Here is a 111,871-nt window from a genome sequence, read left to right as displayed (position 1 = left end):
CCCGTCGCCCAGGGCTCCGGCTTCTTCATCTCCGAGGACGGCTATATCGTCACCAACAACCACGTCGTTTCTGATGGCCAGGCCTTCGTCGCTGTCACCAATGACGGCACCGAGCTCGATGCCAAGCTGATCGGCAAGGATCCGCGCACCGACCTTGCCGTGCTGAAGGTCGACGGCAAGGGCAAGAAGTTCACCTACGTCAACTGGGCCGACGACAATAACGTCCGCGTCGGCGACTGGGTCGTTGCCGTCGGCAACCCCTTCGGCCTCGGCGGCACGGTCACAGCCGGCATCGTCTCGGCCCGCGGCCGCGATATCGGCTCCGGTCCTTATGACGATTACCTGCAGGTGGATGCCGCCGTGAACCGCGGCAACTCCGGCGGTCCGACCTTCAACCTCAGCGGCGAAGTCGTCGGCATCAACACCGCGATCTTCTCGCCGTCGGGCGGCAGCGTCGGCATTGCCTTCGCCATCCCCGCCTCGACCGCCAGGGACGTCGTTGCCGACCTGATGAAGGACGGCCAGGTCTCGCGTGGCTGGCTGGGTGTGCAGATCCAGCCGGTGACCAAGGATATCGCTGAATCCATCGGTCTCTCCGAGCCGAGCGGCGCCCTCGTGGTTGCCCCGCAGGCCGGTTCGCCGGGTGACAAGGCCGGCATGAAAGCCGGCGACGTCGTCACCGCTCTGAACGGTGAGACGATCAAGGATGCGCGTGATCTCAGCCGCCGCATCGGCGCGATGCAGCCGGGCAGCAAGGTCGAGCTTTCGGTCTGGCGCGCCGGCAAGGCCCAGCCTCTCACCGTCGAACTCGGTACGCTGCCGATCGACCAGAAGGATGCGTCCGCCGATGACAACAGCCAGCCGCAGCAGCCTGAGGCACCGGCTTCCGAAAAGGCGCTTGCCGATCTCGGCCTGACGGTTGGCCCGTCTGACGATGGCAAGGGCCTGGCGATAACAGGCATCGATCCGGACTCCGACGCTGCCGACAAGGGCATCAAGGAAGGCGAAAAGATCACTTCGGTCAACAACCAGGAGGTCGCCAGCCCCGACGATGTCGTCAGGGTGCTGAACCAGGCCAAGAAGGACGGGCGCACCCGCGCGCTCTTCCAGATCCAGTCCAATGAAGGAAGCCGTTTCGTCGCGCTTCCGATCAACGGCCAGGGCTGATCCCTCAAGACAACTTGGAGCCGTGCGGACGAAACTCCGCGCGGCTCGATTCTTCTGACCTTGAAGGATGATCGCCATGAGCGCCGCCCCGCAGGAAGATGCTTTGAGTCTTGCCGAAACGCAGCCGGCGGGTAATGTCGGCCGCATGAAGATTCTCATCATCGAAGATGATCTCGAAGCCGCGGTCTACCTCACGAAAGCCTTTCGCGAGGCGGGCATCGTCGCCGATCACGCCAGCGACGGCGAGAGCGGCCTGTTCATGGGGTCGGAAAATACCTACGACGTGATCGTCATCGACCGCATGCTGCCGCGCCGGGACGGGCTTTCCGTCATCAGCGAGTTGCGCCGCAAGGCCATCCATACGCCGGTCCTCATCCTCTCGGCGCTCGGCCAGGTCGATGACCGCGTGACCGGTCTTCGTGCCGGCGGCGACGATTACCTGCCGAAGCCCTATGCCTTCAGCGAGTTGCTGGCACGCGTCGAGGTGCTCGGCCGCCGCAAGGGCACGCCGGATCAGGACGTCGTCTATCGCGTCGGCGATCTCGAACTCGACCGGCTCTCCCACGAGGTGCGACGCGGCGGCAAGGAGATCCCGCTGCAGCCGCGCGAATTCCGCCTGCTGGAATATCTGATGAAGAATGCCGGCCAGGTGGTGACCCGCACCATGCTGCTCGAAAATGTCTGGGACTATCACTTCGACCCGCAGACCAACGTCATCGACGTCCATGTCTCGCGACTGCGTTCGAAGATCGAGAAGGACTACAGCCAGCCGCTCCTGAAGACCATTCGCGGCGCGGGGTACATGATCAAGGATGAGGGATGAGCCGTTTCAAGGTTCTCTTCAAGTCCACCGCAGTCCGCCTTTCGGCACTCTATATCCTGCTTTTCGCCATCTGTGCCGCGACGCTCGTCTTCTATGTGACGGCAATGTCGGAAAGGCTGCTGTCGGGCCAGATTCGCGACGCCGTCAGGCAGGAGGTGGAGCAGGTGCAGCGCGCCTATGACACCGGCGGCATGAACCTTCTGCTGCGCATGATGGAGCGGCGTGCCCGCCAGCCGGGCGCCAACCTCTACATCATCGCCGGTCCCTCGGGCGATATTCTCGCCGGCAACGTCGCCTCGGTGCAGCCGGGGGTCTTCGAGGAGATCGGCTGGACCTCCGCGCCCTTCGGCTACCAGCGTTATACCGACAGCGGCATCGAGCGCCGCCACAAGGCGATTGCCAATATCTTCGTTCTCGACAATGGCCTCAGAATCCTGATCGGCCGCGACCTTGGCGACCCCGAGCGTTTCCGTCTGCTGGTGCGCCAGGCGCTGATGGTTGCCTTGGCGATCATGGGGCTCGGCGCCATCATCATCTGGTTCGCCATCGGCCGCAACGCGCTGAAACGCATCGACCGCATGTCGGATGCGAGCAAGAAGATCATGGCCGGAGACCTGTCGCAGCGCCTGCCTGTGGGCGGATCCGGCGATGAATTCGACCGCTTGTCGATATCGTTGAACACCATGCTGGAGCGCATCGAGAAGCTGAACGAGGGCCTGCGGCAGGTCTCCGACAACATCGCCCACGATCTCAAGACGCCGCTGACGCGGCTGCGCAACAAGGCGGCCGATGCGCTGGACATCGGTGACGGCGCGGCGCGGCGCGCAGCCCTCGAAGGCATCATTTCGGAATCGGACCAACTGATCCGCACCTTCAATGCGCTGTTGATGATCTCCCGCGTCGAGGCCGGATCGGTCGCGGCCGAGATGTCGCCCGTGGAGCTTTCGGCCATCGTCGCCGACAGCGCCGAGCTCTACGAACCAGCAGCGGAGGAAGCCGGGCTCGGCCTCAGCTCCAGCATCGAGCCGGATGTCGAGGTGCAGGGCAATCGAGAGCTGATCGGCCAGGCAATCTTCAATCTGCTCGACAATGCCATCAAATATTCCTCCGATACGGAAGGAGCAGGCAAGGTAACGCTGAAGCTCGCCCGCCGCCCGGATGGCATCTGCCTTTCGGTGGCCGACCATGGGCCGGGCGTTCCGGCCGACAGGCGCGACGACGTGGTGAAGCGCTTCGTCCGCCTCGATGAAAGCCGATCGAAGCCGGGAACGGGGCTCGGGCTTTCGCTGGTGGAAGCGGTGATGGAGCTGCACAACGGCCGGTTGGAACTCTCCGATACCGATCCCGACAAGCCCGAAAAGCGCGGATTGACCGTCAGCATGATCTTCCCCGCCAAGGCTGCCTGAGCTTTTCCGCCGAAACACGATCGGTTGAATCGTATATTGGCGGTTTGCCGCCAAGACCCTAGTTTAATGCTGGTCGAAGGAGGCGTTCCCGCGATTCTGCGGGACCGTTCCTTCGGCGCTAAAGCAGGGAGAGTGCATGCTGACGAAATCGACGCATGGCCTGAAGAATGTGGCCGAAGGGCTGCTGCGTCCGCTGAACCAGACGGAGTTGAAGCTGGCGCTGGCCGACCTTCAGGAGGCCGGCAGACACGAGCCGTCGGTGGCGGCGATGCTGAAGACGGAGAGCCCGCTTTGCGATTTCATCGCGGCCGTGCTGACGCTGTCGCCTTATCTGCGCGAAATCGTCAATCTCGATCCCGCCATCCTCGCCGGCGCCATCACCCAACCGCTGGAGCCGCAGATCGAGGCGCTGGTCGCCGATGCGCGGCGCTGCTGGCAGCGGGACGGCGAGGGGGCAGCACCTTCGGAATCCGTGGTGATGAGCAGGCTGCGCATCATCAAGCGCAAGGTGGCCTTCCTCGTTGCACTCGCCGATCTCGCGCGCATCTTCGACGGGCGGGCGACGACGGCCTGGCTGAGCGAGCTTGCCGAAGCTTCGGTTGCCGCCGCGATCGACCATCTGCTGCTTTCGGCGCATGAGGGTGGAAAGCTCAGGCTGCGGGATGTGGCGGCACCGAGCGAGGGCTCCGGGCTGATCGTGCTCGGCATGGGCAAACTCGGCGCATCCGAACTCAACTATTCCTCCGATATCGACCTCGTCGTCGTTTTCGACGAACAGGCGGGCATCGTGCCCGACCCCGATGACGCGATCGAGGTCTTTCCCAGAATGATGCGCCGGCTGGTGCGCATCCTGCAGGAGCGGACAGCCGATGGCTACGTCTTCCGCACCGATCTCAGATTGCGCCCCGATCCCGGCTCGACGCCGCTGGCGATCCCGGTCGATGCGGCGATGATCTATTACGAGGGCAGGGGCCAGAACTGGGAGCGGGCGGCCTTCATCAAGGCGCGTGCCGTTGCCGGCGACTTGACCGCGGGCGGCGATTTCCTGCGCGGGCTCGCCCCTTTCGTCTTCCGCAAATATCTCGATTACGCGGCGATTGCCGATATCCATTCGATCAAGCGTCAGATCCACGCGCATAAGGGCCACGGCGCCATTGCGGTCAAGGGGCATAACGTCAAGCTCGGCCGCGGCGGCATTCGCGAGATCGAATTCTTCGTCCAGACGCAGCAGCTGATTGCCGGCGGTCGCATGCCGGCATTGCGTGGCAGGGCGACGGAGGAGACGCTCGGTGAACTCACCAAGGCGAAATGGATCGACGCGGAGACCCGCGACGAACTGACGGAGGCCTACTGGTTCCTGCGCGATGTCGAGCATCGCATCCAGATGGTGCGCGACGAGCAGACCCACCTGCTGCCGGAGACGGATGCCGACCTGAAGCGTATCGCCTTCATGATGGGCTTTTCCGACACGCCGAGCTTCTCCGAGCGGCTGGTCGGCGTGCTGAAAACGGTCGAGCGGCGTTATGCCCACCTCTTCGAGCAGGAGAGCAGGCTTTCCACCGACACCGGAAATCTCGTCTTCACCGGCCAGGGCGACGACCCGGATACGCTGGAGACGCTGAAGAAACTCGGTTTTACCAGACCGTCCGATATTTCCCGTATCATCCGCACCTGGCATTACGGCCGCTACCGGGCGACGCAATCGGTCGAGGCGCGTGAAAGGCTGACGGAGCTGGCGCCGGAGCTCCTGCGGGTCTTTGGTGAAAGCAAGCGCGCCGACGAGGCGCTGCTGCGCTTCGACAGCTTCATCTCCGGTCTTCCATCCGGTATCCAGCTGTTCTCGCTGCTCGGCAGCAACCCGGCGCTGCTGTCGCTGATCGTCAACATCATGTCCTCCGCACCCCGGCTTGCCGAGGTGATCGCCGCCAAGCCGCATGTCTTCGACGGCATGCTCGATCCCGGCCTGATGGCCGAGCTGCCGACGCGCGATTATCTCGGCGAACGGCTGAAGGGCTCGCTTGCCCAGGCACGCCACTATGAAGAGGTGCTCGACCGGCTGCGCATCTTCGCCGCCGAGCAACGCTTCCTGATCGGCATCCGCCTGCTCACAGGCGCGATCAACGGCGTGATGGCCGCACGCGCCTTCACCCATCTCGCCGACCTCATCATTGCGGCGGCACTCGATGCCGTGGTCGGCGAGATGCGGGCAGCACACGGCGATTATCCCGGCGGGCGCATCGCTGTCGCCGGCATGGGTAAGCTCGGCAGCTTCGAGCTGACGGCCGGTTCCGACATCGATCTGATCCTGCTCTATGATTATGACGACGCGGCCTCCGAATCCGATGGGCCGAAGCCGCTCGATGCGACGCGTTACTTCACCCGCATCACCCAGAGGCTGATGGCCGCTTTGTCGGCGCCGACCGCCGAAGGCGTGCTCTATGAGGTCGACATGCGGCTGCGCCCATCCGGCAACAAGGGGCCGGTCGCCACCCGCATCAATGCCTTCGGCAAGTATCAGCGCGAAGAGGCATGGACCTGGGAACATATGGCGCTCAGCCGCGCCCGGCTGATTTGCGGCAATGAGAGCCTGATCGCCGAGGCGGAACACATCGTCCGCGAGGTGCTGTCGGCCGATCGCGATATTGCCAAGGTGGCGCATGATGTCGCCGAGATGCGCGAATTGATCGACAGGGAAAAGCCGCCCTCCAGCCCGTGGGACCTGAAGCTCATTCCCGGCGGCGTCATCGATCTCGAATTCATCGCCCAATATCTCGCACTGATCGCGCCGACCAGGGGCGTCGGCATTGCCGTCAATGGGATGAGCACCGGCGAGGCCCTGAAAGTGCTTGGCGACCGGCTGATGGCGCCAGTCGATCTCGATATATGCCTCGAGGCGTTCGCGCTTTATACCCGACTTTCGCAGCTGATCCGCCTCTCCATCGACGGCCTGTTCGATCCGAAGGATGCGCCGGCGGGCCTCGTCGAACTCGCCTGCCGCGCCGGCGACTGCCCTGACATCAAGACACTGGAAGCGGAAATGAAGCGGCTGTCGAAAGTGGTTCGGAAAATATTCCTGAATGTCGTGAAAGCCTGATCTCACATCAGATGGAACGACCGCGAGGATTATCTCGAGCATGGCCTGTCGGATTCTCGTTTAGCCAGTCGTCTTCAGGACAAAGCTATGGAGAACACCAATGACGATTACCATCACTGCCTTTGAACGGTCGCCCGATCGCGGCAGGGGGCTGGCGCGTGACATGCGCGTTCGCTGGGCGCTCGAAGAAGTGGGCCAGCCTTACGACGTTCGTCTTGTTTCGTTCAAGACGATGAGAGAACCCGCGCATCTCGCACTTCAGCCTTTCGGGCAGATCCCGACCTATGAAGAAGGCGATCTCGCTTTATTCGAGTCCGGAGCGATCGTCTTTCATATCGGAGAGCGCCATCCGGGCCTGCTGCCGGACGATGCGAATGCCCGGGCGCGCGCGCTCACATGGATGTTTGCCGCGCTCAACACGGTGGAAACACCGATCTTCGACCGCGCTCTCGTCATGATCCTCGAGCGCGACAAGCCTTGGTACGACCAGCGCCTTTCTGCCCTCGAGGCCAGCATCCGGAAACGGCTGGACGATCTTTCCCGTCGCCTTGGCGGTGCCGACTGGCTCGACGGCGCGTTCAGCGCCGGTGACCTGCTGATGGTGACGGTGCTTCTCAGGTTGAAAGGATCAGGCATACTGGAAGAATATTCGAATCTCTCCGCCTATGTCGCCCGCGGCGAAGCGCGGCCGGCATATAAGCGTGCTTTCGCCGCCCAATTGGCGGTTTTCACCGCCGCATCGGCCGGCTAAATGAGGTCGGGTCTAGATATCGTCGGGAATACGCAGCGAGATTACGGTGCCGACCGCTTCGCGTGAGCGGATCTTCATGCGACCGCCATGCAGCAAGGTCAGCGAGCGGGAGATGGCGAGCCCGAGGCCGGAGCCGCCCTTGCTCTTGGCATATTGGCTCTGCACCTGCTCGAAGGGCTGGCCGATCTTCGACAGCGCCGAGCGTGGAATGCCGATGCCGGTGTCGGCGATGGTGACGACGACGGCGCCGTCGACGCGGCGGGTGCGTACCGCGATGCGGCCGCCATTGTCGGTGAACTTCACCGCATTGGAGAGCAGGTTGAGCAGCACCTGCTTCATCGCCCGGCGGTCGGCCATCAGCGTCAGACCTGAGCAGATGCGCTGTTCGATGACGATGTTCTTTTCAGCCGCGGGCATGGCGGTGAAGCGCAGGCTTTCCTCAATCAGCGGCACAAGATCGATGCGCTCGCAATGCAGCCTGACATGGCCGGCTTCGATCTTTGACATGTCGAGAATGTCGTTGATGACGTTGAGCAGATGTTTGCCGCTGTCATGGATATCGCGGGCATATTCGTCGTATTTCAGCGAGCCGAGCGGACCGAACATCTGGTTCTGCAGGATTTCCGAGAAGCCGAGGATGGCGTTGAGCGGCGTGCGCAGCTCATGCGACATGTTGGCGAGGAATTCCGATTTCGCCTTGTTGGCAGCCTCGGCGCGTTCCTTCTCCGCCTGATAGTTGGCGTTGGCCGTCGAAAGCTCGGATTTCTGGATCTCCAGTGTCTGGCGCGAGGCGGACAGATCGCCGATCGTCGCCATCAGCCGGCGCTCGGATTCGCGCAGCCGCTCCTGATGGCGTTTCATCAGCGTGATGTCGGTTCCGACCGAGACCCTGCCGCCGTCGCGGGTGCGCCGCTCGTTGATCTGCAGCCAGCGCTCGTCGGCAAGCTGCACCTCCGTCGTACGCGAATAGCCGGAGCCGTCGGCATCGGAAATCCGCCGTTCGATGACAGGCCGGGCGGCGGCGGCATTGACGGTCGAGCGCTCGGTGCCGGGCACGAGCACGCTGTCCGGCAGACCATAGGCCTGCTGGAAATGCGTGTTGCACATGACCAGCCGATCGTTCTTGTCCCAGAGCACGAAGGCTTCCGAGGTGCATTCGATGGCGTCGGCCAGGCGTTGGTCGGCTTCTGCGTAGCGCTGGGCGAGCCTATGCTGTTCGGTCACGTCCATGGCGATGCCGATCAGGTGCATACGGCCGGAATTGCTGCGGATCACCTGGGCGCGCGCCCGCATCCAGACATAGTGGCCGCCGGCATGGCGCATGCGGAAGATCTGGTCGACCTGGGCGGACGCGCCCTTGCCGATGACGCGCGCGATCTCGTAGAGCCCGCCGTCATCGGGATGCATCAGCCGCGCGGCGTCGCCGAAGCCCATCGTCTTGTCGGAGCCCGGCAGGCCGAGCATGTCGTACATTGAGCGCGACCAGAAGAATTCGCGGCTCTCGAAATCGAAATCCCAGAGGCCGCAGCGGCCGCGCGACAGCGCCGTCTCCACGCGCAGGTTCGATTCCACGAAGATGTCGTCGGCGTCGCGGGCGCGCTTCACCTGGGTGTAATAGGCATAGAGGATGACGAGCAGGATCGAGGAGATCCCGGCAAACAGCGTGACGTTGAGCGCCAGTTCCTCGCGCCAAAGCCGGCCGACCTCGTCGAGCGAGGTGGCGGCGATGATATAACCACCGGCATTGCCCATCAGCGTGATCTCGGCATAATAGGGCACGCCGCCGATCGTCGTTTCGATGACGCCGGTGCGGTCGCCGAAACGGCGGATCGCCGAAACCTCGGGGAAGAAGTCAGCGACATTGCTACCCACATGCGAAAGCCCGGCGGTGGTCGCGCCAAAAACCTTGCCGCTTGCCTGCACCAGCAGCACGAAAGCGCCGCTGTCCAGCCGGTCCTGCGGCAGGTATTTGGCGAGGCGGGCCTGCGCCCCGGTGATATCGCCGCTGTCGAAGATGTCGGCCGCATCGGCAAACACCGCAGAGGCGGTCGCCGCCGAAAGTGCGGTGGCATGGCGTGCCGAGGCCTCCAGGCGCCCATATTCGCTCATCATGCCAAAGAAATGCGAGGCGGCGACGACGGAGAGGAAGGCGACGATCAGCGCCGGGATGGCCCGCTTCAAGACCAACTCGGCCTTCGGCAGATAACGGAGAAGTGGTTCCGATGTCGCGTGGCCCGAAAGGCTGTCGCGCCAGGCTTTCAGCCCGTCAAAATCGACACGCAGCCGTCCACTGGCCACGGTTGCCCGCCGCACGTCCATCATCTCTTCGCCTTGTCCCTCATGTGATTCGCGCGCCGCTCGCTCGAACCTGACATAGAGAATCATGGGTGATTCGCCTTGTCCAGAGGCAAAGGTAAAAATCCGTTAACTATTTATAATTTCGGGTTTTTCCAGGTGATTCGAGGTTCCGGGCGACTGGCCGCCGAATTTCTCCTGATGGCCGGTCGAATCAAATTATCCTTTAAGCGTGCGCTCTACGATATCGCGCACGTCGGTCGAAAGATCGGCGGCCCGCTCGATCTCGATCAGCGCCGAGCGGGCGTGATCGGCACGCACGGGTTCGAGCGAGCGCCAGGAGCGCATCGAGGTGAGGATGCGGGCGGCAAGCTGCGGGTTGCGCCCGTCGATATCGAGGATCTGATCCGCGAGGAAGCGATAGCCTTCGCCGTCGGCGCGGCCGAATCCGGTCGGGTTGGCAAAGGCGAAGGTGCCGACCAGCGACCGCATCCGGTTCGGATTGGTGAGCTTGAAGAGCGGATCGTCCATCAGCGCGCGGACCCGTCCCAGGGTCTTTGCGCCCGGAATGCCGGCCTGGATCGCGAACCATTTGTCGATGACGAGCGCATTTTCCGCGAAGCGGTCACGGAAGGTGGCGAGCGCCTCGTTCGTCTCCGCGCTGTCGGGAAAACGATGGGCGAGGATCGTCAGCGCATGGCTGAGATCGGTCATATTGTTGGCCGCATCGAAGGCGGCCTTGGCGCGGGCCGGCGTCTGTTCGGCATGCGAGAGGTAGGTGAGGGCGCTATTGCGCAGCGCCCGCAGGCCGGCGCTCTTCGCATCCGGGTTGAAATCGCCTGATGTCGTCATCGCTGCGTAGAGGCCGGCAAAGACATCCTTTCCGGCATCGGCGATCTGTTTCAAGACCGCCTGCCGGCCGGCATGGATGGCATCGGGATCGTTGTTGCTGCCGAGTTCACGGGCGATATCGGATTCGCTCGGCAGAGCCAGCGCCTGGGCACGGAAGGCGGGCTCGAGGCTCTCGTCGGCGGCGGCGGCGATCAGCGTCTCGACGAAGGTCGCCTCGCAGATCACAGGCTTGCCCTCGCGGGCGTCGCGTGCCGCTTTCAGGAGGTTCGGCAGCGCCAGATCGGTCAATGCCTGCCAGCGGGCGAAGTGATCGGTCTCATGGCGGGCGAGATGGGCGAGATCGGCCGGGCTCTGATCGAAATGCAGGTTGATCGGCGCCGAGAAGCTGCGGTTGATGGAAACGACCGGCCGCGAGCCAACGCCATGGAACACGGCCGTCTGCGTGCGGCCTGTGAGATGCAGCACCTCGCCGGCATATGCCGCGCCATCGACCGAAGTCGGCTCGATCTTGTCGCCGTTTTCGCCAAACAGTGCGAGACTGAGCGGAATATGCATCGGTTCCTTGCTCGGCTGGCCGGGCGTTGCCGGGATCATCTGTTCGAGCGACAGTGTGAAACTGCCGGCCGCCGCATCATAGCTGCCCGATGCGGTGACGAGCGGCGTGCCGGCCTGATGGTACCAGAGCGAAAATTGCGTGAGGTCGCGACCGCTTGCATCCTCGAAGCATTTGACGAAATCCTCGATCGTCACGGCCTCACCGTCATGGCGGTCGAAATAGAGGTCCATGCCTTTCTTGAAGCCGTCCTTGCCGAGCAGCGTCGCGATCATGCGCGTGACTTCGCTGCCCTTTTCGTAGACGGTCGTCGTGTAGAAATTATTGATCTCACGATATGTCGTCGGCCGCACCGGATGGGCGAGCGGGCCGCCGTCCTCCGGGAACTGCTCCGATTTCAGGTGCCGCACTTCGGCAATGCGCTTGACGGCGCGCGAGCGCTGGTCGGAAGAGAATTCGTGGTCGCGATAGACCGTCAGGCCTTCCTTGAGGCACAGCTGGAACCAGTCGCGGCAGGTGATGCGGTTGCCGGTCCAGTTGTGGAAATATTCATGCGCGATGATCGTCTCGATATTGGCATAGTCGGCATCGGTGGCGATCTCTGGATCGGCAAGCACGTATTTGTCGTTGAAGACGTTGAGGCCCTTGTTCTCCATCGCGCCCATGTTGAAATCGGAGACGGCGACGATCATGAAGATGTCGAGATCGTATTCGCGGCCGAACCTCTCTTCGTCCCACTTCATCGAGCGTTTCAGCGCGTCCATGGCATAGGCTGCGCGCGGCTCCTTGCCGTGCTCGACATAGATCTTCAGCACCACCTCACGGCCGGACATGGTCGTGAACGTGTCTTCGACGACGCCGAGATCGCCGGCGACGAGCGCGAAGAGATAGCTCGGCTTCGGATGCGGATCGAACCAGGCGGCGAAATGTTTGCCGGGGCCATAGCCGGCGCCGCCGAGGAAGTTGCCGTTCGACAAAAGCAGCGGGTTGGCGTCCTTGTCGGCGATGATGTTGACCGTGAACGGCGCAAGCACGTCGGGCCGGTCGGGGAAATAGGTGATGCGGCGGAAACCCTCCGCCTCGCACTGCGTGCAGTAGATGCCGCCGGTGCGGTAAAGGCCCATCAGCTTGGTGTTGGCCTCAGGGTTGATGACGGTGGTGATCGTCAGTTCAAAGGGCGCGCTCTCCGGCAGGTCGCGCACCGTCAGGCTTTCCGGTGTTGCGTCGTAACGCGAAGGGTCCAGTTCCACCTGGTCCAACAGCAGCCCCGACAGCATCAGTTCGTCGCCGTCGAGAACGATCGGCGCGGCCGGATCGGTGCCCGGGCGACGATGAAAGATCAGACGTGCCTCGACCTTTGTCTCCGTCGGGTCGAGTTCGAAGGTCAGGTCCACACGTTCCAGCACGAAGTCGGTGGGACGGTAATCTGCCAGATGAATGACCTGGCCGGTATCTGTTCGCATGGTGTTTCCTGAAGACCGTTATTTGATAACCGCGGAATACAGAGGCGGGCGCACTCTGCCATAAATTTTGCCGGGGATGATTACATTAAAGTCTGAACTAAAGTTAAAGCAAATTGCCCGCGAACACCAAGTTCGCGGGCAAAATATCTTATTGGAAACGGATGAACGCCGCTGCGGGGAGATGGGCGCTACTTCAGGTTGAGGGCAGCTTTGATCGTCGCGTCGTTTTCCGTCTGCTGCACGACGACGCCGTACCAGCCGAGCCCATCGTAATCCTCGTAGCCGAGGGTCCGCGCGAAGGCGACGATCGAGCCGTTATTGTCGTAGTAGCTGCCTTTCGTTTGGCCGGACGGATTGGCGAGCGCGAAATGGGAAAAGAGCAAGGCGGGATTGGTGGTGGCGATGACACGGCTCTTGCCGTCGAGCAGCATGACCGTCGTTCTTTCCGCCAGTTGCGGTGGCAGGTTGGCCTCTTTCTCGACGATCGCCTGGCCCTGGTTCTGCCAGTCGAAATAGACGCCGAGCGTGCCGACCAGCCGCCCGTCGAGCTTGCCCTCTTCGCGGATGCCTGTGGCATAAACGAGCGCATGCCTGGCGTCGTGGAGCGGGCTCGCTTTGACATCATCGACGATATAAGCGTCGCCGGAGGAGCAGGCCGACGCTGCGCGGAACCACGGATCGCCGGCAAGGCTCGTGTCTGCGATCTTGCGCTGGAACTTGGGATTGGCGGATGCGATCACCTTGCCCGAGAGATCGGTCATGACGAGATCGAGATAGACGGTGTAGAAGCGGTTGATGGCGCCGAGACGCTCCGCCGCAAAGGCGACGGTTTCCCGGCTCGGGTTCTGCAGCGCCTGCCAGAGCGCTGGATCCGTCGCCCACCAGCGCACATCGGCCGTGCGCTCGAAGAGATTGCGGACGATGAGCTGCACCAGCGTCTGCGCCAGATCGGTGAGGCGAACGCCCTCCATCTCCTCGACCAGCGAATCGGCCATGGCACGGCTGAGGCCGATGCGGCCGAGCACGTTGCTTTCGAACCTGCCGGTGATGTCGGTTGCGATCTGCGCCAGCCGCTGCACCTCGTTGGCAACGACGGCAAAACCCTTTCCGGTCTCGCCGGCTCTGGCCGCCTCGATCAGCGCATTGATCGCCAGCAGCTTGATCTGCTTGACGATATGGGTGTTGTCGGCGCTGAAGCGCTCGAGGTCGGTGCTGATGCCGTCGGTGACGACGCGCATGGAGCGCGGTGTCGCATTCTGCGACTGGGCAATGGTTTCGGCGCTAAGCGGCTTCATCAAATGGGATCCTGGAAGGAGCGGGCAATTGTTTGTGCGGTGAAGAAAATTTCGAGATCAGCGATAAAAACGATGCTTGCCTATGGTTTTCAATTGGTTAACGCCGAGCGCCGGGAGATGAACATTTTGGGGGTAAATGGCTCAAAAAGGGAAATTTCAGCGCGGTGACGCGTATGCAGCACGGTTGAGCCCGCGGCTGACGGCGATTCTGTGATTCTCTCATATTGCTTGCGGTTTTTTCGCCAATCAGACTTTTCTTTCGCTACGATGGGCGACGTCACCTGCTGCGTTCCCGAGTCGAACGCGTCTCCCCGTTCCGGTTAAGTCAGTATCAAGAGCCAGGATCATGCACTCGGTTCTCAGAAACCCGATGAGAGGCATTGCGCTGAAGGTCTCGTCGGTCGTGGTCTTCCTGGCCATGCAGACCTTCATCAAGCTGGCGGGCTCAGACATCCCGCCGGGGCAGGTCACCTTCTGCAGGTCGTTCTTCGCGCTGTTCCCGATCATGGCCTATCTGGCCTATAACAGGCAGTTGCGCGCCGCCTTCTACACCGCCAATCCAATCGGTCACCTGAAACGCGGTACGATCGGCATCTTGTCGATGGCTTTCGGTTTCTACGGCCTGCTGCATCTGCCGCTGCCGGAGGCGATCGCGCTTGGCTATGCGCTGCCGCTCGTCGCCGTCATCTTCGCTGCCGTTTTTCTCGGCGAGACCGTGCGCATCTATCGCTGGAGCGCCGTCCTGGTCGGCATCGTCGGCGTCGCCATCGTTTCCTGGCCGAAACTCACGCTGTTTCGCGACGGCGGCATGGAAGCAGAACAGGCCGTCGGTGCGCTCTGCGTGCTGCTCTCGGCCGTTCTCGGCGGCGCGGCGATGATCCAGGTGCGTCGCCTCGTCGAGGAAGAGAAGACGGCGACGATCGTGCTCTATTTCTCGATCACCGCCTCGGTCTTCTCGCTGGCTTCTCTTCCCTTCGGCTGGCTCATCCTGGCATGGCCGACGGCGCTCTATCTGATCGCCGCCGGCTTTTGTGGCGGCGTCGCGCAGATCCTGCTGACGGAAAGTTACCGCCATGCCGACGTCTCCACCATCGCGCCGTTCGAATATACGTCGATCCTGCTCGGCGGCATTGTCGCCTACTTCGTCTTCGGCGACGTGCCGAGCGTGACCATGCTGATCGGCACCGTCATCGTCGTCGCCGCCGGCATCTTCATCATCTATCGCGAGCATCAGCTGGGCATCGAGCAGAGAGAGGCGCGCAAGGCCACAACGCCGCAAGCCTGACGCCTGCAAGCGCATGTTTATCAAGGTTTTAACGCAGGGATTGCGGTGGCTTGAAACTTGCGCTCAAAGAGTGAAAAGAATGGTGAATTCTTGGGATATCCTCGGTCTGCGGAATATGATTGTTGAACATGAGAGAGTATCATTTATTCCAAGCTGTGCATGTCTGAATGGCCGCTGATGCCGGAGGAGCTCTCGGGTGTCGTTGCTCCGAACGCTGGCCGGCGAGCGGGGGTGGAGAAAAGCATAATGGCATTCACAGCGGAGCAATTGGTGGGGAATTCTTCCTTTCTGATGAGCATTCGCTTTTTGGCTGGGCAGATGCGCGGCATGTTCGATGCCGGTCCGCGGCTGGCGCGACTGCTCGCCTCCCATCAACGCTGGCTTCTGACCCAGACTGCCTATGCCCTCCATCTGGAATATGATCCGCGCGACCCGACCTCGGGCTTCACCGCCGTTGGGCTGACCGGGCGCATCACCGCGCACAAGGTGGCGAGCCGCAACACCGTGCTCGCCTTCATCGAAGAACTCTATACCTACCGCTTCATCACCCACACGCCCGGCGACGAGCGGCGGCGACCACGTCATTTCGAACCGGGCGACGTCAGTCATCAGGGTATGTTTGCCTGGCTTTTCTCCAATCTCGGTGCGCTCGACCTGCTCGACGGCGGTCAAAGGGCAGCCTTTTTCCAGGCAAATCCATCACTGATGCGGCTCATTCAGCCGCGCATTGCCCGCCATTGCCTCGAAGATGCCGCCTGGCGCGAGCCGCCGGAGCAGGTGGCGCTCTTCCTCTGGACGGAAGCCGGCGGCCTCGTCGTCGACAACTTCATCGCCCGGATGGCTATAGAAAGCAGCGAGCCGGATAGGCTGTCCGTCGGTCGCGTCGAAACCCGCGCGCTCGCCGCTGATTTCATGATGTCGCGCACCCATCTGCAGCGCTTGCTGGCAAAAGCGGCGCAACGCGGCTGCGTCGGCTGGCAGGATGAGCCGCGCAAGACGCACCTATGGATATCGCGGGATTTCGTCGAGGAATATTGCGCCTGGCAGGCGGTCAAGTTCGCCTATGTCGACGAAGCTTTCGAATGGGCGAAGGCCCAGATCGAAGAAATGGCCGTGTGATCAGAGAACGATGGCTGTAGCGCCTGCGCCAATGCGCGCGCTGGCATCGGCCGGCTTGACCGAAAGCTCGCGCTCATATTCCCGCGCGGCGCAGACCGCGACGCGGATGTGCTCGAAGGTTTCGATGTTGCGCAGAAGCGATATCAGGATCGTCGACATGTTGGGTACTCTTGACACGAAAGGGCAGGCGAAGCGCCTGCAGCGCCGCGCGTCTTTTCAGACGCGCAAAGGACGCTGCAACACTTTGAGTTCTCTGCTCAATATTGCTGGAAGTCCGAAAAAATGGCGTTCGGGCGCGCCGTACGGCTGTTGATGCCGGTGCCGCGGGCAATCATCTGTTCGTTCGTGGCAAAGCCGAAACGGCTGTAGCCTTGAGTGGAACGAACCTGGTCGCCGGCGAGGCGAAGGGTTTCAAACCCGCTATGGATAGGACGAAAACGCTTGTTCATGGCCTTGGTTCCTGTGATTCCTCCCAAGACACAGTTGATATTGCGATGCAGCATAGATTCCGCAATGCATCACGGCGGGATGCAGCCATGCGAAAATCGCATAGGCTGATTCACAAATTATTCAACTTTGGCTAATTTCTAAGCAAAGAGAGGGACTTAAGTTTCGCCTGAAAAGCCAGCAGGTCATTCCAGGCCAGCCGCTTGTTTACAGGTGCGGTTAACAGATCCTGCGGATGCAGGCTGGCTATGGCAGGAATGACACAGTCCGCAACGGCAATCTCCTTCCAGCGGCCGCGCAACCCATGAATTGTATCATTTTCACCGAAGAAGAAGCGCGCCGAGAAATTGCCGAGCAACAGGATCGCCTTGGGTTCGGCAAGCGCGATCTGCCGCTCGATGAAGGGTCGGCAGATGTCCATTTCCGCCGCCGAGAGCGCACGATTGCCAGGTGGTCGCCAGGGGATGACCTGCGTCAACAGAACGCTCGAGCGCGTCAGCCCGATCGCCGCCAGCATCTTGTCGAACAGCTGGCCGGATTTTCCCGAGAAGGGCATGCCCTCGCGATCGTCTTCGGCACTCGGCGCGGAGCCGATCACCATGATCCCGCTTTCGGCATCGCCGCTGGCAAAGATGGTCGAGCGGGCACTGTGCTTGAGGTTGCAGCTGCTGAAGGCTTCGATCGCGGTCTTGAGCTCGACGAGCGAGCGCGCGGTCTCGGCGACGAAGCGCGCCTGCTGTACCGCCTCGCCATCCGGGATTGCCGGTTGCGGACCGGACGCCGCGCGTTCGGCAGGCGCCGGGCGCACCGCTGCATTCGGGCGCACCTGTGCCTGACCTGGGGCAGGGCGCTCCCCAGCGGCGGGACGTTGCTGCTGCGCCTGTGCCGCCGGGCGGCGGGCGGCCTTCATCGCCTCGAATTCGGCGAAGCGGTCAATCGCCTCTTCCTCCAGCAGCCATTCCACGCCAGCATCGGCATGGAAATGCAGAAGCGCTGCGAGCTCGGCTGGGGAAAGGTCGTTGGCGGAGATCATGCGGCAAGCTTAGCGGAGTGACAGGGGCATTGAAAGGGCGGGCGGCCGATTGCCCGACCTTGCCGGCTCTATTGCACAGTCCATTGCGCGATGTCGTCACGTTCGCCGATCAGCGCCAGGCCATGGGCGATCGACAACAGCTCGCCGCCGCTTTCGATCCGGTCGCGCTCGAAGCGTTCGGTAAAGATGCGGCGCACCGCCGGCACGAAGGAGGTGCCGCCGGTCAGAAACACCTTGTCGATCTCCGATGGTTTCGTCTCGGTCTTGTCGAGCACGTCATCGAGTGCGCCTTCGATGCGGGCGAGATCATCGGCGATCCAGCCTTCGAAGTCGCTTCGCTTGATGCTGCGATGTCCGCCGCGGCCAAGCGGCGCGAAATCGAAAGGCGCTTCCTCCGAAGCCGAGAGCGCCATCTTCGTCGCCGACACCGCCTGATAGAGCGGGTAGCCCTCATCATGGTCGATGAGATCGATGAAGATTTCGAGCTTTTCCGGTTCCAGGCTGGTGCGCACCAGCTTCTTCAGATCCTCGAATTCGCGCGTCGTCTTGAAGATCGACAGCTGGTTCCAGCGGCCGAAGCTGGAATAGTAATTGGACGGCACTTCGAGGATCTTGTCGAAGCTTTTGAAATGGCTGCCCTTGCCGATCAGCGGCGCGACGATGTTGTCAATCATCCTATAGTCGAAATGGTCGCCGGCGACGCCGACGCCGGAATGGCCGATCGGCGTTGCCGTCAGTCTGCCGGCAACGGTCTCGAAGCGGATCAGCGAATAGTCGGTCGTGCCGCCGCCGAAATCGGCGACCAGCACTGTGGCATCCCGCTTCAGGTTCTGTGCGAAATAGAAGGCGGCGGCGACCGGCTCGTAGACATAGTGGATTTCGGGAAAGCCGAAGCGCGACAGCGCCGCGTTGTAGCGCTCGGTCGCCAGCGCCGGATCGGGGCTGGCGCCGGCAAAATGCACCGGCCGGCCGGTGACGATGCGACTAACATCCGAAGGCCAGTTGTCGCCGGCATAGTTGCGCAGCCGCCGCACGAAGACCTCCATCAGATCCTCGAAATTATGCCGTTTGGCGAAGATCAGCGTGCCCTGGAACAGCGCGCTCGCCGCAAAGGTCTTGATCGACTGCAGAAAGCGGCATTCGCCGGGATTGTCGATGAATTGGCGGATCGCCGCATGGCCCGCTTCCACCTTCAGTGCCGAAGCGCCGAGCTGGGCATCCTTCATGAAGGAAAGCGCCGTGCGCATGCTGTCTGCCGTACCCTCCGTGCTCGTGAACGCCATCGAGCGCGTCGCCCCGCCATCCGCCATGGCGAGAACCGTATTCGTCGTGCCGAAGTCGAAACCCAGCGCCTGAGCCATGCCCGCACCTCTTCATGCCGATTGTTATTGGAGACGGAGCATCGCTCCGCGAAAGGGCGTAAGCACCCCCCGGAATCAGGAGGGCGGGTGATGCCACAGGGGCGTGACACTTTCAAGAGGATTGAAGGCATCGCGCCGACATCTGTTGTTCCCTCTTCGCCTGCCGGAGCGAAGAGGGCAGGCCGCCGTTACTCGGCGGCCATCGCCCTTGCCTCTTCCAGCTGCGGCTCCTCGACCTTTTTGTGGCCGATCAGGCGGCCGAGGAAGTTTCCGAAGCGGTCCATCTCGACGAAGATGACCGGGGTGATGAAGAGCGTCAGCATCTGCGAGACGATCAGGCCGCCGACGACGGCGATGCCGAGCGGCTGGCGCAGTTCCGAACTTGCGCCGGTGCCGAGCGCGATCGGCAAGGCGCCGAGCAGGGCGCAGAAGGTCGTCATCATGATCGGTCGGAAGCGTCGCACGCAGGCTTCGTGGATCGCCACCGTCGCCTTTTCGCCGGTTTTGCGCATGGTCTCCACCGCCACGTCGATCATCATGATCGCGTTCTTCTTGACGATGCCGATCAGCATCAGCAGCCCGATCAGGGCGATGATCGACAGGTCGAAGCCCATGATCTTGAGCGCCAGCAACGCACCGAATGCCGCGGCCGGCAGGCCGGACAGAATGGTGAGCGGGTGGATGAAGCTCTCGTAGAGCACGCCGAGCACGACATAGATAGTCAGCACCGCCGCCAGGATGAGGTATGGCGTATTGCCCTGAGACTGCTCGAAAATCTCAGCTGTACCGCCATAGGAGGTGAAGACGTCGGCCGGCATGCTCATTTCCGTCTTGATCTGGTCGATTGCCGCCGTGGCATTGCTGAGCGATACGCCCTCCGGCAGGTTGAAGGAAACGGTGGTCGAGACGAGCTGGCCCGTCTGGTTGATTGTCACCGGGCCGACCGTGCGCTCGACATGCGCAAAGTTCGAAAGCGGCACCAGGCTGCCATTGGCCGAGGCGACACGGATTTCCGAGAGCTTCTGGTCGTCCCAGGGCTTGCTCGTATCATATTCGACGATGACGTCGTAGCTGTCGCCGGTCGACTGGATTTCCGCCGCTGCATATCCGCTGAAGGATTCCTGCAGCGTCGTGCGCAGCGTGTCATTGTCGATCCCGTAGGCGGCTGCCCGCTCGGTATCGATGACGATATTGGCCTGCAGCGCGTTGTTCTGCGCGTCCGACGTCACGTCCGTGAAGAGGCGATCCTTGCGCATCGCCGCCTGGATCTTGCCAGCCCACAGGTTGGTCTGATCGGCACTCAGCGCCTGCACCACCAACTGATATTGGCTGGCCGTCTGGCGACCGCCGAAGCGCAGGCTCTGGTTCGGCGTCACGAAGGCCTGCAATCCGGGGATCTTGTTGATCTCCGCGCGCAGCTCGCGCAGCGTCTGGTCAAGCGGCGGACGTTCCTTCTTGTCCCTGAGTTCGACGAACATCGAGCCGTTGTTCTGCGGTTTGTTGGGGTTGCCGCCGATCGTCGACATCACATGGTTGACCGCTGGGTTCGCCTTGACGGCGGCTGCCGCCTGCTGCTGCAGCGCCGCCATGGCGGAATAGGAAATGTCCTGCCGGGCCTGCGTGCTGATCGTCAGGCGGCCGATATCCTCCTGCGGGAAGAAGCTTGTCGGCAGCGTCATGAAGAAATAGATCGTCAGCGCCACCGTGGCGAGGAAAACGCCGAGGATCGTGGGGCGGTGGCGAAGGCACCAGCCGACAGCCCTGTCATAGCCGCGCAGCGTCCGTTCGAAGCCGGCATCGAAGATGCGGATGATGAGCGGCGGGCGGCTCTGGTGGTTGGACAGACGCGAGGCGAGCATCGGCGTTACGGTCAGCGAGACAATTGCCGAAGAGATGATCGCAATCGCAACCACCATGCCGAATTCGTTGAACACGCGGCCGACAACGCCGCCCATCATCAGGATCGGGATGAAGACCGCGATCAGCGAAACCGACATGGAAATGATGGTGTAGCTGACTTCGCCCGCACCCTTGATCGCCGCTTCCCGCGCGGGCATGCCGTCCTCGACATGGCGCAGAATGTTCTCGAGCATGACGATCGCGTCGTCCACCACGAGCCCCACCGCGAGCGTCAGCCCGAGCAGCGAGATGTTGTCGATACTGTAGCCGAGCACATACATCATGCCGAAAGTCGAGATCAGCGACAGCGGAACGGCAAGCCCGGGAATGATCGTTGCGGTCGCATGGCCGGTAAACAGGTAGATGACGAGAACGACGAGGCCGATCGTCAGCAGCAGCGTGAACTTCACATCGGAGATGGCATCGCGAATCGGTTTTGCGGCGTCATTCATGACGACCGTGTTGACCGAGGGCGGGATTTCGGAGTGAAGCTGCGGCAGCTTGGCGTTGATCGCATCGACGACATCCACCGTATTGGCATCGGGTTGACGCTGGATGGCGAGGATAATGCCACGCTGGCCATCATACCAGCTGCCGGTATACTGGTTCTCGACGCTGTCCTGCACATCGGCAATATCGCCGAGGTGGATCGGCGCGCCGTTCGGATTGGCAATGACCAGCGAACGGAATTGTTCGGCGCTGGTGCGCTGCGTGTTCGCCGTGATGGTCATGCTCTGCGAATTGTTCTGCAGCGTTCCCACGGGCTGCTGGCTGTTGGCGGCAGCAAGCGCCTTGTTGACGGTATCGATGCCGATGCCGCGGGTCAAAAGCTTGTTGGGATCGACCTCGACGCGCACGGCATAGGTCTGCGCACCGTAGACGCTGACCTGGGCAACGCCGGGAAGCGTCGAAAGCGACGGCGAGATGATGTTCTCGGCGATGTCGTCAAGCTTGCTGCGCGGCATGGTGTTGCTCTGCACCGAGAGCAGCATGACAGGCGCATCGGCCGGGTTCGTCTTGCGATAACTCGGCGGCGTCGTCAGATTGTCGGGCAGTTGCCGGGTCGCATTCGAGATCGCCGCCTGCACGTCGGCTGCGGCCGCATCGATATTACGACTGAGGTCGAACTGCAGCACGATGCTGGTGCTGCCGAGCGAACTGGAGGCGCTGATTTCGGTGATCCCGGGAATGGTCTCGAACTGCTTGATCAGCGGCGTCGAAACCGAGGTCGCCATCGTCTGCGGTGAGGCGCCGCTCAACTGCGCCGAAACGTTGATGGTGGGAAAATCGACCTGCGGTAGCGCTGCGACGGCGACGAGCTGATAACCGGCAAGACCGGCCAGAATGACGCCGATCGCAAGCAGCGTCGTCGCGACGGGTCGCTGGATACAGAAATTCGGGATCATTGTTGAGCTCCCACCGCGATTGTCTCGGAGGGCTGCTGTTGCCGAGGCTCTTCGGCGGAGGCGACATCAAGCGCCTTATCGTCGAACTGCTCCTTGATCGCCTGCTGGTCGCTGAGCTGGCCCTGGCCCTCGACGACGACATGGTCGCCTTCCGAAAGGCCCGAGGCGATGGCGGTGAAGCCGCCATTTGCGCGGGCAACGGTGACGGCCGTCAGATGCGATTTGCCGTCCTTGGCGACGAAGGCGAAGAAACCCTCCGGGCCGGGGCTGACGGCGACCGTTGGCACCACCACCTGCTGTTCGTCATTGTTGAAATGCACGACGATGTTGACCGACTGGCCGGGCCAGAGCGCGCCGGAGGCATTCTCGAATTTCGCCTTGGCGAGGATCGTGCCCGAGGCCGTATCGACCGTATTGTCGTAGAAGCTGATCTCGCCCTTTCGCACTTGCCCCTTGGTGGAACTGGGAGCGGTGCTGACCTCGACCGGACCGCCTGCCAGAGCGCTCTTCAGCTCCCGCAGGTAGCGTTCCTGCAGGTGGAATTTCACATAGATCGGATCGTATTTCGCAATGGTGACGATTGCCGAGCCGGCATTGAGGAAGGCGCCCTTGCTGACGGCGATATCGCCAAGCCGGCCATCGAAGGGAGCACGGATGTCGGTGTGCTCGAGCAGGATTTGGTCGGAGGCCAGCGACGCCTTGTCGGCGTCAACAGTGGCTGCGGCGGTATCGCGGGCGGCGACCGCCTGGTCGAGGCTCTGCTGGGTGCCGGCCTTCTGGTTGAAGAGATCCTGCGCGCGCGTCAATGCGGTCTCGGCTTCCGAAAGGGTTGCCCTGTCGCGCACGATCATCGCATTGTCCTTGTCGACGGTTGCCTTGGCCGTCCGGTCGTCCAGCTTGGCGATCAGGTCGCCGGCTTTCACGGTCGTCCCATCCTGCGCATCGATTCTGACGATCAAGCCCTGTTCCTGTGCGGCAATGGTCGTGTTGTCATCGGCATCGGCCCAGCCGGTCGCCGTCACATCCATCGGCAGCGTCGTTTTCACGGCTGCGACGGTCTTGACGACGGTCGGGCCGCCGCCACCGCGCCTGCGCCCGCCGCCCTGATGTTGCCCGCCATCCTGACTGGCGGCCTGACCTTGATCGGCTTGCGCCTGCTGCCCGCCGCCATCGCCGCCGGCCGGCTGCTTGATGAACTGCGAGAGGTAGGGAATGCGGGAGGCATAAGGGACCAGATTCCCGAATTGCCAGACGCCGATGGCGGCAATCGCGATAACGCTGACGGTGATCCAAAATTTCTTCATGGCGGGAACCGGTCTTGAGCAAGGTGCAAACTTTATGCTCTGATTGAGCTGCTTATATTGCGGCGCAAAAAGGACATAATTCCCGGTATGTGATCACTAAGTGGTTATAATGGCTTAAAATTTTGTAATGAATATTCCGTAATATTCAAATTATACTAATATAGATCCAGTGTAGTCCGATGCCGTCCGACGGCGGCGGCGAGGGTGGTTCGCCAATGACGATGCCGACCCGTATGCCGTCCATCGCGCGGAAAAACATGGAAAAACGAGAGAAGGCAAGTCGTCATGACTGAGTTGGATGCCAGCGAATTTCGCTCTCTGATCGTAAGCCTATTTCCTGAACTCACGGCCTCCGTCTTCAAGCTGGCGGCGAAGGGCTGGGATTCGCTTGCCGTCGACGTCGATGACACATTAATCTTCAAGTTTCCCCGCAATCTCGGCGCGGAAAGAGCGCTTCAGAAGGAAGCCGCCTTGCTCGATATTGTTCGGCCGTCGCTGTCGATGGCGGTTCCCGACATGCGCATTCACGACGGGCCGCCGATCTTCTCCAGCCATGCCAAACTCGACGGCGAACATCTCATTGCCGAAGATTATGATGCGCTTGGCGAAAGCGATCGGCAGCGCCTCGGGGAAGATCTCGCGCGTTTTTACGCCGAGCTGCATGTGCTCGATGCCGATCGCATACGGTCCGCCGGTGCCGGGGCTATCCAGCCATGGCAATCGCCCGAGACGGTGCGAATAAAGGCTTTGCCGCTGTTGCCGCCTGACATCAGGAGCTTTGCGCAGGCCATTATTTCGGATTTCGAGGCCTTGCCGCCCGATCCCTACGGCAACATCTACGGCTTCTTCGACGGTCACGGCTGGAACATGGCCTTCGACCATGCGCAAAGGCGGCTGAACGGCATCTACGATTTCGCCGATTCCGGCTTTGGCCCGCTGCACCAGGAATTCATCTACTCGAACTTCATTTCGCCCGATCTGACCGCGCGCATCATATCGGCCTATGAAACGCTGACCGGACGCCGGCTCGACCGGCGCCGCATTGCGATCTTGACCGGCTTCCATCGTCTGTCCGAGCTCGCCGAACTTGCGGACGATCCGGCTAACGTCGAACAGATGATCCAAAGTGTGGCGACATGGGGGGCGGCGGCCCGCGTCGGCTAAGCCGTCAGACGGATCGTGCCGCGCCGCCGTCGCAGCGGATGAGCGAGCCGGTGATGTAGCTTGCTGGTTGGCTGCACAGGAAGGCAGCCGTTGCGGCGAATTCCTCGACCCTGCCGTAGCGGCCGACCGGAATGCGCGCTTCCTTGTCGATGCGGATTTCCTCGAGGCTCTTGCCGGTTCGCTTTGCCGCAGCTCCGTCGAGATCGTCGAGCCGCGCCGTCAGGATGCTGCCCGGCAACAGCAGGTTGGTGGTGACGCCGAAGCCCGCCACTTCGGAGGCAAGCGTCTTGCTCCAGCCGGCAAGGGCGGGGCGCAGCGTATTCGACAGCGCCAGATTAGCGATTGGTTCGATCACGCCGGACGAGGCAACCGTCAGGATGCGGCCCCAGCCCTGCGCTTTCATGCCGGGCAGCAGGGCATTGGTGAGCGTGATCACGCGAGCGACCATGGAGAGGAAGTAACTTTCGAGCTTTTCGCCCGTCATATCCTCCGTCGTACCGGGCGTCGGTCCGCCGGTATTGTTGACGAGGATATCGAGCCCGCCGAACTTCTCCTTCACCGCCGTCGTCGTCATCTCGACGAAGCGTTCGTCCCCGAGATCGGCCCAGATCCAGTCGGCCCGGCCTTTGCCTTCACCATTGATTGCCTTGCAATTGGCCTCCAGCTGTTCGCCGCTACGCCCGCAGAGCAGCACGTTTGCGCCCTCACGCGCCAGCGCCACGGCGATGCCGAGACCGAGACCGCGCGAGGAGGCGAGGACGAGTGCCCGTTTGCCCTTGATGCCGAGATCCATGATTGTCCTCCGATAGCTTTGAGCGATGTATAAGGCGCAAGCGGCGGAAAAGGAAAGGGCATGTGACCGGTTCGGCAGCGTTTGATAATTGACGTTGACGTAAGCGTTATGTAATTCTGTCTCGCGAGGCCTCATCATTGTGCGAATTGGAAGATTGGCTGTCGTATCCCGGCTCGACAATGCTTTCTCGTTTTGACAAGAAAGTGCCATGACGGGATGACGGCCGCGTGCCGGCAAGCGGAGACGAGTGAATGACCGAGACGACTGAGCTGCCCGAACGCGAGAGCATGGAATTCGACGTTGTGATCGTCGGCGCCGGTCCGGCTGGTCTTGCGGCGGCGATCCGTCTGAAACAAGTCAATCCGGAACTCTCCGTCGTCGTGCTGGAGAAGGGCGCGGAAGTTGGCGCGCATATCCTCTCTGGCGCCGTGGTCGATCCGATCGGCATCGACCGGCTGCTGCCCGGCTGGCGCGACGAGGCCGACCAACCGTTCAAGACCAAGGTCAGCGCCGATCACTTCCTGCTGCTCGGTCCGGCCGGCTCCGTTCGCCTGCCGAATGTGCTGATGCCGCCATTGATGAACAATCACGGCAACTACATCGTCTCGCTCGGAAACGTCTGTCGCTGGCTGGCGACCAAGGCCGAAGAGCTCGGCGTCGAGATCTATCCGGGCTTTGCCGCCACCGAAGTGCTCTACAATGACCAGGGTGCGGTCATCGGGGTCGCCACCGGCGATATGGGCATCGAGAAGAATGGCGAGCCTGGCCCGAACTATACCCGCGGCATGGAACTGCTCGGCAAATATACCCTGATCGGCGAGGGCGTGCGCGGCTCGCTCGCCAAGCAGTTGATCGCCAAGTTCGATCTGCAAAAAGACCGCGAACCGCAGAAATTCGGCATCGGCCTCAAGGAACTCTGGCAGGTCAAGCCGGAAAACCACAGGCCGGGTTTGGTGCAGCACTCCTTCGGCTGGCCGCTCGGCATGAAGACCGGCGGCGGCTCTTTCCTCTATCACCTGGAAGACAATCTGGTCGCCGTCGGTTTCGTCGTCCACCTCAATTACAAGAACCCCTATCTCTATCCCTTCGAGGAATTCCAGCGCTTCAAGACCCATCCGGCCATCCGCACCACCTTCGAGGGCGGCAAGCGCCTGTCCTATGGCGCCCGCGCCATCACCGAGGGCGGCTATCAGTCGGTGCCGAAGCTGACCTTCCCCGGCGGGGCGCTGATCGGCTGTTCGGCCGGTCTCGTCAACGTGCCGCGCATCAAGGGCAGCCACAATGCGGTGCTGTCGGGCATGCTGGCCGCCGAGAAGATCGTCGCCGCGATCGCGACCGGCTGCAGCCATGACGAGGTGGCCGAGATCGAGAATGAATGGCGCAAGGGCGACATCGGCAAGGATTTGAAGCGGGTGCGCAACGTCAAGCCGCTATGGTCGAAGTTCGGCACCGCACTCGGCGTGGCGCTCGGCGGCTTCGACATGTGGACCAACACGCTGTTCGGCTTCTCCGTCTTCGGCACGCTGAAGCATGGCAAGACCGATGCTGAGAGCCTGGAGCCGGCGTCGCAGCACAAGCCGATCGCCTATCCCAAACCCGATGGCGTCTTGACCTTCGATCGCCTCTCCTCGGTGTTCCTGTCGAACACGAATCACGAGGAAGACCAGCCGGTGCATCTGCAGGTTAAGGACATGGCGCTGCAGAAGCGTTCCGAACACGACATCTATGCCGGTCCGTCGACACGTTACTGTCCGGCCGGCGTCTATGAATGGGTGGAAAAGGACGGCGAAGAGGTCTTCGTCATCAACGCCCAGAACTGCGTGCACTGCAAGACCTGCGACATCAAGGACCCCAACCAGAACATCAACTGGGTGCCGCCGCAGGGCGGCGAGGGGCCGGTCTATCCGAATATGTGATGCGGATTATCCCCACCGCGACAATTCTTGCGTGCTGACGCCTTCGTGATCGCCTTCTGCCGGAGGCTGTTAGCCGTTCGTTAACCATAATTTCCTTAGCTTGCGACATCAAGTTGACGCACTAAGGACACATTCATGACGATCTCCCGCCGGGGCTTTCTGATCGCTCTGCCGCTTTTCGTGGCCGGCTGCTCTTCGACCGGTCTGAACAGCCAGACGAATTATGCCGCACTTCCGGATGAAAAATTCCCGTTGAAGCAGGTGCCGATCGACAAGATCAAGCCGGAGCTCCGCCGCCAGGAAGTGGCCTACGAAACCACGCATGCTGCCGGCACCGTGATCGTCGATACACCCGCGCGCCGCGCCTATTACGTCCTCGGCGGCGGCAGGGCGATGCGTTATGGCGTCGGCGTCGGCCGCGAGGGGCTGGCCTTTGCCGGGAATGCCTATATCGGCCGCAAGGCCGAGTGGCCGAGCTGGACGCCCACTGAAAACATGCAGCGCCGCGAAGAGCGCTATCGCAAGCTCGCCGGCGGCATGCCGGGCGGCCCGAACAACCCGCTCGGTGCGCGGGCGATGTATCTCTATCGCGGCGGCAACGACACGCATTTCCGCATTCATGGCACCAACCAGCCGCAATCGATTGGTCTTGCCATGTCGAGCGGCTGTGTCCGCATGATGAACCACGACGTGATCGACCTCTATAGCCGAGTCGAAGTCGGCGCCAGGGTCGTTGTCATCCAGGCCTGACGTGTCCGTTCCAAGCTCGGTAACGACGCCCTCTCCATTGAAAAAGCCGCCGCAGCGATGGCTGCAGGCGGCTTTTCCATCTGCTGTTGGTGTTGGATTTCAGCGACGTGGCGTGGCGATACCTGTCGAAAGCGCCACGCCGATGCCGGTGATCACGGCGGCGCTGATTTCCGTCATGCCGATCGCTTCGTCAAGCAGCAAGCCGCCGCCAAGTGTCGCGAGCACCGGCGTCAGCGCCGTGAAGGCGGCAGCCTGTGTTCCGCCGAGTGTTCTGACGGCGGTGCCGTAGGCGACCATGGCGACGAGGCCGGAAAGAACGCCCTGGCTTAGCACCTGCAGGCCGATCTCCGGGAGCGTAGCCTGTGGCAGCGAGATGCCGAAGATGAGGGCAAGCGCGCCCATGATCAGGAAGGACCAGACGGCGATCAGGGCGCTCGCCTGCACGGCTGTCAGACCGGTGCGGCGGAAGGCATGCGTATAGCTTGCCCAGAGAATGGCGCCGGCCGGCAGCAGTACGAAGCTCGTCCATGGCAGCGAGGCGTCCGCAAGACTGCGCGTGAGCAGGATCAGCACGCCGGCGACGATCGCGACGAGCCCGGCGATGCGGGTGCCGTCAGGTCTTTCGCGAAACAGCGCAATGCCGATCAGCGCCGCAGCGAGCGGCATCGAGCCGCCGAGCAGAATGCCTGAAGAGGCGGCGGGCGTCGAATGGATTGCCAGCGTCGTCAGCAGGAAGAACACAGCGCCGGAACCGGACACCATGATCGCCAGCAGGTGAAGCGGCAGGGCCTTCGGCAGCAGCCCCGTCTTCAGCCAGACGGGCGAAAGCATCAGCGCCGGAATTCCGAAGCGGATCAGCCCGATATCGATCGAGCCGAGCGGCGTTGCGGCGCTGTGGCGGGTGACGAGAAACCATGTCGCCCAGATCAGCACGGTAATGGTGCCGCCAGCATAACCCAGTATCTGCGACGGCGACTTGTCGTTTGTAAATGCAATGGTGGTCATCGTCTCAATCCTTTCTTCCGTCCGGAGCCTGTCCGGTTGAAGAAAAGATTAGCGCCAGAGGCCGAGGCATGTCCTTGCTATCTATGGCTCCAAAATCATGCTATGCGCAATCTTCTGCCAATCGAGGCCCACAGGTATCGCGAAAATGCCAAATCTCGATAAATTCGATATCGCCATCCTGAAGTGCCTGCAGGAGGATGCGCGCGCCACCAATGTCGAGATCGCCGAGAAGGTGAACCTTTCGCCGTCGCCCTGCCTGCGCCGCATCCGCAATCTCGAACGGTCCGGCATCATCCGCGGTTACACTGCGGATATCGACCGCAAGGAGGTTGGTCTCGGCCTCACCGTCTTCGTCGAATTCAAGGTCGTCCATCACAGCCGCGAGAATTCCGAGGCGCAGCAGAAGGCGCTGCTCACAATCCCCGAGATCGTCTCCTGCTTCCTGATTTCGGGTACGGCCGATTTCCTCGCCGAGGTGGTGGTGGAAGATCTTGCCGCCTATGAACGGCTTCTGACCGAAACGCTGTTGACCCTGCCGAATGTCAGCGACATCCGCTCGAACTTCGCCATCCGCAGCATCAAGACGCATGGGCCGTTGAAGCTGCCCGAGGGGAGATAATTCCCTCGGGCTTGCTTGCCGGTTAGAGCAGCGTCCCGCTGAGGATGAGCAGCGCTACCGAGAAGTAGATGACGAGCCCGGTGACGTCGACCAGCGTGGCGACGAAGGGGGCCGACGCGCTGGCCGGATCGAGCCGGAGCTTCTGCAGCACGAAGGGCAGCATCGAGCCGCAGATCGAGCCGAAGGTGACGATCCCGATCAGGGCGGCAAACACCGTGACGGCGACCATTTGCCAGTGCGGGCCGTAATCGTAGAGGCCGGCCGACTGCCAGAAGACGATGCGGATGAAGCCGACCAGGCCAAGGATCGCGCCGAGCACGATGCCGGTCGGCAGTTCGCGCAAAAGCACCTTCCACCAGTCCGAAAGCTTCAGCTCGCCGAGTGCCAGCGCTCGGATGATCAGCGACGTCGCCTGCGAACCCGAGTTGCCGCCCGAGCTCATGATCAGCGGGATGAACAGCGTCAGCACCACGGCCTTTTCCAGCTCGCCTTCGAAATGCTGCATGGCGCTTGCCGTCAGCATCTCGCCGAGGAAGAGCGCAGCGAGCCAGCCGGCGCGCTTGCGGATCATGCCGGCGAAGCTGATCTTCATGTAGGGTTGGCCGAGTGCCTCCATGCCGCCGAACTTCTGGGCCGCTTCCGTCGTGTCCGATATCATCGTGTCGATCACGTCGTCGACGGTGACGATGCCGAGCATCTGCCCATGTTCGTCGGTGACGGGCAGGGCGAGCAGGTCGTGCTTGCGGATCAGCCGCGCGACATCCTCCTGCTTCATCAGCGGATCGGCCGAAACCGGCACGCCCTTCTGTGCCACCGAGAGGATCGAAGCCTCCGGCTCGCCGGTGATGAGGCGACGCAGCGTCACCACATGCAGCAGCGTATGGCTGACCTCGTCGAGCACATAGATGGCGTAGACGGTTTCGCGCGAGCGTTCGACCTGGCGCACATGGTCGAGTGTGCGGGCGACGGTCCAGCTGTCAGGCACGCTGACGAACTCCGTCGTCATGATGCCGCCGGCTGTGCGCGGCGGATATCCCATCAGGTGCTGGATCGCGATGCGCACCGGTTCGTCGAGGCTGGAGAACAGCCGGGCGCGGGTCTCGCCGTCGAGTTCGAGCAGCACGTCGGCGACGCGGTCGTTCGACATGCCGTGCAGCAGCCGTGCGGCATCCTCGGCACTGATCAGCGCAAGGATCTGTGCGGAGTTGCGAAGCTCCGGCCGGTCGAGAATGTTGACCGCATAGTCCAGCGGCATGCCGCATAGAACACGTCCGGCGTCCTGGACGCTCAGCGCGTTCAATGATTCGACGCGTTCGGCGATTGTTGCGCCGCGGCTGTTGTTGATGAAGGCACGGGCGGCATGGCCTGCCCGAAGAGGGAAGCGATTGATATTCATTTGAGGCTCGCCTTTCCGTCGATCCGCCGTAGCGTCCGATCGGGCGAGCCGACAGGAGTCGGTCAGCGCACGAGGGCCGCGTACGGCAAAGGCAATCGACTGCTACTGTCGCTTGGCATCGTTATGATGGCTCCGTTGAAATCCGTGGCTGACGAGTGTCATCCACGTGGATGCTAGGTGGTCCCGGACGCGAAAAAAGTCAAGCGGGGTAAATGCTTAACGCCAGAATGCCGCACCCCCGCGATGCGGCATTCCAGGCAGGTATGGCCGGCGGTATGGCATGTAGACCTCGGGGCTTCCAAAAACACCGGCGCTGCCGGCTGCGATCTCAGAATCCTGCAAGCACCGCCTTGCCCTTCATTCTGCCGCTTTCGACCATGGCATGAGCCGTCTTGAGGTTTGCCGCATTGATCGGGCCGACGATCTCCGAAAGCGTGGTGCGGATCTTTCCGGCGTCGACGAGCTCGGAAATCCTGTTCAGCAGCTTGTGCTGCTCGATCATGTCAGGCGTGCCGTAGAGCGGGCGGGTGAACATCAGCTCCCAATGAACAGAGACGGCCTTGCGCTTGAAGGGCATGATGTCGAGCGTCTTCGGATCGTCGATCAAAACGAAGCGGCCCTGCGGCGCAATCGCTTCGACGATGTCGCCGATATGGCTGTCGGTATTGGTGGTCGAGAATATGAATCCCGGCGTGCCGATGCCGAGTGCCGCCACCTGCGGTGCGATCGGCCTGGAATGATCGACGACATGATGTGCGCCGAGTTCCTTCACCCAGTTCTGCGTTTCCGGCCGCGAGGCGGTGGCGATCACCGTCAGGTCGGTCAATGCCCGGGCGATCTGAATGGCGATCGAGCCGACGCCGCCAGCGCCGCCGATGATCAGGATGGAGCGTCCCGCCCCCGAAACCGCGTCCTGCACCTTCAGCCGGTCGAACAGCGCTTCGTAGGCCGTGATCGAGGTCAGCGGCAAGGCGGCCGCGGCAGCGAAATCGAGGCTCTTCGGTTTGGTGCCGACGATGCGCTCGTCGACGAGATGGAATTCGGCATTGGTGCCCGGGCGGCTGATAACCCCGGAGTAGAACACCTCATCGCCGGGCTTGAACAGGGTGACATCGGCGCCGACGGCCTTGACGATGCCGGCGGCATCCCAGCCGAGCACCTTGAACTCGCCCGCGGGCGGTGCGGAATGGGCGCGCACCTTCACGTCGACGGGATTGACCGAAACGGCTTTGATTTCGACGAGCAGATCGTGGCCCCTGGGCTCCGGCATCGGCAACTCGACATCGATCAGCGAGGTCTCGGCGGAGATCGGCTGGGGCGTTTTATAGGCGACGGCGCGCATGGGAAACTCCTGTGTTCGTTTGCACGGAAGCTAGATGCGCACTATGTTCTGACAACGCAAGAATGCACAAATTCTGTACGTAGTACCCAAAAGGATACTGTAAAATGTCATTGCCGCGCGCCAAGCTCGTCAAGAATTTCCCTGGCTGCCCGGTCGAAGCGACGCTGACTTACCTCGACGGGAAGTGGAAGGCCGTCATCCTCTTTCATCTGATGCAAGGAACCCTGCGCTTCAACGAATTGCGGCGTAAACTGCCGGCCGTGACCCAGCGCATGCTGACCAAGCAGTTGCGTGAACTGGAAGAGTCCGGCCTGGTATCACGCACCGTCTATCCGGTCGTGCCGCCGAGGGTCGAATATGCAATGACGCCGCTCGGCATGACGCTGAAGCCCGTGATCCAGGCATTGGCCGCCTGGGGTGACGATTATGTCTTCTGCAGCCCGGAAGGCCGCGAACTGCGCCTGGCCTCAGACGGCCTGCGCGCTCCGGTCTCGGCGCTCGAGGCGTAACGAGGCTGCAAAGACGAACAGGCCGAGGAAGGACAGCGCCGCGCCGACATAGCCGGTCGCCGCAAAACCGTAGCCTCCGGCGATGACGAGGCCGCCGAGCCAGGCGCCGATCGCATTGGCGATGTTGAAGGCGGAATGGTTGGACGCGGCCGCAAGCGTCTGCGCGTCGGCGGCAACATCCATCAGCCGCGTCTGCAGCGCCGGGCCGGCGGCAAAGCCGCAGCCCACGAGGAAGACGGAAAGCCCGAGCAAATAGGGATTGGCGGCGGTCAGCGAGAAGGTGGTCAGCACGACGATATTATAGACGAGCGACGCGCCGATCGTGCCGAGCAGCGATTTGTCGGCGAGCCACGAGCCGATGAAATTGCCCGCATTCATGCCGACGCCGAAGAGGACCAGCATGATCGGAACGGCCGCTTCCGGCAGCATCGCCACCTCAGTCGTCGTCGAGGCGATATAGCTGAACATTGCGAACATGCCGCCGTAGCCGACGGCGGCGATGCCGAGTGTCAGCCACACCTGCGGCCGGCGGAAGGCGCCGAGTTCGCGCAGGAAGCCCGCTTCCGCGGAAACCGTGTCCTTCGGAACGTAGAACCAGATCAGCGCTACCGTCAGCAGGCCGAGCACGCCGACCGAGAAAAACGCCACCTGCCAGTCGAGCGACTGGCCGAAGAAGGTCGTCAACGGCGTGCCGAGAAGTGTCGCAACGGTCAGGCCGAGCATGACGCGGCCAACAGCGCGGGCGCGGCGATGCACCGGCACCATCGAGGCGGCGACAAGGGCCGCGACGCCGAAATAGGCGCCGTGCGGCAGGCCGCTGACGAAACGCAGCAGCGTGAAGGTCTCGAAGGTCGGCGCCATGGCGCTTGATATATTGCCGGCGGCAAAGATCAGCATCAGCGTCAAAAGCAAGGTGCGCCGCGCCATCTTCGCGGCGAGTACCGCAATGACAGGTGCGCCAACGACGACGCCGAGCGCATAGGCGCTGATGACGTAGCCGGCCTGCGGCGTCGTGACCGAGAAAGTCTCGGCGACATTGGGCAGCAGCCCCATGATTGCGAATTCGCCGGTGCCGATGCCGAAGCCGCCGCAGGCGAGCGCCAACTGGACCAGCGCCACGGTCATTGCCGACGGCAGCTCTTCTTCCTGGCGATCAATGGAGTTCCGGCTATCGACTGAAATATTGGCGGCAATCTCACTCACGAGAGCTCCTCGAGGCGGTTTCTGCTTGGCAATGGCCGCTGGCGCAGACGCGAGCCGATCGTTGGAAATGGCGGGAGGTGGAGACGTGTCTCCGATACCACCATCTATCCCCAACCTCTCGGCTGCCGTCGAGTGCATTTTTTGCAGTGCAGCGTCCTGCTATGTGCATACGTCTATTGCAATTTTTGCATTTCTGTCATTTCTCGGCAAAGATGGCTGCGCTTGAAATCGCCGATGTCGCAACCATCTCAGGGGCAAGGCAGGAGCATTTCCGCGCCAGGGACGGGAGCTCTTATGAGGCTTGTAGGCTTTTTCAATCGCGACGGCGGCACCTTCAAGACCACCGACATGCTGGCCTATGAGAAGAGGGCGGAGGCGGCCTTCCGCGAAGCGGGGCACGATTTCGACGCCATCGTCTTCTCAGGAAAGGAAATCATTCCTGCCATGGAGCGGGCGGCCAAGCGCGACGATATCGACGGTATCGTCGCCGGCGGCGGCGACGGTACGATTTCGGCGGCGGCATCGATTGCCTGGAAGAACGGAATTGCGCTCGGCGTCGTGCCTGCCGGCACGATGAACCTCTTTGCCCGCTCGCTGCGTGTGCCGCTCGATATCTGGCAGGCGCTCGATGTGCTTGCCTCCGGCGAGGTCGACAATGTCGATATCGCCAGCGCCAACGGCCGGCCCTTCATCCACCAGTTTTCCGCCGGCCTGCATGCCCGCATGGTCCGCTACCGTAACGCCTACAGCTATCGGTCCCGGCTGGGCAAGATTCGGGCGAGCACCAAGGCGGCTTTAGGCGTCATCTTCAACCCGCCGGAATTCGAGGTCGAATTCGAGGCGATCGGCATGCGCGAGCGCCGCAGGGTGTCGGCGATCTCAGTCTCCAACAATCCCTTCGGTGAGAACGCACTGCTCTACGCCGATAATTTGAGAAGCGGCGAACTCGGATTCTATACTGCAAATCCCTTAAAGCCCCTCGGTGTCGCCCGCCTCGCCATCGACATGCTGCGCGGCAAGGTCCGCGAGAATGCCGATGTCATGGTGATGCATCCGGCAGAAGTGCACCTGCATTTCCCGAAACTGCGCTCCAAAGCCAATTGCGTCATGGATGGCGAGCTGCTGCCGCTCGAACGCGACGTCTCGATCCGGCTGCATCCGGGCGAATTGAAGGTTCTCGTCAAGCAGGGGCTCGCCGCTCAGGTGAATGAGGACGAACGCCGCGAGCCCGCTGCGTAAGTCGGCCCGCTACGTAATTTCAGAGCCGCGGCAGATAGGTGCGGTAGTCGAAATCCGAGACGGTGCGCAGATGCGCAAGCGCTTCCTTGCGTTTGGTGTCGCCATAGAGCGCCTGATAACGCGCACCGAAGATATCGGCGATGAAGGGCGAGGTGCGGAAGGTCTCGACGGCGCTGAGGAAATCATGCGTCAGTCGCGTCGTGTTCGCAGGTATGTGCGAGGGCGTCGTCTCTTCGCCGGGGTCGAGTTCGCCGTCGAGACCGGTGAGCATGCCGCCGAGGATCGCCGCCAGCAGCAGATAGGGATTGGCGTCGGCGCCGGCGACGCGGTGTTCGATGCGTGCGGCCGGGCCATCCTTGTCGGGGATGCGGATCGCCGTGCCGCGATGGCCGCTGCCCCAGGTCAGATCGACAGGCGCAAACGAGCCCGGCTGGAAGCGGCGGTAGGAATTGGCAAAGGGGGCGAAGATCAGCTGCGCCGCGCGCATGGAGTCGAGCAGGCCTGATATCACCGATTTGAGTAGCTTCGGTTCGCCGCCCTTGGCATCGAGGATGTTGCGGCCTTGCCCGTCGATGATGCTCGCATGCACATGCAGGCCGGAGCCGGCATGTTCGGAATAGGGTTTGGCCATGCAGGTCGATTTCAGCCCGTGCCGGCGTGCCGCCTGTTCGGCGATGCGCTTGAGATAGAGGCAATCGTCGGCGGCTGCCAGCGCGTCCGCGCGGTGCATGAGATTGACCTCGAACTGGCCCGGACCGAATTCCGCCGTCGTCGCATCCGCCGGCAGGTCCTGCGCCTTCGCATAGGCCCTCAGCGTCTGCAAATAGCCATCGAGCGCGTCGACGGCGCTCATGTCGTAGAGCTGGAAACCGTTCGGTTCGCCCTGATAGGTGAGGCTTTCGGGTGGGCAGGGGCGTCCGGTCTCGCGCCAGTCTCCCGACATCACGTAAAATTCCAGTTCGGTGGCGACGACGGGCGTCAGCCCGCGCGCCGCATAGCGCTCGACCACCGAAGCGAGGATGGCACGCGGATCCATGAAGCTCGGGCTGCCGTCGAATTCATGCATGGTGGCGAGCACCTGCATCGAACCCTCGGGCGCCCAAGGCATCGGCGCAAGGCTGCGCCGGTCGGGGATGACCTTGCCGTCGGGATCGCCTATCGTCAGCGAAAGGCCGGTGATGTCGTCATTGTCGTCGCCCCATATGTCGAGCGATTGCGTCGACGTCGGCAGGCGGATGTCGCCGGCCCAGACCTTGTCTTCGGCGCCGGGCGGAAGCTGCTTGCCGCGCAGGTCGCCGTTCATGCCGACGATAAGGATCTCGAAACGCGGGTCGCCGCCCGCCTCGGCCTTGCCGTCCACCCTGTCGCTCGCCATGACCTTGAAAATCCTCCGGGACAAGGCCAAGCTCCTATCCCATCGACATCAGCCTTTCAATCCGCGAGGGTCTTTACCAATCATGCCCGACACTTACCCACCCTCGAACCTTGCCGCGATCGACGCCGCGCACCACCTGCATCCCTTCGCTGACATGAAGAAGCTGAATGCCGAGGGCGCGCGCATCATCCAGCGGGGCGAGGGCGTCTACATCTTCGACAATCACGGCAGGAAATATCTCGATGGCTTCGCCGGCCTCTGGTGCGTCAATATCGGCTATGGCCGCCGGGAGATCGCTGACGCCGCCACCAGGCAGATGAACGAGCTGCCCTATTACAACACCTTCTTCGGCACGACCTCGACGCCGGCGACGCTGCTTGCGCAGAAGGTCACTTCCCATGCCGGCGAGCTTTTCAACCATATCTTCTTCACCGGCTCCGGCTCGGAGGCGAACGACACCTGGTTCCGCATGGCGCGGGTCTACTGGAGCGCCGTCGGCAAGCCGTCGAAGAAGATCGTCATATCGAGAAAGAACGGCTACCACGGTTCGACCGTCGCCGGCGCCAGCCTCGGCGGCATGAAATACATGCATGAGCAGGGCGACCTGCCGATCCCTGGCATCGTCCATATCGGCCAGCCCTACTGGTACGGCGAGGGCGGCGATCTCTCACCCGCCGCATTCGGTCTCAAGGTCGCCCGCGAACTCGAAACGAAGATCGACGAACTCGGCGAGGAGAATGTCGCCGCCTTCGTCGCCGAGCCGGTGCAGGGGGCTGCTGGCGTCATCATCCCGCCCGAGACCTACTGGCCGGAGATCGGCCGCATCTGCAAGGCGCGCAATATCCTGCTGGTGACCGACGAGGTGATCTGCGGTTTCGGCCGTCTGGGCGCCTGGTTCGGCCACCAGTATTTCGGCGTCGAGCCCGATCTGGCGCCGATCGCCAAGGGGCTTTCCTCCGGCTACCTGCCGATCGGCGGCGTGCTCGTCAGCGACCGCATCGCCGATGTGCTGATCAACGAGGTCGGCGACTTCAACCATGGCTTCACCTATTCCGGCCACCCGGTCTGCGCGGCCGCAGCACTCGAAAACCTGCGCATCATCGAAGAGGAAAGACTGGTCGAACGCGTGCGCGACGATATCGGCCCCTATTTCGGCAGGGCCTGGGCAGCGCTGGCAGACCATGATCTGGTCGGCGAAACCGCCAGCATCGGCCTGATGGGCGGACTGCAGCTTGCCGCGGAGAAGAGCACCCGTACCCGTTATGCCAAGCCCGATCAGGTCGGTGCGCTGGTGCGCAACCACGCGCTGGCGAACGGTCTGGTGCTGCGCGCCACCGGCGACCGCATGCTCGCCTCGCCGCCACTCGTCATTAGCCATGCCGAGGTGGACGAGATGGCGAGGATTACCAGGCTGGCGCTGGATTTGGCCTGGAAGGAGCTGAAATCCTGATGCCGCTCAGCCCGGTTGGTTGACCCAGGCATAACCGAAACGATAGTTGTCGCCGCCGCGCCCATGGACATAGGGCACGTCGATCACCGACGCCGGCGGTGCGGACACGCCGAGATTGGCCTGTAGCCATTGAGCCATGGCCGGCGGAAGTGCTTCGCTTTCCCCCTTCTGCGGGAGGAGCCAGACCAGGAGAAGCGGTCGCCGGCTGGTAAGATCCGGGTTGAAACCGGGATAATCCGTGGAGAGAACCGGAACGTTCGGAATATCCTGCCTGAGGTTGCCGGCGAGCAGGCTGTCGCCGGCAAGGATTGCCGCCGGTTCGGCCTGTTTGCGCAAGGTTTCCAGCATGCCGGCGTAAGGCCTGTTCAGCCGCTCGTAATGACCGGTAAAGCGTGCAGTTGCAACGCTCCCATAGAGGGCCGCCGGCACGCCGATCATGATGACGGCGAGGATGGGTATAAAACGCCGGAAGGCTCTGTCTGTCGTGACGCCTGCGGCCTCGATCTTCAGGCAGAAATAGAGCGGCAGGATGAAGAGCATCGGCACCAGCCAGCGATCCTTGATGCCGGCAGCGCCGCCGAAGACGATCAGAAGCAGAATGCCGGCGAGAAAGACGAGCATCATCCTCTCGAGAAGCCGCGTCCATTCCGAGCCGGAGGCGAGCGCCGGGCGAAGGCCCTTGCCGAAGACGAGCGCGAACACCGCCACGGTCAATGCGGCAAAGCTGATGGTGGCGAGGGCGAGCGAACTGACGCCCATGGCGACCTGCGTGAGATAGCTCGCATCGCCGCTCGCGGTCATCTTCTCCAGGGTGCGTGCGGTGGCGAAATCGAGATTGTCCTTCAGCCAGAAGAGATGCGGCAGGGTGATGACGAGCGCCACCGCCGCCGTCAGCACCAGCCGCCAGTCGAAGATCCGCGGCCGCAGGCGCGCATCCGAAAGCGCGGCGATCAGGGCTGCCGCCGGCAGGATCGCGAAATTATACTTGGCAAGCAGGCCGAAACCGATGCCGATGCCTGCGATCAGATAGGAGGCAAGGCTCGGCCGCTTCAGGCTGCGGATAAAGCCGTAGAAGAAGATGCTGGCCGAGAAGAACACCGCGACCGTGTGCGTCAGGTCGCGCTGCATCTCGAAAGCCATCTGCGGGATTGTCAGCAGCCCGAGCGTGGCGATCGCCACCAGCGCCTTGTCGTGCAGGATAAGCCGCGCGGTCAGGCCGTAGAGCACGTAGGAGCTGAACAGCAGCAGGTTCTTCACGATAGAAAGCGCGGTCAGCGAGACGCCGGCAAACCGGAAGACGGTGTATTGCAGCCAGTTGTAGAAGGGCGGCTGCGGGCCGTAGCCGGCGGCAAGCCATTGCGAGCGGAAGGCCTGTTCGGCCTCATCGAGATCGAGCGAATGCGAGGTTGCGAGCCGCACGCCGACCTGGAGCACGAAGTAGGCTGCCAGCAGAACGAAGATCCAACTGATGTCGCGACGGCTGCTCTCGGTCATCTATTTGGTCTCCGGCCGAACCCAGGCGTAGCCGAGCGCGAAATTGTCGCTCTGGCGGCCGAAATAATAAGGAAGCGATAGCGAGCCGATCTCCTGCAGCGCGATATCAGCCGCCGTCAGCGCCGATGAAAACCGCTCGGGCATGATCGCATCGGCAGCCGTCGCCGTCTTCTTGCCGCGCCAGACGATCAGCACCGGCCCCTTGGCCTCGGCATAGGCCGGAATGCCCGGTGCCGGAAAATCCGGGATCACCACCGGCACATCGGGAAATTGCAGCCGCATGTTTCCGCCGATATAAGTGTCGGAAGCGATCACCAGCGCCGGTTGCGCCTGTCGCGTCATCTCGCGCGAAAAACCCGCCATCGGCACATTCGGCCGGCTGTAAGTGCCAATTAGTCCGGCGCCGACGACGCGGAAGCCGAGGGCGATCAGCACGCAGGCCATCAGCACCGGCAATACCGGCCGGAAGCGGCGGAGTCCTGTGGAAAGGTCGAGCCCGGCGGCCTGCATTTTCGCAAGGAAGTAGATCGGCAGCACCAGCAGGAAGGGGTCGAGCCAGCGCTCGCGCACCGTGGTGGAGCCGGTGAACAGCACGATCAGAGCAATGCCGGCGAGACTTGCGAGCATCATCCGCTCCATCATCCCGGTCCAGCGGTTGCCCGCCGAAAGTGCCCGGACGAAATCCCGGCGGAAGGTGGCGGCGAAAATCACCACCGGCAGCGCCGCAAAGGCGATGATGGCGACGAGAAAGGCGAGAAGGCCTTTGCCGATCCGCACAGCGCCGGCGGGTTCGCTGCCGGCGGCCATCTTGACCAGAGTGTCGGAGGAGGCAAATGCGAGATTGCCCTGCAGCCAGACCGCGTGCGGCAGGACGATGACGAGCGCAACAGTGATCGCTGCCAGCATGCGCCAGTCGAGTGCCCGGCGTCGCCATTCGGCATCGGGCAGGATGGCGATCAAGGCGACGACAGGCATCAGCGCGAAATTATATTTCGAGATCAGCCCAATGCCGGTCGCAAGCCCGAGCAGCAGGTAGCTCGCCATATCGGGCCGGTCGAGCGTGCGGAAGAAGCCGTAGAGAAACAGCGAGCTGGCAAAGAGCAGCGCCGTCGTGTGGGTCAGATCCTGCTGGGCCATGTAGGAGACCTGGGGCAGGGTGATCAGCGCCAGCATGCCGATAGCGGCAAGCCCCTCGTCCTTCAGCGCGCGCCGCCCGGCAAGGCCATAGAAGAGATAGGATAGGAACAGCAGGATATTCTTCGGAACGATCAGCGCGCCGATCGACATGCCCGTCACCGAAACGACGGCATATTGCATCCAGTTGTAGAAGGGCGGCTGCGGGCCGTAGCCCGCCAGCAGATATTGCGAAAAGAAGGACTGCTCGGCCTCGTCGAGTTCCAGCGAATGCGGAAGCGAAATGCGCAGCGCGATGTTGAGCACGAAATAGGCTGCAAGCAGCAGGCCCGCGGTTCTGATCGTCCTCGTCGCGCGCTCCAGCATCGTGCTGCCGGCTTAGGCTTGGCTTTGATCGTCGAAGATCTGCCGCACGATATAATTCGGAGAGGCATCGTCGCGGTAATAGGTGCGCGCGATCATTTCCGCCAGGATGCCGGTGGTGATCATCTGCACCGACGACAGCAGCAGCACGACGCCGACCATCAGCATCGGTCGCGTGCCGATGTCGTTGCCCAGGATGAACTTGTCGAAGCCGAGATAGAGCAGGATCAGCATGGCGAGCGCGCCGAGGCCGAGACCGAGCGAACCGAAGAAGTGCCCCGGCCGCGCCTTGTAGCGCATGAAGAACATCACCGACAGCAGATCGAGGATGACGCGGAAGGTGCGCGAAATGCCGTATTTCGAAACGCCGTGCTCGCGGGCATGGTGGGTGACGGCCATCTCGCCGATGCGCGAGCTCGGCACGACCCCGGCGACCCATGCGGGGATGAAGCGGTGCATCTCGCCCATCAACTTCACCTGCTTGATGATCGAGGCACGGTAGATCTTCAAGCTGCAGCCGTAATCATGCAGCTTGACGCCGGTGATGCGGCCGATCAGGTAGTTGGCGCACCAGGAGGGGATCTTGCGCAGGAACAGACCATCCTTGCGGTTCTTGCGCCAGCCGACCAAGAGGTCGAGTTCACGCCGTTCCAACTCGGAGACCATCGAAGGAATGTCCTTCGGATCGTTTTGCAGGTCGCCGTCCATCGTCGCGATCAGGCGGCCACGGGCGGTATCGATGCCGGCCTGCATGGCGGCAGTCTGGCCGAAGTTGCGCTGCAACTCGACGATCCTGAGCGCCAGCCCCTCGCGTCCGACATACTGGCGGGCGTTGACGAGCGTCGCATCCGTGCTGCCGTCATCGACGAGGATCAGCTCCCAGCGATGGGGGTAGCTGACCATCGCGGCCGCGACACGCTCGACAAGCGGGCCGACGCTTTGCTCTTCGTTGAAAATGGGCACGACCAGCGACAGTTCGAGCGATTGTACCGGATCATTCGTACCGCGAATGGGCTCTACGGTTGTCTGCAACTTTCATCTCCAAAAGGCCGGACGGCCGAGCAATTTTTAATGCCGCCGCCGCACTTGCGGAAGGCTACTACATGAAGTGTCCGCCGGTTGCCAGCGGGCAATGCCGGTTTCCCGCAATCGGCGGATCTTCCGGGGCGCTATTTCGCGCCGCCTTCCACCCAGGAGTAGCCAATGGAGAAGCTGCGTTTGCCGTCACCGAAGAGATAGGGCAGCGTCAGCGTCTTCAACTCTTGCAGGTGAATGCCCGATCTCACGAGGTCATTGGCAAAACCGGGGGAAATTGTCGGATCATCTGCGGTCTCGCCGCGCCAGATAACCAGCACCGGCCCCTTTGCGTCAGCATATTCGGGAACCCCGGGTCCGGGGAAGAACGGGATCACGACGGGAACGTCGGGAAATCTCAGTCGCATGTTGCCGGCAACGAACTTGGTTCCCGCCACGATGAGAACCGGCTTGCGGGTCGCGGTCAATTCAGCCACGTAGCCGGAAAAGGGTACGTTCGTTCTCGTGTAAGTGCCTATATATTGAATGCCGACGATCCGGAAAAGAAGGATCGACAGGATGACGACCATGAAGACCGGCACCACGGGCCGGAAGCGGGCAAGGCCGGCGGACAGATCGAAATCTGCGGTTTCCAGTTTCAGGAACAGATAGATCAGCAGGACGAGCAGGCATGGGTCGAGCCAGCGCTCGTGGATATCGCTCGCGCCGGCGAAGAGGACCACGCCGACGAAGGCGAGCAGGCTGATGACCATCATCCGCTCGATCACCCGGATCATCGGGCTGGAAGCGGAGAGCGCGCGAAAGAAGTCGCGCCGGAAGGCGGCCGCGATGAGAACGATCGGCAATGCGACGAAGCCGAGGACGGCGATGACGAGAGACAGCAGCCCTTGCCCGATGCGCGGCAGGCCGGCCGGGGCCAGCTCTTCAGCAGTCATCCGCTCCAGCGTCGGCGCAGAGGCGCTGGCAAGATTGTCAGGCAACCAGAGCGCATGCGGCAGCACGATCAGAATGGCAAGGACGGCCGCCGGCAGCAAACGCCAGTCGATGAGACGGCTGCGCCATTCCCGCTCCGGCAGTACGGCGATGAGGGCGGCAAATGGCAGGATGGCAAAATTATACTTCGAGATGAGCCCGATGCCGGTGGCGATACCGATGATCAGATAGCTCCAGATCGTCGGCTGGCGCAGTGTGCGGAAAAATCCGAAGAGGAAGAGCGAGGTCGCAAACAGCAGGGCAACCGTGTGGGTCAATTCGCGCTGCGCCATCAGGCCGACCTGCGGCAGGGTAATCAGGCTCAGCATGGCGATGGCTGCGAGCGACCGGTTCTTCAGCACTTCGCGTGCAGCAAGTCCGTAGAACAGATAGCAGCCGAAGAGAATGATGTTCTTCGGCACCGAGAGCACCCACATCGATATGCCAGTCACCGAAACGATGGCATATTGGATCCAGTTGTAGAAGGGCGGCTGCGGGCCGTAGCCGGCAAGCAGGTATTGCGAGTAGAAGGATTGCTCTGCCTCGTCGAGGTCGAGCGTATGCGGCAAGGCGAGGCGAAGCGCGACGTTCAGCAGGAAATAGACTGCCAGAAACAGGCTTGCGCTCGTAATGCTTCTGGTAATGCGCTTCAACATCGATCTCCAAGTCAGGCCGGCAAGGCGTCGCTATTTTCGGTCGTCCGGCGATCTCGCCGCCGTCGCCGTCAACTCCGCCGTTGTGCGCAACCTTCATTTCTCCTAAAACGCCTGGCGACGGAACCGAGGCCCATGCCGACGCCAAGCGAGGAATGCCTACTACATGAAGAGTTCGATCGTTGAAAGCCGGCAATCCTGGTTTATGCGCAATCGCATGACCGTTCTGACGGTCGTCATCGTCGCAGCCTATGGCCTCTTCATCCAATGGTTCTGGGGATGGCCTGTTATCATCAGGCAGTGGGCCGATGTCGGCGTAGGTCCGGTGATCGCTGCGCTCGTACTGCTGACCAGCACCTATTTCCTGCGCACCTGGCGCATCTATGATTATTTTCCGAAGGAAACGGCCGGCCGGTTTGCGACCCTCTTCCGCGTCACGCAGATCCATAATCTCCTGAACATCATGCTGCCTTTCCGAACCGGCGAAACCAGCTTCCCGCTGTTGATGCGCACCGAATTCGGCATTCCGCTGACGCGCGGGACCTCGGCGCTGTTCGTCATGCGGCTACTCGACCTGCACGCGCTTCTGGCTGCCGCCGGCATCGGCTTTGCCATCGCTTCAGCCGATGCAGCGGTTGCCTGGTCGCTCTGGGCGGCCTTCCTGCTGCTGCCGGTCGCGGCCTTTGCCGCCCGCAAGCCGCTGCTGCGCCTGGCCGCCAGACTGCTGCCGAACAAGGCGCAGAAATTCGTCGCCGAGATCGAAAACGGCTTGCCACTCGATGCGATCGCCTTTGCGCGTGCCTGGGCGATGACCATCGTCAACTGGCTGGTGAAGGTGATGGTGCTCGCGTGGGCGCTCGGCCTGATGGGCGTGCTGCCGATGGCGGCAAGCTTCGGCGGCGCGCTCGGCGGCGAACTCTCCTCCGTGCTGCCAATGCATGCGCCGGGCGGCGTCGGCACCTATCCGGCCGGCATCACCGCCGGCGCCATCGCCTTGGGAGCATCGAGCGAGCGGCTGGCCCTTGCCGCGCTGGCACAGGCGAGCGTCAATGCCCACCTGCTGATCATTGTCTCGGCGCTGACGGGAACTGCGATCTCACTACCGCTCGGACGCCGTGGCAACCTCTGAAATCCGCTTTCTCAGAAACGCCTGCTCCGGCTCCTGCCGACAGAGCGATAACGCCGTTTGATAGGCCGCGATCGCCTCTTGCCTCCGGCCGAGACGGCGCAGGAAATCGGCGCGCGCCGAATGGACGAGGTGATAGGCCTGCAGCTCCCGGCGTCCCAGAATGTTATCGATCAGGTCCAGCCCCTTCGCTGGCCCTTCGGCCATCGCAATCGCCACGGCGCGGTTGAGCTCGACGATCGGAGAGGGCTGCGCCGCCAGCAGCAGATCGTAATAGAAGGCGATCCGCCGCCAGTCGGTCTCTTCGGCAGCCGGCGCCTTGGCATGTTCGGCGGCGATCGCCGCCTGCAGCGTATAGGTGCCGATCTCTCCCGCTTCCATCGCCGCGGCGAGCAGCGCCAGGCCTTCCGTAATCTTCGCATGATCCCAGAGCGAGCGGTCCTGATCGGCAAGCAACACCAGCGATCCGTCTCCGACGCGGCGGGCGGTGCGGCGGGAATCCTGCAGCAGCATCAAGGCCAGCAGGCCGGAGACGTCGGGATGCGGCAGCAGCGCCAGAAGCAGTCGCGCCAGACGGATCGCTTCTGCGGTCAGGTCGGCGCGGACCACCTCATCGCCCGAAGAGGCCGAATAGCCCTCGTTGAAGACGAGGTAGATGACGTGCAGCACCCGGTCTAGCCGCGGCGGCAGCGCCTCGCGGCCCGGCACCTCGTAGGGGATCTTCGCCGCCCGGATCCTGCCTTTGGCGCGTACGATCCGCTGGGCCACCGTCGGCGCCGGAATGAGGAAGGCATGGGCGATCTCTTCGGTGGTCAGTCCGCAGATTTCCCTCAGCGCCATCGCCATCTGCGCATCGGCCGGGATGAGCGGATGGCAGCAGGTGAAGATCAGCCGCAGCATGTCGTCCTCGATCGGTTCCATGTCGCCGATCTCCGTTGCATCGGGCGTGTAGAGGCTGTCTTCGATATGATGCTGCGAAGCATCGAAACGCGTCCGCCGTCGGATCGTGTCGATCGCCTTGAAACGCCCTGTCGAAACGAGCCAGGCGAAGGGATTGCCGGGAATGCCGTCCGTCGGCCATGTCCGGGCGGCGGCGGCAAAGGCGTCGTGAAGCGCCTCCTCCGCCCGGTCGAAATCGCCGAGCAGACGGATCAGCGTCGCCAGCACCCGGCGCGACTGAGTTCGGTAGATTTCTTCGATGACGCTTTCCAATCAGGCACCTCAGTCTGGCAGGGTCAGCGTCCGCACGGGCCTCAGTTCGACCGCGCCGTAACGGGCCGACGGGATTCGCCCGGCGATCTCTTTTGCCTTGACCATGTCGGGCGCCTCGATGACGTAGAAGCCGGCCAGATGCTCCTTCGTTTCGACATAGGGACCGTCCGTGGCGGAGAGCGTGTTGTTGCGAACGCGCAACACGGTCGCCGTGTCCGGCATCTCCAAGGCATCGGAGTGGATCATGATGCCTTCGCGGCTCAGCTCCTCATCGAAAGCGAAATGCGCTTTGATAAGTTGGGCGGTTTCATCAGGCGTCAGCGTTCCGTCCGTGTCGGTGCTGTTATAAATCAGGCAGATGTAGCGCATCGCTATTTCCCATCCTCAATGGAGTAAGTCGGGCGCACTTCGATCGAGCAATATTTGAGGATCGGAAAACTCGACACGATCGTCTTCGCCTCCTCGATAGTCTCGGCTTCGATCAGCAAAAAACCGCCGAGGTGCTCTTTGATTTCGGCAAATGGGCCATCGGTCGCAAAGGCTTCGCCATTGCGCAGGCGGACCGTGATCGCCGTTGACGGGTCATGCAAGGCGAGCGCCACCAGCAGATGGCCGCTCTCGCGCCAGCGATTGTCGCTGGTGATGCACTCCTGTGTGAGCGCATCCCATTCGGTCTGAGGGACCAGCTTGCTTTTTTCCGTGTCGAACCAGATCTGGCATAGAAATTTCATTCGTCTCTCCTCATTTAGCTTCGAATTCGTGGATTGGCCGCACCTCGATCGCGCCGAGCCTGGCGAGCGGGATACCGGCGGCAATGCGGATCGCTTCGTTGAGATCCTTTGCCTCGATCAGGATGAAGCCGCCGAGCGCCTCCTTCGTCTCGGCAAAGGGACCGTCCGTCACCGACGTCTCGCCATTGCGCACCCGTACGGTCACCGCCGATTTCGGCGGCTGCAGCGCCTGGGCGACGATCATATGCCCGCTGTCGACGAGGTCCTTGTCATAGTTCAAGGAATTAGTGTCGAGTTCGGTCTTCTCCTCCTGCGTCATGGCGTCGAGCACCCCGCCATCGAACCAGACCTGACAGAGATATTTCATCGCGGCAGCCTCCTTGCTCTGTTCCCATAAACATGGACGAACGACCTGCATGCATTTCGACAGCGCCGCGAAAAAAAATTGTGCGGACGAGATGTCGAAATCGCAAGGCAGCACTCGACAAGGCTTCATCGAAACCCGTCGAGGAGAATGGAAATGAGCATTCTTGAAATCGCTGTGGCAAGCCAGATCTGGGCACGTCGCCACGAGAAGCGTCAGCTGGTAGTACTCGACGATGCCGATGTGCTGAAGGTTCTGCTGCGCATCGCTTTCGTCGTGATGGCCTTCACCTTGCTGATATCAGCGCTGAATCTTGCCGCCGGTAGGCCGCAGATGCTGGCCGAGGGCTCTGCGCCTGTCGTGACGGGCAGATGAGGAAACGGCCTATTGGAAGGCCGTTTCGAAGAAGCTGCGCAGCTTGCGTGAATGCAGCGCTTCCTTCGGCATGGCGGCAAGCTTCTGGACGGCACGGATGCCGATCTGCAGGTGTTGGTTGACCTGCGTGCGGTAGAAGGCCGTTGCCATGCCCGGCAGCTTCAATTCGCCGTGCAGCGGCTTGTCGGAGACGCAGAGCAGCGTGCCATAGGGCACGCGGAAGCGGAAGCCGTTGGCGGCGATCGTTGCCGATTCCATGTCGAGCGCGATCGCGCGCGCCTGGGAGAGCCGCTTCACCGGCCCGCGCTGGTCGCGCAGTTCCCAGTTGCGGTTGTCGATCGTGCCGACGGTACCGGTGCGCATGATGCGCTTCAGCTCGAAACCTTCATAGCCGGTGATTTCGGCCACGGCTGCTTCGAGCGCCACCTGCACTTCGGCCAGCGCCGGGATCGGTACCCAGACCGGCAGGTCGTCGTCGAGGACATGGTCCTCACGCATATAGGCATGGGCGAGAACATAGTCGCCGAGCCGCTGGCTGTTGCGAAGACCGGCGCAGTGGCCGAGCATCAGCCAGGCATGCGGGCGCAGCACGGCGACATGGTCGGTGATCGTCTTGGCGTTGGAGGGGCCGACGCCGATATTGATCATGGTGATCCCGGCATGGCCCTTCTTCTTCAGATGGTAGGCCGGCATTTGCGGCAGGCGGGTGAGGGTGGCATCCGTTTCCGGCGCGTTCGAGCCGGGCAGGGTGACGACATTGCCGGGCTCGACGAAGGCGGTATAGCCGTCGCCGCCCTCCGCCATCAGCTTGCGCGCCCAGCTGCAGAATTCGTCGATATAGAACTGGTAGTTGGTGAACAGCACGAAATTCTGGAAATGCTCGGCATGCGTCGCCGTATAATGCGACAGCCGGGCGAGCGAATAGTCGATGCGTTGCGCGGTGAACGGCGCCAGCGGCGAGGGCTCTCCCGGCGGCGGGATATATTCGCCGTTGGCGATCTCGTCGTCGGTGGTGTTGAGGTCGGGCGTGTCGAAGATATCGCGCATCGGAACGTCGACGAAGGCGTTGGTCGAAGCTTCCACATGCGCACCCTCGCCGAAAGCGAAGTGCAAGGGGATCGGCGTCGCAGATTCCGAGACGATCACAGGCACATTGTGGCTCTTCATCAAGAGCGCCAGCTGCTCCTTCAAGTAATGCTTGAAGAGTTTCGGCCGGGTGACGGTCGTCGTGTAGATGCCGGGTGCCGTGACATGACCGTAGGAAAGCCGCGAATCGACATGGCCGAAGCTTGTCGTCTCGATGCTGACCTGCGGATAAAATGCGCGGTAGCGCGAGGAGATCGGAGCGCCCTGCGCAAGTTCGCTGAAACTCTCGATCAGGAACGCCGTGTTGCGCTCGTAAAGCGCTGTCAGCGTCTCGACCGCCTTGGCGGGATCATCGAAGCTCTGAGGCTGGAAAGGCGGTGGAGAGGATATGTCGAGGGGCGACAAAAGGGAGATTCGTTTGTTCATGACGCATTATAGAGAGTTGTTCTTGACAAGCAAACGACGCGCGCCGGCGGAATTCGATTTTTATCTCCTTCCGTGTCTGATGCCAGTCACCGCACCGTCGGTGCGCAGAAGCTGCCGTTTCTCTCCAGGCAGGTATAACTCGCCCCGAAATGCGACTGCGCACCGCCGCCACCCTCATGCACCACGACTGCCGAAAACGTGATCGCAAAGATCGCCGCAAACAGCGTGATGATGCTGAGGCGTCTCGCCATAATATAGTGGTTCATTGCCTTGCCCTCGATACGCAACTCTATGGTGATAAGAGTTTTGGCATGCGATGGCTGAACGAGTGCTGAGATGCCGGTTCATCAGCCGTTCAGCTTGCCGGGCGGGCTCTGGCCGACCGCCAAGGCTTTGAGGCATGCCGGCGTCGACATGTTTGGCGTTTTGGATGATGGCTGCGCAGGTGCGTTACGATACGCTTATTGGTTCGACTATTCTTCGGCCGGCCAATCCCGCGCGGTATGGATCACACGCAAGATGACGACGCTTTCGCGTCCCGCGATCGACCGCAGCTCATAGGAAATTATGTAGGAGAGCCGGGTGAGGGATTTTTCATAAGTGCCAGTTATTCGTCCTGGCCGACCGGTTGCAAATTCGCCAAGTTTCTTGCCGGCATCCTCGATGGCGTCCACGACCCTTTCGGCCGCATCGGGGTTGTCCTTTGCGATATAACGCAGAATTTCCAGATTATCCTGATGTGCTTCCTTCGACCAAAGAACCGGCCTCATCCGCGCGGGCTCTTCCTACGCTTGGCATCCTCGATGACCTTACGCATTTCGGCGACAGCCTGCTCGTGCGGTATAACGCGTCCAGCTTCCGCATCAGCCATGCCGCGCTTGATACCCTCGATGATTTCAAGCTCGCGCTCCACATAGGCCGCTACGGCCTCGCCGGCGAGGAATGATTTGCTGCGTTGCGTGTCCGCCGCAATCCTGTCGAGCTTTTCTTTTACGTCGGGGCGGACCCGAATTGTCATGGTCGTGCTGCCGGCCATTTCGAAAACTCCTGTGTTGAGCTGTGTACACTCTAACACATCTCGGCCGTTGCCCGCTATCCGCGCCGCGTTCTCTCAAAGCCGCGTCCAGGTCTGAGACTTGCAGAGAATCTTCATCACGCAGCCCTGCATCCTCAGCGAATTGCCGGAAACCTTGCCTGAGCCGCTATAGGTCTTCTCGGCGGCCGGGTCGGTGATCTCGCCGGCATAGCTGCCGCCGGTTCCCGCAAGCGTGCCGATCTTCCGGCCGGCATATTTACCGCTCTTCAGTGTCACGCAGTAACTGCCGCCGCAGGATGCGATCACCGCCGTATCGCCGGCAGCCGTCTTCCAGTTGCCGACGATCGGCTCCTCGGCATGCGCGATACCCGCGATCACTGTTATGACGCCGGCGAGAACGAAGCTGCGGATCATCTTTTCCTCCATGATGCCCTTGATCGCCGCGAAAATAACTGACGCGAACGTAAAGGTAAACAGCCTCAATCGCTATCATGCCGACTGGCTGAAAAACGCGAGAAAAAGCCGTGCGGCGAGCTTTCAAATATATCGCCTGCTGATTTCATGATGAACGATCCGTTTATTTTCAAATCTGAATCTTTCGTAAAATCCGCTCGAAAATCCTTAATTCGCAGGGAGTCCGATGTTTAACGAAAATCCAATTTTACCAAGTGTTTGCACTTTGTTTGTCTCAAATTAATCATGCATTTTAGGCGTTTTTTGAAAGCCGTTTGGCATAGTGAACCCATCAAACGAGCGGGGCAAACCCGCCGGACCGGAAGGGCCGCAAGCCGCAACAGACGGCAAGGCCTAGAGGTAAAACAGGGTCAGTCATAAACAGGCTAACAGGGATAAAACCGATGGCACGCTTTGAAATGCACAATGCTGAAACGGCCACCATGGGTGGCGACAACAACAGCGCCGATGTCTTCTGCGAAATGGGTCTGATGTATGCGACCGGCCGCGGCTGCGAAGTCGATCTCGTCGCAGCCCACAAATGGCTGAACATCGCCGCAATCAAGGGCAACGACCGCGCCGCCGAGCTTCGCGCCGACGTGGCCGCCGCCATGGACAAGATGCAGCTCGCAGCAGCGCTGCGCGCCGCCCGCGAGTGGATGACGGTTCACTAGAGCAATTCCAGGCAAAGCGCGAAGCGCTTTTGCCGGGAATCGCGTAAAAACAAAAAGTGAGAGCGATTCTGCGTTTCCGTGAAAAGCTGAACCGCACTTAACACCGTCTCCGATCAGGCATTCGACAAGAGCAGCAATAACAACCTCAAAAAGAGGGGACTGGCGGGGCGCTTTGGACGGGGCCGACGCCGGGAGAGCGGAACCGCGACCGGGTCCTCCACCGGCCGCGGTTCTTGGTTTTATTGGCTGATCTGTTCCAGCACCTGCGGCAGCGCTTCTTCGAGAAGCGCCATTTCCGCCTCCGGCCCGACGCTGACGCGAATGCAGCGATTGAGCGGCGCCACGCCAGGCATGCGGATGAAAACCCCGCGCTCCATCAATCCGTCGACGACCGCCCTGGCATAAGCGCCGTCGCGGCCAGCGTCGATCGCCACGAAATTCGTCGCCGAGGGCAGCGGTTGAAGGCCGTTCGCCCGGGCGATACCGCCGATCCGCTCCCGGCCCGCATGGATTTTCCCGACCACCTCGACGAGATAGGCCTGGTCCTTCAGCGCCGCGAGCGCTGCTGCCGTCGCCAGCCGGTTCATGCCAAAATGATTGCGGATCTTATCGAAGGCCTGTGCCGTGCCCGCCGTCGAGATCGCGTAGCCGGTGCGTGAGCCGGCAAGTCCGTAGGCCTTGGAGAAGGTGCGGGTGCGAACGACGTTCGGCAGCTCGATGAGCGAGGAGATCGACGGCAGCGAACCTGCCGGCCCCGTCTCGCTATAGGCCTCGTCGAGCACCATCAGCGTCGTCTCGGGCAGCGCACGGGCGAAAGCGACGATGCTGTCGGCATCCCACCAGCTTCCCATCGGATTGTCGGGATTGGCGAAATAGACGAGCGGCGCATTCTCGCGTTTCACCGCATCGAGCAGCCCGTCGAGATCCTCGCGGTCGTTTGCGTAGGGAACGGTCACCAGCCGGCCGCCGAAACCGGCGACATGGAAATTGAAGGTCGGATAGGCGCCGAGCGAGGTAACGACCGGCGCCCCCGACTCGATCACCAGCCGGACGATCTGGCCGAGCAATTCGTCGATGCCGCTGCCGATGGCAATATTGGCGGCCGAGACGCCGAGATGGGCGGCAAGCGCTTCCCGGAGTGCGAAATTCTCCGGATCATTGTATTTCCAGATATTGCCTGCCTCCTCGCGCATCGCTGCAAAAACCGAAGCCGCTGGGCCGAAGCCGTTCTCATTGGCGCCGATGCGCGCCGAAACGGCAAGTCCGCGCTGGCGCTCGATCGCCTCGGGGCCGACGAAGGGAACTGTGGAGGGCAGGGCGCTGGCAAGAGGTGTGAAGCGCGAAAAGGCGGACATGCGAAGGCAGCTTCCCGGACATATTGACAATCGGCGAAACAATAGGCCCGGGCACGGCCAACGCAAGCAAGATTATTTCCGCAACGGCAGCGCCGCGCGTGTCGCCGGCCTGTTTACGCGCGGAAGATCGGCGCACGCCGGGCGTCGATCGCTTCCATGTTGCCGATCATGAAATCGGTGCGGACGACGCGGCGCAGAACCTCGGGGTCCATGATGTTGATGAACCGCACCCCGATGCGTTCGTTGTTGCGGTATACCTCGGCGCAGCCGATCCGGTAGGCGAGGCCGAGAATGTTGAGATAATAATGCTTCGGCAGACCGGCCGTGGTCGAAACGATGAAGGTGGCGCCGCCCTGCGAGATATCGATGATCTCGGCGCTTCGCATCGACACGCCGGTCAGGCACGGGCGGACGGCGACGATGCGGGCGGGTCGCTTGACGTTGAACTCTTCCCAGCGCAGGTCGTAGACAGCGGATTTGACCGTGGCAAGGTGTGTAGCGCGGAGCATAGTCATTCACATTCTCCGTCAGACAGTGCACATTTGGGGTCTTGATCACGAGCAAGCTGGTCTTGATCACGAGCAAGCTAGTCTTGATCTCATTCAAGCTGGGGTCTTGCTCCAACCAAGGTCACATGAATGTTTTGCACATTCGTCAAATATAAAATTACAATTTTAACGAGTTTAAACTTTGTTTCCAAGCGGGACGCCCGATGTCCATTTTCGGGACGCGGGCTTGCATCTCCAGGCTCCCGTTTCAGCCAAAAAATCTGACGGCGAAATATCTACCGGCGGCAGTCAGCGCCGTCAGAGCCGTGCCCCAGGCCATGTCGACCAGGCTCATGGCGAGCGGCCAGTTGCGAAGCGTGGCGAGATTGGTGATGTCATAAGTGCCATAGGCCGCCAGTTCCAGAATGGCACCGTGGAGAACGCCGTGGCGATAGAGCCCGCCGACAGCGCTGGCAGCACGGCACTGCGGCGGCGAAGAACAGGTAGAACAGTGCGCCGACCGCCAGATTGGGCGAGGGCAGCATCAGCGCTCCCAACTGGTCCCGGTAGAAGTTGCGGGCGATGAGGCCGAGCCATATCCCGTCGCAGATGAGAAGAGTGAGAAAGGTGCCGGCATAGGCAAACAGCGCTGTCTTCGTCGTCAATTTACCGAGCTTAGCCTTTCTACGCGGCCAAGGCCGACCGGATCGCCGCCCCGTTCGATTTCGGCGCAATTTTCCCGAACTCTTTCAATGGCCGAGCGTTGTGCCTTGATCGATGAAGCACGGCGCGCTTCGAATGACGACAGCGAGGAGTTGAAGATGACCGACGTCAAAATCCCTTGGAAATCATGGGTCGTGGTCTGCAACGGAGCCAAGGCTCTGATCATGCAGAATGCCGGCGATGCCCAGCTGATGAAGCTGAAGGTGCTGGAGACTTTAACGCAGCCGAGCGAGCCAGACCGCGAGATCGGCACCGACAAGCCCGGCCGCAGCCATGCCGCCGATGGCTTCAGCCGCAGTGCTGTGGAGGAGACCAACTGGCAGGATCAGGCCGAAGCCCAATTCTTGAAACAAGTCGCAGAAAGGCTGGATGAGCTGTCGCAGGAAAAGGATGTCCGCCGCATCGTCCTGGTTGCGCCGCCGAAAGCACTCGGCACGCTGCGGCCGGCGCTCAGCGCCGATACGCAAGCAGCGATCTCCGTGGAATTGGCGAAGGACTATACCAATATGCCTGTCGATGAGATCGAGCGGCATCTCGCTGCCTGAACCGTTAGAGCAATTCCAGGAAAAGTGTGAAGCGGTTTTCCGTCCGGAATTGCGTAAAAACAGAAGGCTAGAGCGGTTATGCGCTTCCCGTGAAGCTGAGCCGCTCTAGCCCAATCTGAGGGAACGCGGGTCGAGAGGCCCGCGTTTTCGCGTCATGCGGACGGTTTCTGCCCGGCAAACAGATCTTCATGATCGGCAAAGAGCGCCGCCAGGCGGTCGATGACGATCCTGACTTCCGGCCGTTGCCGCTCGTCGTCATGCGCAACGATCCACATGTCGTAGGTCAGTTCGTCGATGACAGGCCCGGCGCGGACGAGCCTGCGCTCCTGATCGCCGATGAAACAGGGGAGCACGCCGCGGCCGGCGCCGCCGCGGATGAGGTAGAAGAGCATATGCGGCGTGTTCGTCCAGCTGGTGATCCAGGAATCCGGCTGTTCGAACGTCCATTTGTCCGCCGGCGTGATGGCGGTATCTGTGCCGAGCGAGATCCAGTTGCAGTTTTTGTCGTCATAGCCGGCCGCCTGATAAGCCGCATGCGCCACCTTGACCGAACGGCGGATCGCGACGTTGCCGCTCTCCGGCCGGCTGTGGCGAATGGCGATATGCGCCTCGCGATAGGTGAAATCGACGCTCGCATCGCAGGTCTTGTAGCACATGCGGAAGCTGTCCTTCGGCGTCCAGACGCTTGCCAGGCGGTCGGCGACGAAGCGCGAGGTCCAGCTGTCGGCGGCCGTCGAGACGATCGGCAGTGTCAGCACCTCGCCGCGCCAGTCGGAGATCGCACGCGCCGCATCCTGCATCAGCCGGACGCGATCGAGCAGTTCCTGCCCGTCCTTGGCGAGCAGATAACCGGTGGGGCCGCGGCTGAACAGCGAGCGGCCGGTCACCCGTTCGAGCGCCAGCATGCGCCGGCCGATCGTCGGTGCGCTGAGCCCGGTGCGCGTCGCCGCCGCCGAAAGCCCGCCGGCGGTCGCAACATGGAAGAAAAGCTGCAAGTCGTCCCAGCTCGCATCTTTCATGGATGAAAACCCCCTTTCCCCAGCGCCTCTACATCGGAGGGGCGCGAAGGCTTAGCTCAAGTGCCTGAGCCAAATAGATGGAGGATCGAGCAATGGATCTCAACTGGATTGTTCTCTTTAAGGAAATCGAAAACGGCAATCGCCGGATCCGCCATGATCCCTTGGCCGATCCACTCGAGCGTCCGGAATGGCGCGGATTTCTCTGGGCCGTTTCGATCATCGCGCGTCTCGCCGCAAGACGGAGCGGCGAAACAAAGGCGACGCGCCGCGATGATTCACGGATCGGAAAAAGCCTCAGGTTTCGAAGTTCAATCGCAACACGTGGTGCAGGAATTCCGGATTGATCAGCATGTTGAAGCTGATCGTCACCGATTCGCCTTCGCGCTTGACCACGGTCGCACCGATCTCGTCATGGATGCCTAGGATTTCGAGAAAGAAATGGCTCGGTATTTCCAGGTTCGGGCTGACTTCAAGCAATGCGCCGGCAAGCGTGATCGTGCGGATCAGGCAGCGCACCTGGGTTCCGGTGCTGAGGTGATGGCCGACGAAGATGATGTTGCCGGGCCTGTCGAGGTTGAATTCCCTGTAGGCACGTTCCGGCTTGGGGTGTTCTGTGTCGAGGTGCATCTGAAAGGCCCTTTTAGCCTCCGCTTGTAATACGACAGGATATTAGCCGAAGAATGCTGACATTTGCTGAAGAACACCGTTAAGATTGAATGCTTATGTGAAAGCCGCGGGAAAATCGCACCGATTTCGTGCAGATTTGCTCCAAAGCTGCGCATTCCTGAAGCAGATGCGCCATTCTTGACATGTCGGTGGCGTTCGCGCATACAAAGGCCGGTTCGAGGCACCGGCCGCTCGCGGATGAAAATCCATGGTGAAGTCCTCGCGATCATGGTCACGGCCCTTTGTGCATGCTGACTGGCGGCAATGCGAGCTCCCATCCGCAGTCGAAGAGCATGCCTTTCGAAGGCTCACGCCATGACGACGACCTATCCTGCCATTGATGAATTGAAGGCCCAGGCCAAGCGCCTGCGCCAGGCGATGAACGATCGCGGCACCATGCTGACCCACAGTGCTGCCCTGGAAATGATTGCCCGCCAGCATGGCGCGCGCGATTGGAATACGCTCGCAGCCCTTGCGGAAAAGCCCAATGCTGCTCCGAAGACGCCGCTCTTCGTCGGCGCGCATATTCGCGGTCGCTATCTCAATCAGCCGTTCACCGGCGAAGTCCTGGCGCTTTCGGCCCTGCCGGGCGGCGACCTGCACAGGATCACCATCCACTTCGACGAGCCGGTGGATGTCGTAACCTTCGAGAGCTTTTCCGCCTTTCGCCAACGTGTGAACGCGCAGATCGATGCCGATGGTGTGTCGCCGCGGAAGACCTCCAACGGTGTGCCGCATCTGGTGCTCGATCTCTAGATTGTTTTTGTCCTTTTGAGGCTGTCGATCCGGATGATTTAGCCGGATCGGCCTCATATCGCACGGATTTATCCATGACCGATCTTTCTGAAGGTAATGCCTTTCTCACCGGCTGGCTGCCGGCCGTCTTCGTCAAAACGGCGGCGCCGATCGTCGCGATCACCACCGTCAACGGTCTGTTCACCGTCGTCGACGCCTATTTTCTCGGCGCCTATGTCGGCCCGGACGCGCTCTCTGCCGTCAGCCTGATTTTCCCCGGGCTGATGCTGCTGATCGCCCTGCAATCGCTGGTCTCGAACGGCATGGCGAGCATCCTCGCCCGCCGGCTCGGCGCCGGCGATCGTCAAGGCGCGCGTCGGGTGTTTGCCGGCGCGCATGCGCTGACGTTCGCCGTTACCCTCATTCTCAATCTGGTCTATTGGACTGTCGGCCGGCAGATCATCGATGCCGGTGCCGCCGGCAATGCTGCCGTGGCCGATGGCGCCATGCTGTTCATGGGCGCGATGATCGCCTGTGCGCCGGTCGGCTTCTTCCTGTCGCTGCATCTCGACGGGCTGCGCTGCGAAGGCAAGATCGGTTTCATGACGCTGGTGACGCTGTCGGCCTCGCTGCTCAACATCTTCGGCAACTGGCTGTTCATGGCGGTGATGCATTGGGGCGTGCTCGGTTCGGCAGTCGGCTCCATCGCATCGCAATTCGTCTGTCTCGCGGCTGTGCTCGCCTATCGCTGGCGCCGGCCGGCGGCACTGAGGCCTTTCCGAGGGTTGGCTCTTGCCGAATGGCGCGGCATCGTCGCCTTCGGCGCGCCGATGAGCCTCGGCTTCATCGGCATATCGCTGGCCTCAGCCGCCATTCTGATCAACGTTTCGCTCTGGAGCACGCATGACTATGCTGCGACGGTGGCTGCCTATGGCATCATCACCCGGATCATGACCTTCACCTATCTGCCGCTGCTTGGCCTCAGCATTGCGCTGCAGACGGTCGCCGGCAACAATCACGGCGCCGGCCTCGGGCTCCGCGTCGGCCGCAGCCTGCAGATCGCCATGCTCGCAGCGCTCGTCTATTGCACCCTGGTGGAAATCACCGTCGAATTGCTGGCCGGTCGCCTCGGCGCCGTCTTCGTTGCGGATCCCGCCATTATCGCCGAGGTCAGGCGCATTCTGCCCTGGACGATCGGCGCCTATTTTCTCTTCGGGCAGATGCTGATCCTGTCATCCTATTTCCAATCCATCGGCGATGCCCCGCGCGCGGCGATCTTCGGCCTGTCGCGGCCCTATCTGCTCACCCTGCCGCTCACCTTTTTGCTGCCCTTCGTCTTCGGCGAGCAGGGGATCTGGATGGTGCCGGTCTTTGCCGAGGCAGCCATGTTCATCCTTGCCTTCCTGGTGCTGTCGCAGAACGCCAAACGCCGCGGTTGGCGCTACGGGCTTCTGCCCGCCTGAGACGGAAAAGCCGCGCTTGGGAGCGCGGCTTTTGCCTGATCGTCATTCCTTGCCTGCCGAAGCGGCCGATGTTGCGGCTTCAGCCTCGTTCAAGGCTTCGGCGCACTCCTGGCAGCAGACCTCGACAGTCTTGCCGCCGAGCTTGACGGTGATGGTATCCGCGCCGAGTTCGCAGTCGCAGGCAGCGCATGTGGTCTTCTTCATCTGGTGATCCTCCGTTGATCGCCCCGTGATCGGGACAGGCTGATAAGATCATCGAAGACCGCATCGTCGCTGTCGAAATCTTTAGCGATCGATTCCCCGCACAATTCCTTAAATCGGGATCGATTTAAGGAATTGTGCGGGGGTTCAAAGTGCTACAGCGTCCTTTGCGGCTCTCGAAAAGAGGCGCGGCGCTGTAGGCTTTCACTTGCGCCGCAGCTGCGCCGCGCGCTGGAATTCGGCCGGAGTCTGGCCGAAGGACTGTTTGAAGGAAGCGCTGAAATGGCTGTGGCTGGAGAAGCCGAGATCGAGACCGAGCGCCGTCAGATCCTCATACTGGCCGAGCAGATCGAGCGCGCGGGCAAGCCGCAGCCGAAGCTGGTAGCGATAGAGTGGCGTCGCCTCGACCTGTTGGAAGACCTGGGTGAGATAAACGGGCGAGACGCCCACTTCGGTGGCGATTTCCGAAAGTGTCCAGCGCCGCGCGAGATCGGAGGAAAGCACCAGCTTTGCCCGGTCGACGAGTTTCTGCCGGCCGGCGCTGGCGCCCGCTGCGTGCGATGTGCGCTCGCCGAGCGAGCGGCGCACGAGCGTCAGCGCCAATATTTCCGCTTCCAGCGTTTCGGCGACGTTGCGGCTGAGACCATGGCGCAGGAGAGCGACCAGGGCCTGCGCACGCGGATCGATCCGCCGGCGCTGGCGGCGGAAGGAAAGGGGCGGGCCGGGCTGCGCCTGTTCCTTCGGCGTAAGCTCTTCAAGCATGGATTCGTCGATCGCCAGATCGATGCAGGCGTCGCCACCCTCGATAGGGTGGCTGATCCGATATCCCTGGCCGGCATTGAAGAACAAGACCTGATTGGCTTCCGCCACCGTATCATTGCGGCCGACATGCCGCATGAAGACGCCGCGATAGGGATAGACGAGGCTTGTCCTGTGGGCGCATTCCTCGTCGCTCTTATGACGGCACTCGCCATTGCAGAGGATGTCACGAATCCTGACCATCTTCGTTTTCAGAAGCGGTGCCGTTGAGAACTGCGACATTGCATATTCCGTATCAGACAGGCCAGAACCGACCTTACTTATAACAGCACTTCAGTACCGGCCGTAGACATGAACATCGCTTTCCGTCTGCCCCCTGGAAAGGCCGATATCCTTCAGCTGTTCGTCCGAAAGCTCCATCAACGCATTCCGGTTGCGGCGTTCGTTTATTTTGCCGGCCAGCCAGCGCGCCGACCTGATCGCGGCAAGGAACAGGCCGGGTCGCGTAAGACGCGAAGAGCGAATATTTCGGGCCGGTATCGTGAAGTTCGAGCTGTGCATGATGATCCTCCATCCGTGTTTGGATGGAGGCAGTGAACCATCAGCGGCGTTTTCGCGCTGTCAGATTATTTAGCGATCGGAGGCGACGCTTACGCTTTCAGCAGCCACTCGTGCTCGGCGGCATTGTGGAATTTCCAGATCCGCTGCGGTCCGGCCATGACGTTGAGGTAGTAGAGGTCGTAACCATGGCAGGCGGCGCAGGGGTGATAGCCTTTCGGCACCAGCGTCACATCGCCGTCCTCGAGCGCCATTGCCTCGTCGAGCGAGCGATCGTCGGTATAGACGCGCTGAAAAGCGAAGCCCTGCGGCGGGTTGAGGCGATGGTAATAGGTCTCTTCCAGGAAGCTCTCGTTCGGCAGGTCGTCCTGGTCGTGTTTGTGCGGCGGATAGGAGGAGGTGTGTCCACCAGGCGTGATCACCTCGACGACCAGCAGCGAATGCGCCGAGCTGTCATCTTCCGGCATGATATTGTTGACATAGCGCACATTCGTGCCCTTGCCGCGCGTCACCTGCGGGTGCGTGCCGGGCGGGATGGCCTTCGCCTGATAGGTGCCGCCGCCGGGTGCCGAGCAGACCGCGAGCTCCAGATCGGTCTCCGCCGTCACCGACCATGTCGATTCCATCGGGATGTAGAGCGCATGCGGCGCGCCTTCGAACGGGTTCATCCGGCCGCCGAGCGTGCCGAAATCCTTGGTGCCGGCAGACGCCTTGCCCTTGCCTGTCACCCAGACGAGGCAGACTTCGCGATCGCCCGTCTCTCCCGAGACGGTTTCGCCCGGCTTCATCCGATGCAGATCGAAGCCGACATAGGTCCAGCCGGCATTTTCCGGGGTGACATGCGTGACGCGGCCATGCGTGCCTGATGGTTTCACCTTGAGATTTGGCATTGGTGTTTTTCCTCGTAAGTTGGTGGACGCTGCCCCCTCATCCGGCTGCCGCCACCTTCTCCCCGAGGGGAGAAGGGATATGCCGCGCCGCCTCTTTCCCCTTCTCCCCAGCGGGGGTCCGAAGGACGGGTTGAGACCGGTGGCTTAACCCAGGCAAAGGTGCCGGAGGGCGGGGGCGTCTTGCTCCGGCGTCCCGATCAGCCTCTCCCCTTGTGGGGAGGGGTCTTTTGCTCCCGCTATCCCCCAGGAAAGCCTTCCGTTTCCACGGTATAGCCCGCAGCCGTCATGACGCGCATCAACTCGGCGTGGCCGATCTCGGCCATTTTCTGCGGCGGGGCCTTGCGCGGATCCTGTTCGGCCTCGACAACGAACCAGCCTTCATAACCGTGATCGGCCAGCCGCTGGACGATGGCGGCGAAATCGAGCGAGCCGTCGCCCGGCACAGTGAAGGCGCCAAGCGCCACCGCATCGAGGAAGGACTGCCGGCTGCGGTCCAGCCCGTCCACCACCGGCTTGCGGATGTCCTTGACGTGAACATGATTGATGCGGGCGTGGTGGTTCCCGATGGCGCGCAGCACGTCGCCGCCGGCAAAGGCCAAATGCCCGGCATCGAGCAGCAGCGGGATGCCTTCGCCCGAATGGCGCATGAAGGCGTCGAGTTCCGGCTCGGTTTCGACCACGGCCGCCATGTGGTGGTGATAGGAAAGCGGGATGCCCTGCTCGGCGCACCATTCCCCGAATTCCGTGACGCGCCGCGCATAGGCCTTCATCTCGTCATCGGAGAGGCGCGGCTTGGTCGCGAGCGGCTTGGAGCGGTCGCCCTGGATCGAGCGGCCGACTTCGCCATAAACAATGCAGGGCGCATTGACCGCCTTGAAAAGCTCGATCATCGGCGCGATGCGGTCCTTGTTGGCGGCAAGCTCCTCATCGACCAGCGTGCCCGAGAACCAGCCGCCGCACAGCGTCACGTCGGCTGCGCGCAGAATGGGCAGCATCACCTCGGGATCGTCGGGGAAGCGGCGTCCCTTTTCCATGCCGGTGAAACCGGCACTGCGCGATTGCCGCAGGCATTCCTCCAGGGACACATCGTCGCTGAGCTCAGGAAGATCGTCGTTCCACCACGCGATGGGCGACATGCCGAGTTTGGCCTTCATCAACATTCTCCTTAAAAGCATTACGGGGAGCGGTGCCGCTCCTCCAGAAAAATGACAGCAATCGATCAGCCGACGCGCTGGGCAGCGCGTGCTTTGACATAGGCCTCATGCGCCCTGTTGACCTCACCGCGCGAGCTGACCTCAGGCACCGCGACATCCCACCAGTGGCCACCGGCTTCCGTGGTGATCAGCGGATCGGTGTCGATGACGAAGACCGACGTGCGGTCGTTCTTCCTGGAATCGGCGATTGCCTGCTCGAGTTCCGCGATCGAGGCGACCTTGACGGCGATGGCGCCCATGCTTTCGGCATGCGCGCGGAAATCGATCTCCGGCATCACCTCGTGATAGGAGTCCTTCAGCAGATTGTTGAAGTTGGCGCCGCCGGTGCCCATCTGCAATCGGTTAATGCAGCCGTAACCGCGATTGTCGAGCACGACGATGTTGAGCTTGAGGCCGAGCATGACCGAGGTGGCGAGCTCGGAATTCATCATCATGTAGGAACCGTCGCCGACCATGACGACGACATCCCGTTCGGGACGCGCCATCTTGGCGCCGAGCCCGCCGGCGATCTCGTAGCCCATGCAGGAAAAACCGTATTCCATGTGATAGCTGCCCGGCGCCGTCGCCGGCCAGAGCTTGTGCAATTCGCCGGGAAGGCCGCCCGCAGCGCAAAGCACCGTCGTATTCTCACCGCCGATCGCGCGCGCTACCGCGCCGATGACCTGCGCATCGGAGGGCAGGGCTGCATTGGTCGTCGCCATCGCCCTGGCCGCAGCCTCCATCCAGATCTTTTTCTCCGCCGCTGCCTTCTCGGCGAGTGCTGCCGGCGCCTTCCAGCCGGAAAGTCCGGCCGAAAGCGCCTTCAGTCCTTCGCGGGCGTCAGTCACCAGCGGATGGCTGTCGTGCTTCACCGCGTCATAGGCGGCGATATTGAGGCCGATCATCTTCAGGCTGTCATTCTTGAACAGCGCCCAGGAGCCCGTGGTGAAATCCTGGCAGCGGGTGCCGACGGCGATGACGAGGTCCGTCTCTTCGGCGATCGCATTCGCCGCCGAGGTGCCGGTGACGCCGACCGAACCAAGCGCCAGCGGATGGGTTTCGTTGATCGATGATTTGCCCGCCTGGCTGACGACGACAGGAATGCCGTGGGCCTCGGCAAAGGCGGCAAGCTCCTTCGTCGCCTGCGAATAAAGCACGCCGCCGCCGGCAACGATCACCGGCTTCTGCGATGCCTTGATCAGCGCGATGGCATTTGCCAGCTCGTCCGCATCCGGCTGCGGCCGGCGGGTGGTCCAGACTTTTTCCTCGAACAGGCTTTCCGGATAATCATAGGCTTCTGCCTGAACGTCCTGGCAGAGCGACAATGTCACCGGACCGCAATCCAAGGGGTCGGTCAGGACCTGCATGGCGCGCTTCAGCGCCGTGATGATCTGCTCGGGCCGGGTGATGCGATCAAAATAGCGCGAAACCGGACGGAAGGCGTCATTGGCCGAAACCGTGCCGTCCCCGAAATCCTCGATCTGCTGCAGCACCGGATCCGGCGCGCGGTTGGCGAAGACGTCGCCCGGCAGGAAGAGAATGGGGATACGATTGACATGCGCCACGCCGGCGGCGGTCACCATGTTCAGCGCGCCCGGACCGATCGAGCTCGTGCAGGCCATGAAGCGCGTGCGGAAATTCGCCTTGGCATAGGCGATCGCGGCATGCGCCATGCCCTGTTCGTTGTGGGCGCGATAGGTCGTCAATTCCGCGCGCACCTGATAGAGCGCTTCGCCGATACCGGCGACGTTGCCGTGACCGAAGATCGCCCAGACGCCGCCGAAGATCGGCACTTTCTTGCCGTCGACGATCGTCATCTGTACTTTCAGGAAATGCGCGACGGCCTGCGCCATCGTCAACCGTATCGTCTTGCCCATCGGGTCCTCCCGCAATCTTTCTTTTCGCGTTTTCCCCTCCCCAACCCCTCCCCACAAGGGGGAGGGACTTAACTTGGGGCACCGTCTCACACCATGAGCGAGCATCCTTTTGGACAAGACGCTGCGGCGAGAATGCAGAGGGCCCGCCAGGTTAGCCCCGCCCCCTTGTGGGGAGGGGTTGGGGAGGGGTCTTAATTCTAAGTCTACTGATGTCCGCGCGTTTTCAGCCACGCCTCTGTCAGTTGCCGGAAGCGGCCGGCCATATCGGCGATCGCTTCCTCGTCGTTCATTTCGCCTGAAAGCCAGGCGCGCGCCGGATCGGCAAAGATCGTCCGGCCGACGGCGAAACCCTTCACGGAGGGAGCTGCCAGCGTCGCCTCGAAGCAGGAGATCAGCTCGTCGGCGGGCGCCTCGAGCCCCAGGAGCACGATACCGCGGCACCAGGGATCATTTTTGGCGATCACCGCATCGATCTTCTTCCAGGCTTCACGGGATGCCTGCGGCTCCAGCTTCCACCAGTCCGGCTTGATGCCGAGCGCATAGAGCTCCTCCAGCGCGGTTGCGATCGTGTCGTCGGTGAGCGGCCCGTTCTTGCCGGCAATGATCTCCACCAGCAGCTCGCGGCCGACCTTGCGGGCGGCCTCGAACAGCGTCCGCAGCTTCTCCTGCTGCTCCGTCTTCAATTCAGCCGGATCATCAGGATGATAGAAGCACAGGCATTTGATGCAATGACCGAGCGGCCATTCGACGAGCTGCGAGCCGATATCCTGGCTGAATTCGAAGCGCAGCGGCTTCGAGCCCGGCAATTCCACCGGCCGGCCGATCCAGGAGAAATTCTTCGTCGCCGCATCGAAGAAAGCGTCGCGGCCGAAGCGTTCGTCGATCAGCATGCCGTAGCCGTCGCGGCCGTTCGAAACCCGCGCCGCTGCCGCCACCGCCAGCCGCTTGAAGGCGACGATCTTCTCATGGCCGACGCCGAGCTCATCGGCGACGCTGACGAGCTGCGAACGGTGGTCGATCGCCAGCGCCATCAAAAGCGGGATTTCGCCGCGGCGGGTCGATGCCCAGTGGATATGGTTGAGCGCCTCGTCCTTGCGCAGTGCCCGGTGCTTGCTGCCGATCGTCAGGAAGAAGTCGAGTTCCGCCCAGGTCGGATATTCCGGCGAGCAGAGCAGGCGGGAGACGGCGAAGGCGCCGCAGGCATTGGCCCAGGTGGCGCAGGTCTTCAGCGGCTCGTCGCGCAGGAAGCCACGCAGGAAACCGGACATGAACGCATCGCCGGCGCCCAGCACGTTGAAGACCTCGATCGGGAAACCCTGGCCGATGATGCCGGCTTCGAGATCGTCGGCGATCGGCCCGTCATAGACGATGCAGCCCATGGCGCCGCGCTTGAGCACGATCGTCGCCGGCGACAGCCGACGGATCTCCTTCAGCGCGCCGAGCACGTCGTCGGCGCCGGAAGCGATCAGGATTTCCTCTTCGGTGCCGACGATGAGGTCGCAATCCGGCAGCGTCTCCTTCATCTTCCAGGAGACCCGGTCGGATTTCACGTAGCGTTCGAAGCCTTCCGCATGGCCGGCAAGGCCCCAGAGGTTCGGCCGGTAATCGATGTCGAAGATCACCTTGCGGCCGTTCGCCTTGGCGATGCGGATAGCCTTGCGCTGTGCGGCCTCGGTATTCGGCCGCGAGAAATGCGTTCCGGAAACGAGAACGGCGCGCGACGATCTGATGAAATCCTCGTCGATATCGCCTTCATCGAGCGCCATGTCGGCGCAGTCCGACCGATAGAAGATCATCGGCGACACGCCCTCGGCCTCGACCGCCAGCAGCACCAGCGCCGTCAGTCGCTCCTTGTCGGTGACGATGCCGTCTGTCGCGACACCTTCGCGCGCCGACTGCTCGCGGATGAAACGTCCCATCTGCTCGTCGCCGACGCGAGTGATGAGGCCGGATTTGAGCCCGAGCCGCGCCGTGCCGATGGCGATATTGGCCGGGCAGCCACCGACGGACTTGGCGAAAGAGCCGATATCCTCCAGCCGCGAACCGATCTGCTGGCCGTAAAGATCGACCGAGGAACGGCCGATGGTGATCACATCAAGCGCCGGCTCCGGCTGTGAACCCGGATTCGATTGTACCATGATGTCCTCCCGCTAGATTTTGCGCGGCTTCCAGTGCCTGCGAATTTTCAATAATGAAACATCGGTTCCGATATTTTGTCAATTCGGAATGTTTATTCCATTTTGCCTTTTGCAGGTTTTGACTGCTGACTCTTGCGCCGCCGTTCGGCGATTGCAACCGGTAGTGCCATGGTGAGCGCCATCGAGGCCGAAAGCGAGCGGAAGCCGGCGAAATCGGCTTCCGCCACTTCGAACCAGTGCGTGGCGCAGGCGGCAAGCGGCGAAAAGGCCGAATCGGTGATCGCGATGACGGGGACGCCGCGGTCGGCAAGCTCCTGGCTCTGATTAAGGCTGTCGGCGGCATAGGGCGAGAAGCTTGCCGCGATCGCTGCGTCTTTCGGTGTTGCGAACTGCACCATTTCAGGGTCGACGCCGTTTGGCGAGGCGACGATCTGGTGGCGGATATTGAGCTTGGAAAAAGCATAGGTCATATGCGCCGTCAGCGGGTAGGAGCGCCGTTTGGCGATCAGATAGATCGTCTCGGCGCTGGCAAGGATATTCACTGCTTTGGTGAAGGTATCGCTCTGCACCGTCGCCGCCAGCCGGTTGACGGACTGGTTTGCCGCGGCGATGAAGCCGGAGAGCAGATTGGCGTCCTCATCGTCGCCGCTCGATTTCTCCAGCGTGACGAGGCGCTCTTCGTAGCTTAGCGTCCGGTCCCGCAATCTTTCGCGAAAGATGCTCTGCAGGTCGGAAAAGCCTCCGTAACCCAGATGATGCGCCAGGCGCACCAGCGTCGATGGTTGGACATCGGAGGCGGCCGCGATGCTCGCCGTCGTGCCGAAGGCGATTTCGTCGGGATTGCCGAGCGCGAAGGCGGCGACCTGCGCCAGCCGCTTCGGCATGCTCGCCTTGCGCTCGATGATGGTGCTGCGCAAGCTTTCGAAATCGCGCGGCACACGCGCGTGCCTCTGGGGATCGTTATCCATGCTTACGGCTCACGAGATGAAACAAATATTCCATATTATCGAACATAAACGATTTCAAACGACACGGCTAATTGTTTTTAATCCTCTGTAATTGAATGCTTTTAGACAATCCTCTAGGGACGGCTGCAGAAATGCCTGTCAGCAGGTCCCTTGTCAAAATGATCCAAATATTCCAAAAATCCGCGTGCAGCTCTGGAGGAGACGGAAATGAAGCCACTCGGCATCGGTTTGATCGGGACCGGTTATATGGGCAAGTGCCATGCATTGGCGTGGAATGCGGTGAAGACGGTGTTCGGCGATGTCGAGCGCCCGCGTCTTGTGCATCTGGCCGAAGCCAATGCCGGGCTTGCTGATGCTCGTGCCGGTGAATTCGGTTTCGAGAAGGCGACGGCCGACTGGCGAGCGCTGATTGCCGACCCCGAGGTCGACGTCGTCTCCGTCACCACGCCCAATCAGTTCCACGCCGAGATGGCGATTGCAGCCCTCGCGGCCGGCAAACATGTCTGGTGCGAAAAGCCGATGGCGCCGGCCTATGCCGATGCCGAGCGCATGCTGGAGACGGCGAAGCGATCCGGCAGGGTTGCCGCCCTTGGCTATAATTACATCCAGAATCCTGTCATTCGGCATATCAGGACGTTGATCGGCGAGGGCGCCATCGGCGCGGTCAACCACATCCGCGTCGAGATGGACGAGGATTTCATGGCCGATCCCGATGTCTTCTTTTATTGGAAGAGCGAGCTTTCCGCTGGCTACGGCGCGCTCGACGATTTCGCCGTGCACCCGCTGTCGCTGCTCTGGTATCTCTTCGGCCATGTCGAGGCCGTCATAACGGATATGGTCAAACCCTATGCCGACCGCCCGCTAAGCGAGGGCGGTCGCCGTGCCGTCGAAAACCACGATGGCGCCAACGTGCTGATGCGGCTTGGCGGCGGCATCTCCGCCGTGTTGATGGCGAATCGCGCCGCCTGGGGTCGCAAGGGCCGCATCGCCCTGCAGATTTTTGGCTCGACAGGCTCGATCGTCTACGACCAGGAGCGGATGAACGAATTCGAGCTCTATCAGGCCGACGGCCGTGGCTCCGAGCAGGGCTTCCGCAAGATACTGGCGGCCCCCGCCCATCAGCCTTATGATCGGTTTATCCCGGCACCAGGCCACGGCCTCGGCTTCAACGATCTGAAGATCATCGAATGCCGTGAGCTGATCCGGGCAATATCAGGCGAGCCGTCGTCGATCGTGACATTCGAAGACGGTCTCAGGATAGAGAAGTCGGTGCATGCCATGGCACAGTCCTTCCACGAGCGCCGCTGGATCGAGATCGGCTGAATGTAAGAGGCCGCTTTCCGTTGACGGGGCGTGGGGTAGGGAATAGGCCTTGGCGTGGGCGTCGGGCGCAGCTTCAGGAGTGAGATCGTGACGGATAGACTGGTGATCATCGGCGCGGGCCAGGCCGGTTTCGCATTGGCGGCCAAGCTGCGTGCGTTGAAGGATACGCGCCCGATCACCCTCATCGGTGCAGAGGACGTCGCTCCCTATCAGCGCCCGCCGCTTTCGAAGAAATACCTGCTCGGCGAAATGTCTTTCGACCGCCTGCTGTTCCGCGCCGAGCACTGGTATGCGGACAATGACGTCGATCTTCGCCTTTCGACTTGGGCCGAGCAGATCAAGCCGGACAGCAAGCAGGTTCTGCTGCAGGACGGCTCCGTTCTTGATTACGGCACGCTGGCGCTCGCCACCGGCTCGACGCCGCGCCGGCTGCCGGCCGCAATCGGCGGCGATCTCGAAGGCGTCTATGTCGCCCGCGACAAGCGCGATGCCGATCTGCTTGCTGACGAGATGCGCCCCGGTCGTCGCGTCCTCATCATCGGTGGCGGTTATATCGGTCTCGAGGCGGCGGCTGTTGCCCGCCATCGCGGGCTGGAAGTCACCGTCATTGAGATGGCAGACCGCATCCTGCAGCGCGTCGCGGCGAAGGAGACTGCCGACATCATGCGCGTGATCCACGAGGCCCATGACGTGGTGATCCGCGAGAAGACAGGGCTCAAGAATCTGATCGGCAAGGATGGCCGCGTCACCGGCGCCGCACTTTCCGACGGATCGGTCATCGACATCGATTTCGCCGTCGTCGGCATCGGCGTCGCCCCGAACGATCAGCTTGCCAAGGAAGCCGGCCTCGAAGTCACCAACGGCATTGTCGTCGACGAATTCGCCCGCACCTCCGATCCGGCGATCTTTGCGGCTGGCGATTGCGCAGCACTTCCCTGGCAGGGCGGACGCATCAGGCTCGAATCGGTGCAGAACGCCGTCGACCAGGCCGAAGCGGCGGCAGCCGTCATCGCCGGCGGCAGCGAGCCCTATGATCCGAAGCCGTGGTTCTGGTCGGACCAGTATGACGTCAAGCTGCAGATCGCCGGCTTCAATCTTGGTTATGACGAGACGCTGCTGCGCCCCGGCGCCCGCGAAGGCGCCCATTCGGTCTGGTACTTCAGGGAAGGCCGGCTGATTGCCGTCGATGCGATCAACGACGCGAAGGCCTATGTGACCGGCAAAAAACTGCTGGAATCCGGGACCAATCCTGATAAATCGATTCTCGCCGACCCTTCTGCCGACCTCAAGAGCCTGCTCGGCTGAGTTCGGCTTCTTCATTGAAGAGAACGAAGCGCGATCAAATTCCGCGGATTTCACCAGGAAATGCGGTTTGTTTGCGCAACCGGCTGAATTGCAGCTCGCTGCATTTCTTCTGGTGAAAACTCAAAAAACCCTTGCATTCACAGACCGGTCACCATAGTTAGGCCGCACCGGAGAGGTGGCCGAGTGGTCGAAGGCGCTCCCCTGCTAAGGGAGTATACGTCAAAAGCGTATCGTGGGTTCGAATCCCATCTTCTCCGCCATTCCCGATTTCCTGAGCGCGCGTCGATCGTTAGTTTCTGGCTGGGAACCATGTTCGTTTAGTCGGCTAGGCCGGACGGCGGAAAAATCTCTCTACCTCAAGTGAGAGAATCGCCTGCGGGAATCACCTCCCGCCCTCAAGCCACTGACAGGTGGCGAAAGCGGATCGGTGCACGTCCGGTTACGCTTCCGGCAATCATGAATCCCTCGCAAGAGCCGCATTTTGTCAAAAAAGTGTCACGAATGTGTCGCAAAGCGCATGTCCAATTCTTTGTTGGCTTGACCTAAGCCTCCGCAAAATCAGGGTTTTCTTAACGAAACATAAAGGAAATCGAGGCCGGTTGCCCGACTTGTGTCCTTTCAGCAACAGAATGTCGGGAAGGCTCCTTCAAATCCCCTGTCCGAGTAAGTTGGTGATTGCGTGATGGCTTCCGTCTTGTATTTTCAGCGTCGGAAGCAAGGGCGACTGATCGTCCACTTCTTGAAACACGGGGATGGGGCAGGGAACGCTGCTCAGCGAAAGATCCCAAACCCGATCGAAACTTTGAATTGGAGGTCATTTATGAACATCAAGAGCCTTCTTCTCGGCTCCGCTGCTACTCTCGCAGTAGTATCCGGTGCTCAGGCTGCTGACGCTATCGTTGCTGCCGAGCCGGAACCGGTTGAATATGTTCGCGTCTGCGACGCTTACGGCACCGGCTACTTCTACATCCCGGGCACCGAAACCTGCCTCAAGATCAACGGTTACATCCGTTTCCAGGTCAACGTTGGCGACCAGGTCGGCGCTAATGACGATCGTCCTAACGACTCCGATTGGGATGCCGTCACTCGCGGTCAGGTTCAGTTCACTGCCAAGAGCGACACCGAATATGGTCCGCTGACCGGCGTCATCGTCATGCAGTTCAATGCTGACAATGCCACTGATCAGTCTGCCAAGCTCGACTCCGCTTACCTCGACATCGCCGGCTTCCGCGCTGGTCTGTTCTATAGCTGGTGGGACGATGGCCTCTCTGGCGAAACCGACGACATCGGCTCGCCGGTCACGCTGCATAACTCCATCCGTTATCAGTACGAAACCGACGCCTTCTACGCTGGCATCAGCGTCGATGAACTCGAGGACGGCTACTTCAAGGCGGACGAAGAACCCAACAACGTTGGCGTTGCAGTCGGTCTCGGCGGCAAGGCTGGTGCCTTCAGCTACCAGATCACTGCCGGCTATGACGTCGACAACGAAGATGGTGCTGTCCGTGCAATGGGTACGGTTGACATCGGTCCCGGTACGCTCGGCCTCGCTGCCGTATACGCTACCGGCCCGAGCTCTTACTACACCAAGGCCGAATGGGCGATCGCTGCTGAATACGCCATCAAGGCGACTGACCAGCTGAAGATCACCCCCGGTGTCCAGTACTACAGCAACTACGGCATCACTGCTGACGACTTCGACGACGGCGATGCCTGGAAGGTCGGTCTGACGGTTGATTACCAGATCGTCGACAACTTCTACGCCAAGGCTTCGGTTCAGTATCTCGATCCGGAAGATGATGACGACTCCACTTCGGGCTACTTCCGCCTGCAGCGTTCGTTCTAATCTGATCTGACTTCGGTCAATCAGGAAAGCCCGGCTCTCGAGCCGGGCTTTTTGTATTGTGCGCCAGGCATGGCGCGTGGTGTGAGAACACCGTTTGGCCGGGTTGGTATCCGGCCGATGACTTGGAGGTGAGAGTCCTCTGCGGGCCCTGGTGATGGGAACCGTTAGCTGAACAGCAAGGGCGTCGTCGCGAGGCGGGGTCTGAAGGAAGCTGTAGGCAAAGTGCCGGCTCTGACCAATTTCGTGAGCTTATCGGCAGGTGTCGAGAAAAGCTCGAATTGTCGTGGGGATATTACCGAGATGCAGGAGTGGGGCGTGTCCTTGTCCTTCGGCAGCATGAAGGATCAGCCGCGAATGCCGCCGTGCCATTTCGCCGGCGGTTTCCTGTGAAAGCAGCGACGTGTTTTCACCGCGGATCAGCATAAGCGGCAACCGGCTCAGGCTTTCGAATTGCCCCCAGAGATCAGGCAACGGCTGGCTGAAATCGATCGATTTCAGTGCCTCTGCGATCGCCGGGTCGAAGTCGGCGACCGGCCGTCCACCGATATCGCGATAAAGGGCAAGCGCCATCTCGCGCCAATCTTCCTCTGCAAGCGCAGCAAACGACGCGCCATGATTTTCCTTCAATATATCGGCCGCCTCGTTCCAGTCCGCCGGCTTCCTGCCGCTGTTGAGGTAATCGCGGATCCGCGCCAGCCCCTCAGCCTCAAGCACGGGCCCGATATCGTTGAGGATGACGGCTTCGAGAAGATCCGGATGTGTCGCGGCGATCAGATGCAGGATCAGCCCGCCCCGCGACGTGCCGACGAAGATCGCCCGCTCGATGCCGAACGCCGTGCAGGCGGCAAGGACGTCGCCGGCCTCGATGGCGAGATTGTAGTTCGCCTTGTTCTCATCCCATGCCGAGTTTCCTCGTCCGCGCGAATCGAGCGCAATCACCCTGCGTGGCGTTGTTGTGTCCCGGGCGAGAAGCAGCGCAAGCGGATGAAAATCCCGCGTATTGCGGGTCAGGCCGGGCAGGCAGATCACCGGCAGCCGTCCGGCGGTTGTCGCCTGGTCGGGTCGGTAGTCGCGGGCATAAAGCCTCAACCCATCGGAAGACGTGTAAAATCGTTCCTGGAAACCGCCTGCATCCATATCCGGCATCGCATCCCTCGAGATCTGTTTGATCCCGAAGATGTAGCTTGCTTTTCAAGCCGCGCCAAACGGCTTCAGGAGGCGCTGCGTCCGCCGATCAGGTCGCGCTCGATATCGGTGGGTTGGCCGAGACGGGCTTTATAAACTTCGTAATTCTCCATCACGCGCTGCACGTAGTTGCGCGTTTCGGGGAAGGGGATGCGCTCGATCCAGTCGACGATCTCGTCGATCGGCCTGCCGCGCGGATCGCCGTAGCGGCCGATCCATTCCGGCACCCGCTTCGGCCCGGCATTATAGGCAATGAAGGTGAGAATATAGGAGCCGCCGAAGGCGTCGATCTGCTCGCCGAGATAATGGGCACCGAGTGTCGCGTTATAGCCGGCATCGGCCGTTAGCTTGTCCTTGGAAAAGGCGATGTTGTGGCGCTTGGCCACCGCCTGGGCTGTTCCCGGCAGAAGTTGCAGCAGGCCGCGCGCGTTTGCCGCCGAAACGGCGGCCGGGTTGAAGGCGCTTTCCTGCCGGGCAATAGCATAGGCGAGCGCCTTGCCGGAGCCTGTTATATTGGCGCTCGCCGGGATCACGCCGACCGGAAAGGCAAGCGCTGCGACATCAATGCCGCGTCCATAGGCGATCTTGCCGATCTGCAGCGAGAGATGATGATCGCCGGATTGCTCGGCCCGTGCCGCAAGGACAGCCAATTCACCGGGGCTTTGCAGTTGATCGGCGAGCGCGAGATAGAGAATGGCGGCCCGCCATCCATGGCCGGCGGCCTCCAGCCGGCCGATCGCCTGCACGGCTTCGCGTGCCTGGAAGCGCTGCCGGTCGGCCGTGCTCGGTGCGGGATAGGTGACGTTAAGCGTCTTTCGCCCCAGTCTTTCGGCCGCGAGCTGTCCATAGAAGGTGCCGGGAAAACTCGCGGCCTTCGCATAGAATTCGCTGGATTTGCCGGGACCTCCGGCCTCCGCTGCTCGTCCCAGCCAATACCAGGCGCGTGAAACCGAGATCGGTCCGTTTGATGTCTGGAGAATCTTGCGGAAATGTCTTTCCGCCGTTGCCGGGTCCTGCAGGCCGCGAAGGGCGTACCATCCGGCATGGAATTCAGCCTCGACGATATCCGTCGGGCTCGTTGCGGCGTAGTTTGCGACGATGCGATAGGCAGGCTTGAACTGTCCCTGGTCGACGAGACCACGGCTGACGATGCGCTGCTCGTTCCACCATTCGCCGGAATTGAGGAGTTCGCTACGCTCTGGCGGCATCTGCTCCAGAAGCACAGCCGCTTCGGCATATTTGTCTTGCTTGCGCAGATATTCGATCCGCGCAAACAGCAGGCCGGCATCGCCGCGCCATTTCGCATCGACGGCGTTGAGCAGCGCGCCGGCATTGCCGGCTTTGGCGTCGACGGCAGCCCAGGCCGTGTAGAGCGACTGCGCCTGGCCCATGTCTCCGAAGCGCTTAGCCTGCGCCACCCGGCCGCGATACATCAGATAGTCCATCCGCGCCTTATGGTCGGCGGGCGTCAACAGCGCGGAAAACTCGATGAGGATCTTGTCCTCGGTCGCCTTGTCGAGCGCCTCTCCGCGCCAGACCTTGCGGATATATTTTGCCGCCTGTGCCTGTTTGCCTGACGCAACCAGCGCCCGGCCGAGGATGACGGCGCCCTGCATCGTCTCGGGCGCGGTATCGCCGAAGGCGGCGAGCACGGCGAAAGGGGCGGGATTTTCATCATAGATCGCGCGTTCGGAATAGGCGCGCAGCCGCGAAAGACCCGGCCAGCTCTTGAGCTCTTGCGCGGCGCTGGCGATTTCAAAAGAAGGAACACCCTTCAATCCGGAAACGGCGATCGCCCAGGTGAGGATATGGCGGTCGAGCGTCCCGTCGCGCATGCTGTCGCGGATCGAAAGCGCCAGCTGCGGATCCTTGTCGGAAAGCGCGTCGAGGCCGGCCTTCAGGTCGCCGTTGACGGGCGCGATGGCCGGATTGCGCGGAATAGCGCCTGTCGTGATCGACTCCGGTATGGCTGTTTCGGGAATGAAGCCGAGCGGCTTGACGGCAGGCATGGCAGTGCTCTCGCCGGGAAGCGGCGACGCAACGCTGCCCCACGCAGCGGCAATGAAGCCGAAGGCGGACAGAATCAGGACAGCTTTCTTCATCCGGGATCTCGCAATGAAAACACGCCCTGCCATTAGGCTAGAGGCATCTTAACGAAACCTTACCGTACCAGGTAAAATTCATTCACATCTGCTATCGGAATTTGCCCTAAACCGAACTCTACGCGCTTGTCGCGATGATTTCGGCGCTCTATGGTGCGCAACTCTTATTCATGGAATGCGGCCGAAGCAAGGATTTGGTCGTGAGGAGCTTTGCATGTTCAATGGGTCCATTCCCGCCCTCGTCACCCCCTTCACCGATGCCGGACTGATCGACGAAGACAGCTTCGCCGCTCATGTCGACTGGCAGATCAAGGAAGGCAGCGGCGGTCTCGTTCCGGTCGGCACGACGGGCGAATCCCCGACGCTGTCGCATGCCGAACACAAGCGGGTGGTGGAACTCTGCATCGAGGTTGCCGCAAAACGCGTTCCCGTCATGGCTGGCGCCGGCTCGAACAATACGCGTGAGGCGATCGAGCTTGCCCAGCATGCCGAAAAGGTCGGTGCGAACGCCGTGCTGGTCGTCACCCCCTATTACAACAAGCCGACGCAGAAGGGTTTGATCGCGCATTTTTCGGCGATCGCCGAGGCCGTCGATCTGCCGATCTATATCTATAACATCCCCGGCCGCTCGGTGGTCGACATGACCCCGGAAACGATGGGTGCGCTCGCCAAGGCGCATAGGAATATCGTCGGCGTCAAGGATGCGACGGGCAAGATCGAGCGCGTCTCCGAACAGCGCATCAGCTGCGGCGCGGATTTCAGGCAATTGTCCGGCGAGGATGCGACGGCGCTCGGCTTCAACGCCCATGGCGGTGTCGGCTGTATTTCGGTGACGGCGAATGTCGCCCCGCGCCTTTGCGCCGACTTCCAGGCGGCAACGCTGGCCGGCGACTATGCCCGCGCTCTGGAATATCAGGACCGGCTGATGCCACTGCACAAGGCGATCTTCCTCGAGCCTGGTCTTTGCGGCGCCAAATACGGGCTTTCCAGACTTGGCCGGATGAGCCGCAACGTCCGCTCGCCGCTGCTTTCGACGCTGGAGCCGGCAACGGAATCGGCGATCGACGCCGCGATGCGTCATGCGGGCCTGTTGAACTGACGAGGCCGGCCGTCTTCACAAGGCCGGGTCTCTCCCTTACATAAGGGCAAGGAATAAGGGTGCGGCTTTTCGCGCCCTAAAAAATAATTGGAATATCGTCATGGCCCCCAAAGGCAGCCAGCGTGTGGTGAACAAGGTCGTGGCCGAAAACCGCAAGGCCCGCTTCAACTACGAGATCATCGATACTTATGAGGCCGGCATCGTGCTGATGGGCACGGAGGTCAAGTCGCTGCGCGAAGGCAAGGCCAATATCGCCGAATCCTACGCCTCGGATGAGGGCGGAGAGATCTGGCTGATCAATTCCTACCTGCCGGAATATCTGCAAGCCAACCGCTTCAACCACGAGCCGCGCCGGCGCCGCAAGCTGCTGCTGTCGGGCCGTGAAATCCATCGCCTGCGCTCTGCCATCAACCGCGAAGGCATGACGCTGATTCCGCTGAAGATCTATTTCAACGATCGCGGTCGGGCGAAGATGGAACTGGCGCTCGCCAAGGGTAAGAAATTGCACGACAAGCGCGAATCCGAGAAGGAGCGCGATTGGAACCGGCAGAAGAGCCGCCTGCTGAAGGCTCATGGTTGACCGCGCTGGGTCCGATCACGCTGCAATCGGCCGCTGTCGTGTATCGTCCATGTAAAGGCGTGGCCACGCGAGGAGCTGGCCGCCGCGCCCCTGCATGATTCAAATGTTACAGCGAGAGATCAGTCCTCGAAATCGCTGGCCGGGGCGACTTCGGCCGGGCGTGGCGCCCGCTCGGAAGGATCGCGACCGATCTCAGCCTTCAGAGACAAGAGATCGATGAAATGATCGGCCTGGCGGCGCAGGTCGTCGGCAATCATTGGTGGCTGGGTCGCCATGGTTGATATCACCGAGACCTTGCGGCCTCTGCGCTGCAATGCCTCGACCAGGTTGGTGAAATCGCCGTCGCCCGAGAAGATGACGAGATGATCGACCGTTTCGGATTGTTCCATGGCATCGATCGCAAGCTCGATGTCCATGTTGCCTTTGATCTTTCGGCGCCCCATGGAATCCGTGAATTCCTTGGCGGGCTTGGTGACGACTTTGTAGCCGTTGTAGTCGAGCCAGTCGATCAGCGGCCGGATCGACGAATATTCCTGATCTTCGATCAGAGCGGTATAATAATACGCGCGCAGCAGATATCCGCGTTTCTGGAATGCTTTCAGGAGCTTGCGGTAATCAATGTCAAAGCCGAGGCTCTTGGATGCAGCGTAGAGATTGGCGCCGTCAATGAAGAGTGCAATTTTTTCGCGTGGGTCAAACATCGCTTACCAATCCAATGAGAGCAATCGAAATCCGTATGGGTCAAACTTCAATAAAAACAATAGCTTGTGTTTCGATTTCGATCTGATCCTTACTTTATGAATTATTCATATATGAAAGATTTAGGGCACGATTCGACATATTCCAAGCAACCTTCGGTGGAATTATGACATTCTCCATGGAAATCTAGCTCAGCCGCGGATAAAGACGAGGGGAGCCGGAACGAAAAACTTGTATTTGCCCGGTTTTAATTGTATCGGGCGTGTTAATCCCGAAATGACGACCGTAAAGGACAGGCAATGGCCCGTGTCACAGTTGAAGATTGCATCGACAAGGTGGAGAACCGCTTCGAGCTGGTTCTGCTCGCCAGCCACCGCGCCCGGCTGATTTCCCAGGGTGCCTCGATCACCATCGATCGCGACAACGACAAGAATCCTGTCGTGGCCCTGCGCGAAATCGCCGACGAGACGCTTTCGCCCGATGACCTCAAGGAAGATCTGATCCATTCGCTGCAGAAGCACGTCGAAGTCGACGAGCCCGAGCCCGACCCGGCAAGCATGATCGCCGCCGGCGGTGCCACTGCGGCCGACAGCGAAGAGCAGGACGACGTGCCGGAGACGATCACTTTCGACCAGATGTCGGAAGAAGAGCTGCTTGCCGGCATCGAAGGCCTTGTGCCGCCGGAAAAGAGCGACGACTACTAAGCGCACCGGCCGGATCTCCGTCGCATCGGTCAGATGCGATCCCGCGGTCGCATTGATGCGATCCGAAAAAAGCTGCATGCGACGCAAAAGAGCGACGATTACCAATCGTCAATCTTGCACCTTTATTGCTTAGGCATATTATTGCCCATGTGTGCGCCAATCGTTGATTGGCGCGCTTTTATTTTTATCGGAGTGGCTTTGGAATGATGCGGCAGTACGAGCTCGTGGAGCGGGTTCAGCAATACAAGCCCGATGCCAATGAAGCACTGCTGAACAAAGCCTATGTTTACGCCATGCAGAAACATGGCCAGCAAAAGCGCGCGAGCGGCGATCCCTATATTTCCCATCCGCTCGAGGTCGCCGCCATCCTCACCGACATGCATCTCGATGAATCGACGATCGCGGTCGCCCTTCTGCATGATACGATCGAGGATACGACGGCGACACGCGCCGAGATCGACGAACTCTTCGGCGAGGATATCGGTCGCCTGGTCGAGGGTCTGACGAAGATCAAGAAGCTCGATCTCGTCACCAAGAAAGCCAAGCAGGCGGAAAATCTGCGCAAGCTGCTGCTCGCCATTTCCGACGATGTGCGCGTGCTGCTCGTCAAGCTTGCCGATCGCTTGCACAATATGCGTACCCTCGATCACATGTCGGCCGACAAGCGTGCCCGCATTTCCGAGGAGACGATGGAAATCTATGCGCCGCTCGCCGGCCGCATGGGCATGCAGGACATGCGCGAGGAACTCGAGGAACTCTCCTTCCGCCATATGAACCCGGAAGCCTACGAGACCGTCACCAAAAGGCTGGAAGAGCTTTCGAAGCGCAACGAGGGCATCGTCAAGAAGATCGAGGCCGAACTGCGCGACCTTCTGGTCGCAAGCGGCCTGACGAGCGCCTATGTCAAGGGCCGGCAGAAGAAGCCCTATTCCGTCTTCCGCAAGATGCAATCGAAGTCGCTTTCCTTCGAACAGCTTTCCGATGTCTACGGCTTCCGCCTGATCGTCGAGGACATCCCGTCCTGTTACCGGGCACTCGGCATTGTCCACACGCGCTGGCGCGTCGTGCCCGGCCGCTTCAAGGATTATATCTCGACGCCGAAGCAGAACGATTACCGTTCGCTGCACACCACTATCGTCGGCCCCTCCAGCCAGCGCATCGAACTGCAGATCCGCACCAAGCGCATGCACGAAATCGCCGAATTCGGCATCGCCGCCCACACGCTCTATAAGGACGGCGCCACCAATGCCGATGGCGATATTCTTTCCCGCGAATCCAATGCCTATTCTTGGCTGCGTCATACGATCGAGGCCCTGGCCGAGGGCGACAGCCCGGAAGAATTCCTCGAACACACCAAGCTCGAGCTCTTCCAGGACCAGGTCTTCTGCTTCACGCCGAAGGGCAAGTTGATCGCCCTGCCGCGCGGCGCCACCCCGATCGATTTCGCCTATGCGGTGCACACCAATATCGGCGATACGACAGTCGGCGCCAAGATCAACGGCCGCATCATGCCGCTGGTGACGCGACTTGCAAATGGCGACGAGGTCGAGATCATCCGCTCCGGCGTGCAGGTTCCGCCCGCCGCCTGGGAGGAGATCGTCGTGACCGGCAAGGCGCGCGCCGCCATCCGCCGCGCCACCCGCATGGCGATCCGCAAGCAATATGCCGGCCTCGGCCACCGCATTCTCGAGCGCACCTTCAACAGGGCCGGCAAGATCTTCTCGCGCGAGGCGATGAAGCCGGCGCTGCACCGTCTCGGCCAGAAGGATGTCGAGGATGCGATCGCCGCCGTCGGCCGCGGCGAGATGTCCTCGCTCGACGTGTTGCGCGCCGTCTATCCCGATCATCAAGATGAGCGCGTCACCGTGAAGCCCTCCGGCGATGATGGCTGGTTCAACGTTCGCAGCGCCGCCGGCATGATCTTCAAGATCCCCGGCAAGACCAAGACAGGGCACGACGGCGGCCATTCGGAAATCGACGCCGATGCCGATATCGGGCCGATCCGCGGCCTGTCCGGCAATGTCGACGTCAAGTTCGCGCCGACCGGCGCCGTGCCCGGCGATCGCATCGTCGGTATCATGGATCAGGGCAAGGGCATCACCATCTATCCGATCCAGTCGCCGAGCCTGCAGCGCTTCGACGATCAGCCCGACCGCTGGATCGACGTGCGCTGGGACCTCGACGAAGCCAACAAGTCGCGTTTCATGGCGCGCATCATGGTGAATGGGTTGAATGAGCCCGGCACGCTTGCCAAGGTCGCCCAGACGGTCGCAGGCCTCGACGTCAATATCCGCTTGCTGAACACGGTGCGGGTGGCGGCCGATTTCACCGAAATGATGCTCGAGGTCGAGGTCTGGGACCTGCGCCAGCTCAACCAGTTGCTCGCCCAGATGAAGGAACTGGATTGCATCGCCACGGTCCGGCGCCTCTACGACTAAAGCTTTTGTTAAGCCCCTCCAGAGGGTTGGGCGAAAAATTGCACATTTTATAATCGGAGCAGCGCATGAGAGGGGCAAGCGGTGCACTCAGCGCATGGCTGTCTCCATATTGCGGCGGTAGTAATTAACCTGTGCCGGGCCTATCTTCTGGTCATCGAAACGTAAACAGAAGATGAGACAAGATAATGTTTGACCCTATCAAGAAATTCGCTCGCGCCTTTCGCGCTCCGACCACGCAGGAACGTGAAATGGCATATTTGAATGGCTCGCTCGATCGTATCGATCTCGAGTTTCGTCAGCGCCAGGTCGATCGCGGTCTGTTCCGTAATCGCTGATAATGGACTTTATACTTGAGGTAAGTGAGGGACGTTATGCATAACGGAGGCCCCTCGGCATGAAGAAGCTCCTCTTCGCAGCGAGAATTGAGGGGCGGTTTTTGGAGCGGTATCATTTGCCGCTCTTGTCATGGTCGTGTGCGCTGCACTAAATACCGGCCATGTTGTTTCGCCGTCGCAAGCCTGCGGGATTCAAGGAAAAGATGCGGGAGCTTTTATGGCCTCGCAAAGGTTTCCTTCGCCCGATCCGTTATCTGACAATGCGCGTCCTGCGCCTGAGCGCTTCGCCGCATGCGGTTGCCGCCGGCGTCGCTGCGGGTGTCTTCGTCTCGTGGACGCCGTTCATCGGCGTGCATTTCGTCATGGCTTTCGTCATCACCTATTTCCTCTCCGGTAGTATGGTGGCCGCCGCCCTCGGCTGCGCCGCCTTCGGCAATCCGCTGACCTATCCCTTCATCTGGGGCATCACCTGGGAAATCGGGCATCTGCTGTTGAGCCGCGAGGATCAACTGGCTGGTCAGACGGTGGATCTCGCCGCCCTTTTCCACAAGCTGAACTTCACCGAATTATGGAAGCCGGTGCTGGAGCCGATGCTGGTCGGCGCTATCCCGCCGGCGATCGTCACCTCCGTTGCGCTCTATGCGCTGACATTCTACACCGTGAAGGGTTTTCAGACGCGCCGCCATATACGGCTGATGGAGCGGGCGCGCCTGCGTCTTGCCGTTCCAGCCGGCGACATGCCGAGCGTATGAACCCGATCAAGAATTCTTAAGCGACGGAAGGGGCCGGCATGATCATCGGCATTGGCAGTGATTTGATCGACATTCGCCGTGTCGAGAAATCCATCGAGCGCTTCGGCGAGCGCTTCACCCATCGCTGCTTCACCGAGATCGAGCGCGCGCGTTCCGACAGGCGAGCAAACCGTGCCGCATCCTATGCCAAGCGTTTTGCCGCCAAGGAGGCCTGTTCCAAGGCGCTCGGCACCGGCATGGCGCAGGGCGTCTTCTGGAAGGACATGGGCGTCGTCAACCTGCCGAGCGGCAAACCCACCATGCTTTTATCAGGCGGCGCCGCCCTGATCCTCGAATCGCTGCTGCCCGCGGGCCACAGGCCCGCCATTCATTTGACAATAACGGATGATTATCCCTTGGCGCAGGCTTTCGTCATTATCGAGGCGTTGCCCGAGAGCCTCTGATGGCGACCTCGGGAACTGTTGATCGCGACCTCTCGTCGCTTTTGATGTTGTCGCCATTGCCGCAACCGGCCGAAGCCGCTAGAGAGAACGACAGAAAGAATTGCGCCGCCGCGGCGTCTTGAAGGAATAAGACTGCGTGTCCGAAAAAGTCGAAGCCAAGCCGAACGCCCTCTGGGAAAATATCAAAGTTATCATCCAGGCGCTGATTTTGGCGATGGTGATCCGAACGGTGTTGTTCCAGCCCTTTACCATTCCGTCCGGTTCGATGATGCCGACCTTGCTTGTCGGCGACTACATCTTCGTCAACAAGTTCGCTTACGGCTATTCGAAATATTCGCTGCCTTTCTCGCCTGATGTCTTCAGCGGCCGCCTGTTCGGCGCCGATCCGAAGCGTGGCGACATTGTCGTCTTCCGTTTCCCGCCGAACCCCGACATCGATTACATCAAGCGCTGCATCGGCCTGCCGGGCGACCGTATCCAGGTTACCGACGGCGTGCTCTACGTCAACGGCAAGCCGGTTCCGAAGGTGGCGGACGGTGCGTTCACTTCGGATTACAAGCTCGACCCGGGCGAGGACGTGCCGGTATTCCGCGAAACACTCGACGACGGCAAGTCCTACGACACGCTCGATCAGTCTCGGGTGTCGCGTGGTGATAACACCCGCGAGTTCATCGTGCCGGAAGGCCATTATTTCATGATGGGCGACAATCGCGACAACTCGCTAGACAGCCGCTTCGACGTCGGCTTCGTGCCCGCTGAAAATCTTGTCGGCCGTGCCAGCGTCATCTTCTTCTCGCTCGGCAACGACACCTCCTTCCGCGAAATCTGGAAGTGGCCGACGAACATGCGTTGGGACCGCCTCTTCAAGGTTGTTGAATGAGTAAGGCGCAGACGCTTTCTGCGGCGGACCGCGCAAAGCTTGAGGGCCTGATCGGTCATGACTTCGCTGAAAAGGAACGCCTGGATAGCGCGCTGACCCATGCCAGCGCCCGTACCGAAAAGGGCGGCAATTACGAACGGCTGGAATTCCTCGGCGACAGGGTCCTCGGGCTCTGCATCGCCGAGCTTCTGTTCCGCACCTTCGGCACGGCAGGAGAAGGCGAGCTCTCGGTTCGCCTCAACCAGCTCGTCAGCGCCGAAACCTGTGCTGCGGTCGCCGACGAACTCAATCTTCACCTCTATATCCGCACCGGCGCCGATGTAAAAAAACTGACCGGCAAGCGCATGATGAATGTGCGCGCCGATGTCGTCGAAAGCCTGATCGCCGCGATCTATCTCGACGGCGGCCTCGAAGTCGCCCGCCGCTTCATTCTGCGTTACTGGCAGGGCAGGGCGGTGCGGGCCGATGGCGCCAAGCGCGACGCCAAGACCGAGCTGCAGGAATGGTCGCACGCGAAATTTGGTGTCACGCCGATCTACCGGGTTGATGAACGCAGCGGACCGGATCATGATCCGCGCTTCAAGGTGACGGTGGAAGTTGCTGGCATTAAGCCCGAAACCGGCGTAGAGCGGTCGAAGCGTGCCGCCGAACAGGTGGCGGCAACGAAGATGCTCGAGCGCGAAGGCATTTGGCAGCAATCGCCTGCCGGAAACTGACGGGACAATGACACAAGAAGAAGAGATCGCGGCCGAAGCTGCCGCAGAAACCAATCGTCCGACGCATTCGGGCTTTGTCGCGCTGATCGGGCCGACCAATGCCGGCAAGTCGACGCTGGTCAACCGCCTCGTCGGCGCCAAGGTCTCAATCGTCAGCCATAAGGTGCAGACGACGCGGGCCATCGTCCGCGGCATCGCGATCCACGACAATGCCCAGATCGTCTTCATGGATACGCCTGGTATCTTCAAGCCGCGCCGCCGGCTTGACCGCGCCATGGTGACCTCGGCCTGGGGCGGTGCGAGGGATGCCGATCTGATCGTGCTGCTGATCGACAGCGAGCGCGGCCTGCGCGGGGATGCCGAAGCCATCCTCGAAGGCCTCAAGGAAGTCCGGCAGCCGAAGATCCTGCTGCTCAACAAGATCGACCGCGTCAATCGCGAGGATCTGCTGGGGCTGGCCGCTGCCGCCAACGAGAAGATCGCTTTCGATCGCACCTTCATGATCTCCGCCGAAAACGGCTCCGGCTGCGACGATCTCATGGACTATCTGGCGAAAACGCTCCCGGAGGGGCCGTGGTACTATCCGGAAGACCAGATCTCCGATCTGCCGATGCGCCAGCTCGCTGCCGAGATCACCCGCGAGAAGCTGTTTCTGCGCCTGCACCAAGAGCTCCCCTATGCCTCCCATGTCGAGACGGAGACGTGGGAAGAGCGCAAGGACGGCTCGGTGCGGATCGAGCAGGTGATTTATCTCGAGCGTGACAGCCAGAAGAAGATCGCGCTCGGCAAGGGTGGTGAAACCATCAAGGCGATCTCGACTGCTTCCCGCAAGGAATTGTCGCAGATCCTCGAACAGCCGGTCCATCTCTTCCTGTTCGTCAAGGTTCGCGAGAATTGGGGTGATGATCCCGAGCGGTTCCGCGAAATGGGTCTCGATTTCCCGAAATAAGCACGGCAAGGATTTCGTCGGGTTGGCGCCAGCCCTTTGTTTCCGCATAAAAAATTGGCCTCGCTCATGGAACAAATCCGTGCCTTGCGCATTCCTTGACGAACGGCGCGCCAATGTTGGCGCGCCGATTTTGCGACGGCAAGGGCAAGCATGGCGACGTCGAGACCCATCAATTCTTTCAAGACCCCTTGCGACCAATGTCCCTTGCGGCCTCTGCCGCATTTCAGGGAGTTCAGCCGCGACGAGCTGGAATTCGTCTCGAGCTTCAAGAGGGGAGAGCTTGCCGTCGATGCCGGCTCCACCATCCTCGTCGAGGGCGCACATAGCGCTCACCTCTTCACCGTGCTCGCCGGCTGGGGCTTCCGCTACAAGATGCTGGAGGACGGACGCCGCCAGATTCTGAACTATATTATGCCGGGCGACCTGGTCGGCCTGCAGGGAACGATCGCCGGTGAGATGCAGCATTCCGTCGAAGCGCTTTCGCCCGTGTCCCTTTGTGTCTTCGAGCGTGACAGGCTGATGACGCTGTACAACAAGCACGCCTCGCTGGCCTTCGACATCACCTGGATCGCCGCGCGCGAGGAGCGCATCCTGGATGAGCATCTCTTGAGCATCGGCCGCCGCACGGCGCTGGAAAGAGCAGCCTACCTGATCGCCTTCCTGTTTGAGCGTGGCCGGAAGCTCAATATCTTCAACGGCCGCAAATTCATTCCCATCACCCAGCAGCACATCGCCGACACGCTCGGTCTTTCCATCGTTCACACCAATAAAACTTTGAAAAAGCTCAGCGAACGAGGGTTGATCCGCTGGCAGGAGCGCGGCTGCGAGGTGCTGAACGGCGAGGAATTGATGGCGATCGCCGGCTGGGAAGGGCTGGGAGAGGGCAAACGCCCGTTCATCTAAAGCGCGTCGCGTCTTAGGTCTTCGTTCTGCGCGACATGCTTTGGTCAAGCAGCCTGGTTATGTCTTTTTTAAATGCAGATTAGCAGCAAGGAAAATAAGGTCGGCTGTCATCTTCCTCCGATTTTGATTCTTATCGACCGGGCAGAAAAATGGTTTATTCAGAAAAGGTGGCGGAATTCACCGATAGCGTGCCATGCGGGGCACCGGAGGGCAATGATGTTGGCGAAACGGCCGGGGCGCTGCGACAGGCGCCCGACGAGGGGCATCGAATCATGAGCGCAATCCGTGTTCTGGTTCTTGAAGACAGTTTGATCATCGCGATGGAGGCGGAGGATATTCTACGCCTGGCCGGCGTCGAGAGCATCGATATCGTCGGCAGCGTCGAACAGGCAAGGGCCGCCATTGCTGCGGAGAAATATGATTTCGCTCTTCTCGACGTCAATCTCGGCGAGGGCATGAGCTTCGGTTTTGCCCGCCATCTTCTCGACATCGGCATCCCGTTCGGCTTCGTCAGCGGCTATTCCGATACCGGCGATTTCCCGCCCGACCTGCAGCAGATACCGCTTCTGGTGAAGCCTTTCGACGAAATGGCGATGCGGGAATTCCTGCAGAGGCTTTTCCCGGCTGTCGCCTGACGCGGTCCCCGACGGAAGCCGGGCCTTGCATTGCAGCGTGTCTTTCAGACGCGCAAAGGACGCTGTAACGCGTTGAATTATGCAGTAGGATGGATTCGTCAGCCGTAAGGACTTCTTTCGATGCAGTGGCAGGACCATGCGATCATCCTGGGCGTCAAGCGCCACGGCGAGACGAGCGTCATCGCCGAGGTAATGACGCGTGATCGCGGCCGCCATCTCGGCCTGGTGCGCTCCGGCCGCTCGCGCGCCATGCAGCCGGTGCTGCAGGCGGGTAATGCGGTGGAGGTTATCTGGCGCGCCCGGCTTGACGAGCATCTGGGCGAATTCCGCGTCGAGCCGGTGACGCTGCGCGCTGCCCGGCTGATGGAAACGGCAACCGCCGTCTACGGTGTCCAGGCGATGGGCGCGCTGCTGCGGCTGCTGCCGGAGCGTGACCCGCATCCGCATCTCTTCGATGCACTGGAGGTCATCCTCGATCACCTGCACAACCCGGCCGATGCCGGCGAACTCTTTGTGCGTTTCGAACTTGCGGTGCTGAATGACCTCGGCTTCGGCCTCGATCTCGCCGAATGCGCCGCGACCGGCGCCCGTTCCGATCTCGTCTATGTCTCGCCGAAATCCGGCCGCGCCGTCAGCCGCGCCGCTGGTGCCCCCTGGGCGGACAAGATGCTGCTCCTGCCGCAGTTCCTCAGCATCGAGGGCAATCATGCGGCCGACTTCGATAGTCTCTCAGCCGCATTCCGTCTGACAGGGTTTTTTCTGCATCGCCATGTCTACGAACCGCGCGGCATCGAAGCCGTGGCAGCCCGCGACGGCTTCGTTCAGGCGGCACTCAAGGCGCTCAATCCAGCCTTGCGGACGCTTTCAGGTCCGAATGGTATTTCCGCCTGACTTCCGTTTTTTACGGGTGCAAAACATCCTCCGGATTTGGCGGTTTACCTGCCTATGAGCGCTTCCTATGTCTTCACAGGATTGCCAATCAAGGAGGATCTCATGCTGACCAAGACCGCATCACCGACGACGATCACGCTCTGGAATGGCCGCGAAATTCCGCGCCTCGGTATGGGATGCTGGGCGATCGGCGGTCCCTTCTTCGCCGGCGACACGCCGCTCGGCTGGGGCGATGTCGACGACGATGAATCCGTGGAAGCGATCCACCGTGCCATCGAACTCGGCATCCGCTTCTTCGACACGGCCTCGAACTACGGCGCCGGCCACTCGGAGGAGGTGCTCGGCCGGGCGATCGGCAATCGCGACGATATTGTCATCGCCACCAAGTTCGGCTTCGCCACCGACCCGGAAACCAAGCAGGCAACCGGCGCCTTCGCCGATGAGGCCTTCATCCGCCGTTCGGTCGAGACCTCGCTGCGCCGCCTCAAGCGCGATCGCCTCGATCTCCTGCAGTTCCACCTCAATGATTTTCCGCTTGAACAGTCGGATGCCGTCTTCGATACGCTGGAGGCGCTGCGCGCCGAAGGCAAGATCGATGCGTTCGGCTGGAGCACCGATTTTCCCGATCGTGCCGCCCGTCATGTCGGCCGCCAGGGCTACGTCTCGATCCAGCATACGATGAACGTTTTCGAACCGGTGCCGGAGATGATCGCGGTGATCGAGGGGACGGGTCTGATGTCAATCAATCGCGGTCCGCTGGCGATGGGACTGCTGACCGGCAAGTTCACCGCCGACAAGGCGGTAGGCGCCAAGGATGTCCGTGGGGCGGCCCTTGACTGGATGGTCTATTTCAAGAACGGGCGCATGGCCCCGGAATTCGCCGCAAGGCTCGATGCCGTCCGCGATCTCCTGACGTCAGGCGGCCGCACACTGACGCAGGGCGCGCTTGCCTGGCTCTGGGCACGCTCGCCGCGCACCCTTCCCATTCCGGGGTTCCGCACCGTCGCCCAGGTAGAGGAAAATGCCGGCGCTCTGGAGAAGGGACCATTGCCGGCCGATGTCATGGCAGGCATCGATACCGCACTCGCACGCGTGTGACGCTCTAACTCTTTGTTTTCACGCAATTCCGGACGGAGAACCGCTTCGCGCTTTTCCTGGAATTGCTTTATGCTGCGGCGCGACGCTTGAGCGCCCAGCCTTCTGGCCTCTCTTCAACGATGCGGACGGTGTCACCGATCGTGACCCTGCCGCTGCCGCGCGGCGTGACGTTCCAACCGAAGAGCGGGCCTGGCACGCGCCGATCGGCCGACATACGGAGGCGGCCCATGGCCGGCATCGGGTTTGGTCCCTCGCGGGACCCGGTCAACTGGTCCTGCGTCGTCATGATGCAGCGGGAGCAGGGTTTGACGAGATCGAAGCGGATGCCGACGATCTCGATCGCCGCCCAGCGGTCCTCCGCCCAGGCTTCGTCGGTATCGATGACGATGTTCGGACGGAAGCGTTCCATGCCGACACTGCCTTCGCCATGGGCGGCGAGATCGGCATTCAACGCTTTCAGCGAGCCGGTCGTCGTCACCAGGATCTGGTAGCCGTCGGTAAAGGTGACGGGCGTGGCTTCGCCGGCCCATTCGGCATTCGCCGTCCGCCGTGCCTGCCCGTCGAAGAAGACCAGGCGCACCTCGCGGCCAAGCCATTCCGAAAGCTGCCGGTTGCTCTCCGGATCGGCGACGGCCGCGTTGACGGCAGATTTCCACACGATCACATCCATGCGGGCTTCAGGCTGAGGCGGTGGTACCGATATGTCCGTTTTCCCCTGCATCAGCAGCCGAAAGGCACTCGCTTCCGGTCGTACCTCGATGCGTGCGAGGTCGGGCAACTCGCGCTGGGTGATGAAGTGCCCCTGCGCATCGGTGATCATCGCCCGCCGGTCGCCTGGAAGCCCATAGGCGTCGATGTCGGCGGCGGGCAGCGCAATGCCACGGGCGCTCTTGAGCGGATAGATGAAGAGGTCGCTGACAAGCATGCCGTTCTCCTAGATTTCGTCCATGAATTCCGAGAGAAAATCGCGCAAGCTCTTGTCACGCGCGGCCGCCAGCCTGCGGCCGGTCTCGGTCTGGAATCCTTCCGCCAGTTTGAACAGCTTCGTCTGGAAATGGTCAATGGCATAACGCTTGTCATCGAGCGGGCGGTCTGCCGCTGCCGGGTCGAACGGATCGTAGAGCCCGGATCCCAGTCGCCCGGCGATATAGAAGCAGCGGGCGACGCCGATCATGCCGATCGCGTCCAGCCGGTCGGCATCCTGCAGGATCTTCGCCTCCAGCGTCTGCGGCGCCACCCCGGCCGAGAAACTATGCGCGGTGATTGCGTGGGCCGCGGCCTCGATATCCGCGCCGCTCCAGCCAAGTTCCGCCAGGATCGCCGATGCCTTCTCGGCCGCCAAAGCCGATGCTTTTGCCCGCTGCGGCGAATTCTTCTCGACGGCGACGCAGTCGTGCAGCAGCACGGAAGCAACAAGAACCCGCCCGTCGCCGCCTTCTCCCGCATGGATGCGCATGGCATTCCTGAAAACGCGCAGGATATGGGCAAGGTCGTGCGAGCCGTCGTCGCCGTCGGCCGCATGCGCAATCAGCGCTGCGGCAAGCGTTTCGTGTGGGGAGAACGCTTCAGCCGCGAACATAGCGCCACCTGTCATGAGGAAGATCGTTTCCGCCGATAGCGCATCGGCGCGGTATTGAATGCGGGTGATAAAAGGATGCGACAACGAAGATCTCAGGAATCGCAGCCGATTTTCTAGAGCATGATGCCGAAAAGTGTGAGCGGTTTTCGGGCGACATCATGCTCTAACTATATATTGTAGAATAGGATTCAGATTTTAGGCCGACCCGGCCTGAAATCATCCTATTCTAACGGCTTGCCGTGCGAGTCGCAATCGAGGGTGATCTCACCGCTTGGCTTTGGGAAGATGCGTCACGCCGCCGTTTTTCGGCGGCAGGGAGAGAAGATGAGGCACCTCACGCGCCGGTCTCGGCGGGCTGATGTGATAGCCCTGGATCTCGTCGCATTCCTCGCACTCGAGCAGCGCCAGCTGCTCGGCCGTCTCGACACCCTCGACGGTGACCCGCATGCCGAGCGCATCGCCGAGCAGGATGATCGCGTGCATGATCGCATGCGCTTCCTTGTTGTCGACGATCTCGTTGACGAAGGATTTGTCGATCTTGATCTTGTCGAAGGGGAAGCTCGAGAGGTAGCTCAGTGAAGAATAGCCGGTTCCGAAATCGTCCATCGAGATGTGGATGCCGCGCTCCTTCAGCGCATGCAGGATCGGCAGCACCTCGCTCAGATTTTCCATCAGCACGCTCTCGGTGATTTCGAGTTCAAGCCGCGACGGCGACAGCGTCGCGGCGGCAAGCGCCTCGCTGACATCCCGTGTCAGGTCGCTGCTGCTGAACTGGATCGCCGAAACGTTGACGGCGACCTTGATGCCCTCCGGCCATTGCGCTGCATCGTCGCAGGCCCGACGCAAAACCCAGCGGCCGATATCGACGACGAGGCCGACCTCTTCGGCAAGCGGAATAAAATCCATCGGCGGAACGCGGCCTCGGACCGGGTGGTTCCAGCGGATCAATGCTTCGAAGCCGCAGATGCGCCGCTGCGTGAGGTCGTAGAGCGGCTGATAATGCAGCTCGAATTCCTCTTTCTCGACGGCTGCCCTGAGATCAGCTTCCAGCGCGTGACGCAGCTGCATCTGCGCTTCCATCTCATTGGCGAAGAAGCGCTCACGTTTGCGCCCGTCGGCCTTGGCATGCGACAGTGCCACGCCGGCATTTTTCAGCAGGATATCGGTTTCCTCGCCATCATCAGGCGCGACCGCGATGCCCATCGAGACGCTGAGCTCCACCTGTTTGTCGCCGTGGAGGAATGGTTCGGAAAGCTCTCGGCGGATCTGGTCCGCCAGCGCCGTCACGTTCCACGGCTGCTGCCTGCCCGTCTGCAGAATGGCGAATTCGTCCGAACCGAGGCGCGACAGGATGTTTTCCGAACCGGCCGAGGCGCGGATGCGCTCAGCGACCTGCTGCAGGATCGTGTCGCCGGCCGACACGCCCATCATGTTGTTGATCGATTTGAACCGGTCGAGATTGAGGTGAACCAAGGCGATCTGCTCATCCGGCTTTCGTTCGGCAAGCGCGGCATCCACCTGCTCGCGAAAATGGATGCGGTTGGGAAGACCTGTCAGCGGGTCGTGGTGGGCGAGAAAGGCAATGCGCTCGGCTGCCCGCCGATCCTCGGTGACATCGGCATGGATGGCGATGCTGCTGCCGTCGGAAAGGATGGTCACCATGCTCTGTATGATGCGGTCGTCGTCCATCAACCATTCGCGCCGACGGATACTGCCGCGTCTTGCGGTTGCGGAGGACTGCAGCCTGGTCCGCCTGCCGGGTTTAGCGTCGGCGTTCTCCCTGCCGCGCATTTTGGCCGTGAGATTGGCGATTGTCGCGCCCGCGGTGACATCGTCCTCCGTCAAGCCGAAGAGCTGACGGAAACGGATGTTGGAAAGCGTCAGCCGCTGGTCGGCGTCGAAGACGCTGAGACCGAGCGGCAGGTTGTTGAGAATGATTTCGAAGAGTTTTGTCTGTCCGTCGAACGCCTGACTGAGGGCCGATATATTGCCTCTCAGTGCATGGTTTTCCCTCAGCAGCGTTTCTGCGCTTCTCTCGATTTCGTCATAGTCGCTTTCATGGACGCGATAGGTCGCGATCACCAGATCCATCAGGCGCTGCGCATCTATCGATCCATCGTCTGAGACGGACTGAGTGCATTGCTGCCAGAAAAGCGCTTCGGCTTTCATGTGGATGCGTCTTGCGCAGCAGCTGCCCCGGCCTCGGGCGGAGATGCCTTCGATTGACGTACGTGCATCATTACGCCGGACATGATAACCTTTCTCAGATGAACACAGAAATTGCTTCTTATAGCCGGACTGTCTGGTGGCAAAGCGTGACGCCCATTTTCTATGCGCCGAATTAATATTCGGTTGCAGTGCAACAGCGACGGGCACGTCCTCAGACAATTGTTTTGTATGTGAAAAACCGCTGAAATAATGCGGGAAATCGGGTTGGCTGGCGCTGGCGGCAGGCGACTTCGCGGCGTTCCGTTAACTTTTGTCAATCATCGTTAATGAGAAGTTAACAACTTATTGACGCACTGCGCAAATCAGTTTAACCACCGAGTTAACAATGATTTTCCACCTTGGTATTGCGTGCAAACACCACCGGCAAAAGGCGGTGAATGGAGGTTTGTATGACCAGCACCCCATCCGTTTCAGACACCTCATACGCATATCTGGCGACACTGTCGCGGCTCGATGCCAACGGCGATGGCGTGCTCAGCCGCGGCGAACGTGCCGCCGATGAGAAGCCCGGCATCATCAAGGAACTTCTGGAAGACGATAAGGCCAGCGACACGCAGCCGAAATTTTCCGGCAGCCTGATTGCGCTGATGATGGACACGCGTGACAGCGGCACGGCAAGCAGCATTGCCGTTCCCTATCCACTCCAGCAGGCCGCGCCGACGACCGATAATCAGTCCGACGATCTTTACCGCAAGACCTACGGCCAGTTTGATTTCGATGCCGTCGCCTGAACCGCGTCTCGATTCGGGCGATCTGCAAGCCGGCCGTTTGGCCGGCTTTTCTCGTTCGACGGTCTCTAATCAGGAACACCTTCCGGTTTGATACGTTCAGAAGGACAACCGGACGGAAGGAGATCTCCATGAAAGCCATGCGCACCATCGCCGCCTTGAGCCTGCTTGCGGTTGCATTGCCGGCAGGCGCTCAGGACAAGCAGACGGCGGTCGCCAATTTCGTCACCAAGGACGGCAAGGAAGACGGTCGCGCGCAACTGACGGCTGCTGCCAATGGCGGTGTCCTGATCGAAGTCGAGATATCGGGACTGCCGGCGAACAAATGGGTGGCCTTCCATGTGCATGAGACCGGCCGTTGCGACGCCGCGACCCATCACGAATCGGCGGGCGGTCATTTCGATCCTGAGAAGGCGGAGCATGGCATTCTTGCCGCCAAGGGTCCGCACGCTGGCGACATGCCCAATCAATATGTCGGACAGGATGGCGTGTTGCGGGCACAGATCTTCAACGGCATGGTCACGCTCGACGGCAAGACCGACGGCATTCGTGGCCGCGCATTGATGGTGCACGCCAATTCGGATGATTATCGGAGCCAGCCTTCGGGAGATGCCGGCGAAAGACTTTCCTGCGGCGTCGTCCAATAGCTACGGCACAAGTCCTTTAATCGGGATCGATTGAGGGACAAAGCCATGCAGTAATTCAACCTGTGCACAGCGCCGCTGGTCTTAAAAGATCCGCGGCGCCGCAATGTCTCACTGTCGCGTCTGCGTCGGCTTTTCGGCGGTTGCCTTGCCGTTGGACTTTTTTGGTGGCGCGGCATCTGAAGCATCCGCATCAGCGACCGGTTTCTTGTCGAAGGCGAGTTTCACGCGCTTTACCATGTCACGGCTGACCAGCCACCAATCGCCGGTCTTTGCCCAATAGCGCAGCGTTACGGAGATCGCGCCGTCGCCGAGGCTGTCGATGAAGACACTCGGTGCCGGCGACGTCAGCACTCTGGAATCGGCTCTGGCAAGGCCCATCAGCCTCTCCATCGCCAGATCGATGTCATCCTCATGGGCGACGCTGATTTTCAGCTCTTCCCGCCGCGTGGGCTCGCGGCTGAAATTGGTAATCGGCGTGTTCCAGAGCGTCGAATTCGGCGCCAAGCGGTAGAGCCCGTCGCCAGTCCTGAGTTCGGTCGCAAACAGTCCGATTTCGCGCACCGTACCGGCCACGCTGCTGGTCTCGATATATTCGCCAACGCGGAACGGTCTGAGGATCAGCAACATGATACCGGCCGCGATATTCTGCAGCGTCCCTTGCAGCGCCAGCCCGATCGCCAGGCCGGCTGCGCCGAGCGCCGCGATGATCGAGGCGGTCTGAACGCCGAATTGGCCGAGCACGGTGATGAACACCAGGATCAGCAGCGCATAGCGCACGACATTGGTGAAGAAGCGTGCCAACGTCTCGTCGATGCCGTGGATGCGCGACAAGCCCTCATAAGCCCAGCGGCTGACGAAGCCGGCGAGCGTCCAGCCGATGACCAGCAGGATTAACGCCCCCAGGATTGAGAAGGAATATTGGACTGCGAGCGCGCTTGCTTGGCTGAGTGCCGTGCGGGTGGCGAGGAAGACGTCGGCTGCTTGTTGTTCCATGATCAGGCTCTGTCGATTGTTCGTGGTCGGGGCCTAGATGGAGCGGCCGGTGGCAGCGTCAACCGCAGGCGGCGTCTCGGATCGCAAGCACGAAGGGCGCATTGCCGTCGGCATCGGCACCGAGTCCGATTGCCCGCACCGCCGCGACCAGCCAGCCGCTGCGGCCGAGCAGCGCGTCACCGATCTCGATCAGCCGGGCATTCGGCGTCGCGAAGGGCGAGGCGGCCCGCAGCCGGCGGGCAAGCGTTTCCTCGCTCTGATCGGGTGCCAGCGACAGCGCGGCAATGAGCGCTGCGGCCGGCGATCGCGACACGCCCATCCAGCAATGGATGAGCAGCGGCGTCTCCTGCCGCCATGAAGCGGCAAAGTCGATAATCCCCTGCACATGCGTCTCGTCAGGCGCCACGAGATCGCCGGTGCCCTTGAAGACGATATCGTTCATAGCAAGTGTCAGATGGCGCTCGGCCGCGATCACGCCCGGCCGGTGAAAGGCCTGCTCCTTGGCGATCAGGCTGATCATGTCGCGCGCCTTGTGGCGCACCGCCATTTCCGCGATGCGCGACAGCGGCGAGACGACGATGAAGGTCACGATACCATCTCCCGTTCGACCTCGATCGCCGCAAAGCGCTCGCAAAACAACCGCTGCGCTTCGACCGCCGGCAGGGGCTCGATCATCAGCATGTCCTTGCTGATTCCGCGTGGCTGGCCGAAGAATTTCTGTGCCTCGGCGGGTGTGAAACCGGCCAGCACGGTCGCCTCGAAATAAGCGGCGATCGTGTCGGCCTTCTTGATCCGGTCCTTGAGATCGCGCGAGGGATGCGGCGGCAGGCCGAAGCGCAGGTGCACGGCGGCCTCCAGCCGCTTTTCCACCGTCTTGTAGCCGCCGCCGACCACCGATTTGAACGGCGAGATCATGTCGCCGATCACATATTCGGGTGCATCGTGCAGCAGCGCCATCAGGCATTCCTGCGGCCGCGCATCGTTGAAGCGACGGAAGATATCCTCGACGACGAGACTGTGCTGGGCCACCGAAAAAGCATGATCGCCTGAGGTCTGGCCGTTCCAGCGGGCCACGCGCGCAAGCCCGTGAGCGATGTCGATGAGTTCGACGTCGAGCGGCGAGGGTTCCAGCAGGTCGAGCCTGCGCCCGGACAGCATGCGTTGCCAGGCACGCGGAGCTTTCGTCGTTGTCACGCGCTGGCCTCGTCGGCGCTGGCTGGAAAGACGAGACCGGACCATGCCGGTAGGACGAGGGAAACAGGCGTGTCGCCGGCGAGCAGCGGCGTGCCTGCTGCCATCGCCGCGCCGGCGCGGTCGATGCGCACGATCGCAAGTCCATTGCCGCCGTCAACCGAACCGAGGGTTCCCACAGGCTTGCCGGCGGCGGTAATCTCCGTCCCGGTTCCCGGCAGATCCGTTGCGGCGGACACCGTCACGACGCGCCGGCGCGCAGTGCCGCGATGCTGCATGCGTGAGACGACCTCCTGGCCGACATAGCAGCCTTTCCTGAAGGAGAGGCCGCCGTTGAAATCCATCAACACATCATGCGGGAAAGCGTCCTGCAGGGCGAAGTCAGATCCTGATGTGACGATGCCGTGGCGGATGCGTAGCGCGTCGTAGAGCGCTTCTGCACCATCGCCCTGTCTTCCTGCCCGGCGGGTCAGGGTGACGCCCGCCTTGGCGAAGCGGCTGTCTCGGGCGCCCTGGCTGCCCCGGGCGCCCTGGCTGCCCCGGGCGCCCTCGGCATCCTCGCCCCAGGAAACGGTAACGCCTTCTTCGGTGCTTGGCGCAAGTGTGACGGCGGCGCGCAGCTTGTACATCGTCAGCCGTTTCAGCAGGCCATCGCGCTGGCCGGCATCGGTCTCGATCATGTAACCGTCGCCGTCCTGCCAGATCATGAAGTCGAACAGGATCTTGCCCTGCGGCGTCAGCAATGCCCCGGGCCGCGCCTCGTCGGCGCCGAGCGCGGCGATATCGGTGGTGATCAGGTTCTGCAGGAAGGATTGGGCTTCCGCTCCGCTGACGAAGAGCAAGGAGCGGTCTTTCAGGAATACGGCTGGCATGGCGGAACCTGTCGCGTTGGTTATCGCTCAGAGGTATGTCTTCATGAGGTGGATCGCAAGCGCCATGCGAACGTGAAAAGCGCAGGCGAGACGGGCATCAATCGCCCGCTGTGAAGAATTTCCATTTACCCTCGGGCGTAATACCGAGGCGATAGAAATTATATCCGCCGAATTCCTGCATGTCGGAGAGATCGCCGGCCGTGACGATGCGCAGCAGCTCGACGCGCTCCGGCGGTGTCAGCGACTTCAGGTCCTTCTCGGCAAAATAGGGCCAGACATACATGTCGTCGGGCGTGCCCTGGCCGACATGCACGAAGCCGGTCGAGATGATGTCGAGCATGATGGCAAGGATCTCGTCGCCATCAGGATCGCCCGACAGATCCTTCAGCGTGCCGATCGGATCGTCGGTCGGTTCGCCCACAGTCACCTGCGTCTGGTCGGCGCCAGTGCCCATCAGCGGCCGCAGCCGCTCGAGATCGCCGGATGCGGCCGCCTCGACGATCTGCTCGCGCATCTTGCGAACCGGCTCTGGCACCTTGCTGATATCGTAGATCACCTCGGTGGGCTTGGAATTGTCCTGAGCGCCCGGCGTCTTGTCGACACCCTGATTGCTCTGGCTGTTGACCAGCGGGTCGGCCATGGGAACGCCGGGAGTGGTCTGCGGCTGGCTCTGTCCCTGAGCGCTTCCCTGTGCAGGCGTCTCGTTGGCCGCCTGGCCAGGGATCTTGTGCAGTTCGGAAAGCGCGTAGGCTGCCGGCGCAAGGAAAACATTGCCGGCGGCGAGGCTGAACGCAAGCAGCACCGGCGCGAGCGAAATTCGCGAAACTTTCTCTTTACCGGTGTGCATCAAACTCTCTGATAACAATTATTGCAGGGTGCGGTTCGCGGAGAATTCGCCGGCAAGCATGCGCTCACGCAGCGAATCCAGCAGGGCTTCGGCGCTCTTTTCCCCATGCAATCTGATCGTCTCGCGTAGCGCATGTGCAATGGCAGCATCAGCGATGATTTCAGGCTCGATCCCGTCGGCCATGCCGTCGGCCCAAGCCTCGTTCTGGTACTCCAGAGCTGCCTGCATCTTTTCGTGGACGATCATGTCGTCGATGTCGTTGAGGCTTGCTTCCATTGTCTTTTCCTCAGAACTTCTCATGTCTTACTGCACCGTTAACAACACTAACAGCCTTTTCCCAAAACGACACGTCCGCTTGCGAAAACAGGTTAATTAAACGTCAATTTCCAAAGCGCGAGGTAATTTCTGTGGCAAGTGTTGCACCTTCGTTACGGTAGCGCTCTTCTGCCACGATGGCCGCCGGGGTGCAATCCGTATAGACCGAGGCGAAGGCGCGATAGCCGCGATTGAAGGCTGCTGTCAGCTTTTCCTTGCGCTGCGGCTCGTTGCCGGTCTCCGAATCGAGCAGCTGCTGCATGCCGTTTCGCCAATCGTCGCCGCCCGCCGCCTTGCAGAGCGTTCTGAGATAATGCACCGAGCCCAGCACCTCGGCGAACCGCGCCAGCTTGTCGTCATAGGGCACGCTCACGATCGGCGGGGCAATCTCCTCTTCCTGTGGAGGCGGCGTATTCTTGCCCTGCGCCATCGTGGGGCCGGCGAGAACGAGCAGGGACAGAAAAACGCGTCGAACGGGAATCATGCTCACAGTTGATACGCTCAGCATGACGGCAACAAGGCGTGCTTCAAAGTTTCCACGTCTATTCGCCGTCCGCCAGCCGCTCCGCGCATTCGAGCACGCTCTGCGGTACGGGCAATTGCCGGATTTCCTCGACCGTGTACCAGCCGAGGGCTGCCGCATCGTCGGCAGCTTCCGCCACTGCATCCCGATCCGCATCGACGCGAAAGACCGACAGCAGGAAATGGCTCTTGACGCTGCCGTCGGCCGCATGCGTTTTCAGGTCGTAGGTCGAAAACAGCCGCGGATTACGTGCCGAAATGCCGGTCTCTTCATGGAGTTCGCGCAATGCCGTTTGCTCCGGAGTTTCGCCGGGTTCAGCCCGTCCGCCGGGAAAGGCATACATGTCCGCGGAAGGCGGGTTGCGCCGCAACACGAGGAGGAATCGGCCTTCGCGTTCGAGAATGGCGGAGGAGGCGGCTTTGGCGGTGGAGATCATCGGAGGCTGCTCTTGCTGTGATGGCCCATCTTATCGGAGGAATAGTGCGACGGGGATTCGAAAGGTGCTTCCGTGACTTACATCATTTTTGCGTTTGCTGCCCTCTTCGAGATCGCCGGCTGCTTTGCCTTCTGGGCATGGCTGAAGCTCGAAAAGTCAGTCTGGTGGCTGGCGCCGGGCATGATCTCCCTGGCGCTTTTCGCCTGGCTTCTGACGCTGGTGCCGAGCGAGGCCGCCGGCCGCACCTTCGCAGCCTATGGCGGCATTTACATCCTCGCTTCGCTGCTCTGGCTGTGGCTGGTCGAAGCCCGCGTGCCGGATCGTTACGATATCGGCGGTGCGCTGATCTGCCTTGCCGGCGCCAGCCTCATCCTCTTCGCGCCGAGAGGCTGAGGCGCCTTGACGGAGTACCAGCCGGGTGTAAAGACAGGCCGATGTGTGGACGTTTCGCCCTGACAGTCTCCAGCGTCGACCTGAGCGACGTCTTCTCCGGTCTCGATCTCGACGATTTTCCGGCGCGCTACAACATCGCGCCGACGCAGCCGATCCTCGTCGTCATATCAGGCGAGGGCAGGGAGCAGGGAAGCAACTTGGCCGACCGGCGCGCCGTGCTCGTGCGCTGGGGGCTCACTCCGGGCTGGGTCAAAGATCCGAGAGATTTCCCGCTGCTGATCAACGCGCGCGCAGAAACCGCAATCGGTAAAGCCTCCTTCCGCGCCGCCATGCGGCATCGCCGCGTGCTCATTCCGGCCTCCGGTTTCTATGAATGGCATCGCCCGTCGAAAGAAAGCGGCGAGCTGCCGCAGGCCTACTGGATCAGGCCGCGTCAGGGTGGGATCATCGCCTTTGCCGGGCTGATGGAGACATGGTCTTCTGCCGACGGCTCCGAGGTCGATACCGGCGCGATCCTGACGACATCGACCAATTCAGCCATATCAGCGATCCACGATCGCATGCCTGTCGTCATCAGACCTGAGGATTTCACGCGCTGGCTCGACTGCAAGACGCAAGAGCCACGCGAGGTGGTCGACCTGATGCAGCCGGTTCAGGATGATTTCTTCGAGGTCGTGCCGGTCTCCGACAAAGTCAACAAGGTTGCCAACATGGGTCCCGACCTGCAGGAGCCGGTTGTCATCGAAAAGCCGTTGAAGGCGCCCGACAAGCAAAAGCCTGACGACGGCCAGCTCAGCTTCTTCTGAACACTGTCCGCCGCACCAGCCGGCCCGTCGGCGACCTATCGGCGCCGACGTGTCACATTGGCGGTGGCCATGCATCGCTTCGTCCATCAGGTTTTTCGGTTGTGCTTATGTCGCCGGAGCGTTGTCAGGAGATTCCGGCGATCGCCTCTCGTCATTCACTTGGTCAGCGGTGCCTGACGGATGTAACCCGAGAGCACGCATGCTTCCAATTTGAAGCCTTCTTCAAGCGGATTTTTTGACGCTGGTTGGCTTATGCTTCGCCATCAGCGATGCTGCGGCAACAGCCTTCAGGCCGACGGGGCGATAGTTGGCGGCGAGGTCTGGCTTGGCCGCTTGCTGTTCGCCGGTGCTGCTCGTCTTCGAAGTCACGATACTCTCCTTACGTGGTTCTTCCCTGGGCATTTTATAGTTTGATGTTTCGTCACGAATAGCGACAAAATGGGGGCGTAGCTCATCAGGATTTGTAAACGCGCACCATAATTCGCGAGGCTTAACTGAAGCCTACGTTGGTTAATACTTACTGAAGAGAGCAGTTCCAATAAAACTGCGAAAGCGGTTTTCTCGGGAAAATGCGGAACAGCCGGATAAGCGCACGGTTTTCTCCGGGGAAAACCTGCGCTTTTCCCAAGTATCCCTCAGAACGAAGAGAGAAGCATTTCCATCATTTGGAGAAATCCGGAAATGCTCGGTGATCAGATGTGCCGGCCGATATCGTCGTCGCCGATGCCGGGTTCCTCGATCGTTAATGTCCCGTATTTCCGCCGCCATTTCCGCGCGCCGAAGGGAAGCGATATGAGGTAGGCGGCGACGGTGAAGACCATCACCTCCCAGGTGTAGCTCATCAGCAGAGCCACATACAGCACGACACCGAGCATCATCGGCAGCACGAGATCGCGCCGCAAGCGGTTGCCTTCCGCTTTTCCCGACCAGACCGGCAGCCGGCTGATCAGCAGGAAGGCGATGAGCACGGTGTAGATCGACGAGAGATAGGCGAAGGTGCGGTCCGTCGCCAGCCCGAGGAAGCCGAGATAGACCGGCAGCAGCACCAGCATGGCGCCGGCCGGCGCCGGCACGCCGACGAAATATTCCGATTGCCAGCTCGCCTTGTTCTCGCGTTCGGCCATGACATTGAAGCGGGCAAGGCGAAGCCCGGCGGCGATCGCATAGATCAGGGCGGCGATCCAGCCGAGCGAGCGCGCCTGGTCGAGCGCGAAGACGTAGACGACGAGGGCGGGTGCGACGCCGAAATTGACGATGTCGGCAAGCGAATCCATCTGCGCGCCGAACTTTGAGGTTGCTTTCATCAGCCGTGCCACGCGCCCGTCGATGCCGTCGAGGAAGGCGGCGAGCAGCACCATGGAGACGGCGAGCTCATAACGGTTCTCGAAAGCCAGCCGGATGCCGGTCAACCCGGCGCAGATCGCCAGAATGGTGATGAGATTTGGAAAGACGAGCCGGAGCGGGATTTCGCGCAGACGTGGGCCGCGGGCGGAATCATCTGGCCCATTGGGCTCGAAAGGCGGAAAAGGCGTTTCCATATCGCGTTCCAATCGTTCCTAAGGCAATTCCTGCAACAGTGCGTAGCGCTTCTGCACTTCCGTGAAAAGCTGAACCGCTCTAGCTGCGGCGGCTGATGACGGGACCCTTGGCGGAGGCGAATTCGGCGATGACGGTTTCTCCCGCAACCGCCGTCTGGCCGAGCGAGACGCGTGGCGCAGCACCGGCGGGCAGGAACACGTCGAGCCGCGAGCCGAAACGGATCAGCCCGAAGCGCTCGCCGGCATCCACCGGCTCGTTGGGGTTTGCCCAGCAGAGGATGCGCCGCGCGACGAGGCCGGCGATCTGCACGACGCCAATCTGGCCGTGCTGGGTTTCGATCACCAGCCCGTTGCGCTCATTGTCTTCGCTCGCCTTGTCGAGCTCGGCGTTGACGAAGCTGCCGGAGCGGTAGTTGATGCTGACGATGCGCCCGCGCATCGGCGCCCGGTTCACATGGCAATTGAAGACGTTCATGAAAACGGAGATGCGCAGCATCGGCTCGGAGCCGAGGTTGAGCTCGGCCGGCGGGGTCACCATCTGGATCGCCGAGACCTTGCCATCGGCGGGGGAGATCACCAGGTCGTCATCCTGCGGGGTCACGCGCTCCGGATCGCGGAAGAAATAGGCGCACCAAAGTGTGAAGATCATGCCGATCCAGAAGAGCGGCTTAAAGATCCAGCCCAGGACAAGCGACGCGACGAAGAAGGCGGCAACGAAGGGATAGCCCTCCTTGTGCACGGGGACGATCGTGTTGCGAACCGTGTTGAACAGGCTCATGGCTGCCGGTCTCCTTGCGTTTTCATTTTTGCTGTTAGCGAAAAACCGTCTCTGGGGCAATGCTGTGGCCTCGGCCCTGGTTCCCGCGCCGGGGTTCTAAACAACAAAAGCCGGCCGGCGTCGGCTTCCGCTGTCAGCTTGCCGGAGCAAGCCGCGTTATCACGCCGAGGTCGTCGCTTTCGCGCACCTGCTTCAGATGTTCCTCCGCCTGTGTCGCCTCGCGCTGGCGGTTCCACATCGAGGCATAAAGGCCGTTCATTTCGAGGAGGGCGGCATGTGTTCCGCGCTCGGCGATCTCGCCGCTTTTGAGCACGATGATTTCATCGGCGCTGATGACAGTCGAAAGCCGGTGGGCAATAACAAGCGTCGTGCGGTTCTTCGAAACCAGGTCGAGTGCCTCCTGGATTTCCCGCTCCGTTGTCGTGTCGAGCGCCGATGTCGCCTCGTCGAGGATCAGGATCGGTGGCGCCTTGAGGATGGTGCGGGCGATAGCCACCCGCTGCTTCTCGCCGCCCGAAAGCTTCAGCCCGCGCTCGCCGACCTTGGTTTCGAAGCCCTCGGGCAGCGTTTCGATGAAATGCGCGATCCGCGCCACCTCGGCGGCGGCAAAGACCTCGCCGTCGCTGGCCGATGTGCGGCCATAGCGGATGTTGTAGGCGACCGTGTCGTTGAAGAGCACGGTATCCTGCGGCACCATGCCGATCGCCGTACGCAGGCTCTTCTGCGTCACCGTGCGGATATCCTGACCGTCGACGGTGATTGCGCCGCTCTGGATATCGTAGAAACGATAGAGCAGGCGCGACAGCGTCGATTTGCCCGCACCGGACGGGCCGACGACGGCGACCGTCTTACCGGCCGGCACCTCGAAGGAAATGCCCTTCAGGATCGGACGGGCCGCATCATAGGCGAAGTGCACGTCCTTGAAGGAGATCGCGCCCTTGCCGATCCGAAGTTCCGTCGCATCAGGCGCGTCTTTGACTTCGGTCTGCACCTCAAGCAAATCGAACATCTGCTCGATATCGGTCAGCCCCTGGCGGATTTCGCGGTAGACGAAGCCGATGAAGTTGAGCGGTACGGAAAGCTGCAGCAGCATCGAATTGACGAAGACGAAATCGCCGACCGTCTGCTCGCCGCGCTGCACGGCCAGCGCCGACAGCACCAGCATGATGGTCGTGCCGATGCCGAAGATGACGCCCTGGCCGAAATTCAGCCAGCCGAGCGAGGTCCAGACATCGGTCGCCGCCTTCTCGTAGCGTTCCATTGATTTGTCGAAACGCTTTGCCTCCATCTCCTCATTGCCGAAATATTTGACGGTCTCGAAATTGAGGAGAGAGTCGATCGCCTTCGTGTTGGCGTCGGTATCGCTGTCGTTCATCGACCGGCGGATGGCGATGCGCCAGTCGGATGCCCGGATCGTGAACCAGATATAGGCCCAGACAGTAAAGGCGGTAACGGCGAGATAGGAGAAGCCGTAGCCCCACCAGAAGATCACCGCCGTCAGCACGAATTCGATGACGGTCGGGACCGAATTGAGGATCGTGAAGCGCACGATCGTCTCGATACCCTTGGTACCGCGCTCGATGATGCGCGACAGCCCGCCGGTCTTGCGCTCGAGATGGAAGCGCAGCGACAGCTCGTGCATGTGCACGAAGGTCCTGTAGGCGAGCTGGCGCACCGCATGTTGTCCGACGCTGGCAAAGAGCGCGTCGCGCAGCTGGTTGAGGCCGAGCTGGATCAGCCGGGTGATATTATAGGCAATCACCAGCGCGATGGCGCCGGCCAGCAGCGGTGGCACTGAGCCGGCAAGATCCATCCTGCCGTTCAGCGCATCGGTCGACCATTTGAAGAAATAGGGAACGAGCAGCAGTACGAATTTGGAGATCAGCAGGTAGACCGAAGCCCAGACGACGCGCATTTTCAGGTCGGGCCGGCCGGCCGGCCACATATAGGGCCAAAGGTTGAGAAGCGTCTGCGGCAGGTTGGATTCCGAGACTGTCTTGCCGTTTGCCATGCTTGTCTCCAGCCCGGATGAGCTTGCCGCGATTGCGGCGATTCGATGGCGGCAGGAGCGCGGAACCGGGACCTACCTGAAAGCGCTTCCCATATCCCGCAGCCGCCACCGCCAGATAGGGTGCCGGGCGGACGAATACAACAATTGCTGGGGTAAGGAAACGACGAGGCCGGGCGCTTGTCCCGCCCGGCCTCGTCGCGTTGTTTAGTAGCTTAGAGATGCTGGCCGGACATGCGCTTGCGGTGCAGCTCTTCGGCATTCGGCAGGACATCCTTCGGCAGGCCGAAAATCTGGCCAGGGCGGATGCGATCGGGATTGATGATCTTGTCCTCGTTGGCGATGTAGATCGTCGTGTAACGAACGCCGAGGCCATAGGTGCGGCGCGAGATCTGCCACAGCGTGTCGCCGCGGCGAATGATGACCGCCGCATTGTTTGCCGTCAGCGGCGCCTGTTCGATCGTCTTCGGCTGGTTGCTTCCGACATCGTTTGCAGATGGCGTTGCCGGCGCGGGTGCAGCGGTGAGTTCGGCGATCATCCCGCCCAGTTTTTCAAGTGCGGCGCCGACGGATTTCGCATCTCCAGGCAGGCCCTGCAGCAGCTTCAGCGCATTGCCGGCGACCTGAGAGGCCGAGCCGGACGTTTGCTTGAAGGCATCGGGCGCATCGGCCGCCGGACGGAAGTCGGCGACCGAGCGTAGCGCGAACTCCGTTGCCGAGCGCGCCGCTGCGAGCTGTTCGGCGCCGGGCAGCTTGCCATCGGCAAATAGCCCCTTCAGCAGCCCGAAGGCCTTGCCGACTTCTGCTTTGAGTTTGCCGAGTTCGCCTTCGTCGAGCAGCACCATCGAGGAAGCACCGTTCGCCTCGGTGGGCGCCGATTGCGCGGCAACCCTCACCTGATCACCGGCCGGGCGGTTGAAATTCACCGCCGCACGCACGATCACCTTGCCTGCGGGATCGACGACATCGACGCGGATCTTGTGGTCGCCGACCGAGAGCGCCACCACGCCGTCGATGACGAAATGGCCGTCGGAGCCGGCCGTGTCCTGGCCGACGAGGCTGTCGTCGGCATAACCGATGACCTTGGCATTGGAGCGCGTCGTGCCGGCAATGAAGATCTTGTTGCCCTCGATTTCGACGGCATTGACCATGACGTCGGGCACATTCGTCTTATCAGGTGCGGCGGTACCGGGAATGGCCGGTGCCGTATCAGCGGCGCCGGAAGGGGTGTCGGTGAGGTTCGGCGTCTGCAACGCCAGTTCGCCGGTTGCTGCAGCTGTTGCGGCAGGTGCAGCAGGCGGTGTCATCGGGTTGGAAGCATCGGCAACTTCGGTTCCGGCCTTCGGCGCGGTAATGATGCGGCTCGCCGTGCCGGGTTTGGAAACCATGGCGAGCAGATTGGCGCCATTGCCATCCTTCGGCACGGAAATCGTCGCGACTTCTTCGGAAAGCGTGCTCTTGCCGTCCTTGCCCGTGAACTTGAGCACGAGCTGGTGGTCGCCGGCCGGAAGCGGATCGTCGAGAACGGCAGCAAAATCGCCGCTTGCATCGACATTGGCCGTCGTCACCACCTTCTCGCCGTCGAGCACCTCGAGCTTGCCGTTCGGCTCGGCGGAACCGGCAATCACCGTCGATCCGTCGGGTTCGACGCGCAATACGTCGAAGGCCGGAAGCTTGGGGCCGGCATTTTCCGCTGCCGTATTGGCTCCCGGGGCTGCCCCCGGCGCACCGGTCAGCGCAACCTCGGCCTTGGCGATCGCGGCAAGAGCATCGGCGATGTTCTCGGGCAGCGACTGGACGATGGCGAGCGCCTTCGCGCCGCCTTCCTTGGCCTTGGCGGCAAGGGTCTGGGTCGCGGGATCAAGGCCCTCGGGAATGGTGAAATCGGCAAGCGCGGCCAGCGCGTTGACGGCCTTGGTCTTGGCGGCAGTGAAGACATCGATGGAAGGGCCTTTGCCGTCGGCAAACAATGCCTTGAGCTCGCTGAGCGATACGCCGGCATCGGCCGAAAGGCGACCCACCTGGTCGGCGACCGCAGCCGTGTCGCCCACGGCGGAGCGGGATGTCTTTGCCGCCTCGTTAACCGTGTTCTTGACCTCCGTGCTCGCCTGGTTGATGGCATCGCCGACCTTGGTTGCATCGCCGCCGATGCGCGGCATGACGACAAACACCATCAGTAGGATTGCGATTGCGAGGACTGCAAGAGCCAGCAAGCCGGCACGGTTCTTCATCATTATGTCTCCCAGAGCGGCAATTTGCCGTAGTAACCAAAATTGCTAGCGATTCCCGTTGCTTTTCACAAGCATTCAAAGCAATTCGGCAAGCTAGGCACGCTGCTTTTCAGTCAATTTTCTTGACTGCATTGAAATGGAATAGTTGTTTGCCTCTATGACCGAACAATCTGTATCGATTCGATCCATCTGCGTTTACTGCGGCTCCAGGCCGGGAGGCGATCCTTCCCACATGGCGGCCGGGCGTGCTCTCGGAAGAGAGATCGCCGAATACGGCCTGCGCCTCGTCTATGGCGGGGGGACCAAAGGCATCATGGGCGCGGTTGCCAGCGGCGTGCTTTCAGGCGGCGGTCAGGTCACGGGCATTATCCCCGAATTCCTGATCGATATGGAAGCGACTCGCCACTCGCTCGGTCAGCTCAACGAACTCATTGTAACCCCTGACATGCATGCGCGCAAACACACCATGTTCGAGCGCTCCGATGCCTTCGTCGCGCTGCCCGGCGGCATCGGTACGCTGGAGGAGATCGTCGAGATCATGACCTGGGCGCAGCTCGGCCGCCACGAGAAGCCGATGGTCTTTGCCAACGTCAACGGTTTCTGGGATCCGATGATGGAACTGATGCGCCATATGACCGAAGAAGGCTTCCTGCACACCGCCCACCGGGTGCAGCCGCTCGTTGTCGACGAGATCTCCGGCATCATTCCGGCGATCATGGCCCAGGCAGCCCAGCTCGCCGCCGACCGTGACGGCGAGGACGAGGTGATTTCGAAGATGTAGGTCTGTTGCCTTTAGCGCCCCCGGCTTCCCTTCAGCATCGACCAACTATAGAGGAACAGCCCCGCCCAGATCAGCGGGAAGGCGATCATGCGCGCCGTGCCGAATGGCTCGTGGAAAACGAAGACCGCGATCAGAAAGATCATCGTCGGCGCGATATACTGCATGATGCCGATCGTCGAGAGTTTCAAGAGCTTGGCGCCGTTCGCATAGATCATCAGCGGCACGGCGGTGATGACGCCGCAGCCGAGCAGCAGGGTCGTATCTGCAAGACCGGTGCGGTAGAGGTGGCCCTGGCCGCCGAATTCGAGATAGAGGATGTAGAGGAGGGCGGGCCCGCTGAGGATCAGCACTTCGAGGAAGAATCCCTGGTTCGGCCCGAGCGGCAGCGTCTTGCGCAACAGGGCGTAAAAACCCCAGCTGACCGCCAGCGTCAGCGCCACCCACGGGATGCCGCCGCTGTCCAGTGCGAGAATGGCGACGGCAAGTGCTGCAAGCGCGATCGCGGCGATCTGCAGCGGCTGCAGCTTTTCCTTGAGGAACACCGCGCCGAGGAAGATGCTGAACAGCGGATTGATGAAATAACCGAGTGCTGCATCGAGCGAATGGCCGGCGCCGATCGCCCAGACATAGGTGCCCCAGTTGACGGTGATCAGCGACGCGGTCAGCGCCGCCATCGCCAGCATGCGCGGCGACCTGAGTGCTGCGCGGATGTCCTGCGTGCGCCCGAGCACGATCAGCACGATGCCCGCCAGCGGCAGCGACCAGACGATGCGATGGGCGATCACCTCGGCCGGCGTGATATGCGCCACCGCCTTCATGTAGATCGGCAGGAAGCCCCAGAGCAGATAGGCCGTCAGCGCGAAGGCGAACCCGCGCGGACTGTCTTCGTTCTTGGCCAACGGAACGGATGCATCGGTCGACATCGGTGTTTCCATCTTTGTTCTTCTTCTGATCCGGCCTAACTTAAGCGCCGTGAATAGGCCAATTCATTTCGTTGAATGAAGGGTGAGAGGATTTGAAGCGGGAGACGACGCGATGATCCGGCTCCCTGCGCTGGAAGGCGGAGTCCGAAGGAAGCGAATAATATTCGGGCGAGGGCTGGGACCCGTCGCCGAGCCGCGGAATAGGTTTATTCCGCCGCGATCTTGCCCGCCAGCTGCCGGTTCTTCATCAGCTTGTAGATGACCGAATCCATCAGTGCCTGGAACGAAGCGTCGATGATGTTCTCCGAGACGCCGACGGTCCACCAGCGTACACCGTCGCTGTCGGTGGATTCGATCAGCACGCGGGTGATCGCCTCCGTGCCGCCATTGAGGATACGCACCTTAAAATCGGCGAGCACCAGATCGTCGATCTCGTGCTGGTACTTGCCGAAATCCTTGCGCAGCGCGAGGTCGAGTGCGTTGACCGGGCCTTCGGCATCGGCAACCGACATCAGCGTCTGGCCGTCGATGGTGATCTTGACCACCGCCTCCGAGACGATCTTCACTCGGCCGAGACTGTCGAAGCGGCGCTCTATCATCACGCGGAAGCCTTCGATGGTGAAGAATTCCGGGATCGTGCCGAGCGTGCGGCGCGCCAGCAGCTCGAAGCTCGCATCCGCGCCCTCATAGGCATAGCCGATGGATTCACGTTCCTTGACGATCGAGATCAGCAGGTCGAGCTTCGGATCGTCCTTGGCGACCGCGATGCCGCGCCGTTTCAGCGCATTGATGAAGTTTGCCTTGCCGCCCTGGTCGGAGACCATGACCTTGCGGAAGTTGCCGACGGTTTCCGGCGGCACGTGTTCATAGGTCCGCGGATCCTTGAGCAGCGCCGATGCATGAATGCCGGCCTTGGTGGCAAAGGCGGAAGCGCCGACATAGGGCATCTGGTGGTCGGGCGAGCGGTTGAGGAGCTCGTCGAAGGCATGCGAGAGCCGGGTGAGGTTGAGCAGCCGCTCCTCGTCGATCGTCGTTTCGAAACGTGTGTTGTAGGCGCTCTTCAGCGCCAGCGTCGGGATCAGCGTCACCAGATTGGCATTGCCGCAGCGCTCGCCGATACCGTTGAGCGTGCCCTGGATCTGCCGGACGCCGGCGTCGACCGCGGCAAGCGAATTGGCGACCGCCTGGCCGGTGTCGTTATGCGCATGGATGCCAAGACAGTGGCCGGGAACGCCTGAGGCGATCACCGCCTCGACGATGGCGCGCACCTCGGGCGGCTGCGTGCCGCCATTGGTGTCGCAGAGCACGACCCAGCGGGCGCCGCTCTCATAGGCCGTGTTGGCGCAGGCGAGCGCATAGGCCGGATTGGCCTTGAAGCCGTCAAAGAAATGCTCGCAATCGACGATCGCCTCCTTGCCCGCGCCAACCGCCGCCTTGACGCTTTCGGCGATGCATTCGAGGTTTTCCTCGTTGGTGCAGCCGAGCGCCACCGCGACATGATAATCCCAGCTCTTGGCGACGAAACAGATGGCGTCGGATTTCGCCTGCAGCAGCCCGGCAATGCCGGGATCGTTGGAGACCGAAACGCCGGCCCGCTTCGTCATGCCGAAGGCGACGAAACTGGCCTGGCTGGTGCGCTTCTCGCTGAAGAAAGCGGTATCCGTCGGGTTGGCGCCGGGATATCCGCCCTCGACGTAATCGATGCCGAATTCGTCCAGCATGGCGGCGATCGCAATCTTGTCCTCGACGGAAAAATCGATGCCGGGCGTCTGCTGCCCGTCCCGGAGCGTCGTGTCGAAGAGATAGATGCGTTCTTTCATGTCGGTTCCTCCCGCCAGGCGGGTTGTGATGGAGTGCGGATGCTGCCCCTCATCCGGCTGCCGCCACCTTCTCCCCGTTATGATGGGGAGAAGAGGGATATGCCGCACCGTATCGCAGGGCACGTCCCCTCTCCCCGCGGGCGGGGAGAGGGTTAGGGTGAGGGGTTGCCCCCCAATGCCAAAGATCAGGCTTGCTTCCCGGCAAACTTGTCCGTCGCCTGGATCAGTTGATCGAGAATCCCCGGTTCCGAATAGGCATGGCCCACGCCCTCGATCAGGTGGAACTCTGCCTTCGGCCAGGCCTTGTGCAGCAGCCAGGCATATTTGGCCGGGCAGGGCATATCGTAGCGTCCATGTACGATGACGCCCGGAATATCCCTGAGCCTGCCCGCATCGCGGATCAACTGTCCCTCGTCCATCCAGCCGGCATTGACAAAGAAATGGTTTTCGATGCGCGCAAATGCATAAGCGAATTCCGGCTCCTCGAACTTGCCGCTCGTCGAAGGTTCCGGCAGCAGCGTAATCGTTTCGCCTTCCCAGATGCTCCAGGCCTGCGCGGCCTTAAGGCGCACGTTCTTGTCCTCATGCGTCAAGCGGCGATGATAGGCATGCATCATCTCATGACGCTCTTCCCTAGGAATGGGAGCGATAAACCTCTCCCACTTGTCGGGGAACATTTCCGAGACGCCGAATTGGTAATACCAGTCGAGCTCCGCCTTGGTCAGCGTGTAGATGCCGCGCAGGATGAGCTCGGAGACGTGCTCCGGATGCGTCTCGGCATAGGCGAGCGCCAGCGTCGAACCCCAGGAACCGCCGAACACCTGCCAGCTGTCGACGCCCACCATCTCGCGCAGCCGCTCGATATCGGCGACGAGGTGCCAGGTCGTGTTGGCATGGAGCTCCGCATGCGGCGTCGACCTGCCGCAACCGCGCTGGTCGAACAGCATGACGTCGTAGAGAGCGGGATCGAAGAGCCGGCGATGGGCGGGTGAGATGCCGCCGCCCGGACCGCCATGCAGGAAGACGGCAGGCTTGGCGCCTGGTGTGCCCGAGCGCTCCCAATAGATCACATGGCCGTCGCCGACATCGAGATGGCCGGAAGCATAGGGCTCGATTTCGGGATAGAGCGTGCGCAACATCTCGGTCATATCTTCACGCCTTTCGCGGGCCAGACTTCTGTGTCGTGGTCGGGATGCTGGAAGGAGATGATAGCCTCCTGTCGTGCGTAGAAATCCTGATCCTTCAGCACCGGCGCCTCGAAAATCGTCTCGACCCAGGGCAGGCGGGCCTCGTAGTTGACCTGGATCAGCGGAGCGAGGTCGCTGCGATCGTCGAATGTGCCGATCGCAAGCTCCAGCCCGCCCGGATGGCGATAGGTCATCGGCGTGCCGCAATTGCTGCAGAAGCCGCGTTCGATATTGACCGAGGACTGGAAATAGCTCGGCTCGCCGCGCGTCCATTCCATCCCTTCCTCAGGCGCGGTAACGAGCGCGGAGAAGAAGCCGCCGAACTGCTTTTGGCACATGCGGCAATGGCAGATCGAAGGTCGCCCCAGTCTGCCTGAGATGCGGAAGCGCACAGCGCCGCACTGGCATCCGCCTGTCTTTATCGTGTCCGTCATGAGGTTTCTCCGAGGGGCCAGCTTTTCGTGTCGTGGTCCGGGTGCTGATGGTTGCTTGCCGCGATCGCATTCTCGCGGTCGGGCGTTTCAGGCTGTGGTTCCAGCGGCAGGCCGTCGAGCGCATGAAACCAGGACATCTTGCGGCCGGTGTTCGATTGCATAACCGGCTTGACCCCATCGGGATCGTCCAACGAGCCGAGCGTGAGGTTGATCGAGTCCGCTTCCGGAATGTCGTAGAACAGCGGCGTGCCGCAATCGCCGCAGAAACCGCGCCGCACCAGATCGGACGAGCGGAACCATTTCGGCTCACCCCGCGTCAGCTCAAAATCCTTACGCATGGCCCCTGCAAGCGGAAGAAAATAATTGCCGGCGGCTTTCTGGCACATGCGGCAGTGGCAGATGTGTGGGTAGCCGAGCTCGCCGCTGGCCCGATAACGAACCGCCCCGCACTGGCATCCGCCTGTCTGCTTCGCCACGCCGGTCAAGTGCGATCCTCCAGCGGCCAAACCGGCGTATCGTGGTCGGGATGCTGATAGGAAACGAGTTCCTTGAGGAAGGAGCCTGCAGTCAGATCCGCCTCGGTTCGCTCTCCGGGCAGTTGGTGCAGATGATCGACGAAGCCGATCTTGCCTTCCACGCCCCATTGAATGGTCGGAGGAAGGGATGACGGATCGTCGAATGCGCCTGCGGCAATCGCCATTCC

108 protein-coding genes, 1 tRNA gene and 1 pseudogene (2 of these 110 running past the window's edge) are annotated in these 111,871 nt (G+C 61.5%); 44 read left to right on the top strand and 66 right to left on the bottom strand.

All coding sequences use genetic code 11. The features are described 5' to 3' along the window. From RWJ89_RS17865 to RWJ89_RS17845, 5 genes are all read left to right on the top strand, one after another. Window positions 1-1,167, top strand: the 3' portion of a protein-coding gene (locus RWJ89_RS17865; RefSeq protein ID WP_168284180.1) for a Do family serine endopeptidase. 426 nt of this gene lie to the left of the window's left edge; the window shows 1,167 of its 1,593 coding nt (coding positions 427-1,593); its start codon lies beyond the left edge, outside the window; it ends in the stop codon at window positions 1,165-1,167. Window positions 1,168-1,234: 67 nt separating this feature from the next. After that, window positions 1,235-1,990, top strand: coding sequence for a response regulator transcription factor (locus RWJ89_RS17860; protein ID WP_017990850.1), 756 nt, complete (start codon window positions 1,235-1,237; stop codon window positions 1,988-1,990). After that, window positions 1,987-3,396, top strand: a complete 1,410-nt coding sequence (locus tag RWJ89_RS17855) for a sensor histidine kinase (RefSeq protein WP_131641439.1) — start codon at window positions 1,987-1,989, stop codon at window positions 3,394-3,396. The genes RWJ89_RS17860 and RWJ89_RS17855 overlap by 4 nt, the downstream gene beginning before the upstream one ends. Window positions 3,397-3,532: 136 nt before the next feature. Then, window positions 3,533-6,490, top strand: a complete 2,958-nt coding sequence (locus tag RWJ89_RS17850; RefSeq protein ID WP_316031203.1) for a bifunctional [glutamine synthetase] adenylyltransferase/[glutamine synthetase]-adenylyl-L-tyrosine phosphorylase — start codon at window positions 3,533-3,535, stop codon at window positions 6,488-6,490. A 100-nt stretch (window positions 6,491-6,590) separates the two neighbouring features. Then, a complete protein-coding gene (locus RWJ89_RS17845; RefSeq protein ID WP_168284177.1) occupies window positions 6,591-7,241 on the top strand; it encodes a glutathione S-transferase family protein in 651 nt (216 codons plus the stop codon). A 12-nt stretch (window positions 7,242-7,253) separates the two neighbouring features. Here the strand turns inward: RWJ89_RS17845 and RWJ89_RS17840 are convergent, their stop codons facing one another. From RWJ89_RS17840 to RWJ89_RS17830, 3 genes are all read right to left on the bottom strand, one after another. After that, a complete protein-coding gene (locus RWJ89_RS17840) occupies window positions 7,254-9,563 on the bottom strand; it encodes a PAS domain-containing sensor histidine kinase (RefSeq protein ID WP_316031205.1) in 2,310 nt (769 codons plus the stop codon). Window positions 9,564-9,755: 192 nt separating this feature from the next. Then, window positions 9,756-12,404 (bottom strand): aminopeptidase N, encoded by a 2,649-nt coding sequence (pepN, locus tag RWJ89_RS17835; protein WP_316031202.1) that lies wholly within the window; start codon window positions 12,402-12,404, stop codon window positions 9,756-9,758. 188 nt (window positions 12,405-12,592) lie between these two features. Next, a complete protein-coding gene (locus tag RWJ89_RS17830; RefSeq protein ID WP_131666010.1) occupies window positions 12,593-13,699 on the bottom strand; it encodes a methyl-accepting chemotaxis protein in 1,107 nt (368 codons plus the stop codon). 346 nt (window positions 13,700-14,045) lie between these two features. On the opposite strand from RWJ89_RS17830, the gene RWJ89_RS17825 reads away from it, so the two are divergent. Both RWJ89_RS17825 and RWJ89_RS17820 read left to right on the top strand, forming a co-directional pair. Then, window positions 14,046-14,984, top strand: coding sequence for a DMT family transporter (locus RWJ89_RS17825; RefSeq protein WP_020049250.1), 939 nt, complete (start codon window positions 14,046-14,048; stop codon window positions 14,982-14,984). 246 nt (window positions 14,985-15,230) lie between these two features. Next, window positions 15,231-16,103: a hypothetical protein gene (locus RWJ89_RS17820; RefSeq protein ID WP_131666009.1), complete on the top strand. Its 873-nt coding sequence runs from the start codon at window positions 15,231-15,233 to the stop codon at window positions 16,101-16,103. On the opposite strand, the gene RWJ89_RS17815 is transcribed toward RWJ89_RS17820, so the two are convergent. The 6 genes from RWJ89_RS17815 to RWJ89_RS17790 form a co-directional block, all read right to left on the bottom strand. Next, the gene (locus RWJ89_RS17815) at window positions 16,104-16,262 is read right to left on the bottom strand and encodes a hypothetical protein (RefSeq protein WP_020049252.1); all 159 of its coding nucleotides are present in this window, start codon (window positions 16,260-16,262) and stop codon (window positions 16,104-16,106) included. A gap of 98 nt (window positions 16,263-16,360) precedes the next feature. Then, complete coding sequence (locus RWJ89_RS17810) at window positions 16,361-16,552, bottom strand: hypothetical protein (protein WP_003546802.1); 192 nt, start codon at window positions 16,550-16,552, stop codon at window positions 16,361-16,363. A 131-nt stretch (window positions 16,553-16,683) separates the two neighbouring features. After that, window positions 16,684-17,583, bottom strand: a complete 900-nt coding sequence (locus tag RWJ89_RS17805; protein ID WP_316031201.1) for a uracil-DNA glycosylase — start codon at window positions 17,581-17,583, stop codon at window positions 16,684-16,686. A 68-nt stretch (window positions 17,584-17,651) separates the two neighbouring features. Then, complete coding sequence (locus tag RWJ89_RS17800) at window positions 17,652-18,944, bottom strand: Hsp70 family protein (RefSeq protein ID WP_316031200.1); 1,293 nt, start codon at window positions 18,942-18,944, stop codon at window positions 17,652-17,654. A gap of 188 nt (window positions 18,945-19,132) precedes the next feature. Then, complete coding sequence (locus RWJ89_RS17795; protein WP_222060328.1) at window positions 19,133-22,249, bottom strand: efflux RND transporter permease subunit; 3,117 nt, start codon at window positions 22,247-22,249, stop codon at window positions 19,133-19,135. Further along, window positions 22,246-23,553, bottom strand: a complete 1,308-nt coding sequence (locus RWJ89_RS17790; RefSeq protein ID WP_316031199.1) for an efflux RND transporter periplasmic adaptor subunit — start codon at window positions 23,551-23,553, stop codon at window positions 22,246-22,248. Before RWJ89_RS17790 ends, RWJ89_RS17795 begins: the two co-directional genes overlap by 4 nt. A gap of 285 nt (window positions 23,554-23,838) precedes the next feature. Between RWJ89_RS17790 and RWJ89_RS17785 the strand changes: the two genes are divergently transcribed. After that, window positions 23,839-24,717, top strand: coding sequence for a phosphotransferase family protein (locus RWJ89_RS17785; protein WP_316029458.1), 879 nt, complete (start codon window positions 23,839-23,841; stop codon window positions 24,715-24,717). 4 nt (window positions 24,718-24,721) lie between these two features. Here RWJ89_RS17785 and RWJ89_RS17780 read toward each other — a convergent pair whose 3' ends face one another. After that, entirely contained in the window at window positions 24,722-25,510 is a 789-nt protein-coding gene (locus tag RWJ89_RS17780) for an SDR family oxidoreductase (protein WP_222060331.1), read from the bottom strand. Window positions 25,511-25,761: 251 nt separating this feature from the next. Here RWJ89_RS17780 and RWJ89_RS17775 point away from each other — a divergent pair, with 251 nt between their 5' ends. Together RWJ89_RS17775 and RWJ89_RS17770 are read left to right on the top strand one after the other, a co-directional pair. Beyond that, entirely contained in the window at window positions 25,762-27,426 is a 1,665-nt protein-coding gene (locus tag RWJ89_RS17775; RefSeq protein ID WP_316031198.1) for an electron transfer flavoprotein-ubiquinone oxidoreductase, read from the top strand. Window positions 27,427-27,561: 135 nt separating this feature from the next. Continuing rightward, window positions 27,562-28,176, top strand: coding sequence for a L,D-transpeptidase (locus RWJ89_RS17770; protein ID WP_017959713.1), 615 nt, complete (start codon window positions 27,562-27,564; stop codon window positions 28,174-28,176). A 99-nt stretch (window positions 28,177-28,275) separates the two neighbouring features. On the opposite strand, the gene RWJ89_RS17765 is transcribed toward RWJ89_RS17770, so the two are convergent. Then, window positions 28,276-29,181: a DMT family transporter gene (locus tag RWJ89_RS17765; RefSeq protein WP_168284170.1), complete on the bottom strand. Its 906-nt coding sequence runs from the start codon at window positions 29,179-29,181 to the stop codon at window positions 28,276-28,278. 97 nt (window positions 29,182-29,278) lie between these two features. On the opposite strand from RWJ89_RS17765, the gene RWJ89_RS17760 reads away from it, so the two are divergent. Next, a complete protein-coding gene (locus tag RWJ89_RS17760; RefSeq protein ID WP_206102937.1) occupies window positions 29,279-29,800 on the top strand; it encodes an Lrp/AsnC family transcriptional regulator in 522 nt (173 codons plus the stop codon). Between the two features lie 22 nt (window positions 29,801-29,822). On the opposite strand, the gene mgtE is transcribed toward RWJ89_RS17760, so the two are convergent. Together mgtE and RWJ89_RS17750 are read right to left on the bottom strand one after the other, a co-directional pair. Next, on the bottom strand, window positions 29,823-31,196 hold the full coding sequence (gene mgtE, locus RWJ89_RS17755) for a magnesium transporter (protein WP_168337504.1): 1,374 nt from the start codon (window positions 31,194-31,196) through the stop codon (window positions 29,823-29,825). A gap of 328 nt (window positions 31,197-31,524) precedes the next feature. Beyond that, window positions 31,525-32,538 carry a zinc-binding alcohol dehydrogenase family protein gene (locus RWJ89_RS17750; RefSeq protein WP_168284168.1) on the bottom strand — a complete coding sequence of 338 codons (1,014 nt, stop codon included), beginning with the start codon at window positions 32,536-32,538 and terminating at the stop codon, window positions 31,525-31,527. A 104-nt stretch (window positions 32,539-32,642) separates the two neighbouring features. Between RWJ89_RS17750 and RWJ89_RS17745 the strand changes: the two genes are divergently transcribed. Beyond that, complete coding sequence (locus RWJ89_RS17745; RefSeq protein WP_316031197.1) at window positions 32,643-33,047, top strand: winged helix-turn-helix transcriptional regulator; 405 nt, start codon at window positions 32,643-32,645, stop codon at window positions 33,045-33,047. Here RWJ89_RS17745 and RWJ89_RS17740 read toward each other — a convergent pair. Then, a complete protein-coding gene (locus RWJ89_RS17740; protein WP_222060333.1) occupies window positions 33,006-34,250 on the bottom strand; it encodes an MFS transporter in 1,245 nt (414 codons plus the stop codon). The two genes, RWJ89_RS17745 and RWJ89_RS17740, sit on opposite strands and share 42 nt — an antisense overlap. Before the next feature lie 294 nt (window positions 34,251-34,544). Between RWJ89_RS17740 and RWJ89_RS17735 the strand changes: the two genes are divergently transcribed. Continuing rightward, window positions 34,545-35,489 carry a diacylglycerol/lipid kinase family protein gene (locus tag RWJ89_RS17735; RefSeq protein ID WP_131640456.1) on the top strand — a complete coding sequence of 315 codons (945 nt, stop codon included), beginning with the start codon at window positions 34,545-34,547 and terminating at the stop codon, window positions 35,487-35,489. A 19-nt stretch (window positions 35,490-35,508) separates the two neighbouring features. Here the strand turns inward: RWJ89_RS17735 and RWJ89_RS17730 are convergent, their stop codons facing one another. Next, window positions 35,509-36,864 carry a glutamine synthetase family protein gene (locus RWJ89_RS17730; RefSeq protein WP_131661171.1) on the bottom strand — a complete coding sequence of 452 codons (1,356 nt, stop codon included), beginning with the start codon at window positions 36,862-36,864 and terminating at the stop codon, window positions 35,509-35,511. An 82-nt stretch (window positions 36,865-36,946) separates the two neighbouring features. Here RWJ89_RS17730 and RWJ89_RS17725 point away from each other — a divergent pair, with 82 nt between their 5' ends. Further along, entirely contained in the window at window positions 36,947-38,314 is a 1,368-nt protein-coding gene (locus tag RWJ89_RS17725; protein ID WP_221999538.1) for an aspartate aminotransferase family protein, read from the top strand. A gap of 6 nt (window positions 38,315-38,320) precedes the next feature. Here RWJ89_RS17725 and RWJ89_RS17720 read toward each other — a convergent pair whose 3' ends face one another. From RWJ89_RS17720 to RWJ89_RS17705, 4 genes are all read right to left on the bottom strand, one after another. Continuing rightward, entirely contained in the window at window positions 38,321-39,808 is a 1,488-nt protein-coding gene (locus RWJ89_RS17720) for an ArnT family glycosyltransferase (protein WP_168284165.1), read from the bottom strand. Continuing rightward, the gene (locus RWJ89_RS17715) at window positions 39,809-41,308 is read right to left on the bottom strand and encodes an ArnT family glycosyltransferase (RefSeq protein ID WP_168284164.1); all 1,500 of its coding nucleotides are present in this window, start codon (window positions 41,306-41,308) and stop codon (window positions 39,809-39,811) included. A gap of 12 nt (window positions 41,309-41,320) precedes the next feature. Continuing rightward, window positions 41,321-42,337: a glycosyltransferase family 2 protein gene (locus RWJ89_RS17710; protein ID WP_020049272.1), complete on the bottom strand. Its 1,017-nt coding sequence runs from the start codon at window positions 42,335-42,337 to the stop codon at window positions 41,321-41,323. Window positions 42,338-42,474: 137 nt separating this feature from the next. Beyond that, the gene (locus tag RWJ89_RS17705) at window positions 42,475-43,968 is read right to left on the bottom strand and encodes an ArnT family glycosyltransferase (RefSeq protein WP_222011788.1); all 1,494 of its coding nucleotides are present in this window, start codon (window positions 43,966-43,968) and stop codon (window positions 42,475-42,477) included. 163 nt (window positions 43,969-44,131) lie between these two features. Here RWJ89_RS17705 and RWJ89_RS17700 point away from each other — a divergent pair, with 163 nt between their 5' ends. Continuing rightward, window positions 44,132-45,094 (top strand): lysylphosphatidylglycerol synthase domain-containing protein, encoded by a 963-nt coding sequence (locus RWJ89_RS17700; RefSeq protein ID WP_168284163.1) that lies wholly within the window; start codon window positions 44,132-44,134, stop codon window positions 45,092-45,094. On the opposite strand, the gene RWJ89_RS17695 is transcribed toward RWJ89_RS17700, so the two are convergent. Genes RWJ89_RS17695 through RWJ89_RS17680 form a run of 4 tightly spaced genes read right to left on the bottom strand, consistent with a single transcriptional unit; the run spans window position 45,065 to window position 47,401 of the window. Then, on the bottom strand, window positions 45,065-46,303 hold the full coding sequence (locus RWJ89_RS17695) for an RNA polymerase sigma factor (protein ID WP_131665992.1): 1,239 nt from the start codon (window positions 46,301-46,303) through the stop codon (window positions 45,065-45,067). The two genes, RWJ89_RS17700 and RWJ89_RS17695, sit on opposite strands and share 30 nt — an antisense overlap. A 9-nt stretch (window positions 46,304-46,312) precedes the next feature. Further along, window positions 46,313-46,672, bottom strand: coding sequence for a YciI family protein (locus tag RWJ89_RS17690; RefSeq protein ID WP_131665991.1), 360 nt, complete (start codon window positions 46,670-46,672; stop codon window positions 46,313-46,315). A 2-nt stretch (window positions 46,673-46,674) separates the two neighbouring features. Beyond that, complete coding sequence (locus RWJ89_RS17685) at window positions 46,675-47,034, bottom strand: YciI family protein (protein ID WP_131640449.1); 360 nt, start codon at window positions 47,032-47,034, stop codon at window positions 46,675-46,677. A 10-nt stretch (window positions 47,035-47,044) separates the two neighbouring features. Continuing rightward, window positions 47,045-47,401, bottom strand: coding sequence for a YciI family protein (locus RWJ89_RS17680; protein WP_131665990.1), 357 nt, complete (start codon window positions 47,399-47,401; stop codon window positions 47,045-47,047). Between the two features lie 153 nt (window positions 47,402-47,554). Between RWJ89_RS17680 and RWJ89_RS17675 the strand changes: the two genes are divergently transcribed. Next, window positions 47,555-47,773 (top strand): hypothetical protein, encoded by a 219-nt coding sequence (locus RWJ89_RS17675; protein ID WP_246621749.1) that lies wholly within the window; start codon window positions 47,555-47,557, stop codon window positions 47,771-47,773. A gap of 9 nt (window positions 47,774-47,782) precedes the next feature. On the opposite strand, the gene RWJ89_RS17670 is transcribed toward RWJ89_RS17675, so the two are convergent. The 5 genes from RWJ89_RS17670 to RWJ89_RS17650 all read right to left on the bottom strand — a co-directional run bounded on the left by RWJ89_RS17670 (window position 47,783) and on the right by RWJ89_RS17650 (window position 50,735). Continuing rightward, window positions 47,783-49,285, bottom strand: coding sequence for an AMP nucleosidase (locus RWJ89_RS17670; protein WP_131665989.1), 1,503 nt, complete (start codon window positions 49,283-49,285; stop codon window positions 47,783-47,785). 86 nt (window positions 49,286-49,371) lie between these two features. Next, the gene (locus RWJ89_RS17665; protein WP_131665988.1) at window positions 49,372-49,551 is read right to left on the bottom strand and encodes a hypothetical protein; all 180 of its coding nucleotides are present in this window, start codon (window positions 49,549-49,551) and stop codon (window positions 49,372-49,374) included. Between the two features lie 207 nt (window positions 49,552-49,758). Then, window positions 49,759-50,055 carry a type II toxin-antitoxin system RelE/ParE family toxin gene (locus RWJ89_RS17660; protein ID WP_168270189.1) on the bottom strand — a complete coding sequence of 99 codons (297 nt, stop codon included), beginning with the start codon at window positions 50,053-50,055 and terminating at the stop codon, window positions 49,759-49,761. Further along, window positions 50,052-50,321, bottom strand: a complete 270-nt coding sequence (locus RWJ89_RS17655; protein WP_168270191.1) for a CopG family ribbon-helix-helix protein — start codon at window positions 50,319-50,321, stop codon at window positions 50,052-50,054. Before RWJ89_RS17655 ends, RWJ89_RS17660 begins: the two co-directional genes overlap by 4 nt. Window positions 50,322-50,396: 75 nt before the next feature. Beyond that, entirely contained in the window at window positions 50,397-50,735 is a 339-nt protein-coding gene (locus RWJ89_RS17650; RefSeq protein WP_026265105.1) for a DUF2147 domain-containing protein, read from the bottom strand. A gap of 443 nt (window positions 50,736-51,178) precedes the next feature. Between RWJ89_RS17650 and RWJ89_RS17645 the strand changes: the two genes are divergently transcribed. Then, window positions 51,179-51,448: a sel1 repeat family protein gene (locus RWJ89_RS17645; RefSeq protein WP_003546876.1), complete on the top strand. Its 270-nt coding sequence runs from the start codon at window positions 51,179-51,181 to the stop codon at window positions 51,446-51,448. A gap of 239 nt (window positions 51,449-51,687) precedes the next feature. Here the strand turns inward: RWJ89_RS17645 and RWJ89_RS17640 are convergent, their stop codons facing one another. From RWJ89_RS17640 to RWJ89_RS17630, 3 genes and pseudogenes are all read right to left on the bottom strand, one after another. After that, the gene (locus RWJ89_RS17640) at window positions 51,688-52,803 is read right to left on the bottom strand and encodes a pyridoxal phosphate-dependent aminotransferase (protein ID WP_222060334.1); all 1,116 of its coding nucleotides are present in this window, start codon (window positions 52,801-52,803) and stop codon (window positions 51,688-51,690) included. Window positions 52,804-52,916: 113 nt separating this feature from the next. Further along, complete coding sequence (locus tag RWJ89_RS17635; protein WP_131640443.1) at window positions 52,917-53,318, bottom strand: PilZ domain-containing protein; 402 nt, start codon at window positions 53,316-53,318, stop codon at window positions 52,917-52,919. Between the two features lie 241 nt (window positions 53,319-53,559). Further along, window positions 53,560-53,956 (bottom strand): annotated as a pseudogene (locus RWJ89_RS17630) (DUF2177 family protein). A 156-nt stretch (window positions 53,957-54,112) separates the two neighbouring features. Between RWJ89_RS17630 and RWJ89_RS17625 the strand changes: the two are divergent. Continuing rightward, window positions 54,113-54,559, top strand: coding sequence for a baeRF12 domain-containing protein (locus RWJ89_RS17625; RefSeq protein ID WP_131640442.1), 447 nt, complete (start codon window positions 54,113-54,115; stop codon window positions 54,557-54,559). Window positions 54,560-54,711: 152 nt separating this feature from the next. On the opposite strand, the gene RWJ89_RS17620 is transcribed toward RWJ89_RS17625, so the two are convergent. Continuing rightward, entirely contained in the window at window positions 54,712-55,578 is an 867-nt protein-coding gene (locus RWJ89_RS17620) for a LysR family transcriptional regulator (protein ID WP_222060335.1), read from the bottom strand. A 92-nt stretch (window positions 55,579-55,670) separates the two neighbouring features. Between RWJ89_RS17620 and RWJ89_RS17615 the strand changes: the two genes are divergently transcribed. Further along, entirely contained in the window at window positions 55,671-55,922 is a 252-nt protein-coding gene (locus tag RWJ89_RS17615; protein ID WP_077976101.1) for a hypothetical protein, read from the top strand. On the opposite strand, the gene RWJ89_RS17610 is transcribed toward RWJ89_RS17615, so the two are convergent. Continuing rightward, window positions 55,873-56,205, bottom strand: a complete 333-nt coding sequence (locus RWJ89_RS17610) for a hypothetical protein (RefSeq protein ID WP_077976102.1) — start codon at window positions 56,203-56,205, stop codon at window positions 55,873-55,875. The two genes, RWJ89_RS17615 and RWJ89_RS17610, sit on opposite strands and share 50 nt — an antisense overlap. A gap of 354 nt (window positions 56,206-56,559) precedes the next feature. Between RWJ89_RS17610 and RWJ89_RS17605 the strand changes: the two genes are divergently transcribed. Both RWJ89_RS17605 and RWJ89_RS17600 read left to right on the top strand, forming a co-directional pair. Next, window positions 56,560-57,000, top strand: coding sequence for a glyoxalase superfamily protein (locus RWJ89_RS17605; protein ID WP_222060336.1), 441 nt, complete (start codon window positions 56,560-56,562; stop codon window positions 56,998-57,000). Between the two features lie 74 nt (window positions 57,001-57,074). Further along, a complete protein-coding gene (locus RWJ89_RS17600; protein WP_316031196.1) occupies window positions 57,075-58,442 on the top strand; it encodes an MATE family efflux transporter in 1,368 nt (455 codons plus the stop codon). Window positions 58,443-58,484: 42 nt separating this feature from the next. Here RWJ89_RS17600 and RWJ89_RS17595 read toward each other — a convergent pair whose 3' ends face one another. From RWJ89_RS17595 to RWJ89_RS17560, 8 genes are all read right to left on the bottom strand, one after another. Beyond that, window positions 58,485-58,646, bottom strand: coding sequence for a hypothetical protein (locus RWJ89_RS17595; protein ID WP_020049291.1), 162 nt, complete (start codon window positions 58,644-58,646; stop codon window positions 58,485-58,487). A 201-nt stretch (window positions 58,647-58,847) separates the two neighbouring features. Then, window positions 58,848-59,684 (bottom strand): helix-turn-helix transcriptional regulator, encoded by an 837-nt coding sequence (locus tag RWJ89_RS17590; RefSeq protein WP_316031195.1) that lies wholly within the window; start codon window positions 59,682-59,684, stop codon window positions 58,848-58,850. A gap of 51 nt (window positions 59,685-59,735) precedes the next feature. After that, window positions 59,736-59,963: a DUF1127 domain-containing protein gene (locus RWJ89_RS17585; protein WP_316031194.1), complete on the bottom strand. Its 228-nt coding sequence runs from the start codon at window positions 59,961-59,963 to the stop codon at window positions 59,736-59,738. Between the two features lie 89 nt (window positions 59,964-60,052). Beyond that, the gene (gene iolB / locus RWJ89_RS17580) at window positions 60,053-60,850 is read right to left on the bottom strand and encodes a 5-deoxy-glucuronate isomerase (protein WP_017963650.1); all 798 of its coding nucleotides are present in this window, start codon (window positions 60,848-60,850) and stop codon (window positions 60,053-60,055) included. Between the two features lie 236 nt (window positions 60,851-61,086). Further along, complete coding sequence (gene iolE, locus RWJ89_RS17575; protein ID WP_316031193.1) at window positions 61,087-62,004, bottom strand: myo-inosose-2 dehydratase; 918 nt, start codon at window positions 62,002-62,004, stop codon at window positions 61,087-61,089. A 65-nt stretch (window positions 62,005-62,069) separates the two neighbouring features. Further along, on the bottom strand, window positions 62,070-63,920 hold the full coding sequence (gene iolD, locus RWJ89_RS17570) for a 3D-(3,5/4)-trihydroxycyclohexane-1,2-dione acylhydrolase (decyclizing) (protein WP_168284159.1): 1,851 nt from the start codon (window positions 63,918-63,920) through the stop codon (window positions 62,070-62,072). Window positions 63,921-64,123: 203 nt separating this feature from the next. Next, window positions 64,124-66,058 (bottom strand): bifunctional 5-dehydro-2-deoxygluconokinase/5-dehydro-2-deoxyphosphogluconate aldolase, encoded by a 1,935-nt coding sequence (locus tag RWJ89_RS17565; protein WP_316031192.1) that lies wholly within the window; start codon window positions 66,056-66,058, stop codon window positions 64,124-64,126. Window positions 66,059-66,150: 92 nt separating this feature from the next. Then, entirely contained in the window at window positions 66,151-67,026 is an 876-nt protein-coding gene (locus RWJ89_RS17560) for a MurR/RpiR family transcriptional regulator (RefSeq protein ID WP_316031191.1), read from the bottom strand. 207 nt (window positions 67,027-67,233) lie between these two features. Between RWJ89_RS17560 and RWJ89_RS17555 the strand changes: the two genes are divergently transcribed. From RWJ89_RS17555 to RWJ89_RS17540, 4 genes are all read left to right on the top strand, one after another. After that, window positions 67,234-68,349 (top strand): Gfo/Idh/MocA family protein, encoded by a 1,116-nt coding sequence (locus RWJ89_RS17555; RefSeq protein ID WP_316031190.1) that lies wholly within the window; start codon window positions 67,234-67,236, stop codon window positions 68,347-68,349. 87 nt (window positions 68,350-68,436) lie between these two features. Then, a complete protein-coding gene (locus tag RWJ89_RS17550; protein WP_316031189.1) occupies window positions 68,437-69,654 on the top strand; it encodes an NAD(P)/FAD-dependent oxidoreductase in 1,218 nt (405 codons plus the stop codon). 169 nt (window positions 69,655-69,823) lie between these two features. After that, a tRNA-Ser gene (locus tag RWJ89_RS17545) sits at window positions 69,824-69,914 on the top strand. 560 nt (window positions 69,915-70,474) lie between these two features. Then, the gene (locus RWJ89_RS17540; protein WP_316031188.1) at window positions 70,475-71,500 is read left to right on the top strand and encodes a porin; all 1,026 of its coding nucleotides are present in this window, start codon (window positions 70,475-70,477) and stop codon (window positions 71,498-71,500) included. Window positions 71,501-71,749: 249 nt separating this feature from the next. Here RWJ89_RS17540 and RWJ89_RS17535 read toward each other — a convergent pair whose 3' ends face one another. Both RWJ89_RS17535 and RWJ89_RS17530 read right to left on the bottom strand, forming a co-directional pair. Continuing rightward, on the bottom strand, window positions 71,750-72,646 hold the full coding sequence (locus RWJ89_RS17535) for an alpha/beta fold hydrolase (RefSeq protein WP_221946302.1): 897 nt from the start codon (window positions 72,644-72,646) through the stop codon (window positions 71,750-71,752). Window positions 72,647-72,711: 65 nt separating this feature from the next. Next, window positions 72,712-74,787 (bottom strand): lytic transglycosylase domain-containing protein, encoded by a 2,076-nt coding sequence (locus RWJ89_RS17530; protein ID WP_221946301.1) that lies wholly within the window; start codon window positions 74,785-74,787, stop codon window positions 72,712-72,714. 214 nt (window positions 74,788-75,001) lie between these two features. Between RWJ89_RS17530 and dapA the strand changes: the two genes are divergently transcribed. Further along, window positions 75,002-75,886 carry a 4-hydroxy-tetrahydrodipicolinate synthase gene (gene dapA / locus RWJ89_RS17525; protein WP_020049304.1) on the top strand — a complete coding sequence of 295 codons (885 nt, stop codon included), beginning with the start codon at window positions 75,002-75,004 and terminating at the stop codon, window positions 75,884-75,886. A gap of 100 nt (window positions 75,887-75,986) precedes the next feature. After that, window positions 75,987-76,466: an SsrA-binding protein SmpB gene (smpB, locus tag RWJ89_RS17520; RefSeq protein WP_003546925.1), complete on the top strand. Its 480-nt coding sequence runs from the start codon at window positions 75,987-75,989 to the stop codon at window positions 76,464-76,466. Window positions 76,467-76,585: 119 nt separating this feature from the next. On the opposite strand, the gene RWJ89_RS17515 is transcribed toward smpB, so the two are convergent. Further along, entirely contained in the window at window positions 76,586-77,167 is a 582-nt protein-coding gene (locus RWJ89_RS17515; protein WP_003546927.1) for a LabA-like NYN domain-containing protein, read from the bottom strand. 297 nt (window positions 77,168-77,464) lie between these two features. Between RWJ89_RS17515 and rpoZ the strand changes: the two genes are divergently transcribed. The 12 genes from rpoZ to RWJ89_RS17455 all read left to right on the top strand — a co-directional run bounded on the left by rpoZ (window position 77,465) and on the right by RWJ89_RS17455 (window position 87,909). Next, window positions 77,465-77,869, top strand: a complete 405-nt coding sequence (gene rpoZ / locus RWJ89_RS17510) for a DNA-directed RNA polymerase subunit omega (RefSeq protein ID WP_017959757.1) — start codon at window positions 77,465-77,467, stop codon at window positions 77,867-77,869. A 203-nt stretch (window positions 77,870-78,072) separates the two neighbouring features. Further along, window positions 78,073-80,307: a RelA/SpoT family protein gene (locus tag RWJ89_RS17505; RefSeq protein ID WP_017959758.1), complete on the top strand. Its 2,235-nt coding sequence runs from the start codon at window positions 78,073-78,075 to the stop codon at window positions 80,305-80,307. Between the two features lie 185 nt (window positions 80,308-80,492). Beyond that, a complete protein-coding gene (locus RWJ89_RS17500) occupies window positions 80,493-80,642 on the top strand; it encodes a DUF3563 family protein (RefSeq protein WP_003558084.1) in 150 nt (49 codons plus the stop codon). Window positions 80,643-80,803: 161 nt separating this feature from the next. Beyond that, a complete protein-coding gene (locus RWJ89_RS17495; protein WP_017959759.1) occupies window positions 80,804-81,394 on the top strand; it encodes a DUF2062 domain-containing protein in 591 nt (196 codons plus the stop codon). 38 nt (window positions 81,395-81,432) lie between these two features. After that, window positions 81,433-81,837 (top strand): holo-ACP synthase, encoded by a 405-nt coding sequence (acpS, locus tag RWJ89_RS17490; RefSeq protein ID WP_020049306.1) that lies wholly within the window; start codon window positions 81,433-81,435, stop codon window positions 81,835-81,837. Between the two features lie 136 nt (window positions 81,838-81,973). Then, window positions 81,974-82,717, top strand: coding sequence for a signal peptidase I (lepB, locus tag RWJ89_RS17485; RefSeq protein ID WP_025393926.1), 744 nt, complete (start codon window positions 81,974-81,976; stop codon window positions 82,715-82,717). Then, a complete protein-coding gene (gene rnc / locus RWJ89_RS17480; RefSeq protein ID WP_017959762.1) occupies window positions 82,714-83,433 on the top strand; it encodes a ribonuclease III in 720 nt (239 codons plus the stop codon). The genes lepB and rnc overlap by 4 nt, the downstream gene beginning before the upstream one ends. 7 nt (window positions 83,434-83,440) lie before the next feature. Beyond that, window positions 83,441-84,382 carry a GTPase Era gene (gene era, locus RWJ89_RS17475; RefSeq protein ID WP_168255067.1) on the top strand — a complete coding sequence of 314 codons (942 nt, stop codon included), beginning with the start codon at window positions 83,441-83,443 and terminating at the stop codon, window positions 84,380-84,382. 150 nt (window positions 84,383-84,532) lie between these two features. Next, window positions 84,533-85,285, top strand: coding sequence for a Crp/Fnr family transcriptional regulator (locus tag RWJ89_RS17470; protein WP_017959764.1), 753 nt, complete (start codon window positions 84,533-84,535; stop codon window positions 85,283-85,285). Between the two features lie 149 nt (window positions 85,286-85,434). Continuing rightward, complete coding sequence (locus RWJ89_RS17465) at window positions 85,435-85,920, top strand: response regulator (protein WP_077976117.1); 486 nt, start codon at window positions 85,435-85,437, stop codon at window positions 85,918-85,920. Window positions 85,921-86,040: 120 nt separating this feature from the next. After that, the gene (recO, locus tag RWJ89_RS17460) at window positions 86,041-86,811 is read left to right on the top strand and encodes a DNA repair protein RecO (protein WP_025393929.1); all 771 of its coding nucleotides are present in this window, start codon (window positions 86,041-86,043) and stop codon (window positions 86,809-86,811) included. A gap of 102 nt (window positions 86,812-86,913) precedes the next feature. Beyond that, window positions 86,914-87,909, top strand: a complete 996-nt coding sequence (locus tag RWJ89_RS17455) for an aldo/keto reductase (RefSeq protein ID WP_221999547.1) — start codon at window positions 86,914-86,916, stop codon at window positions 87,907-87,909. Between the two features lie 67 nt (window positions 87,910-87,976). Here the strand turns inward: RWJ89_RS17455 and RWJ89_RS17450 are convergent, their stop codons facing one another. From RWJ89_RS17450 to RWJ89_RS17440, 3 genes are all read right to left on the bottom strand, one after another. Then, entirely contained in the window at window positions 87,977-88,834 is an 858-nt protein-coding gene (locus tag RWJ89_RS17450; protein WP_222041012.1) for an MOSC domain-containing protein, read from the bottom strand. 9 nt (window positions 88,835-88,843) lie between these two features. Further along, window positions 88,844-89,503, bottom strand: coding sequence for an HD domain-containing protein (locus RWJ89_RS17445; protein WP_017959769.1), 660 nt, complete (start codon window positions 89,501-89,503; stop codon window positions 88,844-88,846). A gap of 249 nt (window positions 89,504-89,752) precedes the next feature. Beyond that, window positions 89,753-91,657 (bottom strand): putative bifunctional diguanylate cyclase/phosphodiesterase, encoded by a 1,905-nt coding sequence (locus tag RWJ89_RS17440; protein WP_316031187.1) that lies wholly within the window; start codon window positions 91,655-91,657, stop codon window positions 89,753-89,755. Window positions 91,658-92,094: 437 nt separating this feature from the next. Here RWJ89_RS17440 and RWJ89_RS17435 point away from each other — a divergent pair, with 437 nt between their 5' ends. Both RWJ89_RS17435 and RWJ89_RS17430 read left to right on the top strand, forming a co-directional pair. After that, on the top strand, window positions 92,095-92,448 hold the full coding sequence (locus RWJ89_RS17435) for a hypothetical protein (RefSeq protein WP_170268391.1): 354 nt from the start codon (window positions 92,095-92,097) through the stop codon (window positions 92,446-92,448). Window positions 92,449-92,576: 128 nt separating this feature from the next. Beyond that, a complete protein-coding gene (locus RWJ89_RS17430; protein ID WP_025393935.1) occupies window positions 92,577-93,092 on the top strand; it encodes a superoxide dismutase family protein in 516 nt (171 codons plus the stop codon). A gap of 108 nt (window positions 93,093-93,200) precedes the next feature. Here the strand turns inward: RWJ89_RS17430 and RWJ89_RS17425 are convergent, their stop codons facing one another. The 8 genes from RWJ89_RS17425 to RWJ89_RS17390 all read right to left on the bottom strand — a co-directional run bounded on the left by RWJ89_RS17425 (window position 93,201) and on the right by RWJ89_RS17390 (window position 98,269). Then, window positions 93,201-94,085, bottom strand: coding sequence for a mechanosensitive ion channel family protein (locus RWJ89_RS17425; RefSeq protein ID WP_025393936.1), 885 nt, complete (start codon window positions 94,083-94,085; stop codon window positions 93,201-93,203). Between the two features lie 58 nt (window positions 94,086-94,143). Further along, window positions 94,144-94,674 (bottom strand): tyrosine phosphatase family protein, encoded by a 531-nt coding sequence (locus tag RWJ89_RS17420; RefSeq protein WP_222060342.1) that lies wholly within the window; start codon window positions 94,672-94,674, stop codon window positions 94,144-94,146. Continuing rightward, entirely contained in the window at window positions 94,671-95,279 is a 609-nt protein-coding gene (locus RWJ89_RS17415; RefSeq protein WP_316031186.1) for an HD family hydrolase, read from the bottom strand. The genes RWJ89_RS17420 and RWJ89_RS17415 overlap by 4 nt, the downstream gene beginning before the upstream one ends. Continuing rightward, window positions 95,276-96,148 (bottom strand): CAF17-like 4Fe-4S cluster assembly/insertion protein YgfZ, encoded by an 873-nt coding sequence (gene ygfZ, locus RWJ89_RS17410; RefSeq protein WP_221940108.1) that lies wholly within the window; start codon window positions 96,146-96,148, stop codon window positions 95,276-95,278. Before ygfZ ends, RWJ89_RS17415 begins: the two co-directional genes overlap by 4 nt. 97 nt (window positions 96,149-96,245) lie before the next feature. Further along, the gene (locus tag RWJ89_RS17405) at window positions 96,246-96,995 is read right to left on the bottom strand and encodes a hypothetical protein (RefSeq protein ID WP_077976124.1); all 750 of its coding nucleotides are present in this window, start codon (window positions 96,993-96,995) and stop codon (window positions 96,246-96,248) included. 18 nt (window positions 96,996-97,013) lie between these two features. Continuing rightward, the gene (locus RWJ89_RS17400; RefSeq protein ID WP_003546972.1) at window positions 97,014-97,271 is read right to left on the bottom strand and encodes a hypothetical protein; all 258 of its coding nucleotides are present in this window, start codon (window positions 97,269-97,271) and stop codon (window positions 97,014-97,016) included. A 103-nt stretch (window positions 97,272-97,374) separates the two neighbouring features. Then, on the bottom strand, window positions 97,375-97,818 hold the full coding sequence (locus tag RWJ89_RS17395; RefSeq protein ID WP_027665234.1) for a TIGR02301 family protein: 444 nt from the start codon (window positions 97,816-97,818) through the stop codon (window positions 97,375-97,377). A 34-nt stretch (window positions 97,819-97,852) separates the two neighbouring features. After that, entirely contained in the window at window positions 97,853-98,269 is a 417-nt protein-coding gene (locus RWJ89_RS17390; RefSeq protein ID WP_222060343.1) for an NUDIX hydrolase, read from the bottom strand. Between the two features lie 72 nt (window positions 98,270-98,341). Between RWJ89_RS17390 and RWJ89_RS17385 the strand changes: the two genes are divergently transcribed. Together RWJ89_RS17385 and RWJ89_RS17380 are read left to right on the top strand one after the other, a co-directional pair. Further along, window positions 98,342-98,662: a YnfA family protein gene (locus RWJ89_RS17385; RefSeq protein ID WP_077976126.1), complete on the top strand. Its 321-nt coding sequence runs from the start codon at window positions 98,342-98,344 to the stop codon at window positions 98,660-98,662. 41 nt (window positions 98,663-98,703) lie between these two features. Next, entirely contained in the window at window positions 98,704-99,468 is a 765-nt protein-coding gene (locus RWJ89_RS17380) for an SOS response-associated peptidase (RefSeq protein WP_131665956.1), read from the top strand. A gap of 222 nt (window positions 99,469-99,690) precedes the next feature. On the opposite strand, the gene RWJ89_RS17375 is transcribed toward RWJ89_RS17380, so the two are convergent. From RWJ89_RS17375 to RWJ89_RS17355, 5 genes are all read right to left on the bottom strand, one after another. Then, the gene (locus tag RWJ89_RS17375; RefSeq protein ID WP_017959783.1) at window positions 99,691-99,837 is read right to left on the bottom strand and encodes a hypothetical protein; all 147 of its coding nucleotides are present in this window, start codon (window positions 99,835-99,837) and stop codon (window positions 99,691-99,693) included. A 323-nt stretch (window positions 99,838-100,160) separates the two neighbouring features. Then, on the bottom strand, window positions 100,161-101,006 hold the full coding sequence (gene pssA, locus RWJ89_RS17370) for a CDP-diacylglycerol--serine O-phosphatidyltransferase (protein ID WP_077976128.1): 846 nt from the start codon (window positions 101,004-101,006) through the stop codon (window positions 100,161-100,163). 79 nt (window positions 101,007-101,085) lie between these two features. Continuing rightward, window positions 101,086-101,844 (bottom strand): phosphatidylserine decarboxylase, encoded by a 759-nt coding sequence (locus RWJ89_RS17365; RefSeq protein WP_260691447.1) that lies wholly within the window; start codon window positions 101,842-101,844, stop codon window positions 101,086-101,088. A 73-nt stretch (window positions 101,845-101,917) separates the two neighbouring features. After that, on the bottom strand, window positions 101,918-103,795 hold the full coding sequence (locus RWJ89_RS17360) for an ABCB family ABC transporter ATP-binding protein/permease (RefSeq protein ID WP_316031185.1): 1,878 nt from the start codon (window positions 103,793-103,795) through the stop codon (window positions 101,918-101,920). 212 nt (window positions 103,796-104,007) lie between these two features. Continuing rightward, window positions 104,008-106,026 (bottom strand): LysM peptidoglycan-binding domain-containing protein, encoded by a 2,019-nt coding sequence (locus RWJ89_RS17355; RefSeq protein ID WP_168343198.1) that lies wholly within the window; start codon window positions 106,024-106,026, stop codon window positions 104,008-104,010. A gap of 154 nt (window positions 106,027-106,180) precedes the next feature. Here RWJ89_RS17355 and RWJ89_RS17350 point away from each other — a divergent pair, with 154 nt between their 5' ends. Continuing rightward, window positions 106,181-106,804, top strand: coding sequence for a TIGR00730 family Rossman fold protein (locus RWJ89_RS17350; protein WP_020049334.1), 624 nt, complete (start codon window positions 106,181-106,183; stop codon window positions 106,802-106,804). A gap of 11 nt (window positions 106,805-106,815) precedes the next feature. Here the strand turns inward: RWJ89_RS17350 and rarD are convergent, their stop codons facing one another. From rarD to RWJ89_RS17320, 6 genes are all read right to left on the bottom strand, one after another. After that, window positions 106,816-107,727, bottom strand: coding sequence for an EamA family transporter RarD (gene rarD / locus RWJ89_RS17345; RefSeq protein ID WP_077976131.1), 912 nt, complete (start codon window positions 107,725-107,727; stop codon window positions 106,816-106,818). Window positions 107,728-107,933: 206 nt separating this feature from the next. Then, window positions 107,934-109,547, bottom strand: coding sequence for a citramalate synthase (gene cimA / locus RWJ89_RS17340; protein WP_131640416.1), 1,614 nt, complete (start codon window positions 109,545-109,547; stop codon window positions 107,934-107,936). Between the two features lie 185 nt (window positions 109,548-109,732). Further along, on the bottom strand, window positions 109,733-110,695 hold the full coding sequence (gene pip, locus RWJ89_RS17335) for a prolyl aminopeptidase (protein ID WP_316029474.1): 963 nt from the start codon (window positions 110,693-110,695) through the stop codon (window positions 109,733-109,735). Next, the gene (locus tag RWJ89_RS17330) at window positions 110,692-111,168 is read right to left on the bottom strand and encodes a GFA family protein (protein WP_020049338.1); all 477 of its coding nucleotides are present in this window, start codon (window positions 111,166-111,168) and stop codon (window positions 110,692-110,694) included. Before RWJ89_RS17330 ends, pip begins: the two co-directional genes overlap by 4 nt. Next, window positions 111,165-111,653 carry a GFA family protein gene (locus tag RWJ89_RS17325; protein WP_221961769.1) on the bottom strand — a complete coding sequence of 163 codons (489 nt, stop codon included), beginning with the start codon at window positions 111,651-111,653 and terminating at the stop codon, window positions 111,165-111,167. Before RWJ89_RS17325 ends, RWJ89_RS17330 begins: the two co-directional genes overlap by 4 nt. Further along, window positions 111,650-111,871, bottom strand: partial view of a GFA family protein gene (locus RWJ89_RS17320; RefSeq protein WP_168255045.1) — the end only. It continues 255 nt past the right edge of the window; 222 of the gene's 477 nt are visible here — the last part of the coding sequence; its start codon lies off the right edge, out of view; the stop codon is at window positions 111,650-111,652. The genes RWJ89_RS17325 and RWJ89_RS17320 overlap by 4 nt, the downstream gene beginning before the upstream one ends.

Source organism: Rhizobium sp. 10PS4, assembly GCF_032464805.1.
GTDB lineage: Bacteria > Pseudomonadota > Alphaproteobacteria > Rhizobiales > Rhizobiaceae > Rhizobium > Rhizobium laguerreae.
Note: the sequence above shows the minus strand (reverse complement) of the source record. Positions and strands in the feature narration are given on the sequence as shown.

What these genes read in the sequence shown, in the direction of transcription:
- RWJ89_RS17855 (WP_131641439.1), top strand. Translation starts at nt 1,987, where the DNA reads ATGAGCCGTTTCAAGGTTCTCTTCAAGTCCACCGCAGTCCGCCTTTCG.
- RWJ89_RS17435 (WP_170268391.1), top strand. Translation starts at nt 92,095, where the DNA reads ATGGAGGTTTGTATGACCAGCACCCCATCCGTTTCAGACACCTCATAC.
- RWJ89_RS17805 (WP_316031201.1), bottom strand. Translation starts at nt 17,583, where the DNA reads ATGATCTCCGCCAACGACCTTTCCCCAGCCGAGCTCGCAGCGCTTCTG.
- rpoZ (WP_017959757.1), top strand. Translation starts at nt 77,465, where the DNA reads ATGGCCCGTGTCACAGTTGAAGATTGCATCGACAAGGTGGAGAACCGC.
- RWJ89_RS17770 (WP_017959713.1), top strand. Translation starts at nt 27,562, where the DNA reads ATGACGATCTCCCGCCGGGGCTTTCTGATCGCTCTGCCGCTTTTCGTG.
- RWJ89_RS17465 (WP_077976117.1), top strand. Translation starts at nt 85,435, where the DNA reads ATGGTTTATTCAGAAAAGGTGGCGGAATTCACCGATAGCGTGCCATGC.
- RWJ89_RS17675 (WP_246621749.1), top strand. Translation starts at nt 47,555, where the DNA reads ATGAGCATTCTTGAAATCGCTGTGGCAAGCCAGATCTGGGCACGTCGC.
- RWJ89_RS17505 (WP_017959758.1), top strand. Translation starts at nt 78,073, where the DNA reads ATGATGCGGCAGTACGAGCTCGTGGAGCGGGTTCAGCAATACAAGCCC.
- RWJ89_RS17735 (WP_131640456.1), top strand. Translation starts at nt 34,545, where the DNA reads ATGAGGCTTGTAGGCTTTTTCAATCGCGACGGCGGCACCTTCAAGACC.
- RWJ89_RS17655 (WP_168270191.1), bottom strand. Translation starts at nt 50,321, where the DNA reads ATGGCCGGCAGCACGACCATGACAATTCGGGTCCGCCCCGACGTAAAA.
- RWJ89_RS17680 (WP_131665990.1), bottom strand. Translation starts at nt 47,401, where the DNA reads ATGAAATATCTCTGTCAGGTCTGGTTCGATGGCGGGGTGCTCGACGCC.
- RWJ89_RS17660 (WP_168270189.1), bottom strand. Translation starts at nt 50,055, where the DNA reads ATGAGGCCGGTTCTTTGGTCGAAGGAAGCACATCAGGATAATCTGGAA.
- smpB (WP_003546925.1), top strand. Translation starts at nt 75,987, where the DNA reads ATGGCCCCCAAAGGCAGCCAGCGTGTGGTGAACAAGGTCGTGGCCGAA.
- RWJ89_RS17495 (WP_017959759.1), top strand. Translation starts at nt 80,804, where the DNA reads ATGTTGTTTCGCCGTCGCAAGCCTGCGGGATTCAAGGAAAAGATGCGG.
- RWJ89_RS17760 (WP_206102937.1), top strand. Translation starts at nt 29,279, where the DNA reads ATGCTATGCGCAATCTTCTGCCAATCGAGGCCCACAGGTATCGCGAAA.
- RWJ89_RS17445 (WP_017959769.1), bottom strand. Translation starts at nt 89,503, where the DNA reads ATGACAGGTGGCGCTATGTTCGCGGCTGAAGCGTTCTCCCCACACGAA.
- RWJ89_RS17585 (WP_316031194.1), bottom strand. Translation starts at nt 59,963, where the DNA reads ATGCACAGCTCGAACTTCACGATACCGGCCCGAAATATTCGCTCTTCG.
- RWJ89_RS17795 (WP_222060328.1), bottom strand. Translation starts at nt 22,249, where the DNA reads ATGATCCCGAATTTCTGTATCCAGCGACCCGTCGCGACGACGCTGCTT.
- RWJ89_RS17810 (WP_003546802.1), bottom strand. Translation starts at nt 16,552, where the DNA reads ATGAACAAGCGTTTTCGTCCTATCCATAGCGGGTTTGAAACCCTTCGC.
- RWJ89_RS17395 (WP_027665234.1), bottom strand. Translation starts at nt 97,818, where the DNA reads ATGCTGAGCGTATCAACTGTGAGCATGATTCCCGTTCGACGCGTTTTT.
- RWJ89_RS17600 (WP_316031196.1), top strand. Translation starts at nt 57,075, where the DNA reads ATGACCGATCTTTCTGAAGGTAATGCCTTTCTCACCGGCTGGCTGCCG.
- rnc (WP_017959762.1), top strand. Translation starts at nt 82,714, where the DNA reads ATGAGTAAGGCGCAGACGCTTTCTGCGGCGGACCGCGCAAAGCTTGAG.
- RWJ89_RS17515 (WP_003546927.1), bottom strand. Translation starts at nt 77,167, where the DNA reads ATGTTTGACCCACGCGAAAAAATTGCACTCTTCATTGACGGCGCCAAT.
- RWJ89_RS17700 (WP_168284163.1), top strand. Translation starts at nt 44,132, where the DNA reads ATGAAGAGTTCGATCGTTGAAAGCCGGCAATCCTGGTTTATGCGCAAT.
- RWJ89_RS17665 (WP_131665988.1), bottom strand. Translation starts at nt 49,551, where the DNA reads ATGAACCACTATATTATGGCGAGACGCCTCAGCATCATCACGCTGTTT.
- mgtE (WP_168337504.1), bottom strand. Translation starts at nt 31,196, where the DNA reads ATGAATATCAATCGCTTCCCTCTTCGGGCAGGCCATGCCGCCCGTGCC.
- iolB (WP_017963650.1), bottom strand. Translation starts at nt 60,850, where the DNA reads ATGCCAAATCTCAAGGTGAAACCATCAGGCACGCATGGCCGCGTCACG.
- RWJ89_RS17560 (WP_316031191.1), bottom strand. Translation starts at nt 67,026, where the DNA reads ATGGATAACGATCCCCAGAGGCACGCGCGTGTGCCGCGCGATTTCGAA.
- RWJ89_RS17815 (WP_020049252.1), bottom strand. Translation starts at nt 16,262, where the DNA reads ATGTCGACGATCCTGATATCGCTTCTGCGCAACATCGAAACCTTCGAG.
- RWJ89_RS17730 (WP_131661171.1), bottom strand. Translation starts at nt 36,864, where the DNA reads ATGGCGAGCGACAGGGTGGACGGCAAGGCCGAGGCGGGCGGCGACCCG.
- RWJ89_RS17650 (WP_026265105.1), bottom strand. Translation starts at nt 50,735, where the DNA reads ATGATCCGCAGCTTCGTTCTCGCCGGCGTCATAACAGTGATCGCGGGT.
- RWJ89_RS17860 (WP_017990850.1), top strand. Translation starts at nt 1,235, where the DNA reads ATGATCGCCATGAGCGCCGCCCCGCAGGAAGATGCTTTGAGTCTTGCC.
- RWJ89_RS17450 (WP_222041012.1), bottom strand. Translation starts at nt 88,834, where the DNA reads ATGCTTGTCAGCGACCTCTTCATCTATCCGCTCAAGAGCGCCCGTGGC.
- RWJ89_RS17610 (WP_077976102.1), bottom strand. Translation starts at nt 56,205, where the DNA reads ATGCACCTCGACACAGAACACCCCAAGCCGGAACGTGCCTACAGGGAA.
- RWJ89_RS17775 (WP_316031198.1), top strand. Translation starts at nt 25,762, where the DNA reads ATGACCGAGACGACTGAGCTGCCCGAACGCGAGAGCATGGAATTCGAC.
- RWJ89_RS17530 (WP_221946301.1), bottom strand. Translation starts at nt 74,787, where the DNA reads ATGAAGAAAGCTGTCCTGATTCTGTCCGCCTTCGGCTTCATTGCCGCT.
- rarD (WP_077976131.1), bottom strand. Translation starts at nt 107,727, where the DNA reads ATGTCGACCGATGCATCCGTTCCGTTGGCCAAGAACGAAGACAGTCCG.
- RWJ89_RS17540 (WP_316031188.1), top strand. Translation starts at nt 70,475, where the DNA reads ATGAACATCAAGAGCCTTCTTCTCGGCTCCGCTGCTACTCTCGCAGTA.
- RWJ89_RS17785 (WP_316029458.1), top strand. Translation starts at nt 23,839, where the DNA reads ATGACTGAGTTGGATGCCAGCGAATTTCGCTCTCTGATCGTAAGCCTA.
- RWJ89_RS17690 (WP_131665991.1), bottom strand. Translation starts at nt 46,672, where the DNA reads ATGCGCTACATCTGCCTGATTTATAACAGCACCGACACGGACGGAACG.
- RWJ89_RS17555 (WP_316031190.1), top strand. Translation starts at nt 67,234, where the DNA reads ATGAAGCCACTCGGCATCGGTTTGATCGGGACCGGTTATATGGGCAAG.
- RWJ89_RS17745 (WP_316031197.1), top strand. Translation starts at nt 32,643, where the DNA reads ATGTCATTGCCGCGCGCCAAGCTCGTCAAGAATTTCCCTGGCTGCCCG.
- dapA (WP_020049304.1), top strand. Translation starts at nt 75,002, where the DNA reads ATGTTCAATGGGTCCATTCCCGCCCTCGTCACCCCCTTCACCGATGCC.
- RWJ89_RS17430 (WP_025393935.1), top strand. Translation starts at nt 92,577, where the DNA reads ATGAAAGCCATGCGCACCATCGCCGCCTTGAGCCTGCTTGCGGTTGCA.
- RWJ89_RS17455 (WP_221999547.1), top strand. Translation starts at nt 86,914, where the DNA reads ATGCTGACCAAGACCGCATCACCGACGACGATCACGCTCTGGAATGGC.
- RWJ89_RS17840 (WP_316031205.1), bottom strand. Translation starts at nt 9,563, where the DNA reads ATGATGGACGTGCGGCGGGCAACCGTGGCCAGTGGACGGCTGCGTGTC.
- RWJ89_RS17595 (WP_020049291.1), bottom strand. Translation starts at nt 58,646, where the DNA reads ATGAAGAAGACCACATGCGCTGCCTGCGACTGCGAACTCGGCGCGGAT.
- RWJ89_RS17640 (WP_222060334.1), bottom strand. Translation starts at nt 52,803, where the DNA reads ATGTCCGCCTTTTCGCGCTTCACACCTCTTGCCAGCGCCCTGCCCTCC.
- iolE (WP_316031193.1), bottom strand. Translation starts at nt 62,004, where the DNA reads ATGAAGGCCAAACTCGGCATGTCGCCCATCGCGTGGTGGAACGACGAT.
- RWJ89_RS17615 (WP_077976101.1), top strand. Translation starts at nt 55,671, where the DNA reads ATGGATCTCAACTGGATTGTTCTCTTTAAGGAAATCGAAAACGGCAAT.
- RWJ89_RS17645 (WP_003546876.1), top strand. Translation starts at nt 51,179, where the DNA reads ATGGCACGCTTTGAAATGCACAATGCTGAAACGGCCACCATGGGTGGC.
- era (WP_168255067.1), top strand. Translation starts at nt 83,441, where the DNA reads ATGACACAAGAAGAAGAGATCGCGGCCGAAGCTGCCGCAGAAACCAAT.
- RWJ89_RS17470 (WP_017959764.1), top strand. Translation starts at nt 84,533, where the DNA reads ATGGCGACGTCGAGACCCATCAATTCTTTCAAGACCCCTTGCGACCAA.
- RWJ89_RS17355 (WP_168343198.1), bottom strand. Translation starts at nt 106,026, where the DNA reads ATGATGAAGAACCGTGCCGGCTTGCTGGCTCTTGCAGTCCTCGCAATC.
- RWJ89_RS17390 (WP_222060343.1), bottom strand. Translation starts at nt 98,269, where the DNA reads ATGATCTCCACCGCCAAAGCCGCCTCCTCCGCCATTCTCGAACGCGAA.
- RWJ89_RS17405 (WP_077976124.1), bottom strand. Translation starts at nt 96,995, where the DNA reads ATGCACACCGGTAAAGAGAAAGTTTCGCGAATTTCGCTCGCGCCGGTG.
- RWJ89_RS17830 (WP_131666010.1), bottom strand. Translation starts at nt 13,699, where the DNA reads ATGAAGCCGCTTAGCGCCGAAACCATTGCCCAGTCGCAGAATGCGACA.
- RWJ89_RS17705 (WP_222011788.1), bottom strand. Translation starts at nt 43,968, where the DNA reads ATGTTGAAGCGCATTACCAGAAGCATTACGAGCGCAAGCCTGTTTCTG.
- RWJ89_RS17350 (WP_020049334.1), top strand. Translation starts at nt 106,181, where the DNA reads ATGACCGAACAATCTGTATCGATTCGATCCATCTGCGTTTACTGCGGC.
- RWJ89_RS17790 (WP_316031199.1), bottom strand. Translation starts at nt 23,553, where the DNA reads ATGAAGAAATTTTGGATCACCGTCAGCGTTATCGCGATTGCCGCCATC.
- pssA (WP_077976128.1), bottom strand. Translation starts at nt 101,006, where the DNA reads ATGGAAACGCCTTTTCCGCCTTTCGAGCCCAATGGGCCAGATGATTCC.
- RWJ89_RS17715 (WP_168284164.1), bottom strand. Translation starts at nt 41,308, where the DNA reads ATGCTGGAGCGCGCGACGAGGACGATCAGAACCGCGGGCCTGCTGCTT.
- RWJ89_RS17380 (WP_131665956.1), top strand. Translation starts at nt 98,704, where the DNA reads ATGTGTGGACGTTTCGCCCTGACAGTCTCCAGCGTCGACCTGAGCGAC.
- pepN (WP_316031202.1), bottom strand. Translation starts at nt 12,404, where the DNA reads ATGCGAACAGATACCGGCCAGGTCATTCATCTGGCAGATTACCGTCCC.
- RWJ89_RS17605 (WP_222060336.1), top strand. Translation starts at nt 56,560, where the DNA reads ATGACGACGACCTATCCTGCCATTGATGAATTGAAGGCCCAGGCCAAG.
- recO (WP_025393929.1), top strand. Translation starts at nt 86,041, where the DNA reads ATGCAGTGGCAGGACCATGCGATCATCCTGGGCGTCAAGCGCCACGGC.
- RWJ89_RS17725 (WP_221999538.1), top strand. Translation starts at nt 36,947, where the DNA reads ATGCCCGACACTTACCCACCCTCGAACCTTGCCGCGATCGACGCCGCG.
- RWJ89_RS17440 (WP_316031187.1), bottom strand. Translation starts at nt 91,657, where the DNA reads ATGAAAGCCGAAGCGCTTTTCTGGCAGCAATGCACTCAGTCCGTCTCA.
- acpS (WP_020049306.1), top strand. Translation starts at nt 81,433, where the DNA reads ATGATCATCGGCATTGGCAGTGATTTGATCGACATTCGCCGTGTCGAG.
- RWJ89_RS17825 (WP_020049250.1), top strand. Translation starts at nt 14,046, where the DNA reads ATGCACTCGGTTCTCAGAAACCCGATGAGAGGCATTGCGCTGAAGGTC.
- RWJ89_RS17635 (WP_131640443.1), bottom strand. Translation starts at nt 53,318, where the DNA reads ATGACTATGCTCCGCGCTACACACCTTGCCACGGTCAAATCCGCTGTC.
- RWJ89_RS17750 (WP_168284168.1), bottom strand. Translation starts at nt 32,538, where the DNA reads ATGCGCGCCGTCGCCTATAAAACGCCCCAGCCGATCTCCGCCGAGACC.
- pip (WP_316029474.1), bottom strand. Translation starts at nt 110,695, where the DNA reads ATGACCGAGATGTTGCGCACGCTCTATCCCGAAATCGAGCCCTATGCT.
- RWJ89_RS17330 (WP_020049338.1), bottom strand. Translation starts at nt 111,168, where the DNA reads ATGACGGACACGATAAAGACAGGCGGATGCCAGTGCGGCGCTGTGCGC.
- RWJ89_RS17800 (WP_316031200.1), bottom strand. Translation starts at nt 18,944, where the DNA reads ATGGCTCAGGCGCTGGGTTTCGACTTCGGCACGACGAATACGGTTCTC.
- iolD (WP_168284159.1), bottom strand. Translation starts at nt 63,920, where the DNA reads ATGGGCAAGACGATACGGTTGACGATGGCGCAGGCCGTCGCGCATTTC.
- RWJ89_RS17360 (WP_316031185.1), bottom strand. Translation starts at nt 103,795, where the DNA reads ATGGCAAACGGCAAGACAGTCTCGGAATCCAACCTGCCGCAGACGCTT.
- RWJ89_RS17620 (WP_222060335.1), bottom strand. Translation starts at nt 55,578, where the DNA reads ATGAAAGATGCGAGCTGGGACGACTTGCAGCTTTTCTTCCATGTTGCG.
- ygfZ (WP_221940108.1), bottom strand. Translation starts at nt 96,148, where the DNA reads ATGCCAGCCGTATTCCTGAAAGACCGCTCCTTGCTCTTCGTCAGCGGA.
- RWJ89_RS17425 (WP_025393936.1), bottom strand. Translation starts at nt 94,085, where the DNA reads ATGGAACAACAAGCAGCCGACGTCTTCCTCGCCACCCGCACGGCACTC.
- RWJ89_RS17565 (WP_316031192.1), bottom strand. Translation starts at nt 66,058, where the DNA reads ATGGTACAATCGAATCCGGGTTCACAGCCGGAGCCGGCGCTTGATGTG.
- RWJ89_RS17400 (WP_003546972.1), bottom strand. Translation starts at nt 97,271, where the DNA reads ATGGAAGCAAGCCTCAACGACATCGACGACATGATCGTCCACGAAAAG.
- RWJ89_RS17590 (WP_316031195.1), bottom strand. Translation starts at nt 59,684, where the DNA reads ATGTCGCAGTTCTCAACGGCACCGCTTCTGAAAACGAAGATGGTCAGG.
- RWJ89_RS17500 (WP_003558084.1), top strand. Translation starts at nt 80,493, where the DNA reads ATGTTTGACCCTATCAAGAAATTCGCTCGCGCCTTTCGCGCTCCGACC.
- RWJ89_RS17625 (WP_131640442.1), top strand. Translation starts at nt 54,113, where the DNA reads ATGACCGACGTCAAAATCCCTTGGAAATCATGGGTCGTGGTCTGCAAC.
- RWJ89_RS17820 (WP_131666009.1), top strand. Translation starts at nt 15,231, where the DNA reads ATGGCATTCACAGCGGAGCAATTGGTGGGGAATTCTTCCTTTCTGATG.
- RWJ89_RS17765 (WP_168284170.1), bottom strand. Translation starts at nt 29,181, where the DNA reads ATGACCACCATTGCATTTACAAACGACAAGTCGCCGTCGCAGATACTG.
- RWJ89_RS17685 (WP_131640449.1), bottom strand. Translation starts at nt 47,034, where the DNA reads ATGAAATTTCTATGCCAGATCTGGTTCGACACGGAAAAAAGCAAGCTG.
- RWJ89_RS17670 (WP_131665989.1), bottom strand. Translation starts at nt 49,285, where the DNA reads ATGAACAAACGAATCTCCCTTTTGTCGCCCCTCGACATATCCTCTCCA.
- cimA (WP_131640416.1), bottom strand. Translation starts at nt 109,547, where the DNA reads ATGAAAGAACGCATCTATCTCTTCGACACGACGCTCCGGGACGGGCAG.
- RWJ89_RS17780 (WP_222060331.1), bottom strand. Translation starts at nt 25,510, where the DNA reads ATGGATCTCGGCATCAAGGGCAAACGGGCACTCGTCCTCGCCTCCTCG.
- RWJ89_RS17720 (WP_168284165.1), bottom strand. Translation starts at nt 39,808, where the DNA reads ATGACCGAGAGCAGCCGTCGCGACATCAGTTGGATCTTCGTTCTGCTG.
- RWJ89_RS17845 (WP_168284177.1), top strand. Translation starts at nt 6,591, where the DNA reads ATGACGATTACCATCACTGCCTTTGAACGGTCGCCCGATCGCGGCAGG.
- RWJ89_RS17850 (WP_316031203.1), top strand. Translation starts at nt 3,533, where the DNA reads ATGCTGACGAAATCGACGCATGGCCTGAAGAATGTGGCCGAAGGGCTG.
- RWJ89_RS17535 (WP_221946302.1), bottom strand. Translation starts at nt 72,646, where the DNA reads ATGCCGGATATGGATGCAGGCGGTTTCCAGGAACGATTTTACACGTCT.